Annotated in this window: 103 protein-coding genes and 1 tRNA gene (2 of these 104 running past the window's edge); 59 read left to right on the forward strand and 45 right to left on the reverse strand. The window is 67.3% G+C overall.

The genetic code is table 11. The annotated features are described in order from the left end of the window. The 5 genes in view from rsmA to RAN53_RS03915 are tightly spaced (at most 53 nt apart) and all read left to right on the forward strand, a layout consistent with a single transcriptional unit that may run on beyond the window. On the forward strand, positions 1-514 hold the 3' portion of the coding sequence (gene rsmA / locus RAN53_RS03895) for a 16S rRNA (adenine(1518)-N(6)/adenine(1519)-N(6))-dimethyltransferase RsmA (protein ID WP_305795506.1). It extends 305 nt beyond the left edge of the window; 514 of the gene's 819 nt are visible here — the last part of the coding sequence; its start codon lies off the left edge, out of view; the stop codon is at positions 512-514. After that, positions 511-924 carry a Co2+/Mg2+ efflux protein ApaG gene (apaG, locus tag RAN53_RS03900; protein ID WP_305795507.1) on the forward strand — a complete coding sequence of 138 codons (414 nt, stop codon included), beginning with the start codon at positions 511-513 and terminating at the stop codon, positions 922-924. Before rsmA ends, apaG begins: the two co-directional genes overlap by 4 nt. 53 nt (positions 925-977) lie before the next feature. Continuing rightward, positions 978-1,799 (forward strand): symmetrical bis(5'-nucleosyl)-tetraphosphatase, encoded by an 822-nt coding sequence (locus RAN53_RS03905; RefSeq protein ID WP_305795508.1) that lies wholly within the window; start codon positions 978-980, stop codon positions 1,797-1,799. A 48-nt stretch (positions 1,800-1,847) separates the two neighbouring features. Then, the gene (gene glpE, locus RAN53_RS03910) at positions 1,848-2,168 is read left to right on the forward strand and encodes a thiosulfate sulfurtransferase GlpE (RefSeq protein WP_305795509.1); all 321 of its coding nucleotides are present in this window, start codon (positions 1,848-1,850) and stop codon (positions 2,166-2,168) included. An 8-nt stretch (positions 2,169-2,176) separates the two neighbouring features. Then, positions 2,177-3,313 carry a polynucleotide adenylyltransferase gene (locus tag RAN53_RS03915; protein WP_305795510.1) on the forward strand — a complete coding sequence of 379 codons (1,137 nt, stop codon included), beginning with the start codon at positions 2,177-2,179 and terminating at the stop codon, positions 3,311-3,313. A gap of 184 nt (positions 3,314-3,497) precedes the next feature. Here RAN53_RS03915 and folK read toward each other — a convergent pair whose 3' ends face one another. Continuing rightward, a complete protein-coding gene (folK, locus tag RAN53_RS03920; RefSeq protein ID WP_305795511.1) occupies positions 3,498-4,016 on the reverse strand; it encodes a 2-amino-4-hydroxy-6-hydroxymethyldihydropteridine diphosphokinase in 519 nt (172 codons plus the stop codon). Next, positions 4,016-4,381, reverse strand: coding sequence for a dihydroneopterin aldolase (folB, locus tag RAN53_RS03925; protein WP_305795512.1), 366 nt, complete (start codon positions 4,379-4,381; stop codon positions 4,016-4,018). The genes folK and folB overlap by 1 nt, the downstream gene beginning before the upstream one ends. A 309-nt stretch (positions 4,382-4,690) precedes the next feature. Between folB and plsY the strand changes: the two genes are divergently transcribed. Then, positions 4,691-5,278 (forward strand): glycerol-3-phosphate 1-O-acyltransferase PlsY, encoded by a 588-nt coding sequence (gene plsY / locus RAN53_RS03930; RefSeq protein WP_414842954.1) that lies wholly within the window; start codon positions 4,691-4,693, stop codon positions 5,276-5,278. A 323-nt stretch (positions 5,279-5,601) separates the two neighbouring features. On the opposite strand, the gene tsaD is transcribed toward plsY, so the two are convergent. Beyond that, entirely contained in the window at positions 5,602-6,639 is a 1,038-nt protein-coding gene (gene tsaD / locus RAN53_RS03935) for a tRNA (adenosine(37)-N6)-threonylcarbamoyltransferase complex transferase subunit TsaD (protein WP_305795513.1), read from the reverse strand. 260 nt (positions 6,640-6,899) lie between these two features. On the opposite strand from tsaD, the gene rpsU reads away from it, so the two are divergent. Both rpsU and dnaG read left to right on the forward strand, forming a co-directional pair. Beyond that, the gene (rpsU, locus tag RAN53_RS03940) at positions 6,900-7,115 is read left to right on the forward strand and encodes a 30S ribosomal protein S21 (RefSeq protein WP_016416934.1); all 216 of its coding nucleotides are present in this window, start codon (positions 6,900-6,902) and stop codon (positions 7,113-7,115) included. Between the two features lie 151 nt (positions 7,116-7,266). Further along, entirely contained in the window at positions 7,267-9,111 is a 1,845-nt protein-coding gene (gene dnaG / locus RAN53_RS03945; protein WP_305795514.1) for a DNA primase, read from the forward strand. 76 nt (positions 9,112-9,187) lie between these two features. On the opposite strand, the gene RAN53_RS03950 is transcribed toward dnaG, so the two are convergent. Next, positions 9,188-9,394 (reverse strand): hypothetical protein, encoded by a 207-nt coding sequence (locus RAN53_RS03950; protein ID WP_305795515.1) that lies wholly within the window; start codon positions 9,392-9,394, stop codon positions 9,188-9,190. A gap of 25 nt (positions 9,395-9,419) precedes the next feature. Between RAN53_RS03950 and rpoD the strand changes: the two genes are divergently transcribed. Continuing rightward, positions 9,420-11,252 (forward strand): RNA polymerase sigma factor RpoD, encoded by a 1,833-nt coding sequence (gene rpoD / locus RAN53_RS03955; RefSeq protein WP_305795516.1) that lies wholly within the window; start codon positions 9,420-9,422, stop codon positions 11,250-11,252. Positions 11,253-11,357: 105 nt separating this feature from the next. Here the strand turns inward: rpoD and RAN53_RS03960 are convergent, their stop codons facing one another. Then, on the reverse strand, positions 11,358-12,014 hold the full coding sequence (locus tag RAN53_RS03960) for a hypothetical protein (protein WP_305795517.1): 657 nt from the start codon (positions 12,012-12,014) through the stop codon (positions 11,358-11,360). A 291-nt stretch (positions 12,015-12,305) separates the two neighbouring features. On the opposite strand from RAN53_RS03960, the gene RAN53_RS03965 reads away from it, so the two are divergent. From RAN53_RS03965 to RAN53_RS03985, 5 genes are all read left to right on the forward strand, one after another. Continuing rightward, positions 12,306-13,079, forward strand: a complete 774-nt coding sequence (locus RAN53_RS03965) for an ABC transporter ATP-binding protein (protein ID WP_305795518.1) — start codon at positions 12,306-12,308, stop codon at positions 13,077-13,079. Positions 13,080-13,141: 62 nt separating this feature from the next. Continuing rightward, entirely contained in the window at positions 13,142-13,834 is a 693-nt protein-coding gene (locus tag RAN53_RS03970; RefSeq protein WP_305795755.1) for an ABC transporter ATP-binding protein, read from the forward strand. Positions 13,835-13,918: 84 nt separating this feature from the next. Then, entirely contained in the window at positions 13,919-15,139 is a 1,221-nt protein-coding gene (locus RAN53_RS03975; protein ID WP_305795519.1) for an ABC transporter substrate-binding protein, read from the forward strand. Positions 15,140-15,196: 57 nt separating this feature from the next. Then, on the forward strand, positions 15,197-16,084 hold the full coding sequence (locus RAN53_RS03980; RefSeq protein ID WP_305795520.1) for a branched-chain amino acid ABC transporter permease: 888 nt from the start codon (positions 15,197-15,199) through the stop codon (positions 16,082-16,084). A gap of 4 nt (positions 16,085-16,088) precedes the next feature. Continuing rightward, positions 16,089-17,072, forward strand: a complete 984-nt coding sequence (locus RAN53_RS03985) for a branched-chain amino acid ABC transporter permease (RefSeq protein ID WP_305795521.1) — start codon at positions 16,089-16,091, stop codon at positions 17,070-17,072. On the opposite strand, the gene RAN53_RS03990 is transcribed toward RAN53_RS03985, so the two are convergent. Beyond that, on the reverse strand, positions 17,065-18,009 hold the full coding sequence (locus tag RAN53_RS03990) for a LysR family transcriptional regulator (protein WP_305795522.1): 945 nt from the start codon (positions 18,007-18,009) through the stop codon (positions 17,065-17,067). The two genes, RAN53_RS03985 and RAN53_RS03990, sit on opposite strands and share 8 nt — an antisense overlap. 119 nt (positions 18,010-18,128) lie before the next feature. On the opposite strand from RAN53_RS03990, the gene RAN53_RS03995 reads away from it, so the two are divergent. The 5 genes from RAN53_RS03995 (at position 18,129) to fdhF (ending at position 25,568) form a co-directional block, all read left to right on the forward strand. Then, positions 18,129-19,238 (forward strand): S-(hydroxymethyl)glutathione dehydrogenase/class III alcohol dehydrogenase, encoded by a 1,110-nt coding sequence (locus RAN53_RS03995; RefSeq protein WP_305795523.1) that lies wholly within the window; start codon positions 18,129-18,131, stop codon positions 19,236-19,238. Between the two features lie 18 nt (positions 19,239-19,256). Beyond that, complete coding sequence (fghA, locus tag RAN53_RS04000; protein WP_305795524.1) at positions 19,257-20,114, forward strand: S-formylglutathione hydrolase; 858 nt, start codon at positions 19,257-19,259, stop codon at positions 20,112-20,114. A 113-nt stretch (positions 20,115-20,227) separates the two neighbouring features. Further along, complete coding sequence (gene mtgA / locus RAN53_RS04005) at positions 20,228-20,932, forward strand: monofunctional biosynthetic peptidoglycan transglycosylase (RefSeq protein WP_305795525.1); 705 nt, start codon at positions 20,228-20,230, stop codon at positions 20,930-20,932. A gap of 30 nt (positions 20,933-20,962) precedes the next feature. Next, positions 20,963-22,681, forward strand: coding sequence for an NADH-ubiquinone oxidoreductase-F iron-sulfur binding region domain-containing protein (locus RAN53_RS04010; protein ID WP_305795526.1), 1,719 nt, complete (start codon positions 20,963-20,965; stop codon positions 22,679-22,681). Between the two features lie 10 nt (positions 22,682-22,691). Beyond that, positions 22,692-25,568 carry a formate dehydrogenase subunit alpha gene (gene fdhF / locus RAN53_RS04015; protein WP_305795527.1) on the forward strand — a complete coding sequence of 959 codons (2,877 nt, stop codon included), beginning with the start codon at positions 22,692-22,694 and terminating at the stop codon, positions 25,566-25,568. Here fdhF and RAN53_RS04020 read toward each other — a convergent pair. Next, a complete protein-coding gene (locus RAN53_RS04020) occupies positions 25,528-26,451 on the reverse strand; it encodes a DMT family transporter (RefSeq protein ID WP_305795528.1) in 924 nt (307 codons plus the stop codon). The genes fdhF and RAN53_RS04020 overlap by 41 nt on opposite strands. 449 nt (positions 26,452-26,900) lie before the next feature. On the opposite strand from RAN53_RS04020, the gene dctP reads away from it, so the two are divergent. The 5 genes from dctP to RAN53_RS04045 all read left to right on the forward strand — a co-directional run bounded on the left by dctP (position 26,901) and on the right by RAN53_RS04045 (position 33,709). Next, positions 26,901-28,061 carry a TRAP transporter substrate-binding protein DctP gene (gene dctP, locus RAN53_RS04025; protein ID WP_305795529.1) on the forward strand — a complete coding sequence of 387 codons (1,161 nt, stop codon included), beginning with the start codon at positions 26,901-26,903 and terminating at the stop codon, positions 28,059-28,061. A 144-nt stretch (positions 28,062-28,205) separates the two neighbouring features. After that, on the forward strand, positions 28,206-30,404 hold the full coding sequence (locus tag RAN53_RS04030; RefSeq protein ID WP_305795530.1) for a TRAP transporter large permease subunit: 2,199 nt from the start codon (positions 28,206-28,208) through the stop codon (positions 30,402-30,404). A 131-nt stretch (positions 30,405-30,535) separates the two neighbouring features. Continuing rightward, complete coding sequence (locus RAN53_RS04035; RefSeq protein ID WP_305795531.1) at positions 30,536-30,922, forward strand: DUF4168 domain-containing protein; 387 nt, start codon at positions 30,536-30,538, stop codon at positions 30,920-30,922. Positions 30,923-31,077: 155 nt separating this feature from the next. After that, positions 31,078-32,991 carry a DUF294 nucleotidyltransferase-like domain-containing protein gene (locus RAN53_RS04040; RefSeq protein ID WP_305795532.1) on the forward strand — a complete coding sequence of 638 codons (1,914 nt, stop codon included), beginning with the start codon at positions 31,078-31,080 and terminating at the stop codon, positions 32,989-32,991. 1 nt (position 32,992) lies between these two features. Then, the gene (locus RAN53_RS04045; protein ID WP_305795533.1) at positions 32,993-33,709 is read left to right on the forward strand and encodes a 3'-5' exonuclease; all 717 of its coding nucleotides are present in this window, start codon (positions 32,993-32,995) and stop codon (positions 33,707-33,709) included. A gap of 117 nt (positions 33,710-33,826) precedes the next feature. Here the strand turns inward: RAN53_RS04045 and RAN53_RS04050 are convergent, their stop codons facing one another. From RAN53_RS04050 to RAN53_RS04085, 8 genes are all read right to left on the reverse strand, one after another. After that, complete coding sequence (locus RAN53_RS04050) at positions 33,827-35,500, reverse strand: BCCT family transporter (RefSeq protein WP_305795534.1); 1,674 nt, start codon at positions 35,498-35,500, stop codon at positions 33,827-33,829. Positions 35,501-35,549: 49 nt separating this feature from the next. Continuing rightward, complete coding sequence (locus RAN53_RS04055; protein ID WP_305795535.1) at positions 35,550-35,978, reverse strand: universal stress protein; 429 nt, start codon at positions 35,976-35,978, stop codon at positions 35,550-35,552. A 285-nt stretch (positions 35,979-36,263) separates the two neighbouring features. Then, positions 36,264-37,142, reverse strand: coding sequence for a glycine betaine ABC transporter substrate-binding protein (locus RAN53_RS04060; protein ID WP_305795536.1), 879 nt, complete (start codon positions 37,140-37,142; stop codon positions 36,264-36,266). Positions 37,143-37,210: 68 nt separating this feature from the next. After that, positions 37,211-38,044, reverse strand: a complete 834-nt coding sequence (locus tag RAN53_RS04065; RefSeq protein WP_305795756.1) for an ABC transporter permease — start codon at positions 38,042-38,044, stop codon at positions 37,211-37,213. A gap of 5 nt (positions 38,045-38,049) precedes the next feature. Continuing rightward, entirely contained in the window at positions 38,050-39,297 is a 1,248-nt protein-coding gene (locus tag RAN53_RS04070) for a quaternary amine ABC transporter ATP-binding protein (RefSeq protein WP_305795537.1), read from the reverse strand. 217 nt (positions 39,298-39,514) lie between these two features. Beyond that, complete coding sequence (locus RAN53_RS04075) at positions 39,515-40,699, reverse strand: PQQ-dependent sugar dehydrogenase (RefSeq protein ID WP_305795538.1); 1,185 nt, start codon at positions 40,697-40,699, stop codon at positions 39,515-39,517. A 79-nt stretch (positions 40,700-40,778) separates the two neighbouring features. Then, positions 40,779-41,654 (reverse strand): AEC family transporter, encoded by an 876-nt coding sequence (locus tag RAN53_RS04080; RefSeq protein WP_305795539.1) that lies wholly within the window; start codon positions 41,652-41,654, stop codon positions 40,779-40,781. 134 nt (positions 41,655-41,788) lie between these two features. Next, positions 41,789-43,933: a TonB-dependent receptor domain-containing protein gene (locus RAN53_RS04085; protein ID WP_305795540.1), complete on the reverse strand. Its 2,145-nt coding sequence runs from the start codon at positions 43,931-43,933 to the stop codon at positions 41,789-41,791. 200 nt (positions 43,934-44,133) lie between these two features. Between RAN53_RS04085 and RAN53_RS04090 the strand changes: the two genes are divergently transcribed. Together RAN53_RS04090 and RAN53_RS04095 are read left to right on the forward strand one after the other, a co-directional pair. Next, positions 44,134-45,969 carry an ABC transporter ATP-binding protein gene (locus tag RAN53_RS04090; protein WP_305795541.1) on the forward strand — a complete coding sequence of 612 codons (1,836 nt, stop codon included), beginning with the start codon at positions 44,134-44,136 and terminating at the stop codon, positions 45,967-45,969. Continuing rightward, complete coding sequence (locus RAN53_RS04095; protein ID WP_305795542.1) at positions 45,962-46,918, forward strand: arsenic resistance protein; 957 nt, start codon at positions 45,962-45,964, stop codon at positions 46,916-46,918. Before RAN53_RS04090 ends, RAN53_RS04095 begins: the two co-directional genes overlap by 8 nt. Before the next feature lie 81 nt (positions 46,919-46,999). Here the strand turns inward: RAN53_RS04095 and fhuB are convergent, their stop codons facing one another. The 3 genes from fhuB to RAN53_RS04110 are packed head-to-tail and all read right to left on the reverse strand — an operon-like array spanning position 47,000 to position 50,610. After that, positions 47,000-48,976 carry a Fe(3+)-hydroxamate ABC transporter permease FhuB gene (gene fhuB, locus RAN53_RS04100; protein WP_305795543.1) on the reverse strand — a complete coding sequence of 659 codons (1,977 nt, stop codon included), beginning with the start codon at positions 48,974-48,976 and terminating at the stop codon, positions 47,000-47,002. Continuing rightward, positions 48,966-49,847, reverse strand: coding sequence for an ABC transporter substrate-binding protein (locus tag RAN53_RS04105; RefSeq protein WP_414842955.1), 882 nt, complete (start codon positions 49,845-49,847; stop codon positions 48,966-48,968). The genes fhuB and RAN53_RS04105 overlap by 11 nt, the downstream gene beginning before the upstream one ends. Next, positions 49,840-50,610: an ABC transporter ATP-binding protein gene (locus tag RAN53_RS04110; RefSeq protein ID WP_305795544.1), complete on the reverse strand. Its 771-nt coding sequence runs from the start codon at positions 50,608-50,610 to the stop codon at positions 49,840-49,842. The genes RAN53_RS04105 and RAN53_RS04110 overlap by 8 nt, the downstream gene beginning before the upstream one ends. Positions 50,611-50,804: 194 nt before the next feature. On the opposite strand from RAN53_RS04110, the gene RAN53_RS04115 reads away from it, so the two are divergent. Further along, positions 50,805-53,000 carry a TonB-dependent siderophore receptor gene (locus tag RAN53_RS04115; protein WP_305795545.1) on the forward strand — a complete coding sequence of 732 codons (2,196 nt, stop codon included), beginning with the start codon at positions 50,805-50,807 and terminating at the stop codon, positions 52,998-53,000. Positions 53,001-53,075: 75 nt separating this feature from the next. Here RAN53_RS04115 and fhuF read toward each other — a convergent pair whose 3' ends face one another. Beyond that, positions 53,076-53,816: a siderophore-iron reductase FhuF gene (gene fhuF, locus RAN53_RS04120; RefSeq protein WP_305795546.1), complete on the reverse strand. Its 741-nt coding sequence runs from the start codon at positions 53,814-53,816 to the stop codon at positions 53,076-53,078. A gap of 78 nt (positions 53,817-53,894) precedes the next feature. Further along, positions 53,895-54,914 (reverse strand): CNNM domain-containing protein, encoded by a 1,020-nt coding sequence (locus RAN53_RS04125; RefSeq protein ID WP_305795547.1) that lies wholly within the window; start codon positions 54,912-54,914, stop codon positions 53,895-53,897. Positions 54,915-55,111: 197 nt separating this feature from the next. Between RAN53_RS04125 and RAN53_RS04130 the strand changes: the two genes are divergently transcribed. Further along, a complete protein-coding gene (locus RAN53_RS04130) occupies positions 55,112-56,155 on the forward strand; it encodes a hypothetical protein (protein WP_305795548.1) in 1,044 nt (347 codons plus the stop codon). A gap of 12 nt (positions 56,156-56,167) precedes the next feature. On the opposite strand, the gene RAN53_RS04135 is transcribed toward RAN53_RS04130, so the two are convergent. Then, the gene (locus tag RAN53_RS04135) at positions 56,168-56,770 is read right to left on the reverse strand and encodes a hypothetical protein (protein WP_305795549.1); all 603 of its coding nucleotides are present in this window, start codon (positions 56,768-56,770) and stop codon (positions 56,168-56,170) included. 154 nt (positions 56,771-56,924) lie between these two features. Here RAN53_RS04135 and RAN53_RS04140 point away from each other — a divergent pair. Next, positions 56,925-57,001, forward strand: a tRNA-Ile gene (locus tag RAN53_RS04140). Between the two features lie 180 nt (positions 57,002-57,181). On the opposite strand, the gene RAN53_RS04145 is transcribed toward RAN53_RS04140, so the two are convergent. Next, positions 57,182-59,032, reverse strand: a complete 1,851-nt coding sequence (locus RAN53_RS04145) for a 3'-5' exonuclease (protein WP_305795550.1) — start codon at positions 59,030-59,032, stop codon at positions 57,182-57,184. Between the two features lie 221 nt (positions 59,033-59,253). Here RAN53_RS04145 and RAN53_RS04150 point away from each other — a divergent pair, with 221 nt between their 5' ends. The 10 genes from RAN53_RS04150 (at position 59,254) to RAN53_RS04190 (ending at position 72,009) form a co-directional block, all read left to right on the forward strand. After that, positions 59,254-61,233 carry a type I restriction-modification system subunit M gene (locus tag RAN53_RS04150; protein WP_305795551.1) on the forward strand — a complete coding sequence of 660 codons (1,980 nt, stop codon included), beginning with the start codon at positions 59,254-59,256 and terminating at the stop codon, positions 61,231-61,233. Positions 61,234-61,389: 156 nt separating this feature from the next. Then, entirely contained in the window at positions 61,390-62,310 is a 921-nt protein-coding gene (locus tag RAN53_RS04155) for an Abi family protein (protein ID WP_305795552.1), read from the forward strand. A gap of 199 nt (positions 62,311-62,509) precedes the next feature. Next, positions 62,510-63,895, forward strand: a complete 1,386-nt coding sequence (locus tag RAN53_RS04160; protein WP_305795553.1) for a restriction endonuclease subunit S — start codon at positions 62,510-62,512, stop codon at positions 63,893-63,895. Continuing rightward, positions 63,892-64,830 carry a GIY-YIG nuclease family protein gene (locus RAN53_RS04165; protein ID WP_305795554.1) on the forward strand — a complete coding sequence of 313 codons (939 nt, stop codon included), beginning with the start codon at positions 63,892-63,894 and terminating at the stop codon, positions 64,828-64,830. Before RAN53_RS04160 ends, RAN53_RS04165 begins: the two co-directional genes overlap by 4 nt. A gap of 11 nt (positions 64,831-64,841) precedes the next feature. Next, positions 64,842-65,498 carry an SOS response-associated peptidase gene (locus RAN53_RS04170; protein WP_305795555.1) on the forward strand — a complete coding sequence of 219 codons (657 nt, stop codon included), beginning with the start codon at positions 64,842-64,844 and terminating at the stop codon, positions 65,496-65,498. Continuing rightward, positions 65,495-66,070, forward strand: coding sequence for an META domain-containing protein (locus RAN53_RS04175; protein WP_305795556.1), 576 nt, complete (start codon positions 65,495-65,497; stop codon positions 66,068-66,070). Before RAN53_RS04170 ends, RAN53_RS04175 begins: the two co-directional genes overlap by 4 nt. Before the next feature lie 215 nt (positions 66,071-66,285). Beyond that, on the forward strand, positions 66,286-69,522 hold the full coding sequence (locus RAN53_RS04180) for a type I restriction endonuclease subunit R (protein ID WP_305795557.1): 3,237 nt from the start codon (positions 66,286-66,288) through the stop codon (positions 69,520-69,522). Positions 69,523-69,593: 71 nt separating this feature from the next. Next, positions 69,594-70,394 (forward strand): DUF4124 domain-containing protein, encoded by an 801-nt coding sequence (locus RAN53_RS16350; RefSeq protein ID WP_414842956.1) that lies wholly within the window; start codon positions 69,594-69,596, stop codon positions 70,392-70,394. 750 nt (positions 70,395-71,144) lie between these two features. Continuing rightward, entirely contained in the window at positions 71,145-71,423 is a 279-nt protein-coding gene (locus RAN53_RS04185; RefSeq protein ID WP_305795558.1) for a hypothetical protein, read from the forward strand. Positions 71,424-71,541: 118 nt separating this feature from the next. Continuing rightward, entirely contained in the window at positions 71,542-72,009 is a 468-nt protein-coding gene (locus tag RAN53_RS04190) for a hypothetical protein (RefSeq protein ID WP_305795559.1), read from the forward strand. Between the two features lie 263 nt (positions 72,010-72,272). Here RAN53_RS04190 and RAN53_RS04195 read toward each other — a convergent pair whose 3' ends face one another. Together RAN53_RS04195 and RAN53_RS04200 are read right to left on the reverse strand one after the other, a co-directional pair. Further along, positions 72,273-72,650: a GreA/GreB family elongation factor gene (locus RAN53_RS04195; RefSeq protein WP_305795560.1), complete on the reverse strand. Its 378-nt coding sequence runs from the start codon at positions 72,648-72,650 to the stop codon at positions 72,273-72,275. Positions 72,651-72,949: 299 nt separating this feature from the next. Continuing rightward, positions 72,950-73,222, reverse strand: coding sequence for a hypothetical protein (locus RAN53_RS04200; RefSeq protein WP_161431354.1), 273 nt, complete (start codon positions 73,220-73,222; stop codon positions 72,950-72,952). A 541-nt stretch (positions 73,223-73,763) separates the two neighbouring features. Here RAN53_RS04200 and RAN53_RS04205 point away from each other — a divergent pair. The 3 genes from RAN53_RS04205 to RAN53_RS04215 all read left to right on the forward strand — a co-directional run bounded on the left by RAN53_RS04205 (position 73,764) and on the right by RAN53_RS04215 (position 74,823). Beyond that, positions 73,764-74,042: a hypothetical protein gene (locus tag RAN53_RS04205; protein ID WP_305795561.1), complete on the forward strand. Its 279-nt coding sequence runs from the start codon at positions 73,764-73,766 to the stop codon at positions 74,040-74,042. A gap of 119 nt (positions 74,043-74,161) precedes the next feature. Continuing rightward, positions 74,162-74,404, forward strand: a complete 243-nt coding sequence (locus RAN53_RS04210) for a FitA-like ribbon-helix-helix domain-containing protein (protein ID WP_305795562.1) — start codon at positions 74,162-74,164, stop codon at positions 74,402-74,404. After that, entirely contained in the window at positions 74,401-74,823 is a 423-nt protein-coding gene (locus tag RAN53_RS04215; protein ID WP_305795563.1) for a type II toxin-antitoxin system VapC family toxin, read from the forward strand. Before RAN53_RS04210 ends, RAN53_RS04215 begins: the two co-directional genes overlap by 4 nt. A 37-nt stretch (positions 74,824-74,860) precedes the next feature. Here the strand turns inward: RAN53_RS04215 and RAN53_RS04220 are convergent, their stop codons facing one another. Continuing rightward, positions 74,861-75,673: a ribonuclease H family protein gene (locus tag RAN53_RS04220; protein ID WP_305795564.1), complete on the reverse strand. Its 813-nt coding sequence runs from the start codon at positions 75,671-75,673 to the stop codon at positions 74,861-74,863. Positions 75,674-75,872: 199 nt separating this feature from the next. Here RAN53_RS04220 and RAN53_RS04225 point away from each other — a divergent pair, with 199 nt between their 5' ends. After that, a complete protein-coding gene (locus RAN53_RS04225) occupies positions 75,873-77,045 on the forward strand; it encodes a hypothetical protein (RefSeq protein WP_305795565.1) in 1,173 nt (390 codons plus the stop codon). Positions 77,046-77,090: 45 nt separating this feature from the next. Here RAN53_RS04225 and chrA read toward each other — a convergent pair whose 3' ends face one another. The 5 genes from chrA to RAN53_RS04250 all read right to left on the reverse strand — a co-directional run bounded on the left by chrA (position 77,091) and on the right by RAN53_RS04250 (position 80,901). After that, positions 77,091-78,290: a chromate efflux transporter gene (gene chrA / locus RAN53_RS04230; RefSeq protein ID WP_305795566.1), complete on the reverse strand. Its 1,200-nt coding sequence runs from the start codon at positions 78,288-78,290 to the stop codon at positions 77,091-77,093. Between the two features lie 94 nt (positions 78,291-78,384). Continuing rightward, positions 78,385-78,708 (reverse strand): AzlD family protein, encoded by a 324-nt coding sequence (locus tag RAN53_RS04235; protein WP_305795567.1) that lies wholly within the window; start codon positions 78,706-78,708, stop codon positions 78,385-78,387. After that, positions 78,705-79,412, reverse strand: coding sequence for an AzlC family ABC transporter permease (locus tag RAN53_RS04240; protein ID WP_305795568.1), 708 nt, complete (start codon positions 79,410-79,412; stop codon positions 78,705-78,707). The genes RAN53_RS04235 and RAN53_RS04240 overlap by 4 nt, the downstream gene beginning before the upstream one ends. 11 nt (positions 79,413-79,423) lie before the next feature. Beyond that, complete coding sequence (locus RAN53_RS04245) at positions 79,424-79,663, reverse strand: hypothetical protein (protein ID WP_305795569.1); 240 nt, start codon at positions 79,661-79,663, stop codon at positions 79,424-79,426. Positions 79,664-79,929: 266 nt separating this feature from the next. Then, a complete protein-coding gene (locus RAN53_RS04250; protein ID WP_305795570.1) occupies positions 79,930-80,901 on the reverse strand; it encodes a GlxA family transcriptional regulator in 972 nt (323 codons plus the stop codon). 77 nt (positions 80,902-80,978) lie between these two features. On the opposite strand from RAN53_RS04250, the gene RAN53_RS04255 reads away from it, so the two are divergent. Together RAN53_RS04255 and RAN53_RS04260 are read left to right on the forward strand one after the other, a co-directional pair. Next, positions 80,979-81,539, forward strand: a complete 561-nt coding sequence (locus RAN53_RS04255) for a cysteine hydrolase family protein (protein WP_305795571.1) — start codon at positions 80,979-80,981, stop codon at positions 81,537-81,539. A gap of 70 nt (positions 81,540-81,609) precedes the next feature. Then, a complete protein-coding gene (locus RAN53_RS04260) occupies positions 81,610-82,293 on the forward strand; it encodes a cupin domain-containing protein (RefSeq protein ID WP_305795572.1) in 684 nt (227 codons plus the stop codon). On the opposite strand, the gene RAN53_RS04265 is transcribed toward RAN53_RS04260, so the two are convergent. Beyond that, a complete protein-coding gene (locus tag RAN53_RS04265) occupies positions 82,253-83,176 on the reverse strand; it encodes a LysR family transcriptional regulator (RefSeq protein ID WP_305795573.1) in 924 nt (307 codons plus the stop codon). The two genes, RAN53_RS04260 and RAN53_RS04265, sit on opposite strands and share 41 nt — an antisense overlap. A gap of 157 nt (positions 83,177-83,333) precedes the next feature. On the opposite strand from RAN53_RS04265, the gene RAN53_RS04270 reads away from it, so the two are divergent. From RAN53_RS04270 to RAN53_RS04285, 4 genes are all read left to right on the forward strand, one after another. Further along, positions 83,334-83,546: a hypothetical protein gene (locus RAN53_RS04270; protein WP_305795574.1), complete on the forward strand. Its 213-nt coding sequence runs from the start codon at positions 83,334-83,336 to the stop codon at positions 83,544-83,546. Beyond that, positions 83,539-84,999 carry a sodium:solute symporter family protein gene (locus RAN53_RS04275; protein WP_305795576.1) on the forward strand — a complete coding sequence of 487 codons (1,461 nt, stop codon included), beginning with the start codon at positions 83,539-83,541 and terminating at the stop codon, positions 84,997-84,999. The genes RAN53_RS04270 and RAN53_RS04275 overlap by 8 nt, the downstream gene beginning before the upstream one ends. A gap of 17 nt (positions 85,000-85,016) precedes the next feature. After that, positions 85,017-86,336, forward strand: coding sequence for an amidohydrolase (locus RAN53_RS04280; protein ID WP_305795577.1), 1,320 nt, complete (start codon positions 85,017-85,019; stop codon positions 86,334-86,336). A gap of 108 nt (positions 86,337-86,444) precedes the next feature. After that, positions 86,445-87,749, forward strand: coding sequence for an OprD family outer membrane porin (locus RAN53_RS04285; RefSeq protein ID WP_305795578.1), 1,305 nt, complete (start codon positions 86,445-86,447; stop codon positions 87,747-87,749). A 96-nt stretch (positions 87,750-87,845) separates the two neighbouring features. Here RAN53_RS04285 and RAN53_RS04290 read toward each other — a convergent pair whose 3' ends face one another. The 7 genes from RAN53_RS04290 to RAN53_RS04320 all read right to left on the reverse strand — a co-directional run bounded on the left by RAN53_RS04290 (position 87,846) and on the right by RAN53_RS04320 (position 95,809). Next, positions 87,846-89,225, reverse strand: coding sequence for an L-serine ammonia-lyase (locus RAN53_RS04290; protein WP_305795579.1), 1,380 nt, complete (start codon positions 89,223-89,225; stop codon positions 87,846-87,848). A 37-nt stretch (positions 89,226-89,262) separates the two neighbouring features. Then, positions 89,263-90,501 (reverse strand): serine/threonine transporter SstT, encoded by a 1,239-nt coding sequence (sstT, locus tag RAN53_RS04295; RefSeq protein WP_305795580.1) that lies wholly within the window; start codon positions 90,499-90,501, stop codon positions 89,263-89,265. Positions 90,502-90,730: 229 nt separating this feature from the next. Then, a complete protein-coding gene (gene gcvT, locus RAN53_RS04300; protein WP_305795581.1) occupies positions 90,731-91,846 on the reverse strand; it encodes a glycine cleavage system aminomethyltransferase GcvT in 1,116 nt (371 codons plus the stop codon). A gap of 150 nt (positions 91,847-91,996) precedes the next feature. Then, positions 91,997-92,311 carry a monooxygenase gene (locus tag RAN53_RS04305; RefSeq protein WP_305795582.1) on the reverse strand — a complete coding sequence of 105 codons (315 nt, stop codon included), beginning with the start codon at positions 92,309-92,311 and terminating at the stop codon, positions 91,997-91,999. Positions 92,312-92,369: 58 nt separating this feature from the next. Continuing rightward, a complete protein-coding gene (locus RAN53_RS04310; protein ID WP_305795583.1) occupies positions 92,370-92,612 on the reverse strand; it encodes a hypothetical protein in 243 nt (80 codons plus the stop codon). A gap of 127 nt (positions 92,613-92,739) precedes the next feature. Beyond that, positions 92,740-94,473: an isocitrate/isopropylmalate family dehydrogenase gene (locus RAN53_RS04315; RefSeq protein ID WP_305795584.1), complete on the reverse strand. Its 1,734-nt coding sequence runs from the start codon at positions 94,471-94,473 to the stop codon at positions 92,740-92,742. A gap of 88 nt (positions 94,474-94,561) precedes the next feature. Then, a complete protein-coding gene (locus RAN53_RS04320; RefSeq protein WP_305795585.1) occupies positions 94,562-95,809 on the reverse strand; it encodes a threonine ammonia-lyase in 1,248 nt (415 codons plus the stop codon). Positions 95,810-95,950: 141 nt separating this feature from the next. On the opposite strand from RAN53_RS04320, the gene RAN53_RS04325 reads away from it, so the two are divergent. Together RAN53_RS04325 and RAN53_RS04330 are read left to right on the forward strand one after the other, a co-directional pair. Then, a complete protein-coding gene (locus tag RAN53_RS04325) occupies positions 95,951-96,706 on the forward strand; it encodes a tellurite resistance TerB family protein (RefSeq protein WP_305795586.1) in 756 nt (251 codons plus the stop codon). Then, positions 96,706-97,179 carry a phosphatidylglycerophosphatase A gene (locus tag RAN53_RS04330; protein WP_305795587.1) on the forward strand — a complete coding sequence of 158 codons (474 nt, stop codon included), beginning with the start codon at positions 96,706-96,708 and terminating at the stop codon, positions 97,177-97,179. The genes RAN53_RS04325 and RAN53_RS04330 overlap by 1 nt, the downstream gene beginning before the upstream one ends. Here RAN53_RS04330 and RAN53_RS04335 read toward each other — a convergent pair. Then, positions 97,164-99,119 carry an alkaline phosphatase D family protein gene (locus RAN53_RS04335; protein ID WP_305795588.1) on the reverse strand — a complete coding sequence of 652 codons (1,956 nt, stop codon included), beginning with the start codon at positions 99,117-99,119 and terminating at the stop codon, positions 97,164-97,166. The two genes, RAN53_RS04330 and RAN53_RS04335, sit on opposite strands and share 16 nt — an antisense overlap. A gap of 262 nt (positions 99,120-99,381) precedes the next feature. Between RAN53_RS04335 and RAN53_RS04340 the strand changes: the two genes are divergently transcribed. Genes RAN53_RS04340 through RAN53_RS04360 form a run of 5 tightly spaced genes read left to right on the forward strand, consistent with a single transcriptional unit; the run spans position 99,382 to position 104,327 of the window. Then, a complete protein-coding gene (locus RAN53_RS04340; RefSeq protein WP_305795589.1) occupies positions 99,382-100,500 on the forward strand; it encodes a substrate-binding domain-containing protein in 1,119 nt (372 codons plus the stop codon). A 24-nt stretch (positions 100,501-100,524) separates the two neighbouring features. Next, a complete protein-coding gene (locus tag RAN53_RS04345) occupies positions 100,525-101,691 on the forward strand; it encodes an ABC transporter ATP-binding protein (protein WP_305795590.1) in 1,167 nt (388 codons plus the stop codon). Continuing rightward, positions 101,684-102,571, forward strand: coding sequence for an ABC transporter permease (locus tag RAN53_RS04350; protein WP_305795591.1), 888 nt, complete (start codon positions 101,684-101,686; stop codon positions 102,569-102,571). Before RAN53_RS04345 ends, RAN53_RS04350 begins: the two co-directional genes overlap by 8 nt. 13 nt (positions 102,572-102,584) lie before the next feature. After that, a complete protein-coding gene (locus RAN53_RS04355; RefSeq protein ID WP_305795592.1) occupies positions 102,585-103,391 on the forward strand; it encodes an ABC transporter permease in 807 nt (268 codons plus the stop codon). Between the two features lie 39 nt (positions 103,392-103,430). Continuing rightward, positions 103,431-104,327 carry a cation diffusion facilitator family transporter gene (locus RAN53_RS04360; protein WP_305795593.1) on the forward strand — a complete coding sequence of 299 codons (897 nt, stop codon included), beginning with the start codon at positions 103,431-103,433 and terminating at the stop codon, positions 104,325-104,327. A 19-nt stretch (positions 104,328-104,346) separates the two neighbouring features. Here the strand turns inward: RAN53_RS04360 and RAN53_RS04365 are convergent, their stop codons facing one another. From RAN53_RS04365 to RAN53_RS04375, 3 genes are read right to left on the reverse strand one after another with little or no spacing between them, the layout of a single operon-like run. Continuing rightward, positions 104,347-105,696, reverse strand: coding sequence for a sensor histidine kinase (locus RAN53_RS04365; protein WP_305795594.1), 1,350 nt, complete (start codon positions 105,694-105,696; stop codon positions 104,347-104,349). Beyond that, positions 105,693-106,364 (reverse strand): response regulator transcription factor, encoded by a 672-nt coding sequence (locus RAN53_RS04370; protein ID WP_305795595.1) that lies wholly within the window; start codon positions 106,362-106,364, stop codon positions 105,693-105,695. The genes RAN53_RS04365 and RAN53_RS04370 overlap by 4 nt, the downstream gene beginning before the upstream one ends. Further along, positions 106,361-106,750: a PepSY domain-containing protein gene (locus RAN53_RS04375; protein WP_305795596.1), complete on the reverse strand. Its 390-nt coding sequence runs from the start codon at positions 106,748-106,750 to the stop codon at positions 106,361-106,363. The genes RAN53_RS04370 and RAN53_RS04375 overlap by 4 nt, the downstream gene beginning before the upstream one ends. Positions 106,751-106,863: 113 nt before the next feature. On the opposite strand from RAN53_RS04375, the gene RAN53_RS04380 reads away from it, so the two are divergent. Then, positions 106,864-107,331 (forward strand): PepSY domain-containing protein, encoded by a 468-nt coding sequence (locus RAN53_RS04380; RefSeq protein ID WP_305795597.1) that lies wholly within the window; start codon positions 106,864-106,866, stop codon positions 107,329-107,331. A 90-nt stretch (positions 107,332-107,421) separates the two neighbouring features. Here RAN53_RS04380 and RAN53_RS04385 read toward each other — a convergent pair whose 3' ends face one another. The 3 genes from RAN53_RS04385 to RAN53_RS04395 form a co-directional block, all read right to left on the reverse strand. Further along, positions 107,422-108,204: a TSUP family transporter gene (locus tag RAN53_RS04385; protein ID WP_305795598.1), complete on the reverse strand. Its 783-nt coding sequence runs from the start codon at positions 108,202-108,204 to the stop codon at positions 107,422-107,424. Beyond that, the gene (locus RAN53_RS04390; RefSeq protein WP_161431381.1) at positions 108,204-108,776 is read right to left on the reverse strand and encodes a gamma-glutamylcyclotransferase; all 573 of its coding nucleotides are present in this window, start codon (positions 108,774-108,776) and stop codon (positions 108,204-108,206) included. Before RAN53_RS04390 ends, RAN53_RS04385 begins: the two co-directional genes overlap by 1 nt. Positions 108,777-108,851: 75 nt before the next feature. Further along, entirely contained in the window at positions 108,852-109,760 is a 909-nt protein-coding gene (locus RAN53_RS04395; RefSeq protein WP_305795599.1) for a LysR family transcriptional regulator, read from the reverse strand. A 164-nt stretch (positions 109,761-109,924) separates the two neighbouring features. Here RAN53_RS04395 and RAN53_RS04400 point away from each other — a divergent pair, with 164 nt between their 5' ends. Then, a complete protein-coding gene (locus RAN53_RS04400) occupies positions 109,925-111,436 on the forward strand; it encodes a CoA-acylating methylmalonate-semialdehyde dehydrogenase (protein ID WP_305795600.1) in 1,512 nt (503 codons plus the stop codon). Between the two features lie 71 nt (positions 111,437-111,507). Next, positions 111,508-112,651: the 5' portion of a GMC family oxidoreductase gene (locus RAN53_RS04405; RefSeq protein ID WP_305795601.1), read on the forward strand. 503 nt of this gene lie beyond the right edge of the window; only the first 1,144 of its 1,647 coding nucleotides appear in the window; its start codon is at positions 111,508-111,510; its stop codon lies beyond the right edge, outside the window.

Consider the following 112,651-nt stretch of genomic DNA (forward strand, 5'->3'; position numbering starts at 1 on the left):
GGCGGGGGAGCCGCTGCGTGTCGTCGGCAACCTGCCCTACAACATCTCCACCCCGCTGATCGCCCACCTGCTCCAGGCCGGCGATGCCGTCGCCGACATGCACTTCATGCTGCAGAAGGAGGTGGTGGAGCGCCTGGCCGCCGAGCCGGGCGGCCCAGACTGGGGGCGCCTCTCGGTGATGGCCCAGTACCGCTGCCGGGTGGAGTCGCTGTTCGTGGTGCCGCCGGAGGCCTTCGTGCCGCGCCCCAAGGTGGATTCCGCCATCGTGCGACTCACTCCGCATGCCGAGCTGCCCCATCCGGCCCGCGACGAGGCGCTGCTGGGGGCGATCGTCAAGGAGGCCTTCGGTCAGCGTCGCAAGACCCTGCGCAACAACCTCAAGGGGCGCATCTCGGCCGAGGACCTCGAGGCGCTGGAGATCGATCCCGGCCGGCGCCCCCAGACCCTCTCCGTGGCGGAGTTCGTGCGTATCGCCGACCACCTGGCCCCGTCGGCCGCGGAGGCCCACCCATGAGCGATCGAGCCACCACCGGCGATGCCCCCATGGAAGACGCGCGAGGCGTGAGCGTCGAGGTCCAGCCGGAGTTTCGTGCCGACGAGTCGGCTCCCGGCGAGGGGCGCTACGTGTTCAGCTACACGGTGACGGTGCATAACGCCTCGCGTCACAGTGTCCAGCTGATGGCGCGCCACTGGACCATCACCCAGGGCAGCGGCAAGGTCCAGGAGGTGCGCGGCAAGGGGGTGGTGGGGCAGCAGCCGGTGATCGGCCCCGGCCAGCACTTCCGCTACACCAGCCGGGCGATCCTCGATGGACCGGTGGGGGTGATGCAGGGCGACTACACCTGCGTGGATACCGCCACCCAGCGCCCCTTCGAGGTGCCCATCGCGCCCTTCCGCCTGGCCTGCCCCAACCAGGTCCACTGAATCCGCGGCGTCTGCGCCATAGGCAGAGCCAGAGACATAGACTGGGAGAGCCCATGACCACCTACGCCATCGGCGACCTCCAGGGCTGCCATGCCGAGTTCGTCGCACTGCTCGATACCCTGAGCTTCGACCCGCGCCGCGACCGCCTGTGGCTGGCCGGCGACCTGGTCAACCGCGGTCCGGCGTCGCTTGCCTGCCTGCGCGAGGTCGAGGCCCTGGGCAGCGCCGCCCGGACGGTGCTCGGCAACCACGACCTGCACCTGCTGGCGGTGGCCCGGGGCGGCGCCGCGCTCAAGCGCAAGGACACCCTGGACGATATCCTCGCCGCGCCGGATCGCGAGCGGCTGCTCGACTGGCTGCAGTCGCGTCCGCTGCTGGTGCGCGAGACGCTGGGCGGCCAGGATACCCTGATGACCCACGCCGGCCTGTTGCCCCGGTGGTCGCCCGACCGGGCCACGACGCTGGCCGCGGAGGTGGAACAGGTACTGGGTGGTGCCGCTGCCGGGTCCTTCCTCGAGCGCATGTATGGCAATGCGCCGGACCAATGGCGCGACGATCTCGATGGTATCGACCGCCTGCGCGCCATCGTCAATGTCTTCACCCGCATGCGCTTCATCGACGCCGAGGGGCGCCTGGATTTCGCCGCCAAGGAGGGCCTCGACAGCGCCCCGGCGGGTTTCGCCCCCTGGTTCCGCTATCCCCGCGGCGACGCCACCCGGCTCGTCTTCGGCCACTGGGCGGCCTTGCAGGGCGAGACCCCCGGCAGCCGGGTCAATGCCTGTGCGCTGGATACCGGCTGCGTGTGGGGAGGCTCCCTGACGGCCCTGGACCTGGTCGGCGGCGAACGTATCAGCGTGCCCAGCCGGCGGCGTTGAACACGGCTATCCTTTCCTTCCGATCACTTCCTGACACGAGGCGCCTTCATGAGCTTCCAGCATCTCGATATTGCCACCCTCACGACCTGGCTCGACGAGGGTCGCGACGCCGCGCTGGTGGATATTCGCGACGCCCTGAGCTTCGCCCAGGGACATATTCCCGGCAGCCGGCGGCTCGATAACGACACGGTGGGCGACTTTATCGAGGCGACCCCCGTCGAGCGTCCGGTGGTGGTGGTCTGCTACCACGGCCACTCCAGCCAGCAGGCCGCCGCCTGGCTGGCCGGCCAGGGGTTCGCGGCCGTCTACAGCCTCGACGGCGGCTTCACCGATTGGCAGCTGCGCCACCCCGAGCGGGTGGAGGCCTGAGCGTGGCGATGACGGACGATCCGGCCGTGCGCGGGCTCGCGGTCTATCGGGTGGGCGGTGCGGTACGTGATGCCCGCCTCGGTTGGCCCGTCACCGATACCGACTGGGTCGTGGTGGGGACCACCCCGGAGGCGCTGCGTCGCCGTGGCTTCCGCCCCGTGGGGCGTGACTTCCCGGTCTTCCTGCACCCCGAGACCCACGAGGAGTACGCCCTGGCGCGCACCGAGCGCAAGGCGGGCCACGGCTATACCGGCTTCGTGGTGCACGCCAGCCCCGAGGTGACCCTGGAGGAGGACCTGGTGCGCCGCGACCTGACCATCAACGCCATGGCCGAGAGCCCGCAGGGCGAGCTGGTGGACCCCTATGGTGGCCTGGCCGACCTGGAGGCGCGGGTGCTGCGCCATGTGTCGCCGGCCTTCGTCGAGGACCCCCTGCGGGTGCTGCGCACCGCGCGCTTCCTGGCGCGCTACGCGGGGCTCGGCTTCACCATCGCCGAGGCGACCCGGGCGCTGATGCACGAGCTGGTAGAGAGCGGCGAGATCGCCCACCTGGTGGCCGAGCGGGTGTGGGTCGAGACCGAGAAGGCGCTGGCCGAGCCCTGGCCCGAGGTCTACTTCCAGGCGCTCGACGACTGCGGCGCCCTGGCGGTGCTGATGCCGGCGCTGGCCGCCGACCGGGAGGCGCTGGACGAGGCGCTGGGTCGGCTGCATCGGCTGCCCGAGGAGGAGGAGGGCGAGGCGCTGGCCCGCTGGCGCTGGGCGCGGCTGGTGGAGCACCTGGACGAGGCGGCGCGGCGCCAGCTGGCCGATCGCCTGCGCCAGCCGAAGGCCTACGTCGAGCTGGCCCGGCAGGTAGCGCAGACCCGTGCGCTGGTCGCGGAGGCGCGCCACGCGCCCCCGGATGGCGAGCGGCTGCTGGACTGGCTGGACGCCATCGATGCCTGGCGGCGCAGCGAACGGGTGGTGCCGCTGATCAGCCTGGTGAGCCTGGATGCGCCGGCGCTGGCCGAGGCGCTGGCAGTGGCCTGGCGGCTTGCCGCCCAGGTATTGCCGAAGACGCTGGTGGAAGAGGGATTCAAGGGGCGGGAGCTGGGCGTGGAGCTCGCCCGGCGGCGCCGCGAGGCGATTGATGCGGCGCTAGGATAGAACGGGATTTCGACCTTGATAGCGAAAGGCGCCGGGGACGGGTCGAAGAGGGGGTCCTATGCCAGGGATGGCATCGGTAGCGTACAGGGACGTATTCAAAGCGCCCCCTCGTAGGCCTGTCGCCGGGAAAGCCTTGAGCGGTGTTTCCATCTGCGATAGCACAGGTTTGGGGTGGAGTGGCGCGTCAGTCGGGATGTGAGATCTCGCGCTTGGCCCAGCTGAAGGCCACCGGCCAGAGCCGCTGGTCGCCCGCCTCGAAGCGGCGCCACAGGGCCGCATAGGTCTCGCCGCTCCCGGGCAGGCGCGCCTCGGGCAGCAGCTCGGCCAGGGGCTGGAGCACGAAGGCGTGGTGGGTGATCTCGCCCCGCGGCAGGCTGACGCCGTCGTGCTCGCCGCTGAGTTCGCCCACGGTCAGCAGGTCGACATCCAGGGTGCGAGGGCTGAACTTGGGGCTGCCCTCGCTGCGCCCATTGGCGAACTCGAGGCGCTTGCACCAGGCCTGCAGCTCACCCACCGAGGCATCGCTCTCGAAGGCCGCCACCAGGTTGTAGAAGTTGCGCCCATCCTCGAAGCCCACCGGTTCACTCTCGAACACCCGCGAGATGCGCAGTCCCTCGAAGGAGGCCGCCAGGGCATCCAGGCAGACACGCACGTGATGCTCGCGCTCGATATTGCTGCCGATGCTGACCGTGACCAGGGCCATCACGCCACTCCCGGGCGGACGCCGCGCTCGATACTCACGCCCACCGCGGCCGCGGCCAACACCGCTCCCGGCTTGCGCACGGTCAGGCGTAGCCAGGCGATAGCGAACTCCTCGCGCAGCACCTCGGCCAGCCGCTCGGCGAAGGTCTCCACCAGGGCAACGTCATGCTCGGCGGCGAAGGCCTGGATGCGCGTGCTGATCGCCGCGTAGTCGAGGGTCTGGGTGATGTCGTCATCCGCCGCTGCCGGGCGGATATCGGTGGCCAGCTCGAGGTCGAGCACCAGGCGCTGGGTGATGGTGCGCTCCCAGTCATAGACCCCGATCACGGTGTCGACGGCGAGGGACTCGATCAGCACTAGATCCATGGCGGGGTTCCGGGCGGATGGAGGGAATGGGGCGAGATTGTACGCGAGCCCCGGCGTGCGGAACACCCAGCGCTATCGCAGATAGCTTTTCGCTCGGGGCTGATCTGGCGACAAGCCTTCGAGGAGGCGCTGTGAACCCCTCCCTGGGCGCTACCGACGCCATCCATGGCGTAGGACCTCCTCTACGGCTTGTCCCCAGCGCCCCTTGGTTTCTGTAACTGCGAGAGCTTTGGCCGAACACCTTGGCGGCTGGGCAGCCCGGGGTGGGGCTGTCAGAATGGCCGGGTTCTCGTCGCAGGAGGGTCGGCCGTGGAGGCGCCACTGATCACGCTGCTGCCGCTGGCGTTGCTGGGTTACCTCAGCGGCAGTTGGCTCGGCGCGCTCACCGTCTGCCGGCTGGCCGGCGTGGGCGATCCACGCCTGGCGGGCTCCTTCAATCCGGGTTTTTCCAACGTGCTGCGCCTGCACGGGCGTCGGCTGGCGCTGGCGACCCTGCTGGTGGATGCCGCCAAGGGGATGCCGGCGCTGCTGCTGGCCCAACTGGCGGGGCTGCCGCCCTGGGCCCAGGGGCTGGTGGGCCTGGCCGTGCTGCTCGGTCACAGCTACCCGGCGTGGCACCGCTTCCGCGGCGGCAAGGCCGTGGCCAGCGCCTTCGGCGTGATGCTGGTGCTGACCCCGGGGGTGGCGCTGGTGTGCGCCGCGCTCTGGTCCCTGCTCGCCTGGCGGGTGCGCACCGCCGCGGTAGCCTCGCTGGCCAGCGCCGCCGCCGCACCCCTGGCCAGCCTGTGGCTGGCGCCGGACTACGTCGTCGTGGTGATCGCCTTCACCGTGCTGGTGCTGGTGCGTCATGTGCTCAATATCCAGCGCCTGGGACGCGGCGACGAGCCGCCCTTATAAGCGGTTCATCGCAAACTGGCGTGAATCCGTCCGGCAGTGAGTATTGGGAGGCCAGGGTAATGGTGGGAGGCCGGCTCTGCCGGGCGAATGGAGGCCAAAGGCCTCCCCGGATGGGCCAGAAAGATGCAACAAGGCTAACGGGCGCCTGTCGTCGCCATCGCCCGGGGACCTCGGCCTCCCACAAGCCGGCTTCACGTTGATCTGCGAAGAGCCTTATAGCTTCAGAAGGGACAGTCCCCGGCAGTGGCGTCAATGCTGGCATAGAGCATAAAGACCAGCATGGTGGCTTGGCCGGGGACTGTCCCTGAGAGATCGGGTGCCGTTCAGCTTCTGGCAGGCGCTTCCAGGGTATCCATCGGCCAGCGCGGCACTGCTTGCATAACACCGGTCTCGTCACGCTCGCCGGCCTGCAGTCGTTGCGCCCCCACATAGGCGATCATCGCCCCGTTGTCGGTGCAGAAGCGCCCGCGAGGATAGTAGGCCCGGGCATCGCGTTTCTCGCACTCGCACTCCAGTCTCTCGCGCAGCCGCGTATTGGCGCTGACGCCGCCGGCCACCACCAGGCGCTTGAGGCCGGTCTGGTCCAGGGCGCGGCGGCACTTGATCACCAGGGTATCGACCACCGCCTCCTCGAAGGCGCGGGCCACGTCGGCGCGGGCCTGCTCGTCGAGCTCGCCGGCCGCCTCGAGCCGGCGAATGGCGGTGAGGGTGTGGGTCTTGAGTCCCGAGAAGCTGAAGTCGAGCCCCGGGCGGTCGGTCATCGGTCGCGGAAAGCGCAAGCGCTGCGGGTCGCCGTGTTCGGCCAGGCGCGCCACCAGGGGGCCACCGGGGTAGTCCAGGCCCAGCATCTTGGCGGCCTTGTCGAAGGCCTCGCCGGCGGCGTCGTCCACCGATTCGCCGAGCAGGGTGTAGGCCCCCAGCCCGCGCACCTCGACCAGCTGGGTGTGGCCGCCGGAGACCAGCAGGGCCACGAAGGGGAAGGCGGGGCGATCCTCCTCCAGCATGGGCGCCAGCAGGTGTCCCTCCATATGGTGGACGCCGAGCACCGGGATGCCCAGCGCCCGGGCCATGCCGTGGGCGGTGGCGGCCCCCACCATCAGTGCCCCCACCAGGCCGGGGCCGGCGGTGTAGGCGATGGCATCGATATCCGAGCGGACCAGGCCCGCCGCGTCCAGCACCTGCTCGACCAGCGGCAGCAGCCGGCGGGTGTGGTCGCGGGAGGCCAGCTCGGGCACCACGCCGCCGTATTCGGCGTGCATGGCGATCTGACTGTAGAGAGCGTCGGCCAGCAGGCCGCGCTCGGTGTCGAAGAGGGCGACGCCGGTTTCGTCGCAGGAGGTCTCGATGCCCAGTACGCGCATGGTGTCGGCTCGGTGTCTCGGAAAAGGCCGCCATTCTACGTGGAATGGGCGCGGAAAGCATTTGCATAGGCCGGGCGTGAGGACTAGACTACTGTGCGCTGCAAGACTGGGTCGTGCACCCAGGTGGCGAAATTCCGCGACGATACCCTCGTTTTCCGGCGCGCCCAGGCGTTCCGGGCGTTTGTTCGTCGTGAAATGTGCCACCCACAGGGGTGTGCGTACTAACCGAACTCTAGTTACCTAAGGTAGGTGAGTGCTTAATGCCTTCTGTCAAAGTACGAGATAACGAGCCGTTTGACGTCGCGCTGCGTCGCTTCAAGCGTTCCTGCGAAAAAGCCGGCGTTCTCTCCGAGGTGCGTCGTCGCGAGCATTACGAGAAGCCGACCGCGGAGCGCAAGCGCAAGGCGGCGGCTGCCGTCAAGCGTCACGCCAAGAAGCTCCAGCGTGAGCGCAAGCGCTTCGAACGGCTCTATTGATCCGTACTGGAGACGTCGGGCCCCAGGCCCGGGCAGTCTCAGGAGGACGCCAAGCGGCCGCCATCCGGTGGCCGCTTGTTTTTTCCGGGTCGGTGGCGGCTGCCGTCGACCCAGGGTGATCCCGCCGCAGCCGTCGAGGTGATCCGACTTCATGGCCGGACAGATTCCCCAGCGCTTCATCGATGACCTGCTCGCCCGTGTCGACGTGGTCGAGGTGGTGGGTGAGCGAGTCAAGCTCAAGAAGACAGGGCGCAACTTCTCGGGCCTGTGCCCGTTCCACCAGGAGAAGTCGCCGTCCTTCACCGTCAGTGCCGACAAGCAGTTCTACCACTGCTTCGGCTGCGGCGCCCACGGCAACGCCCTGCGCTTTCTGATGGAGTACGACAAGCTGCGCTTCCCCGAGGCGGTGGAGCAACTGGCCGGCCGCCTGGGAATCGAGGTGCCCCGTGAGGGCGCCGACGACCCGCGGGCCCAGGCCCGGGAGCGCAAGCGCAAGGAGGGCGTGAACCTCCTCGAGCTCTCGGCCAGCTTCTTTCGCGAGCGGTTGAGGATGTCCGAGGGGCAGGCTGCCCGGGAGTATCTGGAGCGCCGTGGCCTGGCGCCGGAGGTGATCGAGACCTTCGGTGTCGGCTACGCCCCGAACGCCTGGGAGAGCCTCAAGCGCCACCTCGGTGAGCGTGGCATCGGCGAGCCGGTGCAGGTGGAATACGGCCTGCTGGTGCATCGTGAGGAGAGCGGGCGTACCTACGACCGCTTCCGCGATCGGGTGATGTTCCCGATCCGCGATATCAAGGGGCGCACCATCGGCTTCGGCGGCCGGGTGCTGGGCGACGCCAAGCCCAAGTACCTCAACTCGCCGGAGACCCCGGTGTTCCACAAGGGGCGCGAGCTATACGGCCTCTATGAGGCGCGCCAGGCCGATCATCGCCTGGAGCGGGTGGTGATCGTCGAGGGCTACATGGACGTGGTGGCCCTGGCCCAGTTCGGCATCCGCAATGCGGTGGCCACCCTGGGTACCTCCACCAGCGAGGAGCATCTCGGCCGACTGTTCCGGCTGGTCAACGAGGTGGTGTTCTGCTTCGACGGTGACCGTGCCGGCCGTCAGGCCGCGACAAGGGCGCTGGAAACGGTGCTGCCGCTGATGATCGATGGCCGCCAGGCACGCTTCCTGTTCCTGCCCGAGGGGGAGGACCCGGACACCCTGGTGCGCCGCGAGGGCAGCGAGGCCTTCCAGGACCGCATCACCTGCGCCAGCCCGCTGTCGGAGTTCCTCTTCGACCAGGCGGCGGCAGGCCGCGACCTGGCGCGCATCGAGGAGCGTGAGCGTTACGCCAGCCAGGTGCTGAAGGCGATCGGGCGCTTGCCGGAAGGGGTGCTCAGGTCGCTGATGCTGAGTGAGCTGTCGCGGCGTACCGGCGTCGAGGCGGCGAACTTCTCGGCCCTGCTGGCGAGAGGCGATGCTGCCGCGGGCCGAGAGGCGCGCGGCGCACAGGCGTCGCCCGCCATGGAGGGTGATCCCATGCCGGAGTCGCCGCCACCCCGGGGCGAGAGCGGTGCAGCGTTCGCGCGTCGCCCCGGCGGGGCCTTGAGCCTGATGGCGCGCGTCCTGCAGCTGCTGGTGCACGAGCCGGCGCTGGTCGAGGGGCTGCCCGGGGAGGACGACTGGTGCCCCGTGGAGGACTCGGACGGGGCGCTGTGCCGAGAGGTGATCCGCCTGGTGCGTGCCGGGGGCTACCGCAGCCCCCAGGTGCTGCTGGCGCACTTCCATGGGACCCCGGAGGGGGAGCGCCTGGCGACGCTGGCGCGGCGCGAGCCGCTGATTTCAAAGCCTTTTAGGGCCAAGGAGTTGGAAAACTGGGTTCAGTATTTTCAACGCCACAAGCTCAAGCCGACTCGACAGCAGGAAATTGATGCATTGTTGGAGAGGCAAAGGCAGGGAGAGAGTCTTACGGATGAGGAGAGGCAGCGGTTGATGCAGTTGCTGGCTCAAGCCTAGTAATTGAGCGGCTGTCGCGGGAGGAGAAGCAGCGACGGATGGCATTGATCACCGAACTGCACCGTTGACCGGGAGGTCAAAAAAAGTGACCACGGATTGGCCCTGCGGTTGATTTCTCTCCTAACATCCCCACATAGGAGACAGCGCTCGGCACCGGCGTAACCTGACAACCTAACACACCTGAATGACCGCGCAAATAGATCGAACTGGCGGAAAGGTGCTTTCTGCCGCTATACTGTTCGGCTTTATGAGTTTTCTCCACCCAGCGCTTCAGGTGCTTCATTCTTCTTCGTCGAGATAGGGTTTCTATGGCTGGAAATGCGCAGCAGCAGTCGCGTCTGAAGGAGTTGATCGCGCGCGGCAAGGAACAGGGCTACCTGACCTATGCCGAGGTCAACGACCACCTTCCCGAGGATATCGCCGACCCGGATCAGGTGGAAGATATCATCGGCATGATCAACGACATGGGCATCAGCGTCGTCGAGGAAGCCCCCGATGAAGACACCCTGATGATGTCGGATCAGTCCACCGACGAGTCGGCGGCCGAGGAGGCCGTGGCGGCCCTGGCCGCCGTGGAAAGCGACGTGGGTCGCACCACCGATCCGGTGCGCATGTACATGCGCGAGATGGGGACGGTGGAGCTGCTGACCCGCGAGGGCGAGATTCAGATCGCCAAGCGCATCGAGGAGGGCACCCGTGAGGTGATGTCGGCGCTGGCCTACCTGCCCGGCGCGGTGGACTCCATCCTCGACGCCTACGATGCCACCCAGGACGAGGAGGCCCCCGGCCGCCTGTCCGATCTCTTCTCCGGCTTCATCGACCCCGACGAGGGCATTCCCGGCGTGGCCGAGGCCGAGGTTCCCGAGGAGGAGCCCCAGGCGGCGGGCGATGACGACGAGGATGGCGAGGCCGAGGAGGAGAGCACCGGCGGCCCGGACCCCGAGGAGGCCCGCGCCCGCTTCGAGCAGATCCGCGAGCAGAACGCCGCGGCCCAGGCGGCCATCGAGGCCCACGGCCGCCACGCGAAGCCCGCCCAGGAGGAACTGGCGCGGCTGGCCGAGCTGTTCTCGCCGATCAAGCTGGTGCCCAAGCACTTCGAGCGCCTGGTCAACCAGGTGCGCATCAGCGTCGAGCAGGTGCGCGCCCAGGAGAAGGCGGTGATGCAGCTGTGCGTCAAGAAGGCACGCATCCCGCGCAAGACCTTCATCAAGGCCTTCCCGGGCAGCGAGTCCGACCCCGAGTGGCTGGATGCCTTCTCCGGCGAGCACCCCAAGTATGCCGACCGCCTCGCGCCGCTGCGCACGGATATCCAGCGCGCCCAGCGCAAGATCGCCTTCGAGGAGGCGATGGTTCGCCTGCCGGTGCAGGAGATCAAGGAGGTCAATCGCCGCCTGTCCATCGGCGAGGCCAAGGCGCGTCGTGCCAAGAAGGAGATGGTCGAGGCCAACCTGCGCCTGGTGATCTCCATCGCCAAGAAGTACACCAATCGCGGCCTGCAGTTCCTGGACCTGATCCAGGAGGGCAACATCGGCCTGATGAAGGCGGTGGACAAGTTCGAGTATCGCCGCGGCTACAAGTTTTCCACCTATGCCACCTGGTGGATTCGCCAGGCGATCACCCGCTCCATCGCCGATCAGGCGCGCACCATCCGCATCCCGGTCCACATGATCGAGACCATCAACAAGCTCAACCGGGTCTCCCGGCAGATGCTCCAGGAGATGGGGCGCGAGCCCACCCCCGAGGAGTTGGGTGAGCGTCTCGAGATGCCCGAGGACAAGGTGCGCAAGGTGCTCAAGATCGCCAAGGAGCCGATCTCCATGGAGACGCCCATCGGCGACGATGACGACTCGCACCTGGGCGACTTCATCGAGGACGGCTCCATGGTGCTGCCCATCGACTCCGCCACCGGTGAGGGGTTGATCGAGGCGACGCGCAACGTGCTGGGTGGCCTCACCGCCCGGGAAGCCAAGGTGCTGCGCATGCGCTTCGGCATCGACATGAACACCGACCACACCCTCGAGGAAGTCGGCAAGCAGTTCGATGTCACCCGAGAGCGGATCCGCCAGATCGAGGCGAAGGCGTTGCGCAAGCTGCGTCATCCCAGCCGCTCCGAGCCGCTGCGCTCCTTCCTCGACGAGTAGGGTGCGAATCGCGCCGGCTCCTGCCGGCGTTGGCGCCATGAAGAAGCCCCGACAGGCCAGGCCTGTCGGGGCTTCTTGTGTTGTCGGCGGCCGTGCGCCGGAGGCTCAGCCCGCCTTGCGCGCCAGCGCCCAGCGGCGGGCCAGCAGCACCAGTTCGATCACCGCGATTAGCAACAGGGCGTAGCCGAACAGCTCCACCACCTCCTCGGCGGCACTCTTGAAGTCACGCAGGTAGCGATCCTGCAGGATCGCCTGCCAGAAGTCGCCACGTCCGTAGAGCCGCGAGAAGACATAGGTGGTCAGGAAGCCCGCGGCGAACAGCCCGAAGGAGAAGCTGTTGGCATAGGCGGCGAACTCGGCCATGAACCGCCGGCGCCTGCGGATGACCACGAACAGGATCGGCAGCAGCGTGAGGCTGACCAGCAGCTGCCAGGCCCCGTCGAAGACGCGAGCATCGAGCAGGGCATCCTGTTCGCGGATCAGCGAGGCAAACAGCAGGCCGAACATCAGCAGGGCGACGAGGCGCAGCTCGCGCAGCCCGAGCAGCACGTAGAGCAGCAGGGCGGAAGCGGCGGCCAGCAGGGTGGTCTGGGCCAGCTCGGTGAAGCCGCGCTCGGAGAAGCGTGCATCGGGGAAGTGGAGGGCTTCGTAGAAGACCCCCTGGGCGATACCCGCCACCAGCAGGATATAGAGCGTCGCGCGCAGGCAGACGGCGCGGAAGCCGATGGGCCAGGAGGGGTCGGGCAGAGACTTATGGGGCATGGCGAAGTTTGGGTGTGCAGGCAATAGTGGATAGGTATTTTACCTGCCCCGTCGATCGGTGGCTAACCTTGCCGGCTAGTTGTTTGCAAACTATTGAATTTGCGGGACCTACACCATTAGTCGAGATTTTGGCCTGGCCTATTGCCGAACCGGAATCACTCCTCTAGCTTACGTTAACGTAAAGTGCCGATGCCTGATGACCCCCGCCGTCATCCCGACCACGACAGCGGCCGACAACAACGACAACAGCACCACGGCGGGTCGCGCGACGCGACCCCGAGAGGACGATCCATGACCCAGGAGTTCATACTGGAGACTCGCGGGTTGACCAAGGAGTTTCGCGGCTTCACCGCCGTGGACGACGTCAACCTGCAGGTTCAGGAGGGGCATATCCATGCCCTGATCGGCCCCAACGGGGCCGGCAAGACCACCGTCTTCAACCTGTTGACCAAGTTCCTGCCGCCGACCCGCGGCGAGATTCTCTATCGCGGCAAGCCCATCACGCGCATGAAGGCCAACGAGATCGCGCGTCTCGGCCTGGTGCGCTCCTTCCAGATCTCCGCGGTGTTCGGCCACATGACGGCGCTGGAGAACGTGCGGGTGGCGCTGCAGCGCAAGCTGGGCACCTCCTTCCACTTCTGGAAGCCCGAGAGCAGCCTCGACCACCTCAACGACCGTGCCCTGGAGCTGCTCGCCGAGGTGGGTCTGGCCGAGTACGCCGATGTGCTCACCGTGGAGATGCCCTACGGGCGAAAGCGCGCCCTGGAGGTGGCCACCACCCTGGCGCTGGACCCCACGCTGATGCTGCTCGACGAGCCGACCCAGGGCATGGGTGCCGAGGATGTCGACCGCATCGTCGAGCTGATCCGGCGCGTCTCGAAGGGGCGCACCGTGCTGATGGTGGAGCACAACCTGAGCGTGGTCAGCCGGCTGTGCGACCGCATCACCGTGCTGGCCCGCGGCAGCGTGCTGGCCGAGGGCGACTACCAGGAGGTCTCCCGCAATCCCCAGGTGCGCGAGGCCTACATGGGCAGCGACGCGGCGGAAGAGGAGGCCAGCGCATGAGCCAGGCAGCCGAGGCGATCCGCGGGACTCGCGACGCCCATCCCCACCATGACGGCGCCGAGATGCTGCGGGTCAGCGACCTGCACGCCTTCTACGGCGAATCGCACATCCTCCACGGCGTCGACTTCGACGTGAAGCGCGGCGAGCTGGTGACCCTGCTCGGTCGCAACGGCGCCGGGCGCAGCACCACCCTCAAATCGATCATGAACATGGTCGGCCGGCGTACCGGCTCGATCATGATCAACGGCAACGAGACCCTGGGCATGAAGCCCCACCGCATCCCGCGGCTGGGCATCGGCTACTGCCCCGAGGAGCGTGGCATCTTCGCGAGCCTCGATGTCGAGGAGAACCTGCTGCTGCCGCCCACGGTGCGTTCCGACGGCATGAGCCTCGACGAGATCTACGCGATGTTCCCCAACCTCTACGAGCGGCGCCGCAGCCAGGGCACGAGGCTCTCCGGCGGCGAGCAGCAGATGCTGGCCATGGCGCGCATCCTGCGCACCGGAGCGCGGCTGCTGCTGCTCGACGAGATCACCGAGGGCCTCGCCCCGGTCATCGTCCAGGCGCTCGGCGAGGTGCTGGTCAAGCTCAAGGAGCGCGGCATGACCATCGTGCTGGTGGAGCAGAACTTCCGCTTCGCCGCCCCCTTGGCCGACCGTCACTTCGTGATGGAGCACGGTCGCATCATCGAGGAGATCAGCGCCGCCGAACTGCCGTCGCGGCGCGAGCACCTCAACAGCCTGCTGGGGGTGTGACGGCACGCCCGTCGCCCGGCAGTTTCACCACCGCCAACCGTATCGACAACAACAAACCGCCCCGCGTGGGCCACGGAGTCAATCATGACCTACAACCGCAAGATTCTCGCTTCCAGCGTTGCCCTGGCCACCGCCACCCTGATGGCCACCGGCGCCCAGGCCCAGATGAGCGATGATGCCGTGCGCATCGGCTATCTCGCCGACATGTCCGGCACCTACCGCGACCTGGCCGGCCCCGGCGGCCTCGCGGCCCTGGAGATGGCCATCGAGGACTTCGGCGGCGAGGTGAACGGTGCCCCCATCGAGGTGTTCAGCGCCGACGACCGCAACAGCGCCGACGTGGGTGCCAACACCGTGCGCGAGTGGTTCGATACCCGCAATGTCGATCTGGTCGCCGGCCTGGTGGCCTCCTCGGTCTCCATCGCCGCGACCAAGGTGATCGAGGAGAACAACGGTCTGGGCATCGTCTCCGGCTCCGCCGCCTCCAGCATCACCAACGAGCACTGCACCCCCAACCATATCCACTGGGTCTATGACACCTACCCGCTGGCCAACGGCACCGCCAAGGCGGTGGTGGAGCAGGGCGGCGACACCTGGTTCATGCTCACCGCCGACTACGCCTTCGGCCACGCCCTCGAGGCCGACGTGACCAAGGTGGTGGAGGAGAACGGCGGCGAGATCGTCGGCGGCGTGCGTCATCCCTTCCCGACCAGCGATTTCTCCTCCTACATCCTCCAGGCCCAGGGCTCCGGCGCCAAGATCGTCGGCCTGGCCAATGCCGGCGCCGACACCGTCAACGCCATCTCCACCGCCAGCCAGTTCGGCCTGACCCAGTCCGGCCAGCAGCTCGCCGGCCTGCTGATCTTCCTCAACGACGTCCACTCCATGGGTCTCGAGGACACCCAGAACCTGCTGCTCACCACCGGCTGGTACTGGGACATGGACGACCAGGCCCGCGAATGGGCCGACCGCTACTTCGACCGGGTGGGCGCGCGCCCGACCATGGTCCAGGCCGGCCTCTACTCCAGCACCATGCACTACCTGGAGACCGTGGCCGAGGAGGGGACCGATAACCCCGAGGCCATCCGCGCGGCCATGGCCGAGCGCCCGGTGGAGGACTTCTTCTCCCGCAACGGCCGCATCCGCGAGGATGGCCGCATGGTCCACGACATGTACCTGGCGCGCGTGAAGACTCCCGAGGAGTCAACCGGCGAGTGGGACGTCTACGAGATCCTCGCCACCATCCCGGCAGAAGAGGCCTACCGTCCGCTCTCCGAGAGCCAGTGTGACCTGGTCAACAACTGAGCGGATGCGGAACCGGCGGCGGCTTCGGCCGCCGCCAGCTGACGGGAGGTCCATGACATGACAATGATTTTCGGGGTGCCGTTGATGGTGTTCATGGGTCAGCTGATGCTGGGCCTGATCAACGGCGCCTTCTATGCCCTGCTCAGCCTGGGGCTGGCGGTGATCTTCGGCCTGCTGAAGATCGTCAACTTCGCCCACGGTGCCATGTACATGCTGGGCGCCTTCGTGGCCCTGCTGGGCCTGCAGCACCTGGGGCTCAACTACTGGGCGGCGCTGCTGGTGGTGCCGCTGGTGGTAGGCGGGCTGGGCATGCTGATCGAGCGCTTCATCCTGCGCCGCATCGCCCACCTCGACCATCTCTACGGGCTGCTGCTCACCTTCGGCCTGGCGCTGATCTTCGAGGGCACCCTGATCAATTTCTTCGGTGTCTCGGGCTCGAGCTATCCCACGCCCGCGGCCCTGGAAGGCGGGATGAACCTCGGCTTCATGTTCCTGCCCATCTATCGCGGCTGGGTACTGCTGGCGGCGCTGGTGGTCTGCCTGGCTACCTGGTTCATCATCGAGCGCACCCGCCTGGGCGCCTACCTGCGCGCCGGCACCGAGAACCCGTCGCTGATGCAGGCCTTCGGGGTCAACGTGCCCCAGCTGATCACCCTGACCTACGGCTTCGGGGTGGCCCTGGCCGCCTTCGCCGGGGTGCTGGCCGCGCCGCTCTACCCGGTGTCGCCGACCATGGGCTCGAGCCTTTTGATCGTGGTCTTCGCCGTGGTGGTGATCGGTGGCATGGGCTCGATCATCGGTGCGGTCATCACCGGCCTGGCCATGGGCCTGATCGAGGGCCTGACCAAGGTCTATTATCCCGAGGCCGCCAACACCGTGATCTTCGTGGTGATGGTGGTCGTCCTGATGCTGCGTCCCGCGGGACTCTTCGGCAAGGAGGCTTGACGCCATGTCGGCAACCCAGACCCTGACGCCCGCCATGCAGCGCCGCCGCCAGGCCAAGCTGCGTCGCAACGCCCTCTACCTGGTGCTGATCGTCATCGCCCTGGTGGCGCCCTTCGTGGCCTACCCGGTGTTCCTGATGAAGGTGCTGTGCTTCGCGCTGTTCGCCTGCGCCTTCAACCTGCTGCTCGGCTACGCCGGCCTGCTCTCCTTCGGGCATGCCGCCTTCCTGGCCACCGGTGGCTACTTCACCGGCATCATGCTGGCCAGCTACCCGGGGTTGACCCCGGAGTTGGGCATCCTGATCGGCACCTTCGCCGCCGTGGTGCTGGGCACCCTGTTCGGCGCCCTGGCGATCCGCCGCCAGGGGATCTACTTCGCCATGGTGACCCTGGCGCTGGCGCAGATGATGTTCTTCTTCTTCGTCCAGGCGCCCTTCACCGGCGGCGAGGACGGCCTGCACGGGGTGCCGCGGGGCGAGCTGTTCGGGCTGATCAGCCTCTCCAGCAACCTCAACATGTACTACTTCGTGCTGGCGGTGTTCGTGATCGGCTTCGCCATCATCCAGCGTACCGTGCACTCGCCCTACGGCCAGGTGCTCAAGGCGATCCGCGAGAACGAACCGCGGGCCGTGTCGCTGGGCTACAACGTCGACGCCTACAAGCTGGTGGCCTTCGTGCTCTCCGCGGGCCTGGCCGGCCTGGCGGGGTCCACCAAGACGGTGGTGTTCCAGCTCGCCTCGCTGACCGACGCCCACTGGCACATGTCCGGCGAGGTGATCCTGATGACCCTGCTGGGCGGGGTGGGCACGCTGTTCGGCCCGCTGGTGGGGGCCGGGGTGGTAGTCAGCCTGCAGACCCAGCTGGCCCAGTCGCCGCTGGGCAACTGGGTGAGCGTGATCCTCGGCGCCATCTTCGTGATCTGCGTGCTGAGCTTCCGCAGCGGCATCGTCGGCGAGATCCAGAAGATCGTGAAGAAGAACTTCAAGTAAGCCCGGCTTCGCTCTCCGGATTCACGGCGCCCTGCGGGGCGCCGTCTTGTTGGGGGCGGGGCAGGCTGCCCGGCAGTCGCGTCACCAGGTGGTCGAGGAAGCGCTGCAGCTTGGGGGAGCGCTGGCGGTGACGCGGAAAGACCGCCCATACCGCGGTGTCGGCGTGGCGGTAGGCGTCGAGCACGGCGATCAGTGTCCCTCTGGCCAGGTGCTCCTCCACGTAATAGTCGGGCAGCTGGGCCAGGCCCAATCCCTTGAGGGCGGCGTCGAGCAGGGCGGGGCCGGAGTTGGCTCGCCAGCACCCCTGCACGCGTACCTCGCGGCGCACCCCATCCACGGCGAAGCGCCAGTGGTCGCGGCTGCCGATCAGGCAGCGGTGTCGGGAGAGCTCGTCCAGGGCGTAGGGCTGGGAGATATGCGCGAAGTAGGCCGGCGCCCCCACCACGTACTCGCGACGCTCGCACAGGCGTCGTGCCACCAGGCTGGAATCCTCCAGTCGGCCCATGCGGATCGCCACGTCGAAGCCCTCGTCGATGATATCCACCCGGCGATTGGTGAAGTGCATGCGGATCTCCAGCTGCGGGTGTGCAAGCTGGAAATCGTTGACCAGCGGCGCGATGAAGCGCTCACCGAAGGTGGTGGCCGAGGTCAGGGAAAGGCGTCCCCGGGGGCGGTCCTGCAGGTCGCCGATCGCCGCCTCGGCCTCGCGGAAGCCATCGAACAGCTGTCGACACTGGCGGTAGTAGAGGGCGCCGGCGTCGGTCAGGTGGATCTGGCGGGTGGTGCGGTAGAGCAGGGCAGTGCCCAGCCGCTGCTCCAGTTGCGCCACCAGCCGGCTGACGTGGGAGGGCGACACCGACAGCTCCCGCGCCGCGGCGACGAAGGTGCCCAGACGCACCACCTCGACGAAGGCCTCGATACGATCCCAGCGCTGCATACACCCTCCGATGACGATTGTTGCTGTATGGCAATAATGTCGTGCCTTTGGTGCAGTTTATCTCGGATAGCGATATTGCCTAGACTGGGAGCAACATTCCCCAAGCGAGGAGATCGATCATGAAGTCACGCGCCGCCGTCGCCCTGGAAGCGGGCAAGCCCCTGGAACTCGTCGAGATCGACGTCGAAGGCCCCAAGGCCGGCGAGGTGCTGGTGAAGATGGCCGCCACCAGCGTCTGCCACACCGATGCCTATACGCTGTCCGGTGCCGACCCGGAGGGCAACTTCCCGGCGGTGCTGGGTCACGAGGGGGCCGGCGTCGTCCAGGAGGTGGGCGAGGGGGTCAGCAGCGTGCGTCCCGGTGACCACGTCATCCCGCTCTATACCGCCGAGTGCGGCAAGTGCAAGTTCTGCCTCTCCGGCAAGACCAACCTGTGCGGTGCGGTGCGCGCCACCCAGGGCAAGGGCCTGATGCCCGACGGCACCAGCCGCTTCTCCCTGGACGGCAAGATGTTGCACCACTACATGGGCACCTCCACCTTCAGCGAGTATACCGTGCTGCCCGAGGTCTCCCTGGCGGTGGTCTCCAAGGAGGCGCCCATGGACAAGATCTGCCTGCTGGGCTGCGGCGTGACCACCGGCATCGGCGCGGTGATGAACACCGCCAAGGTCGAGCCGGGGTCCACCGTCGCCGTGTTCGGCCTGGGCGCCATCGGCCTGGCGGTGATCCAGGGCGCGGTGATGGCCAAGGCCAGCCGCATCATCGCCATCGACGTCAATCCGGAGAAGTTCAAGCTCGCCGAGCAGTTCGGCGCCACCGACTTCGTCAATCCCAAGGAGTACAGCGACCCCATCCAGCAGGTGATCGTCGACCTGACCGATGGTGGCGTCGACTACTCCTTCGAGTGCATCGGCAACGTCAACGTCATGCGCCAGGCCCTGGAGTGCTGCCACAAGGGCTGGGGCGAATCGATCATCATCGGCGTGGCCGGCGCCGGCGAGGAGATCAGCACCCGTCCGTTCCAGCTGGTCACCGGCCGGGTCTGGAAGGGCTCCGCCTTCGGTGGCGTCAAGGGGCGCACCGAGCTGCCGGGCTATGTGGAGCGGTACATGAACGGCGAGATCAACATCGACGACTTCATCACCCACGACCTGCCGTTCGAGAAGATCAACGAGGCCTTCGACCTGCTGCACCGGGGCGAGAGCATCCGCACCGTCCTTCACTATTGAGATTGAGGCCTTTTCATCATGAGCATGTCCGAGAACCTCGAACTGGTGTCGGCCAACAAGAGCTTCGGCGGCTGGCACAAGCGCTACCGCCACCGCTCCCGGGCGCTGGACTGCGAGATGGTGTTCGCCATCTACCTGCCGCCCCAGGCCGAGACCCAGCGGGTGCCGCTGCTGTGGTGGCTCTCCGGGCTGACCTGCAGCGACGAGAACTTCATGCAGAAGGCCGGCGCCCAGCGCATCGCCGCCGAGCTGGGGATCGCCATCATCTGCCCGGACACCAGCCCGCGGGGCACCGACCTGCCCGGCGAGCATGACAGCTATGACTTCGGCTCCGGCGCCGGCTTCTACGTCAACGCCACCCGGGAGCCCTGGAAGCGCCACTACCGCATGTATGACTACGTCACCGAGGAGCTGCCCTCGGTGGTGCGCCAGCACTTCCCGGTCAATGGCCGCGAGTCGATCAGCGGCCACTCCATGGGCGGCCACGGCGCCCTGGTGATGGCCCTGCGTCGTCCGGGCCACTACCGCTCGGTATCGGCCTTCGCGCCCATCGTCAATCCCTCGGAGTGCGCCTGGGGGCAGAAGGCCTTCTCCGGCTACCTGGGCGAGGATCGCGGCCGCTGGACCCAGTACGACGCCTGCGAGCTGGTGGCCCGCGGTGCCTCCCGCCAGCCGCTGTTCATCGACCAGGGCGAGGCCGACGACTTCCTCGAGGAGCAGCTAAGGCCCGAGCGCCTCGAGGCGGTGTGCGCCGAGCACGACCACCCTCTGACCCTGCGTCGCCAGCCCGGCTACGACCACAGCTACTACTTCATCGCCAGCTTCATCGAGGATCACCTACGCTACCACGCCGAACGGTTGCACAAGAAGCGCTGAGGCGTGGCGCCTCCCCGTGAGGCGCCCGGGGCCCTATACTGGCCGCAGATGACCAGCGGGCCCGGTAGCCGGGGCCCGGGACCAGGGGAGAGACGCATGCGACGAGGTCGGCGATGATCGCCAGGTGGAGGCAGCGGCTATGGGGCTGGCTATGGCGGGCGGCGCTGGGTTTCGTGGTGCTTTCGGTACTGCTGGTGCTGCTGTTCCGCCAGGCGCCGGTGTTCGGCTCCATGGTGATGGTCGAGCGCAAGGTACACGCCTGGGTGGCCCGCGAGCCCCTCGATATCCAGCATCGCTGGCGACCCTGGGGCGAGCTCTCCGACCACGCCAAGCTGGCGGTGATCGCCGCCGAGGACCAGCGCTTCCTGGAGCATCACGGCTTCGATCTGGTGGAGATGCGTCGCGCCTGGGAGGCGAGCCGTAACGGCGGCCGGCTGCGCGGGGCCAGCACCCTCAGCCAGCAGACCGCCAAGAACCTGTTCCTTTGGAGCGGGCGCAGTTGGGTACGCAAGGGCCTCGAGGCCTGGTTCACCCTGCTGATCGAGGCCCTGTGGCCCAAGCAGCGCATCCTCGAGGTCTACCTCAATATCGCCGAGTGGGACACCGGGGTGTTCGGCCTGGAGGCCGCGGCGCAGCACTACTTCGGCGTCTCCGCCGCCCGTCTCAGTGCGGCGCAGGCCAGCCGGCTGGCGGCGATCCTGCCCGACCCGCGGGGCCGCAATGCCGCGCGGCCCTCTCCCGGGGTGGTCCAGCGCAGCGCCTGGATCCGCCGGCAGATGAGCAACCTGGGAGGCGTCGCCTATCTGCAGAAGTTCTGAGCGGCACACCACGACAACAACGAGGAAGCCATGACCGTGCAGAGCCCCCAACCCAAGCCTCGCCGCCGCGGCGGATCCCGCGGCCGGGAACTGGCGCCGCTGGCGCTGGCCGGGCTGCGTGCCCTGCTCGGCGACGAGCGCCGCGACCCGCAACTCCAGCGTCGCGACCTACTGATCGAACACCTGCACGCCCTCCAGGACGCCCATGGGCACCTGGCCATGGCCCAGCTGCGGGCGCTGGCCAGCTATATGAACCTGCCCATGGCGGCCGTCTTTGAAACCGCCACCTTCTATGCCCACTTCGATGTGGTCCACGATGGCGAGGCCGCGCCGCCGGAGGTCACCGTGCGGGTCTGCGACTCCCTCTCCTGCCAGCTGGCCGGCGCCGAGGCCCTGCGGGAGCGGCTGGCGGCGGGCTTCGACCCGGAGGCGGTGCGGCTGATACGCGCCCCCTGCATGGGGCGCTGTGACAGCGCCCCGGTGGCCGAGGTGGGTCACCATCACGTGCTCTACGCCACCCCCGAGGGGGTCGAGGCGGTGGTAGATACCGGTCACTTCCATCCCGAGGCGATCCTCTGGCAGTGCCTGGCCGACTACCGCGCGGCGGGCGGCTTCCGGCTGCTCGATGCCTGCCGGGCCGGCCGGGTGAGCATCGAGGCCCTGATGGAAGCGCTGGAACGTGCCGGCCTGCGTGGCCTGGGCGGGGCGGGCTTTCCCACCTTCAAGAAGTGGCAGGCGGTGCGCGCCGAGCCCGGCCCTCGCTATGCGGTGATCAATGCCGACGAGGGCGAGCCCGGCACCTTCAAGGATCGCCATTACCTCGAGCGTGAGCCGCACCGTTTCCTGGAGGGCGCCCTGGTCAGCGCCTGGGCGGTGGAGGCCGGCGCCCTCTATCTCTACCTCCGCGACGAGTACCCGGGGCTGCATCGGGTGCTCACCGAGGCGATCGCCGAACTCGAGTCGGCGGGGATCGTCGAGCCTGGCTATATCGTGCTGCGTCGCGGCGCCGGCGCCTATATCTGCGGCGAGGAGTCGGCGCTGATCGAGTCCCTGGAGGGCAAGCCCGGCAAGCCGCGCCACCGCCCACCCTTCGTGGCCCAGCAGGGACTCTTCGGCCGCCCGACCCTGGTCAACAACGTCGAGACCGTCTATTGGATCCCGCGGATCCACGAGCAGGGCGCCGACTGGTTCGCCGGCCAGGGGCGCCACGGCCGAAAGGGGCTGCGCAGCTTCTCGGTCTCCGGTCGCGTCGCCCGGCCCGGGGTGCACCTGGCCCCGGCGGGGATCACCCTCGCCGAGCTGATCGAGGAGTACTGCGGCGGCATGGCCGAGGGGCATCGCCTCGTCGGCTACCTGCCCGGCGGTGCCTCCGGTGGCATCCTCCCCGCCAGCAAGGCAGATATCCCACTGGACTTCGATACCCTGCAGGAACACGGCTGCTTCATCGGCTCGGCGGCGATCATCGTGCTCTCCGACCGGGATGACCTGCGCGCCGTGGCCACCAACCTGCTGGCCTTCTTCGCCGACGAGTCCTGCGGCCAGTGCACGCCCTGTAGGGTGGGCAGCGAGAAGATGCTCGCCCTGCTCGAGCGCGACGCCTGGGATGTCGAGCAACTGGAGCGGCTCGCCCGGGTGATGGCGGACGCCTCCATCTGCGGCCTGGGCCAGGCGGCCCCCAATCCGGTGACGAGCCTGCTGCGGGATTTCCGCGGCGAACTCGAAGCCCGGCACCTCATCGTGAAAGGGTAGGGAGGTCGAGATGAGTGACTCCAGCAGCAACGACAGCTTCACCCTGACCCTCGACGGCGTCGAGGTCAGCGCCCGTCCCGGCGAGACCCTCTGGCAGGTGGCCCGGCGCTCTGGCGAGACCATTCCCCACCTCTGCTTCAAGGATGCCCCCGGCTACCGCGCCGACGGCAACTGCCGCGCCTGCATGGTGGAGGTCGAGGGCGAGCGGGTGCTCGCCGCCAGCTGCATCCGCGAGGCGGCCCCCGGCATGGTGGTGAAGAGTGCCGACTCCGCCCGCGCCCGGGAGGCCCGGGAGGAGGTGCTGGCGCTGCTGCTGGCCGACCAACCCGAGCGCGAGGCGAGTCCCGACCGTGCCAGCCACCTCTGGGCCATGGCTGACCGGCTGGCCATCGACGCCGGCGCGGTGCGAAAGCGCCTGCCTTCCCGGGCCGAGCGCGAGGGCCCCACGGTGCACCATGTCGCGGCACGGGCGGATTCCCTGCCCCACGCCGATGGCCATGACGCCACCCATTCGGCGATGAACGTCAACCTGGATGCCTGCATCGCCTGCGGCCTCTGCGTGCGCGCCTGCCGCGAGGTGCAGGGCAACGACGTCATCGGCCTGGCCCACCGCGGCGCGGCGACCAAGGTGGTCTTCGACTTCGACGACCCCATGGGCGAGAGCACCTGTGTGGCCTGTGGCGAGTGCGTCCAGGCCTGTCCCACCGGGGCGCTGATGCCCGCCACCCTGATCGACGCCGCGGGTCGTGGCGACTCCGCGGTGGCCGACCGCCGGGTCGACTCCATCTGCCCCTACTGCGGCGTGGGCTGCCAGCTCACCTACCATGTCAAGGATGAGTCGCCTGTCGCCGGATCAGCCCCGGTATCAGGGCGCATTCTCTTCGTGGAGGGGCGGAATGGGCCTTCCAACCAGGGCCGGCTGTGCGTCAAGGGGCGCTTCGGCTTCGACTATCCCAGCCATCCGGCGCGGCTGACCCGACCGCTGATCCGCCGCGAGGGAATCCCCAAGCAGCTGGATCCCGACTTCGATCCGGCCCGGCCGCTCAGCCACTTCTTTGAAGCGAGCTGGGAGGAGGCGCTGGATCTCGCCGCGAAGGGGCTCACGGGGCTCAAGGCGGCGCACGGCCCCGATGCCCTGGCCGGCTTCGGCAGCGCCAAGTGCTCCAACGAGGAGGCCTGGCTGTTCCAGAAGCTGGTGCGCACGGGCTTCGGCAGCAACCATGTCGACCACTGCACCCGGCTATGTCACGCCAGCTCCGTGGCGGCGCTGATGGAGTGCCTGGGCTCCGGGGCGGTCACGGCCTCCTTCATGCAGGCGCTCGAGGCCGACGTGGTGATCCTTACCGGCTGCAACCCGGCGGTGAACCACCCGGTGGCGGCCACCTACTTCAAGCAGGCGGCCAGGAACGGCACCAAGCTGATCATCCTCGACCCCCGCGGCCAGGCGCTGGACGCCTACGCCTGGCGCAGCGTGCGCTTCTCGCCAGGCGGCGACGTGGCGCTCTACAACGCCATGCTTAACGTCATCGTGGCCGAGGAGCTGTATGACCCGGCCTATATCGACGCCCACACCGAAGGCTTCGCGGCACTCAAGACCAGCGTGGCGGACATGACCCCCGAGGCGATGAGCGGCCTGTGCGGCCTCGCCTCGGAGGCCATCCGCGAGATCGCCCGGGCCTACGCCACCGCCGAGCGGGCGATGATCTTCTGGGGCATGGGCATCTCCCAGCACGTCCACGGCACCGATAACGCCCGTTGCCTGATCTCGCTGGCGCTGGCCTGCGGCCACACCGGGCGCCCCGGCACCGGCCTGCACCCGCTGCGCGGCCAGAACAACGTCCAGGGCGCCTCGGATGCGGGCCTGATCCCCATGGTGCTGCCCGATTACCAGCCGGTGGGGGATGCCCAGCTGCGCGCCGCCTTCGAGGAGCTGTGGAGTGCCGAGCTCGACCCCGAGCCGGGGCTCACCGTGGTTGAGATCATGGATGCCATCGTGGCGGGGACCATCAAGGGGATGTATATCCTCGGCGAGAACCCGGCGATGTCCGACCCGGACCTCCATCACGCTCGAGCGGCGCTCGCCGCCCTGGAGCACCTGGTGGTGCAGGACCTGTTCGTCACCGAGACGGCCCAGTTCGCCGACGTCATCCTGCCGGCCACTGCCTGGCCGGAGAAGGAGGGCACGGTGACCAATACCAACCGCCAGGTACAGCTGGGGCGCGCCGCCGTGGCACCGCCGGGGGAGGCGAGGCCCGACTGGTGGATCATCCAGGAGATCGCCCGGCGCTTCGGCCTGGCCTGGGACTACGCCCACCCGCGGGAGGTGTTCGTCGAGATGAAACGCGGCATGCACTCCCTGGACCATATCTCCTGGGAGCGTCTGGAGCGCGAGGGCTCGGTGACCTATCCCTGCCCCGCCGAGGATGCGCCGGGCGCGGATGTGGTGTTCTCCGATGCCTTCCCGCGTGCCGGGGGCAGGGCGAAGTTCTCGCCCACCCGGCCGCTGCCGCCGGATGAGCCGGTGGATGCCGACTACCCGACGGTATTGACCACCGGGCGTCTGCTGGAGCACTGGCACACCGGCGCCATGACTCGTCGCAGCCGGGTCCTCGACGACCTGGAGCCGGAGGCCGCGGCCAGCCTGGCACCGGCGGAACTGGGGCGCCTGGGCGTGGCGCCGGGGGAGCCGATCACCATCGCCACCCGGCGCGGCACCATCACCCTGGTCGCGCGTGTTGATCCGCGCATGCCCGAGGGCATGGTGTTCGTGCCCTTCGCCTTCGTGGAGGCGGCGGCCAACCTGCTGACCAACCCGGCGCTGGACCCCTTCGGCAAGATCCCGGAGTTCAAGTACGCGGCCTGTCGGCTGTCGCCGGCGGCGTCCTGACCACCAGCACCACGCCGGCGATGGCGATGGCCATGCCGGCGAGCGAGATCGGCGGCAACGCCTCGTCGAACAGCCACCATGCCTGCAGGGCGGTGACCGGCGGCACCAGGTAGAAGAGGCTCGCCACTCGCGAGGCCTCGCCGCGCCTGATCAGCGCCATCAGCAGCAGGATGGCGCTGATCGAGAGCACCAGCACCAGCCAACCGAGGGTCATGGCGAAGGTGGCAGACCATTCGACCTCGCGGCCCTCGAACAGCAGCGCGCCGAGTCCCAGCGCCGCGGCCGCGGCCAGGTACTGCACCACGGTGCCGGAGAGCAGCGGCATCCCGGTGCAGTTGCGCTTCTGGTAGAGCGTGCCGCCGGAGATGCCCAGCAGTGCCACCATCACCGCGCCCAGGGCCCCCAGGCCGAAGCCCTGGAAGAGGCTCGCCCCCGGATCGAGCTTGCCACCCAGCACCAGCACCACCCCGGCCAGTCCCAGCCCCAGCCCCAGCCACTGACGCCGCGCCAGCCGCTCGCCGAGCAGCGGCCCGGCCAGCCCTGCGGTCAGCAGCGGCTGCAGTCCCACCAGCAGTGAGGCGAGCCCCGCCGGCATGCCCAGATAGATGCCGTAGAACACCCCGCCCAGGTAGGCACCGTGCACCAGCAGGCCGGAGACGGCGATATGGCCCCACAGCGCGGGACTCCTGGGCCACTCGCCGGAGAGCCAGTGGGCCAGGGGGACCAGCAGCGCCAGGGTCAGGGCGAAGCGGATGAACAGGAAGGTGAACGGCTCGGCGTAGGGAAGGCCGAACTTGGCGCCGATGAAGCCGGTGCTCCACAGCGCCACGAACAGCAGCGGCATGGCGGCGAGCCAGAGTCGGTGGGAGGCGAGCGTGGTCATGGGGGCATCCTTGCGAGGCAAAGCCCGCATCATGGCCACAGGCGGGCCGTCTTGCCAACCGTCCGCCGCCGGTTTCGGCGGGCCCGGGGGTGTCGGGTGGCCCGGCCGTGCTCGTGCTTTGGTCGTAGAGTCAGGATCGATTGGATAACTGGTAAGACCAGTTTTTCCCCAATATTTACATGCCCTTGTCGACCAAAATGGCAGATTGGTATGGCGCTGGCGGCAAGGCGTCCGTTGAATCGGCGCGTTGGCCGGGCGCGGGCTTTTCGCTAACTTTCTCAGGGGAAGCGCCCCGTGGTGCCCCATGTGCCGTGCTCGATGGAGTCGAGCACCCAGCCGTTTCAGGCCGCATAGCTGCCCGAGGACGGCTAACCGACCCAGGGAAGACAACAACAAGATCCGGTCGCCATCCCGAGGGGAGCCGACCACCGCCATCTGGAGTTCATGTCATGCAAGACGACAAGCAGCCGTCACGCATCATCACGTCCCCCGGCGACGAGTCCCCCGCTCGTCGCGAGCCCGCCCGCCGCCGCTTCCTCAAGGCCGCCGCGGTCGGTTCCGCCGCCGCCGTGGCGGCGCCCTGGATCGGCAACGTCCAGGCCCAGGAGGGCATCCGCATCCGCATGCAGTCCTCGTGGCAGCCGGGCACCGTGGGTTACCGCACCTTCGAGGCCTGGGCCAAGGGCGTCGTCGAGGCGACCAGCGGCGAGGTGAGCATCGAGCCTTTTCCCGCCGGCGCCGTGGCCGGGGCCTTCGAGGTGGCCGACGCCGTGCGCAACGGCGTGCTCGACGGCCAGAACTGGTTCACCGTCTACTGGCCCGGCAAGATGCCGGCCGGTGTCTTCCTCACCGCCTTCCCCATGGGCCTCTCGCTGCCCCACCAGTGGGACATGATGTTCGGTGCCTACGGCGGCTTCGATATCGCCAAGGACCTCTACCGCAAGCAGGGCCAGGAGCTGCTGGGCTATGTCCACCACGACCTCAACCTGATCCACTCCAAGGTGCCGCTGCGCAGCTTCGATGACTTCGATGGCGTCAAGATCCGCATGCCGGGCGGCATCGTCGCCGAGACCTTCGCCGCCATGGGCGCGCGTACCACCCTGCTGCCGGGCTCCGAGGTCTATCCGGCGCTGGAGAAGGGCACCATCGATGCCGCCGACTTCACCGGTGCCGCGGTCAACTACGAGCTGGGCTTCTGGCAGGTGGCCGACTACATCATCATGGGCCCGCCCTCCACGCCCTGCCTGCACCAGTCCGTCGACCTCATGGATATCGCCGTCAACCGTCGCGTCTACGAGCGCATGTCCTCCCAGACCCAGGACCTGATGCACGACCTGGTGGCTGGCTACTCCCGCGAGCACTATGCGGCGATCCAGAAGGCCAACGCCGAGGCCTGGCCCAAGTATCGCGAGAAGGGCGTCGAGATCATCCACCTCTCCGAGGAGGACGCCACTCGCTTCCGCGAGGTCGCCATCCCGCTGTGGTTCAAGTGGGCCAACAAGGACGCGGATGCCGCGCGGCTCTTCAAGGCGCACCTCGACACCATGATGGATCCCGCGGTGGCGCTGATCACGCCGGAAGACATCAAGGACTACGAACTCAACGCCTGACCCGCCTGCTCGACCCTACCGGGTGTTGTGTGCCGCTGGCCGCAGCACCCGGTTTGCCTAGGGCATAACTCTCAATCCCGCATCCCGTCGGCTCGCTGATCCGTCGCCATCGCCGGGAGGTGATGGCATCGCGGAGGAGTTTCCATGAATTTCGAGATCAACTTCATTCTGCCCCACTGGCTCTACTGGTCGGTGCTGATTTTCCTGCCTCTGGCCGTCATGTTCTTCGTCGATCGCAGCTTCCGGCGCGGCGGCAGCATCGACGGCGGCGAGATCGCCGAGGTACCCGCCGGCGAGGAGGTCGAGGTCGGCTTCCAGCCCCCCGGCAACCTGTTCACCCTGGTCATCGACCGCGTGTCCGGCTTCTTCGGCCGCTACGTGGCCTACTGGTCGCTGGTCGCGCCCTTCGTGTTCGCCTACGAAGTGCTGATGCGCTACGCCTTCAACTCGCCGACCAACTGGGCCCACGAGTCGATGACCCTGATGTTCGGCATGCAGTACCTGATGGCCGGTGCCTTCGCCCTGCGCGAGGGCGGCCATGTGCGCGTCGACATCCTCTACCAGCGTGCCCGGCCGCTGACCCGGGCGGCCCTGGATCTGCTGACCTCGGTGTTCTTCTTCATCTTCACCCTGGCCCTGCTGGTGACCGGTTGGAAGTTCTTCTCCCAGTCGGTGAGCGACAGCCTGTTCTTCGGCTCGAGCTACGCCAACGAGGTCTCCTTCACCGAATGGGCGGTGCAATACTACCCGGTGAAGTTCATGCTGTTCTTCGGCGCGCTGCTGCTGCTGTTGCAAGGCATCGCCCAGCTGATCCGCGATGTCCAGGCGTTCCGCCACCATCGTGCACGGGAAGCGCGGGGACATGGCTTCCCCAACCTGCTGGTGGCCCTCGGCGTGGTGCTGGCGGCGTGGACCCTGTTCGAGATGGTCAATATCGCCGTTACCGACTACGAGAGCCTGGCGGGCAGTCTCGAGAACATCCTGAGCGGGGTGGGTATCGGCGGCCTGACCCTGGTGATGTTCGGCACCCTGATGGTGGTGCTGGTGGCGGGCCTGCCGCTGGCCTTCGTCACCGGCGGCCTGGGCGTGGCCTTCCTCTACCTGGTGGGCGACCAAAACATGCTCAACCTGATGCCGTCGCGCATCTTCCCGATGATGACCAACTACCAGCTCTCGGCCATCCCGCTGTTCATCTTCATGGCCTCGGTGCTGGAGAAGGCTGGGATCATCGAGGAGCTGTTCGACGTCGTCTACAAGTGGATGGGCGGCCTCAAGGCGGGCCTGGCCATTGCCACCGTCATCGCCTCCACGCTGCTGGCCGCCATGGTCGGCGTGATCGGCGCCGCGGTGGTGACCATGGGCCTGATCGCCCTGCCGGCGATGCTCAAGCGCCACTACGACCCGGAGATCGCCATCGGCTCGATCATGGCCGGCGGCACCCTGGGCATCCTGATTCCGCCCTCGATCCTGGCCATCATCTACGGCGTCATCGCCCAGCAGTCGGTGGGCGAGCTCTACCTCGGGTCGCTGCTGCCCGGCCTGCTGCTGGCCTTCATGTACGGCTTCTACTGCTGGCTGCGCGGCACCCTGAACGTCAAGGTGGCGCCGCCGATGCCGGTCGAGGACCGCGTCGACATGAAGGAGAAGCTGCGCCTGCTGCGCAACATGCTGGCGCCCATCGTGCTGGTGGTGCTGGTGCTGGGCATCATCTTCACCGGCATCGCCACGCCGGTGGAGGCGGCCGGCATCGGCACCTTCGGCGCCCTGGTGGTGGCCGCGATGCACAGGCGCCTGACCTGGCCCAACCTGCATGCCGCCTGCATGACCACCCTGGTCGCCTCGGCGATGGTGATGTGGATCATCTTCGGTGCCAGCATCTTCGTCGGCTTCTACATCCTGCAGGGTGGCCAGACCTTCGTGCAGGAGCTGATCTCCGGCGCGGGCCTCGGCCCCTATGCGGTGCTGGCGCTGATGATGGTGCTGTTGGTGGCGCTGGGCATGTTCCTGGACTGGGTGGGCATCCTGCTGCTGGCGGTGCCGATCTTCGTGCCGCTGATCAAGGGGCTCACCTTCGATGGCGTGTTCGGCCTGCCCGGGGTGGATCCCTCGGATGTCTCGCTGTGGTTCGGCGTCATCTACCTGGTCAACATGCAGATGTCCTTCCTTAGCCCGCCGTTCGGCTACGCGCTCTTCTATATCAAGGGGGTGTGCCCGCCGCATATCACCATGGCGCAGATCTTCCGCTCCTCCTTCCCCTTCCTGGGGATCCAGGCGCTGGGGCTGCTGCTGGTCATCCTGTTCCCGGCGCTGGTCACCTGGCTGCCCAACCTGGCCTACGGCTAAGGGCATTCGCGGCAGGGAAGAGGGCGCCTACGGGCGCCCTCGTTACATTCCAACACAAAACGAACTGAACTCCCCCGGGCGCGGGTCGTCACAGGGGGGCACACACACAATGCAAATCCCTGGAGGTATCCATGAAACGCATGACTGCCCTGTTCTCCGCCGCCCTGCTCAGCGTAGGCCTGATGTCGGCCACCGCACACGCCCAGGAGGACTCCGCAGCCAATGCGGCCGAGCAGCCCCAGGCCGCCGCCCCGGCCCAGGACTTCTCTGATGCCCAGCTCCAGCAGTTCGCCGATGCCTCCAAGGAGATCGCCGTGCTGTCCCAGGAGTACACCGAGCGCCTGCAGGGTGCCGAGGGCGAGGAGGCTCAGCAGGAGGTGCGCCTGGAGGCCAACGAGGAGATGGTCAAGGTGGTCGAGGACAGCGGTCTCGACGTGGATACCTTCAACGCCATCGGCCAGGCCATCCAGCAGGATCCCGAGCTGATGCAGCGTGTCCAGGAGATGGCCCAGTCGTAAGCCGCTTCTGACCCGTCGCCGACTCCCATCGGCATTCGCGGCCACCCTCCGGGGTGGCCGTTCTCGTATGAGCATGGCGGCTGCAAGAACGCGCTTTACAGGGCCCCGGCAAGCTTCCAGACTTGGCGCAAATGACCGGTGACGGGAGAGCACGCATGGAAGTGGAATGGCTGGAGATTCGCCAGCATATGGGGCGCTTCCCGCCCTTCGATGCCCTCTCCGACGAGCGGCTCGACGAGATCGCCGGCCAGGTGGAAGTGGCCTACTATCGCGCCGAGAGCGATATCTACGTGGCCGACCAGGAGATCGATGCCCTCGGCTATGTGCGCAGCGGCGCGGTGGAGGTGAGGCGCCGCAATGGAGAGCTCTACGATCGTCGCGGTGAGGGCGAGATCTTCGGCCACTTCAGCCTGCTGCGTAACCACAAGGTGCGCTTCCCCATCCGCACCCTGGAAGACTCGCTGATCTACTTCATCCCCGACGCCATCTTCCAGCGCCTGTGTGAAGAGGATGAGCACTTCGCCGCCTTCGTCGAGGTGGAACGCCCGCGTCTCGAGAGCGCGGCGGAGCTGCAGCAACAGCAGAACGACATGATGATCACTCGGGTGCGCAAGCTGCTCACCCGCTACCCGCTGATGCTGGAGGCGCGCACCACGCTGCAGGCGGCGGCCGGCCAGATCACCGACTCCGGCGCCTCGGCGGTGCTGGTGCTGGATGCGCCGGGCGACAACCCCCGCTACACCTTCCGCGACAGCGAGGAGAATGCCTGGCAGGTCGTTGGCATCCTCACCGACAGCGACTTCCGCCGCACGGTGGCCCAGGGGCGTCCCCCCGAGACCCCCATCGGCGAGGTGGTGGGCGATCGCCTGGTGGCGATCCAGTCCGACGAGTCGGTGCACGAGGCGATGCTCACCATGCTGCGCAATAACATCCACCACCTGCCGGTGATGCATCGCCGCAGCCCGGTGGGCATCGTCCACCTCTCCGATATCATCCGCTACGAGACCCACTCCAGCCTCTACCTGGTCAGCAACATCTTCAGCCAGTCCTCGGCCGAGGGGCTGGCCAAGCTGGCGCCGGACGTGCGCGCCGCCTTCGTGCGCATGGTCGAGGATGGTGCCGACTCGCGCATGATCGGCAGCGCGCTCTCCACCATCGGGCGCAGCTTCACGCGCCGGCTGCTGGAACTGGCCGAGGAGGAGCTGGGGCCGCCGCCGGTGGCCTACTGCTTCATGGCCATGGGCTCCATGGCGCGCAACGAGCAGACCCTGATCACCGACCAGGACAACGCCCTGGTGCTCTCGGACGACTTCGACCCCGAGCGCCACGACGCCTACTTCAAGGCACTGGCCACGCGGGTCTGCGACGGCCTGGATGCCTGCGGCTATAGCTACTGCACGGGCGATATCATGGCCACCAACCCCCGCTGGCGGCAGCCGCTGGCGGTGTGGAAGGGCTATTTCGAGGAGTGGATCCGTGATCCCACGCCGGAGCGCCTGCTGCACAGCTCGATCTTCTTCGACCTGGACGCGGTGTTCGGCGAGAATCGCTACGTAGAACAGCTCCAGGACCTGATCGCGACCCAGGCCCCCCAGAGTCGGCTGTTCCTGGCCGCCATGGCCCGCAATGCGCTCAATCGCACCCCGCCGCTGGGCTTCTTCCGCACCTTCGTGATGGAGAAGGACGGCAAGCAGAACAACTCCATCAACCTCAAGCGACGCGGCACCGCGCCACTCACCGACCTGATCCGCGTGCATGCCCTGGCCTGTGGCTCCCGGGCCCAGAACAGCTTCGCGCGGCTCGACGATATCGACCACACCCAGCTACTGGCCCAGGGCGTCAGCGCCAAGCTGCGCCATGCGCTGGAGTTCCTGACCATGGCACGGATCCACCACCAGGTGATCGATATCCAGCACGAGCGGGCGCCGGACAACAATATCGAGCCGGAGAACATCAGCGACAGCGAGCGCCACACCCTGAAGGACGCCTTCCAGGTGCTGAGCAACGCCCAGAAGTTCCTCAAGTTCCGCTATCCGCTGCCACTCGCCGCCCAGCGGCGGAGGCGCTAGGGTGGTGAGACGTACGCACCAGGCACCACCGGGTTGGCCGGCGTACCTGGTCGACCGTGCCGGTCGGGTTGGGCATGCGCTGCTGGCGGACTACTTCGCCGCCGGCTGCCCGGCCGCCGACACGCCCATCGGCGAGGCGCCGCTGGTGGCCCTGGACATCGAGACCACCGGCCTCGACCCGCGTCGCCACGCCATCGTCAGCATCGGCGTGGTGCCCTTCAGCCTGTCGCGCATTCCGCTGCGCGAGGCGCGTTACTGGGTGCTCAAGCCCTACCGTGAACTCACCGCCACCTCGGTGACGTTTCACCACATCACCCATGACGAGGTGGCGAACGCCCCGGACCTGGCCGAGGTGCTGCCCGAGGTGCTGGGAGTGCTCAAGGGGCGCCTGGCGGTGGTGCATTATCGCCATATCGAGCGCGGCTTCATCGACGCGGCCGTCCAGACTCGGCTGGGGGAGGAGCTGCTGTTCCCGGTGATCGACACCATGTCGCTGGAAGCGCGGCTGCATCGCCAGTCGCCGTGGGCGCGCCTGCGGCGCTGGCTGGGGCGTCCGCCGGTGTCCATTCGCCTCAATGCCAGCCGTGAGCGCTATGGCCTGCCACCCTACCAGGGCCATCACGCCCTGATCGATGCCCTGGCCACCGCCGAGTTGCTGCAGGCTCAGGTGGCCAGCCGCTTCTCCGCCGAGACTCCGGTGAGTGAGCTATGGAGCTGAGCACCGCCACTCCTGGGCTGAAACATAACGCAACGAGGCGGCCCGAAGGCCGCCTCGTTGCGTCTTGACGGCGGCTCGTCGCGAGCCGCCGTCTATCAGCCAGTCACTTGGGGCCGGTCACTTGGCCTTGGGTTCGCTCATCAGTCCCTTGACGATGGCGTAGCAGCCCACCAGCAGCACAATGGTGAAGGGCAGGCCGGTAGTCAGCGCCGCCGTCTGCAGCGCGGCGAGGCCACCCCCCAGTAGCAGTGCGATGGCCAGTGCGCCCTCGATCAGTGCCCAGAAGATGCGCTGCGGCTTGGGTGCATCGACCTTGCCGCCGGCGGTGATGGAGTCGATCACCAGCGAACCGGAGTCCGAGGAGGTGACGAAGAACACGATCACCAGCACGATGCCGACGAAGGAGGTGATGGCGGTCAGCGGCAGGTACTCCAGCATGGTGAACAGCTGCAGCTCCAGGGCGGCGTCCTGCACCTCGGTGATGCCGGAGCTGACCACCTGGTCGATGGCGGTGGTACCGAAGGCGGTCATCCACACCACCGAGGCGAGCGTGGGCACCACCAGCACGGCGATCAGGAACTCGCGCACGGTGCGGCCACGGCTGACCCGGGCGATGAACATGCCGACGAAGGGTGACCAGGCAATCCACCAGGCCCAGTAGAAGGCCGTCCAGCCCTGGCTGAAGTTGGCATCTTCACGCCCGAAGGGCATCGAGAGCGCCGGCAGGTTCTTCACATAGCCAAGCAGGTTCTCGAGCACACCGGTGGCGATCATCAGGGTCGGGCCCACGGCGATCACGAACACCAGCAGCAGCAGGGCCAGGCCCATGTTGAGCTGTGACAGGCGCTGCACGCCCTTGTCGACGCCGAGCATGATCGAGCCCAGGGCGACGATGGTGATGCCCAGGATCAGCAGCACCAGGGTGGTGTTGCCGGCGGGGATGCCGAACAGGTAGTTGAGGCCACCCGCCGCCTGGGTCGCCCCCAGCCCCAGCGAGGTCGTCAGGCCGAACAGCGTGGCAAATACCGCCAGGATGTCGATCACATGCCCCGGCCAGCCCCAGATGCGCTCACCCAGGATCGGGTAGAAGATCGAGCGCATGGTCAGCGGCAGGCCCTTGTTGAAGGCGAAGATTGCCAGCGACAGGCCCACGATGGCGTAGGCGCCCCAGGGGTGCAGGCCCCAGTGGAAGATGGTCGCGGCCATACCCAGCGAGATGGCAGCTTGCTGGTCACCCTCGGCACCGCCCAGCGGCGCCCAGTCGGTGCGCAGGCCGTCCTCGCCCATGGTGATGCCGCCCATGGCGGTACCGTAATGGCCCAGCGGTTCCGACACACCGTAGAACATCAGGCCGATGCCCATGCCGGCGGCGAACAGCATCGCGAACCAGCCGGCGTAGCCGAAGTCCGGCGTGGCGTTGGCGCCGCCGATGCGCACCTTGCCCATGGGGGTGAAGATCAGCACCAGCGCGAGTATCACGAAGACGTTGGCACCGAGCAGGAACACCCAGCTCAGCTTGGTGGTCAGGAAGGTGAAGGTGGCATTGAAGATCGGTTCCATCTGATCCTGCAATGCCAGCGTCAGGATCACGAACAGCAGGATCACGATGGAGGAGAAGATGAAGACCTTGCCGTGCAGGTCCACATCGATCCCCATCGGTGAGGCGGTGATGTTGTCCTGGCCGATCACATAGTCCGTGTCGATCAGGTTAGCTGCCCCCTCCGGGGCCGGAATCCCCTCGGAGCCCTGCTGAGGCTCCTGGGGCTTGTCGTCGTTGGTCTGATTGGCCACGAGACGTCTCCCTTGCGGTTATCGATTTGTGCAGCTTGTGGCGAAGCGGCTAGTCGCCGGCACCCGGGCGCACCAGGAACACCGAGGCCGTGGTGTGCGTCGCCACCTTGCCTCCATGGGACGGCATGATCACGTCCAGATGCTTGGGCGGGTGAGTCGGCATCACCACCAAGTCGGCGCCCACCTTGTCGATGGCCTCGATCAGGTCGTCGTCGAGGTCGGCGATGGGGTCGGGGCTGACGATGGTGTGGGTGCTGACCGGCTGGCCATGCACCTCGGCGCGCTTCTGGGCGAAGGCCTCCAGCTTCTGGGTGAACTCCTCCGGCGTGCGGGCGACACTGCCCGGGGTGTTGGCGGTGATGCCCACATAGCAAACCTCGGCATCATAGTGCTTGGCCAGGTCGGCGACTGTCTCCAGGGCCGGCTCGATGACCCGTAGGTGGGCCAGGTCAACCGGTACCATGATCTTGCGATACATTGCGACATCTCCTGGGGTGGTGATCAGTGGTGGCGATCAGCGAGACGTACCCTGGTGCAGCACGCCTCTGGCGTCCTGATCAAGTAAGGGGGTACTGGCAAGCCTAGACGCTATCGGGCGACAGTATTTCAACGCACGCCAGCACTTGTACGTGAATTGTACACCATCGAGCGGGGGCTGCCGAATTCGTCTCGCGTCGTGGCACGCCGTGCGACGCACAACACGCAACGAGGGAGCCACTCGTGGCTCCCTCGTTGCGTGCGACCGGTGCCGCGAAAGGCCCGATCAGGAGGCGGCGTCGAGCCACTCCTGCACCTGCTCCGGGTTCTCCTCGACCCACTGCTTGGCGTTCTCGTAGGGGTCGCTGTCATCTTCCTGGTTCATGAGCATGACCTCGCCCATGTCCTCGGGAGTCCACTCGAAGGCATCCAGGATGGCATAGGCCTCCGGCATCTCCTCCTCGAGGCCCTGGCGCACGATGGTATGGATCTGTTCGGCGCCGCCGTAGACGTTCTTCGGGTCCTCGAGATACTTGAGGTCCCAGCGCGCGAACATCCAGTGCGGTGTCCAGCCGGTGACGACGATGTCCTGCTCGTTGTTGATGGCGCTCTGGAGCGCGGCGGTCATGGTGGCACCGCTGCCGCTCTGGATGTCCATCTCCTCGAGCTCGTAGGCATCGACGACTTCCTCGGTCAGCCCCATGATGCCGGCGCCCGGATCGATGCCGGTGATCTTGCCGTCGAAGGCATCGGCATTGGCGTCCAGCTCGGCAATGGAGTCGACCTCGGTATAGGCCGGAACCACCAGGCCGAGCTTGGTGCCGTCCAGGTTGGGACCGAGATCCACGACCTCATCCCCCACGCGCTCGAGGTAGTCGGCGTGGGTGGTGGGCAGCCAGGCGGCGACGATGCCGTCGGCATCGCCGCTGGCCACGGCCTGCCACATGGCGGCGGCGGAGAGCGAGGTCATCTCCACCTCATAACCGGCCTGCTCGAGCACGGCGCGCATCACGTTGGTGGAGGCAACTTCCGAGGACCATTCCACGTAGGCCAGATGCACGCTGCCCTTGTCCTGGGCCTGGGCGGCGCCGGCGGTGAGGGCGGCGCCGGTGGCGAGTGCCAGGCCGGCGAGACGGATGCGACGGTTCAGCGGGTGCTTCTTCATCGTGTACCCCTTCTCTGAGTGTTCAACATTCCACCATGAAGATCATGGAAGTGTTTTTCAAGGCTGGCTTACGACTTGCGCTGCTTGCGCAGCGACTGCGTCAGGCGGTCGAGCAGCATGGCCAGGATCACCACGGCGATGCCGGCCTCGAAGCCGTCGCCCGGACGCAGGCGCTGGATGGCGCGCCATACTTCGCTGCCCAGCCCGTCGGCGCCGATCATGGCGGCGATCACCACCATGGAGAGGGCCAGCATGATGGTCTGGTTGATGCCCGCCATCACCGTGGGCAGGGAGAGCGGCAGCTGCACCTTGAACAGCTTCTGGCGGCGGGTGGCGCCGTAGGCGTCGGCGGCCTCGATCAGCTCACCGGGCACCTGGCGGATGCCGAGGGTGGTGAAGCGGATCGCCGGCGGCATGGAGAAGATCACCGTGGCGAAGATCGCCGACACCGAGCCGATGCCGAAGAAGGGAATCGCCGGGATCAGGTAGACGAAGGCCGGCATGGTCTGCATGAAGTCGAGCACCGGCATGATCATGCGGTAGAGCCGCTCGGAGAGCGCCGCGGCGATGCCCACCGGGAGGGCGATCACCACCGCCACCAGGGTGGCGATCACCACCAGGGTGAGGGTCTCGATCATCGGCTCCCACAGGCCCAGGTTCCAGATCAGCGCCAGGCCCGCGGCGGCACCGATGCCGAGCCGCAGGTTCGCCACCCACCAGCAGAGGCCGACGATGATCGCCAGCAGGCCCCATTCGGGTAGCCACATCAGGGCGTCGTTGAGGCCGTCGATGCCGGTCTGGGTCACCCGGGAGATGGCGCGAGTGACGATGGAGTATTCGCTGGTCAGCCACTCGAGGCCGCCTTCGATCCAGTCGCCGAGGGGGATGCTGGGAATCTCGATAGCCATCATGCGCCTCCTGCCGCTGCGGTGTCGGTGTCGGTAACGGTCGCCTCGGGGTCGGCGGCCTGGGCCAGCTGGTCGAGCACGGCGCCCTTGACCACCACGCCGAGCAGCCGCTCGCTGTCATCGACCACGGCGATGGGGAAGCCCTTCTCGCTGAACATGGCGAAGAGGTTGTGCAGCGGCTCCTGGGGGCCCACCTTGCGGAAGTCCTGGGTCATGAACTCGCGGATGGTGTCGGCACCCTGCTTGGCCGCCCGCTCGGCGGCATCGACCTCCAGCAGCCCCTGCAGGGTCCGGTCGCGGCGGGTCACGTAGATGGAGTCGAGGTTGTTCTCACTCATCTTGCGCAGGGTGGTTCGCGGGCCGTCGTCCTCGCGGGCGATGGCCCGCACCTTGCGCATGGCGTGCTCGGCGGTGAGGATCTTGGACATGTCCACGCCTTCCACGAAGCGCTTCACATAGTCGTCGGCGGGGTGGGTCAGGATCTGCTCCGGGGTGCCGATCTGCACGATCTCGCCATCCTTGAGCAGGATGATGCGGTCGGCGATGTTGAGCGCCTCGTCGAGGTCGTGGGTGATGAACACCGTGGTCTTCTGCATGCGGCTCTGCAGCTCCTGCAGCTCCTGCTGCATGTCGCCGCGGATCAGCGGATCCAGCGCCGAGAAGGCCTCGTCCATCAGCAGCACGGTGGCGTCGTTGGCCAGCGCCCGGGCCAGGCCCACGCGCTGCTGCATGCCGCCAGAGAGCTGGTTGGGGTAGGAGTCCTCCCAGCCATCCAGGCCAACCTGCTTGAGCGCCTTGCGGGCGATCTCGGCGCGCTCGGCCTTGTCCACGCCGCGGATTTCCAGGCCGAACTCGGCGTTCTGCTGCACCGTGCGGTGGGGGAACAGCGCGAAGTTCTGGAACACCATCGAGAAGTGACGGCGGCGGCACTCGAGCAGCGCCTTGTCATCCAGCTTGGGGATGTCCTCGTCGTCGATGATGATCTCGCCCTCGGTGGGCTCGATCAGCCGGTTGAGGCAGCGGATCAGGGTCGACTTGCCGGAGCCGGAGAGCCCCATGATGACCAGCAGCTCGCCCTCGTAGACATCGAAATCGATGTGGGAGAGGCCCAGCGTCTGGCCGGTCTTGTCGTGGATCTCGGCGCGAGTGAGGCCCTGGTCACGCAGTTCGAGCCCCTTCTTCGGATGGCTGCCGAAGACCTTGCTCAGGTTGCGAACCCGAATCTTGACGTTTCGGTTCTCGTTCATAGGATTGCCTTCTTGTCAGCCCCTGGCGTAACGCGACAGGCACAGAATGCAGTGTGCCGGCGCCGCTCAGATTGGCATGCGGAAGCGTTGACGGTTGCGAAAGGCTCCCTACCCTACGGTTTTTTGAATGATCATTCAAATTAAAAGCCCGGCGTTAACGCCAGGCGAAACAGCAGCAGGGCAGGGGCGGGGAAGGTCAGGGGAGGGCCAGGCTACGCTAGGGAGCCACCGGCGTCAGCCGATAGAGCGCGCCATGGGCGGAGTCCTCGAGCAGGTAGAGGGCGCCGTCTCGGCCCTGGCGGACGTCGCGGATGCGGCCGATCTCGCCCTCGAGGATCACCTCCCGTTCGACCACGTCGTCGCCGTCCAGGGCCAGGCGAACCAGCCGCTCGCTGGCCAGGCCGCCGGCCAGCAGGTGGCCCTGCCAGGCGGGGAAGGTCTCCCCGGTGACCTCGGCCAGACCCGAGGGGGCGAAGCGTCCCGCGAAGACATGCACGGGGTCGCGCATGCCCGGGGCGCTGTCGCGGCCGATGGGCTGGTTGGTGGCGTAGTCGTTGCCGCGGCTGACCACCGGCCAGCCGTAGTTCTCGCCGGCCACCAGCCGGTTGAGCTCGTCGCCGGTGCGCGGGCCGTGCTCGGTGGACCAGGCGCTGCCATCCGTCGCCACGCTGAGCCCCTGGGGGTTGCGGTTGCCCAGGGTGTAGAGCTCGTCGAGCACCGCCGGGTCGTCCACGAAGGGGTTGTCTCCGGGCACGCCGCCACTGTCGGTCAGGCGCAGCACGCTGCCGGCATGGTCGCCACCGTCCTGGGCGCGGGACGGGTCGCGGCCGCGATCGCCGATGCTCATCAGCAGGGTGCCGTCGGGCAGCCAGGCCAGCCGCGAGCCGTAGTGGCGACCGGGGGCGGAGAAGCGGTCCTGCACGAACAGCGTCTCGACGTCTGTCAGGGTGTCGTCGGCCAGGCGGGCGCGGGAGAGGGTGGTGGCGCTGCCGCCGTTGCCGGGCTGGCTCCAGGTGAAGTAGAGCCAGTCGTGTTCGCCTTCACCGCCCTCGAATCGGGGATGCAGGGCGAGATCGAGCAGGCCACCCTGGCCCCTGGTGCTCACCTCGGGCACGCCGTCGAGGCGGGTGATGTCGCCCGCCCCATCGATGCGCGCCAGGCGTCCCGGGCGTTCGCTGACCAGCATGTCGCCACCGGGCAGGAAGGCCACCGACCAGGGGTGCTCGAGCCCCGTGGCGATGCGCTCCAGGCGCAGGGCGTTATGGTCGCTCTCCAGGCGCTCGATGAGGGTCTCGGCGGCCTGGGCTTGGTTATCCAGGGCAAGGCTGGCCGAAAGCAGCCCTCCCAGGCCCAGGACGCCGAGCAGCAGGACGCTGGTCACTCCAGGCAGCGTGGACGGCATGGTCGATCTCCTTGGTGGGACGTGTCGGGTACCTCCCCTCCAGCATAGATCGCCACGCGAGCATCGGCCGGAACTCGGGCTACATCAGCCAGGCCAGCAGCAGCGGCAAGTAGAGCAGCGAGAGCAGGGTCGAGCAGAACACCAGGCTGGCGACATACTCCGGCTCGCGCCGCGCCTTCTGAGCGAATAGATAGTTGAACACCGCCACCGGCATGCTCATCTGCAGCACCAGGATGCCCTGGGCCATGGCCGGCAGGCCGAGCAGGGCCCCGATGCTCCAGGCCAGGGCCGCCGCCACCGGAATGCGCAGCAGGCTGAAGCCGACGCCGGACGTGAGGCTCTTGACCTGGATGCTGGCCAGCGACACGCCCAGGGTGATCAGCATCAGCGGCACGGTGAAACCCGAGATCAGGTCGACGCTGTTGGCAAGCCACAGGGGCAGGGCGGTATCGGTGAGCAGCAGCGTAAGCGAGATGACAATGGCGTAGACCGTGGGGGTGCGCACCAGGGTGCGCAGCGGGTTGTCCCGGCTGGCCATCACCGAGCCCACGGTGAACTGGAACAGCGACACGGTGACCATCACCGTGATGCCATAGGCGAAGCCGGCACTGCCGAAGGCGTAGAGCACTACCGGCAGGCCCATGTTGCCGGTATTGGGATACATCATGGGGGCCAGCACCACCCGCCACTCCTTGCCCAGCAGGCGCGCCATCAGCGGGGTAGCCGCGGCCATGGCCATGATCACCAGGGCCGCGGCCAGCATGGTGCGGCCGACGTTGCCGGCCTCGATCTCGGCATTGGCCAGCGAGGCGATGATCAGCGCCGGGGTGCCGATATTGAAGACCAGCCGGGTGACGAACTCCACCGGATAGGGCTGACCCAGGCGGATCCAGAGATAGCCCAGGCCGGCGCCGGTGAGCACCGGGGCCATCACGGCGAAGAGTTCGGCGAGCATGCGGTCGTCCCTGAGCTGTGGGTAGGGCGGGTATTGTCCTGAATGGGGGCCATGAGGGGCAACTCTGAGCCGTCGTTGGCATGCAAAGGCCCCGACATCAGTCGGGGCCAGGGGCGTATGCCAGTGCCTGCGGCCTAGAACGTGTAACGGGCGGAGAGCCAGAGGCGGCGACCCTCTTCGCTGTTGGCGTAGACGTTACCGTATTCCGCACCGCCGTCGTAGGTGCGGTAGTCGACGAAGTCCTTGTCGAACAGGTTCTGGATGGTGGCGCTGACCGTAAAGGCGTTGGTGACCCGGTAGCTGCCGCCCAGGTGGAACAGGGCGTAGGACTCGAAATCGCCCAGGTCGTCGTAGGAGGCGGCACCACGCACTCGCTCACGGTCACGGTAGCGCTCGCTGCGGTACTCGCCGGAGAGCCAGGTGCCGAGCCGGTCGGTAGCCTGCCAGCGCAGGGTGGCGTTGACGGCGTGCTCCGGGGTGTCGGTCAGCGGCTCACCCTTCTGTGCGCCGCTCTTCTGCTCGCTGTCGGTCCAGGTGTAGTTGGCGCTCAGGTTGACGCGCTGCGAGAGCTGGATGCGGGTGGCGAGTTCGATGCCCTGGGTCTCGGCCTCATCGATATTGATGTCCTGGGCGTAGGTGCCGTCCGGGATACCCGGATCGCCGCTGACGATAATGTCCGGTCCGGCGGCGATCTTGTCGTCGAAGCGGTTGTGGAACAGCGTGGCGCTGGCCATGAAGCCCTCGCCGTCGTCGTACAGGGCGGCGAGCTCGCTGCTGGTGCTCTTTTCCGGCTGCAGGTCCGGGTTGCCGATGGTCAGGATGGTGCCCTGGCCGGTCACGCCGTTGACGCCGTCGTGCAGGTCATTGAGCGACGGCGTCTTGTAGCCGCGACTGATGCCGCCTTTCAGGGTCCAGTCGTCGCTGGCGCTCCACACCAGATAGCCGCGCGGGCTGAACTGGCTGCCGAAGGCGTCGTGGTGGTCGTAGCGGCCGCCCAGGGTCAGCGCCCAGTCCTCGGCCAGCCACCACTCGTCCTCGGCGAACAGCGCCCAGGTGGTCTGGGAGAACTCATCAGTGGCCAGCCCATCGGTGAGCTCGGAATCCATCCACTGGCCGCCGACCGTCGTCATATGATCGCCCAGTGGCATCACGAACTTGCTGTCGAGCACGCTGTTGGTGGTCTCGAGCTCGCGGGCATCGCCGCCCACGATGCCGGGGAAGCCGGCATAGGCTTGCCCGAGGGTGCCGGGGATGGTGCGCCCCACCGTCTCGGTGGTGTTATGCATCAGGCTGGATTCCCAGGTACCGGCGGCGAAGCGCCCGGTATGCCCGATGGCGACCTGGTCACGCTCGAAGCGCAGCTCGTCGCTGTAGCCATTGGCCACGCCCGGGTCGGGGTCGCAGCTACGGGTGCGCCCGTCCAGGGTGCCCAGCTGGCAGTCATCGTTATTGAAGCGTTGGCGGCTGGTCTCGCCGTCGAGCCACAGCTCGTGATCCTGATGCGGGGTGAGGGTGAGCTTGGCGCCCAGGCTGTAGATATCGCCCTCCACGGGGCTAGGCCCGCGCTGGCTGACCGGCACCTCGGTGCCATCCGCCTCGGTGTAGGTGAGGCGCGAGGTATCGCGCTCATGGAAGCGGCCGCGCACCTGCAGGCCCAGGGTCTCCTCGACCAGCGGACCGCTGGCATAGAGGCTGGTCTCGCGGCTGTCGCCGAATTCGTCGTGCTCGTTGAAGGTGCCTTCCGCCTGCACCGAGCCGCTCCACTCGTCGCCCACCTTGCGGGTGATGATATTGATCACCCCACCCATGGCATCGGAGCCGTAGAGGGTCGACATCGGCCCGCGGATGACTTCGATGCGCTCGATGGCCGAGACCGGTGGCATGAAGCTGGTGGAGGTCTCGCCGAAGCCGTTGGGCGTGACGCTGCCGGCGGTGTTCTGGCGGCGGCCATCGATCAGGATCAGGGTGTAGTCGCTGGGCATGCCGCGGATGCTGATGTTGCGCCCGCCGGTCTTGCCTACCTGGCCACCCACGTCGACCCCCTCCACGTCGCGCAGGGCGTCGGCGATGCTGGTGACCCGCCTCTCCTCCAGCTCCTCGCGGCTGATCACCGAGATGCTGGCCGGGGCCTCGGCCATCGCCTGCTCGAAGCCGGCGGCGGTGACCACGATGTTGTCCAGCCGTGTGCTCTCCTGGGCCAGTGCCAGGGTGGCAAGGGGAGAGGAGGCGGCGGCCAGCGCCACGGCGCTGGCCAGGGCCTTGGGTGCGATGCGGTTCATGTCGGTCCTTGAATGAGTTTGATTATCAAAAGCGCAAGGATTCTAGCCGACAATAAGGAGCGAATGATAGTATTTCTCATAAATTTGTTCGCCGCCTACCATTGAGGCGCCGGCCTGCCGCCTCGACCCTCGGGGCCGGGCGCGCTGGAGCGAGCCGGTGCGCGTCGCTATGCTGCCCGGGCCAACCACAAGGACACTCCATGAGCACTGCCACCTCGGCCACCTTGGCCTCACCCAACAGCTTCCAGGCGTTGGTGCGCCTGCTGCGCTACGCCCGCGGCTACCGGCGGCGCATCATCGCCGCCAGCGCCTGCTCGATCATCAACAAGCTGTTCGATATCGCCCCGGAGATCCTGATCGGCGTGGCCATCGACGTGGTGGTCAACCAGGAGGCGAGCTTCGTGGCGCGCCTGGGCTTCACCTCGGCCCAGGAGCAGATCCTGATGCTCGCCGTGCTGACCTTCTTCATCTGGGCCGGCGAATCGATCTTCGAGTACCTCTACAAGATCCTGTGGCGCAACCTCGCCCAGCGCCTCCAGGCCGACATGCGCCTGGACACCTACGAGCACGCCCAGCGCCTGGACATGGCCTACTTCGAGTCGAGGAGCTCGGGGCAGCTGGTGGCCACCATGAACGACGACGTCAACCAGCTGGAGCGCTTCCTCGATGGCGGCGCCAACTCGCTGATCCAGGTGGGGGTCACCGTGGTGGCGGTGGGGGCAGTGTTCTTCGTCATCTCGCCCTTGATCGCGCTGCTCGCCTTCACGCCCATTCCTCTGATTATCTGGGGCGCCTTCTACTTCCAGCGCAAGGCCGGCCCGCTCTATGCCGACGTGCGCGAGAAGGTGGGCGATCTGGCCAGCCGGCTCTCCAACAACCTGGCCGGCATCGCCACCATCAAGAGCTTCACCAGCGAGGCCCGGGAGGCGGCGCGGTTACGCGAGGTGAGCGAGGCCTACGTAGAGGCCAACCGCCGCGCCATCCAGGTGAGCTCCGCCTTTATCCCGGTGATCCGCATGGCGATCCTGGCCGGTTTCCTGGCCACCTTCACCGTGGGCGGCATGCTCGCCCTGCGCGGCGACCTCAACGTGGGCGCCTACGGGGTGCTGGTGTTCCTCACCCAGCGCCTGCTGTGGCCGCTGACCGGCCTGGCCGAGGTGATCGACCTCTTCGAGCGCGCCATGGCCAGCACCCGACGCATCCTCGACCTGCTGGCGGTGCCGATCACCGTGCGTGACAACCATGACGCGCCACTGGCCGAGCCGCTGCGGGGCGAGGTGAGCTTCGAGGGCGTCGGCTTCCGCTATGCGGCGAGCGACGTCGGTGTGGATGACGTCAGCCTGCATGTGCCCGCCGGCCACACCCTGGCCCTGGTGGGCGCCACCGGCTCCGGCAAGTCGACCCTGATCAAGCTGCTGCTGCGCTTCTACGACCCCGGCGCCGGGCGGGTGCTGATCGACGGCCAGCCCATCGGTGAGGTGAGCCTCGCCTCCCTGCGCGGCGCCATCGGCCTGGTCAGCCAGGACGTCTACCTGTTCGAGGGCAGCGTGCGTGACAATATCGCCTACGGGAAACCGGACGCCGCGGAGGACGCCATCGTCGAGGCGGCCAGGACCGCCGAGGCCTGGGAATTCATCCGGGCGTTGCCCCAGGGGCTCGACACCCCGGTGGGCGAGCGTGGTATTCGCCTCTCCGGTGGCCAGCGCCAGCGCCTCTCGTTGGCCCGGGCGCTGCTCAAGGACCCGGCCATCCTGGTGCTGGACGAGGCCACCAGCGCCGTGGACAACGAGACCGAGGCCGCCATCCAGCGCTCCCTGCGCCGCATCGGCCACGGCCGCACCGTGATCATGATCGCCCACCGCCTCTCCACCATCGTCCACGCCGACGAGATCGTGGTGATCGAGGGCGGGCGGGTCACCGAGCGTGGCACCCACCAGAGCCTGCTCGAGGCCGACGGGCGCTACGCCGCCCAGTGGCGGGTGCAGACCGGGGCGCTGTCGGCAGATGCCGTCGAGGGCCAGGCCACGGATGCGTGAGGCGCTGGAGCGCCACCAGGTGTGGTGCTACCTGGCGGCGATCCTGGTCGGGCTCGGCCTGGGGCTGACCCGCCCCGCGGCCGCCGCCAGCCTGGAAGGCGGCCTCTGGCCGCTGCTCGGCCTGCTGCTCTACGCCACCTTCACCCAGGTGCCACTCGGGCGGCTCGGCCTGGCGGCGCAGGACTGGCGCTTCGGCGCGGCCCTGTTGGCGGGCAACTTCCTGCTCCTGCCGCTGATCGTGGGCAGCCTGGTGGTGGCCCTGCCGCTGGCGCCTGCCGTAAAGCTCGGCGTGCTGCTGGTGCTGCTGGTGCCCTGCACCGACTGGTTTATCAGCTTCACCCATCTGGGCAAGGGGGATGCGGCCCGGGCCATCGCCGCCACACCCCTGCTGCTGCTGGTACAGCTGGTGGCCCTGCCGGCCTACCTCTGGCTCTTTCTGGGCACGGAGTGGGCCCGGGTCGCCATCGGCGGGCCGCTGCTCGCCGCCTTCGTCGGGCTGATCCTCGCCCCGCTGGCGGCGGCCTGGCTGACCGAGCGCCTGGCCAGACGCCATCCCGCCGTCCGCCGCCTGGTGGCGGGCCTGGGCTGGCTGCCCGTGCCGCTGCTCGCCGCGGTGCTGCTACTGGTAGCGGCGACTCAGGTTGCCGGCATGGAAGGGGTGAGCGGGGTGTTGCTGCAGGTGCTGCCGCTCTTCGTCGGCTACCTGGCGCTGGCGGCACTGCTGGGGCTGGCGCTGGGGCGGCTCTTCGGGCTTTCGCCGCCGGCGGCCAGGACCCTGACCTTCAGTCTCGGCACCCGTAACTCCTTTGTCGTGCTGCCCATCGCCCTGGCGCTGCCACAGGGCTGGCAGGCCGCGGTGGTGGTTGTCGTCTTCCAGTCGCTGGTGGAACTCTTCGGCATGCTGGCCTTCCTGCGCTTCGTGCCGGGCCGGCTGATTCCCGACCGTTAGGCCGGCGGTAGCGGCGGGGCTGGTCGCTGTGAAGGAGAGCGCCTTGCCGTCATGCCCGGCGTCGAGTGGCGAGTGTCGCGGTCACCGGCGCCGCAGGCCCCACATGAAGTAGGCGCCGCCCAGCAGCGAGGCCACCAGGCCGGCGGGGATCTCCGCGGGGAACAGCAGCTGGCGGCCCAGCCAGTCCGCCAGCACCATCAGCAGGGCGCCGATCAGCGCGGCCCCCAGCAGGTGGGCCCGGGCCCGGGAGAAGCCCGCCAGCCGGGCCATATGGGGGGCCAGCAGGCCGACGAAGGAGAGCGGGCCCACCACCAGGGTGGCGCAGGCGGTCAGCAGCGCGACCAGCAGCAGCAACGCCAGCCGGGCCCGCGCGACCCTGATTCCCAGGGCCGCGGACGTGGCCGCCCCCAGCGGCAGGATATCCAGCCAGCGGGCGAAGGGGCGTGCCGCCAGGGCCAGCGCCACGGCGAGGCCCGCCACCACTGTCGCGCTGACGGGATCGACGTAGTAGGTGGAGCCCGAGAGCCAGGCGATCACCTGCTGGCCGCGTGGGTCGCCGCCGGCCAGCACGATGGCGCGCACGGCGTCGAACAGCGCGGTGATCGCCACGCCGCTGAGCAGCAGCCGTTCGGGCATGAAGCCGCTGCGCCGGTTGAGCACGACCAGCACGGCGAGGCTTGCCAGCGCCCCCAGGGTGCCGGCGGCGACCAGGACCAGGTTGTCGGGGGCGGGCAGCAGGAAGAGCGCCGCGATCAGGGCGATGGCGCTGCCGCCGCTGATGCCGAGCACCTCGGGGCTGGCCATGGGATTGGCGGTGAGGCGCTGGATCAGGGTGCCGGCGACCGCCAGCATCACCCCGCTGGCCGCGGCGGCCAGCAGCCGCGGCCAGCGCCACTCAAGCACCGCCTCCTCAACAGTGGCGAACCAGCCGTCGGCCGCCTGGCCCACCAGCAGGGCGAGCAGCAGGGCGACGACAAGGCCCAGGGCCAGTCCCGCGGCCAGGCGTCCGGGGGCGGGGTGGCGCGGGGCCAGGGCCGTGGGGTTGGCGGGCGGGCGGCCGGCTTCCAGGCGCAGCCGGGGGATCAGCCACAGCAGCAGCGGCGCCCCCAGGGCGGCCGTGGTGGCCCCGGTGGGAAGCAGGGTGGGCAGGCTGCCGGCGAAGCGCTGCAGCAGCAGGTCGGTGGTGGCCAGCAGCAGGGCGCCGAGCAGCGTCGACCAGACCAGCCGCGCCCCCAGGCGGCGCGCCCCGGCCAGGCGCACGATATTGGGCGCCGCCAGGCCGATGAAGCCGATCACCCCCACCACGCTGACCACGCAGCCGGTGAGGAAGACCGCCAGCCCCAGCCCCGCCAGGCGCAGGTGCTTCAGCGAGACGCCGAGGCTCCTGGCGCTGGCGTCGTCGAGTTCGAGCACCGTCAACGGTCGCAGCAGCAGCCAGGCCGCCAGGGCGCCCAGCAGCAGCCGCGGGGCCAGGAAGGCGGCGTCATGCCAGCCGTTCTGGGAAAGCGACCCCGCGCCCCAGATCAGCAGCCCCTTGAGGGTCTCCTGGTGGAAGAGCAGCAGCACCATGCCCAGCGCCCCGGCGTAGAGGTTGACCACCAGGCCGGCGAGGACCACCACCGCGGGGGAGAGCCCGCGGCGCCAGGTCAGGGCGAAGACCAGCGCCATGGCACCGGCGCCGCCGGCCAGGGCCACCCATTCACGCCCGACCAGCAGCAGGCCGGGGGCGAGCAGGGTGGCGGCCATCAGCGCCAGGTTGGCGCCGCTGGCCACCCCCAGGGTGGTGGGGGCGGCCAGCGGATTGCGCAGCACCTGCTGCATCAGCACCCCGGCCAGGGCCAGCCCGCCGCCGGCCATCAGCGCCATGGCCAGGCGCGGCCACCAGCTGTAGTGGCGCACCAGCGCCTCGGCGCTTGCCGGCGTCACGGTGGTCAGCGCGCGCAGGCCATCGAACAGCCCCTCCTCGGCGAGCGATCCCAGCACCAGGGCCAGCAGCGCCAGGCCCGGCAGCAGGCAGACCAGGGCAGGGGCGTGGCGGCGAGCGGCCTCAGTCGTCATGGGGTGCCTCCTCCAGGGCGGCCACCAGGTGCTCGGCGAAGCGCTGCGCCGAGGGCAAGGCGCCGAAGCTCCATACCGGGGGCAGGGTGATCAGGGATTCGTTGCGCACGCTGGGCTGCTGCTGCCAGAGGCCGCTGTCGTCCAGAGCGGCCTCGACGCCCACCGGGTAGGGTTCGACCACTACCAGGCGGGCCTCCAGCCCCACCAGCTGCTCCAGGCCCACCAGCGAGAAGCCCCAGGCGTTGGTCTCGCCGCGCCAGGCGTTCTCCAGCCCCAGGCGGGCCAGCACGGCCTGGTAGAGGCCGCCCGCGCCGAACACCCGGACGTGGCGCTCGTCCATGAACTGCACCACCAGCAGCGGCGGCACCCGCGCGGGTAGCCGCTGCCGCTGGGCCGCGAGGCGCGTCTCCGTCTCGGCGATCAGCCGCTCGGCGGCCGCCTCCCGCGACGCCAGGCGACCGACCTTGCGGGTCAGCTCAAGCAGCTGGGGCCAGGTCTCGCGGCCCGGGGAGTAGAACGGCAGGGTCGTTACCGGGGCGATGCGCGACAGACGCGGCGCCAGGTTGGCGAACATCGGCGAGATCAGGATGCGCTCGGGTGCCAGGCTCGCCAGCAGCTCCAGGTTGGGCTGGCTGCGCAGGCCGAGATCGACGGTGGCAGCAGGCAGGCGCGGGGCGCCGACCCAGGCCTGGTAGGCGTCGACCTGAGCGACGCCGGCCGGCGTGGCGCCCAGTGCCACCAGGGTCTCGGCCAGGGTCCAGTCGAGGGTGGCGACGGCCGGCTGGGCCAGGGCGCGCGGCATCGGCACGAGTGCCAGGGCCAGCAGCACAGGCACGAGTCCGCGGAGCAGCCGGGCGGGCACGTCAGGCATGGACCAGGGCGACGGGATGCTGGCCGGTGGGATGCGCCATCACCCGCATGGGGATGCCGTAGATCGCCTCCAGGGTGGCCTCGTCCATCAGCTCGGCCGGGGTGCCCCGGGTCAGCACGCGCCCGCCATGCAGGGCGACCAGGTGGTCGCAGTAGCGCGCCGCCATGTTGACGTCGTGCAGCACGATCACCACGCCGAGCCCCAGCGTCTGACTGAGCCGGCGGATCAGCGCCAGCACCTCCACCTGGTGGGCGATGTCCAGCGCGGCGAGGGGCTCGTCGAGGAGCAGGAAATCGCTGCCCTGGGCCAGCAGCATGGCCAGCCAGACGCGCTGGCGTTCGCCGCCGGAGAGGGTGTCGACCAGGCGGTCGGCGAAGGCCTCGGTGTGGGTGGCGGCGATGGCGCGGTCGATGGCCGCCTCGTCCTCGCGGGTGTGCCGGCCCAGCAGGCCGCGCCAGGGGTAACGGCCCATGGCCACCAGCTCGCGGCCGAGCAGGTTCTCGGTAGCGGGCAGCTGCTGGGGCAGGTAGGCCACCCGGCGGGCGAACTCGCGCTGGCCCCAGCGGGAGAGGGGCCGGCCGGTGAAGTGCAGCTCGCCCTGGCTCACCGGCTGCTGGCGGGCCAGCAGCTTGAGCAGGGTCGACTTGCCCGAGCCATTATGACCGATCAGGCCATGCACCCGGCCGCCCTCGAGAGTGAGGTCGGTGGCGGCGAGCAGTGGCCGGTCGGCGATGGCGAAACCGGCTCCGCGCAGTTCGAACATGCAGGACGCTCCTTCGGCGGGCCCCGGGCGGGGCGGGCGATGGGCGCTACCTTACCCATGTTGAAAATGCGTATCAATAAGGTTCTGGCCATGAGCACCACTCGAGATGCGAAAAATTCCTACTTGTTCGCATAAATGATAGTGATTACCATGCGCGTTCAATTCGCACACAAGAACCCAAGGCTTGCTCACCCATGTTCCAGACTGCCGCCCACCCGTTCGGGATCGACCCCCTGGCCCAGGCCGTTCGCCGGGCCCTTGGCCTGGCCACCGCCGGTGCCTTCCTGTTCTGCTCGCCTTCCCTGCTGGCCCAGGAAACCGAACCCGCCGAGGCACTCGAGACACTGACCGTCGAGGCCGAGGCCCTGTCGGTCATCACCGAGGGCACGGAGCGTTACCGGGTGCCGCTCACCAGCACCGCGACCCGGCTCGACCTGACGCCCCGCGAGACGCCTCAGTCCGTGTCGACCGTGACCCGGGCCCAGATCGACGACTTCAACCTGGACACCACCAACGACATCCTGGAGAGCACGCCCGGGGTCACGGTGGAGCGCCTCGAGACGGACCGCACCTACTACACGGCGCGGGGCTTCGAGATCTCCAACTTCCAGGTCGACGGGGTGCGCGTGCCGATGCCCTACAACAACGTGCATGGCGATGTGGACACCGCGATCTACGACCGGGTCGAGGTGGTGCGCGGCGCCACCGGGCTGATGTCTGGCTCGGGTAATCCCGCGGCGACGGTCAACTTCGTGCGCAAGCGACCCACCTATGTGCCCCAGGCCTCGGTGTCGGCGAGCGTCGGCGCCTGGGACCAGCGGCGCCTGGAGGCCGATGTGGCCGGGCCCCTGGACGATGCGGGGCGCATTCGCGGGCGCCTGGTGGCGGCGGGGATGCAGAGCGACTCCTACCTCGACCGGCTGAGCCGCGAGCGGGGGCTGCTCTATGGCGTGCTGGAGGCCGATGTCAGCGACAGCACCCTGGTGACCCTCGGTCACACCTGGCAGCAGAACGACACCGACGGCAACATGTGGGGCTCGCTGCCGCTCTATGACTCGGTCGGCAACCCCACCGACTACGATGTCGCGACCTCCTCGGCGCCCGACTGGTCCTACTGGGACGTGGAGACCCACCGCAGCTTCCTCGAGGTGCAGCAGGCCCTCGGCGATCGCTGGTCGCTGAAGGGCACGCTCACCCACCTGGACATGCTCTCCGATACCCAGCTGTTGTATATCTACGGGTCGCCCGATGCCACGACGGGGCGCATCGCCGAGGAGCAGCTGACCCTCAGCCAGTATGACCGCCACCTCGAGCAGTGGGTGGCCGACCTGCATGCCAAGGGCGACATCGAGGCCTTCGGGCGCAGCCATCAGCTGGTTCTAGGCACGGACTGGAGCCAGAGCCGCAACCAGCAGGAGTCTCGCTATCCCACGGCGGACTTCGACGCGGGCGGGCAGGGGCTCCCGCCGCTGGACGACTGGAACGGCCGCTACCCCGAGCCCGACGCCTGGGTGGCCTTCCCCGGCACCGACGGCGATGCCACGGTCAAGGAGCGCAGCCTTTACGGGGCCGCCAAGCTGGACCTCGCCGAGCGCTGGACCGCGGTGGCGGGTGCCCGGCTGAGCTGGGCCGACACCACCGGCGAGCAGTACGGGGTCTCCCAGGCGAGCGACCACGACCGGGTGCTGACGCCCTATGCCGGCCTGATCTATGACGTTACCGACCGGGCGTCCCTCTACGCCAGCTATACCGAGATCTTCCAGCCCCAGACCGCCATCGACCGCAACGGCGACTACCTCGACCCCGTCGACGGGGCGAGCCAGGAGGTCGGGCTCAAGGCCGAACTGTTCGACGGCGGCGCCGATGCCTCGCTGGCGCTGTTCCGCACCGAGCAGGACAACGTGGCCCAGCCGGCGGGTACCCGGCCGGATGGTACCGCTTTCTATACGGGCGGGGACGGCATCACCAGCGAAGGGGTAGAGGCGACGCTCGCCGGCGAGCTGGCCCCGGGCTGGCAGGCCAGCGTCGGCTATACCTACCTGGAGGTCGAGGACGCCGAGGGCGACGCCACCAACACCTACATCCCGCGCCACCTGGTGCGCGCCACCACCAGCTATCGGCCGGCATCCCTGGATGCCCTTAAGGTGGGGGCACGGCTGCGCTGGCAGGATGAGATCGAGCGCGACCGCGACCTGGCGGATGGCAAGACGCGCCAGGAGGCCTATGCCCTGGTCGACCTGATGGCGAGCTACGACTTCAGCGACAGCCTGACCGGCTCGCTGAACGTCAACAACGTCACCGACGAGGAGTACCTGACCAGCCTCAAGTGGGACCAGGCCTTCCACGGCGCACCGCGTCACGTCATGGCCAACCTGACCTGGCGCTACTGATCCTTATTCGTCGTAAACGGCATGCCACCAGGGCCCACCCCGGCAACGGGGTGGGCCCTGGCGCTGGTGAGGCGGTCAGCACGTTTCGGCGGCACGGGCCCGGCCTCGGCAGGCCAGCGGGCAGTTGCCGCAGACCCCCAGCTCATCGATCAGGTAGCGGATGCAGCACAGGCGACGCACCCGCCGGGGGGCGCCGTCCTCGTCCTCGACGTAGCGCACCGGGCGATGGAGCGGGTTGCGACGGCCGTCGGGCAGCGTGGGGCTCGCCATCAGCGCCTTCGCGGGCTCGCTCACGTCCGGCGAGGCCATGGGATGGTCGGCCAGTGCGCCGGAGAAGTGCTCGAGGTAGTTGCTGGCGTTGCTCCAGAACACCCTGGGCGAGGCGCCGGTGACCGCGGCCAGGGCCTCGATCAGCGGACTCAAATGGGCGTCGAGCAGGGTGGCGAAGCGCGAGTGGGGATCGAGTTCGGCCAGGGGGCGGCCGGCATGGCGCAGCACCAGGCCGGTGGTCTTTCCTTCGGGCGATTGCGCGAGATGAAGCTCGTCCAGGCCCAGCGGCAGGTCGCGCTCGAGCAGCAGGTTGGTCGCCAGGCCATGGGCGATCAGGGCGGCGAAGTGCCACTTCGACCACAGCGAGGCCACCGCCCGGCGATCCCCCCGACCATACTGGACGCCAAAACGCGTCAGCAGTGCGTTCAGCCGGGCCGGGTCGAGCAGCTCACGGGCCGGCATGCCGTCGGGCGCCACCGGCGCGATCGCCGGCGGGGCGAGGTGCTGCAGGGGGCCGACGTAGAGCCGGGCCAGGGAGGAGGGCATGGCGAGACCACCGGATCTGAGGAAAGCGCCATTATACAAACAATAATCGTTATCAAAAAGAGGCGGCGTGGGGGCCAGTTACTCCTCTGTCTTCTTGAGGCTCTTGGTCCAGCGCTGGCGGGCGTACTTGCGCAGATTGGCGACGTTATCGGTCTCGTCGACGATCTCCTGGCCGAGGATGGTCTCGATGACGTCCTCCAGGGTGATCAGGCCCATCCAGGTGCCGTGGTCGTCATAGACCACGCACAGGTGCTGGCGATCCTGCACCATCGCCATGAACACCTGTTCGACGCTCTCCTCGTCCTGCACTGTCTTGACCGGATGCATCAGTGTCTTGAGATCGACATCGTCCTCGGCGTTATAGGTGTCGGCCCGGTGCACATAGCCCAGTGCCTGCTCCCCGCCGTCCATCACCGGGAAGCGGGTGAAGGGGCTGTCTCCGCACGCCTCGTCGAACGCCTTTACCGTCATGCCGGCCCGCGCCGTCACCGAGACGGTGCGCGGGGTCATCACGCTCCTCACGGTGATGTCGTGCAGGTTGAGGATGTTGACGATGACTCGGGTCTCTTCGGGGTCCAGTGCCTTCTCCTCCTGGCCGATCTGCGCCAGCGCCTTGATCTCGCCGCGCATATCGGTGTCCATGGCGTCCTTGCCGATGCGCCGGGTGATCTGCTCCGACAGCCAGATGAACGGCTTGAGGCTCCACACCATCACGTTGAGCGTCGAAGCCAGCATGCCCGAGAGTTGGCGCCAGTAGGTGGCGCCGATGGTCTTGGGAATGATCTCGGAGACGAACAGGATCAGCAGCGTCATCAACGCCGAGGCGATGCCCAGCCAGGCCTCGCCGAACACCACCGTGACCTGGGCGCCGACGCCGGTGGCGCCCACCGTGTGTGCGATGGTGTTGAGCGTGAGAATCGCCGCCAGCGGCTGGTCGATGTTGCGCTTCAGGTCGTTGAGCTTTGCGTGCAGCCGGGGGTTGGTCTCGCGCACCTGGGCCACGTAGCTCGGCGTCATCGACAGCAGCGCCGCCTCGAGCAGCGAGCAGATGAAGGAAACGCCGATGGAGAGGGTGGCAAAGGCAATCAGCAGGAGCATGAGGTCTCTCGGGGTGGCCAGGGGAGGGCCGCCGTTGGCGGCCCCGGCATCTTGGCCGAAAGGATCGCATCACCGCAAGGCATCCCGCTGTCGTCTCAACCCGAGCGCAGTAGGCGCCGTGCGCAGCGAGACGGGAGCAAGCTCAGCGCCGATCCGTGTAGTAGGGTGAGGCATCCATCAATCCGGAGGACGACGATATGGTGAGTGCGAAGATCCTGCAGCAGGGCACCATCCACTGCTTTCCCGCCGGCCTCAGGGACGGCAAGGGGCGGCTGGTGAACGCCGAGGTCTCGGCGGTGGCCTACGATGGCGAGCGACTGCTGATGGCCAGCGACAAGCCGATCCCCGGTGAGTCGCGCTCGGCGGTGTTCGCCGTGCCCCTCACCCCCGAGGGGCCCGACGACAGCCGGCTGACCTACTTTACCCAGCCGCTGGTCAAGCAGGCCGAGAAGTACGAGGACTTCGCGCTGACCGCCGATGGCCGCCACGTGCTGGCGACCACAGGCTTCGATCGCATCGATGACGAGAGCCACGCGCTGAACGACTACAACCACTTGCTGATCTGGCCGCTGGGCGAACCGGACCGGGTGCAGGTGGTGGACCCCGACCCGCGCGACGGCGTGGCGGGCTCGCTGGAACTGCGCGACAAGCTGAACGCTGCCATCGGCTTTCCCTACTACAAGATCGAAGGGCTCGCCGCGATCCCCGGCGAGCGGGGCGATGGCCTGCTGCTGTTCGGCGTGCGCGAGCAGGGCCAGGCCCATGACGACTTCGCCTACGTGAGCCGGGTGGTGGGGGCCCACTACGAGATCAGCGAGAGCGGTAACCTGGTGTTCCTCGATGCGCTGCGTGAACACTATGCCTTCGACCCGGGCGAGCATCCCGAGGTCCGCTACGACTGCGGCCTCTCGAGCCTGGAGTATGACCCCTACCACGCGCGGCTCTACCTGCTGAACAGCTTCGAGGTGGAGGAGGCCGGCGAGGAGCGCATCGGCGGCTACCTGTGGGTGATCGGCCTGGAGGATTTCCGAACCGGCCAGAGCCCGACCCTGGTGACCACCCCGGCGGGCCTGCCGCTGGAGTTCGAGCACAAGGCCGAGGGCCTGGCGGTGCTGGACCATGACCGCCTGTTCGTCGCCTACGACAACGACCGCCACCTCGGCCTGGGTAGCGTCGACGAACGCGACGAGCGCCACGCCTGCGAGGCGCCCTACACGGTGCTCGGGATCTCCGCGACCTGACCTTTCCCTGCCTCAGCGCCGCAGCAGCACGGCGTCGAGAAGGACCGGCACCTCGTCGCCGATCTGCTCGTAGCCGAGCAGCAGCAGCACCGAGCGCAGCGTCGGGTTGGCCATCAGCTCGCGGCCATCCAGCGCCACCCGCTCGGCGTTGCTGACCCGCACCCGGCCGGGTGCCTCGCGGGTGAAGCGCACCGCCAGGGGTTCGCGGTGGGTGGTGCCGCCGGACTGCACCGAGAGCTCGAGCACCTCCACCAGCGACTCGCCCACGGCCAGCGCCTCCAGGCGCTGGGGCGGGAAGCGGGTGGTCACGGTAGCCAGGGGCAGCTCGGTGAGGCCGGAGAGCCAGGGCGGAAGCGATCCCATGCGCTCGATCACGTCGCTCTGGGCCAGCCGCAGGGGCAGGCGCAGGGTGCCATCCGCCTCGGCGCTGCCGGCGAGGCGACGCACCTCGTGCTGATGGGCAATGGGCCCCGTCGGGGCGATCTGCACCACGGTGGCGGCCACCCGCGAACGCGCGGGGTCCAGCTCCCAGGCTGCAGTTGCCGGCAGGGCCAGCAGCAGGGCGAACAGGGCAGTGCCAATGGCAGCGAAACGGCAAGGGGGGAAAGGTCGCACCGGTCGATCTCCACAAGGGCAGGCCACCTGCAGACCGCGGCCGCCGAAGGAAGTGCCTCGTCGGGTGGTTTGGCCAACCAAGGGCGGCCGGCTATGGCCACCTTCATCGCCATTCGCTATCATACGCCGGCGCGTTCGCGCACCTTCCTTGAAAGGGCCTATAGCTCAGTTGGTTAGAGCAGGGGACTCATAATCCCTTGGTCGCTGGTTCGAGTCCAGCTGGGCCCACCAACCTGCTTGCCTGACTCTTCGCACCGTCGGAGAACTTGTCGCTTTCCCAGGTAGGAGCGCAATTCATTGCGCGATGGCGCCGGCAGGCGCCCGGCCGAAGGCATGCCTGCTGCTATTGGCACGCAATCCAACACCACTGCCACATGGAACGCTGCAGCCCTTTTGGGTGGCTGCCCTCGATCATGCCGAGGCGAGTGCTACGAGTCGCTGGGTGTACCAGTTCGCCTTGCAGCTGGTCACCAGCAGACGGTGACGAGCGCGGGTCATGCCGACATAGAGCAGGCGCGCCTCCTGGGCCAGCCTCTCTTCATCGTTACTCAATGCCCCGAGACCGCACAGCAGCACGGTATCGAACTCCAGCCCCTTGCTGCTCTGTCGGCTCAGCAGCACCACCTCATCAGCCTGTGGGTCGTAGCTGCGCTTGTCGGCAGAGTGCTGCAGGCAGCGGCTGGGAATGCCAGCTTCTCGTAGGGCATCATGGACGAGGCGCCCCTGCGAGTTGCCGGTATAGACCACCGCGATGCTGTTCAGATCGCTGCCCTGGTCACGCCATGTCTGAATGCAGCGCATCAGATAGCGCGCCTCATCCTGGGCGTTACTGAAGTGGCGAAAGGCGGGCTTGGGGCCACTTATCCCGGCGACTTCAGGGGCAATCAGTGGGATATGGTCATCATCGGCGTCCTGGGCCTTCAGGAAGTCCTGGGCGAAATCGTAGGCAAACGTCAGAATTTCCCGAGTATTCCGGTAGTTCAGCTTGAGGATGGTGGTGCGCCCACGGGCCTGAACGCCGGCCGAGGAGAGCGGGAATTTCAGTGAGCTCTTCTGGTAAATGGACTGGGCATCGTCGTAGAGCAGTAGCAGCGAGTTGGTGTCCGGGTCGATCATCTGCACCACCAGCTTGAGCCAGGCCTGCTCGAAGTCATGGCCTTCGTCGATCATCACCGCACCGTACTGCGCCCGGGGAATGCGTGACTGATCGACGGCCTGGATAACGCTTCCCACCTGGCGCTCCCAGACGGGCTGTGTTCCCGGTAGCAGATCGACGTGATAGGTCTTCAGCTGTAGGCCGCACCACTCATGGAAGTGGTGAACCTTGACCTTCTCGGAGATTCCCTTCTCGTCGATGAAACAGCGCAGGCGTGCCGCCAGCGTGATATTGAAGCACAGAACCAGGATCGGCTTGCTGATGGCCTGAGCCAGGTGCAGGCAGCGGTAGCCGAGTATCAGGGTCTTTCCGGAGCCGGCGACGCCATGGATGACTCGGTGTCCATCGCCCATGCTTCTGGCCAGCTGCTCCTGATGCAGATCCATCACCCGGACAATATCGGGCACGAAGTCGCTCGCCGACGCATCCTCCGCTGGTTCATCGGCATCGAAGAGGTCCGGGGTGGGAGCATCGATGCGCACTTCCGGGAAGAGCTGCCAGCGGATTCGGTCGATCTGCGGGACGCTGAGCTGCGCACCAAACCGATAGTCGAACATGTCCCAGAGCTGCTGCTGGAGCACCTCCGGGTCGGTGGTGGTGAGCATCTCGTCCTTGCAGATCACACGATGCGCGGGCAGCAGGGCCTCCTGCTCTGCCTCGGGAACGGCCAGGTTCCACTGCCGCCGGGTGATATTGGGAAAGACCACACCATGGCCGTAGGGAAAACACAGCTTGCCCAGGTAGCGCTCATCGGTCTGAGTAAGCTGAGGGTCGCGCTTCAGCTGATCGATGGCGGCAAAGGCGCACTGGCGAGCCTGCGCCAGTGGGTTGCTGACGGTCTTGCGCCCCTCCTGAGTATCGATCTCGACGCTTTCGGGCGTGATCGAGCGGATGGTCTCGATCTTCCAGTCCTTGACTTCGAGAAATAGCAAGCCACGAGCGGGATGCAGAATGATGAAATCGGGATAGCGGCGCCGACGCCCCAGAGGGATGTCGTACCAGACGAGATAATCCTCTTCCAGCAGGCTTTCCAGCCGGCGACCAAAGCGCCGTTCGCCACGGGTCATCCGGGAGATGGTGGTGAGCGCAGGAATGATCGTGGCCATGGTGCTGAAGTTCCGTGAGTGAGCGGTCTGCCCGCGGGTAGCGCTTCGCTCCCTAAATCACCTTAGTGACCCGGGTGCCCCTCTTCAATGAACTTATCCTAAAGTCTCTGTGCGCCTGGATCGCTAGAATGCCACCTGGCGGATCGTCTGCCTCGCCCCGTCTCGCTGTGTATGATGGTCCGCATCCAACCCATCGGCACCAAAGAACGCGGGGAAGCATCGTGAACACGGAGAGTCACTCTCAGCTGGCGGCCTTCATCTGGTCCGTGGCAGACCTGCTGCGCGGCGATTTCAAGCAGTCTCAGTACGGCCGTATCATCCTGCCTTTCACCCTGCTGCGGCGCCTGGAGTGCGTGCTGGAGCCCACCAAGGCCGCGGTGCTCGATGCCGCACACGCCCACCAGGCCAAGCCCGAGGCGGTGCGCGAGAAGCTGCTGCTGCGCGCGGCGGAGCAGCCCTTCTTCAACGCATCAAAGCTGACCCTGGGCACGCTCTCCGATACCCAGACCGCCGACGACCTGATGAGCTACGTGCAGTCGTTCAGCCAGGACGCCCGGGAGATCTTCGAGCACTTCGAGTTCGAGGGCTTCGTCCAGCAGCTCGGCGCCAGCAACCTGCTCTACCAGGTGGTGCAGCGCTTCGCCTCTATCGACATGAGCCCGCAGCGGCTGAGCAACTACGGCATGGGCCTGGTGTTCGAGGAGCTGATCCGCAAGTTCGCCGAGAGCTCCAACGAGACGGCGGGGGAGCACTTCACCCCGCGGGACATCGTCCACCTGACCACCTCCCTGGTGCTCACCGGCCAGGAAGAGAAGCTGCGTCCCCACGGCATCGTCACCGTCTACGACCCGACGGCGGGCACGGGGGGCTTCCTCTCCGAGAGCGACGAGTACATCCAGGAGGTCAGCCAGGGGGTGACCGTCTCGCTGCACGGCCAGGAGCTCAACCCCGAGTCCTACGCCATCTGCAAGGCCGACATGCTGATCAAGGGCCAGGCGGTGGAGCAGATCAAGCTCGGCAACACCCTCTCCGACGACCAGCTCCCCGGCGAGCGCTTCGACTTCATGCTCTCCAATCCGCCCTTCGGCGTGGAGTGGAAGAAGGTGCAGAAGGCGATCACCGACGAGCATAACCACAAGGGCTACGACGGGCGCTTCGGACCCGGCCTGCCGCGGGTCTCCGACGGCTCGCTGCTGTTTCTGATGCACCTGGTGAGCAAGATGCGCCCCCGCCAGGAGGGCGGCTCGCGCATCGGCATCATCCTCAACGGCTCGCCGCTGTTCACCGGCGGCGCCGGCAGCGGGGAGTCCGAGATCCGCCGCTATCTGCTGCAGCACGACCTGGTGGAGGCCATCGTCGGGCTGCCCACCGACCTCTTCTACAACACCGGCATCGCCACCTACGTGTGGATCCTCTCCAACCACAAGCCCGCCGAGCGCCGCGGACAGGTGCAGCTGATCAACGCCACCGGCCGGGCCAGCAAGATGCGCAAATCCCTGGGCAGCAAGCGCCAGTTCGTCGCCGACCGCGACATCGAGGAGATCGTGCGCCTCTACGGCGCCTGCCAGGAGAGCGAGGAGAGCAAGCGGTTCCCGGTGGAGGCCTTCGGCTACCGGCGCATCACCGTGGAGCGCCCGTTGCGCCTCAATTTCCAGGCCAGCCCCGAGCGCCTGGCCAAGCTCGAGGACGAGAAGCCGCTCCAGAAGCTCGCTGAGGCCGAGCGCGAGGTGATCAAGGCCGCCTGCGCCACCCTGGACCCGGAGCAGGTGTTCACCAACCGTGACGCCCTCACCAAGGCGCTCAAGGCCGCGATCAAGTCGGCTGGTCTCAAGATCGGCGCCCCGGTGCAGAAGGCGATCCTCAGCGCCCTCTCCGAGCGGGACCCCGAGGCCGACATCTGCCTCGACAAGAAGGGCAACCCCGAGCCCGACACCGGCCTGCGCGATAATGAGAACGTGCCGCTGGGCGAATCCGTATTCGACTACTTCGAGCGCGAGGTGAAGCCCCACGTCCCCGATGCCTGGATCGACGAGGAGAAGCGCGATCCACTGGACGGCCGCATCGGTATCGTCGGCTTCGAGATTCCCTTCAACCGGCACTTCTACCAGTTCACCCCACCGCGCCCGCTGGAGGAGATCGACGCCGACCTCAAGGCCTGCACCGACCGGATCAAGCAGATGATCGAGGAGCTGTCGGCATGAGCTCGCCCCAGCCCCTGGTCGCCTGGGTGAAGGCCAATGGCCCGAGATTGACTCAGTGGGCGTTCCCCCCTAAGCTAGGTTGCAACAATACCCGCCAAGGCTATGCTCTCCGGAGCACCCTCAAACCGGCGGGTTACTTTTTTGTGCGGGGTGTGCATGCACTTCACTAAGCCCGCTACCACCATCGAGCAGCAAATCGACCTGCTCAAGTCTCGCGGGATGCAGGTAGAAGATGATGCGCAGGCGCATCACTACCTAAGCCATCTCAACTACTACCGCTTGACCGCCTACTGGCTACTCTTTGAGGTCGATCACGGCACTCACCAGTTTCGCCCCGGCACTCGGTTCAGCGACGTTCTCAACCTGTATGTTTTCGATCGCGAGCTGCGGTTACTTCTTCTGGATGCCATTGAGCGGATAGAAGTCTCCGTACGTGCCCAATGGTCCTACCAGATGGGCCACCGCTACGGGCCACATTCTTACCTGGACGCGGCACTGGCCACACGAGGAGACTGGCACGCTCGTCACCTGGCGAGCCTGGAAAAAGAAGTGGCACGCTCCGATGAGATCTTTATCCAGCACTACCAAAGCACCTACCGGCAACCCAAGACACCGCCGATCTGGGCAGTGAGTGAGGTCATGTCGATGGGGCTGCTATCGCGCTGGATTACCCAATTACGCCCTAGTGACCGGGCAAGAATTGCCAAGATCTATCGGCTCGACCAGAGCGTACTGAAGGCCTTTATTCGTCACCTTACCTATGTGCGCAACTTGTGCGCTCACCATAGCCGTGTGTGGAACCGTCGCTTTACCGTCACCATGAAGCTACCCACCGGAAAACCGGCTGTACTGGTGCCGCTTTTTCATCCCGATGAGCCGCGTAAGATCTACAACACATTGGTGATGCTGGCCTACTGCCTAGATCTCATCAGCCCCGGCCATCACTGGAAGCAACGGCTAGGTACGCTACTCGGGCAGCACATCATGGATGTGGCATACATGGGCTTTCCGCCCGACTGGGACCAACAGGCATTCTGGCTGGATGCTGCACACGCAAGAGAGGAGGCGCGGCCGTGAGCTCTTGCCATATATTGTACTCGCTTAGCAAGCGATCCTGGCCGTTGACATGGCTGGCCCATCATCGCAACATGCCGGATGAAACACCCGCCATGCCTCTCTCGGACGCATACTTTGGCGGGTTTTTTGTGTCTGGCATTGGACTGGCTGCCCCCTACCTGCAAGAGGTATCAGAGAATACAAGGGAAGGAGTGAGGGCATGAGTTTCCCGAAATACCCCGAATACAAGGACTCCGGCGTCGAGTGGCTGGGGGAGGTGCCCGCGCATTGGGAGGTGAAACGCCTGAGGTACGTTGCCGAACTCAACCCGTCCAAATCTGAGGTGCGATCACTGCCCGCGGAGAGCTCTGTGAGCTTCATCCCCATGGAAGCTGTAGGGGAAGATGGGGCGCTGTCACTTGATCAGATGCGGCCAATAGGTGAGGTTTTGGCTGGGTATACCTATGTTCGGGAGGGCGATGTCTCCATAGCGAAGATCACGCCTTGCTTTGAAAATGGGAAAGGGGCCGTCATGCGTGGCCTCGAAAATCGCGTTGGGTTTGGCACGACAGAGCTCATCGTAATGCGGCCGAAGGCCAGGCTGACCACGAGTAACTATTTATATCGGGTCGTCTCGTCCGAGCCTTTTCGGGTCCTCGGTGAGTCATCGATGTACGGCGCCGGTGGTCAGAAGCGTGTGCCGGATGATTTTGTTCGGAACTTCACTATCGCCTGGCCCCCTTATCAGGAACAAGCTGTAATTCAGGCCTTCCTCGACCACGAAACCGCCCGCATCGACGCCTTGGTGGAGGAGCAGCAGCGCTTGATCGTGCTGCTCAAGGAGAAGCGCCAGGCGGTGATCTCCCATGCCGTCACCAAAGGGCTGGACCCCGATGTGCCGATGAAAGACTCCGGGGTGGAGTGGCTGGGCAAGGTGCCGGCGCATTGGGAGGTCTCAAGGCTGAAGCATGTTACGGACCGAATAATTGACTGCCCCCACGAAACACCTGTGTATGATCTTGATGGTGACTTTTTAGTTATAAGAACAGCGGATCTGGAATATGGTGTTCTGGATCCACAGCTCATGTACCGTCTCGACGAAGGGCAGTATAAATCAAGAACAAGAAGGTCTACCCTTGGTTGTGGTGATATTGTTTATGGTAGAGAGGGTGAAAGGTGGGGGCATGCTGCATTGGTTCCGGAAAACGATAAATATTGCCTTGGCCAGAGGATGATGCAGTTCATTCCCTCACATGATATGTGTCCTGAGTTCCTTATGTGGCAGTTGAATTCGGATAATGTGTATCGTCAAGGGGATGTGGATGTTGTTGGTGCCACCTCTCCGCATGTTAATGTTTCGACCATAAAAAATTATTTCATTTCAGTGCCTCTTAAAAAAGAGCAGTTGGCTATATCAAAGTTTTTGAATGAGGAGTCCTCCGCATTTGACAAACTCGTTCATTCAGCAAACTCCATAGTTGCTCTCCTGAAAGAGCGTCGCTCTGCTCTGATTTCCGCTGCCGTTACTGGCAAGATCGACGTCCGTGGGTGGCAGCCGCCGTCGGGCTCACCGGCCCACAAAACCACACAAACGGAGATGGTATGACGCAAGGACGCAGCATCCGGCTCTTCTTGGTGGACGGCACGCCCAATGGCCTACTCACCGCCGAGATCATGAACTGGACCGGTCACGTGCTCACCGGGCCACGCAGCAAGCTCAGCGAGCTGGTCCAGCGCCCCGAGTGCGGTCGCACCGGCATCTACTTCCTGGTTGGCCCCGACCCCGACAACAGCCTTCGCCCGCTGGTCTATATCGGCGAGAGCGACGACGTCGGCACCCGCCTCAAGCAGCACAACCGCCCCGAGGAGAAGGGCGGCAAGGACTTCTGGGAGAAGGTCTGCCTGGTCACCAGCAAGGACCAGAACCTCACCAAGGCCCACGTGAAGTACCTGGAAAGCCTGCTGATCCAGAACGCCGGCCAGGTCGGCCGCTGCAAGCTGATCAATGGCACCGCCCACGAGTACATCAACCTGCCCGAGTCGGACCGCGCCGATATGGCGTTCTTCATGGAGCAGATCCGCACCGTGCTGCCGGTGCTGGGATTCGATTTCCTGCGCGAGACCTCCCGCCCTTCGCGAGAGCCCGAAGCGACTCCGGCTGCCGAGCCCGAGGCTTCGCCCCGCTTCAACCTTGAGGTGCCACGGCACGGTATTCGCGCCACCGGGCAGGAGATCGACGGCGAGTTCTATGTCTTCAAGGGCTCCCTGGCCCGGGGTAGCTGGGTCGGCACCGAGCGCGGTTACCAGAGCCTCTACAACCAGCTCTGCGAGGACGGGGTGCTGGTGGAAAGCGATGGCACGCGGATCTTCAACGAGGACCAGAGCTTCAGCAGCCCCAGTGCCGCGGCCGCGGTGGTCTCTGGGCGAAGCGCCAATGGGCGCACCTCATGGAAGGCGGAAGGCAGCGGGCTGACCTACGGTGAATGGCAGGATCGGCAGGTGAGTGCCGCCGCTGCTGAATCTGAGCTGCAACTTACCTGAAGAGGTGCTTCATGTGTGGCCGGTTTGCCCTCTACAGCGACTTCCCCAGCCTGGCGCGTTCCCTCAAGCTGCCGCTGGCCGAAGGTGAGCTGAGGCCCCGCTACAATGTTGCGCCGGGCACCTGGATTTCGGCGGTGCGCCGGCATGACGACAGCGGCCAGCTGAGCCTCGATGCGCTGTGGTGGGGCTACCGGCCCCACTGGGCTGACGACAAGGCGCCACAGCCTATCAACGCCACCGTCGAGAAGGTCGCCACCTCTCCCTACTTCCGCGGGGCCTTCGCCCATCACCGCTGCCTGGTGCCGGCAGACGGCTGGTACGAGTGGCTGGCTGTGGACGGGCACAAGCAGCCCCACTACCTGACCCGCGGCGACGGTGAGCCGCTATGGTTCGCCGGCATTTGGATCGACCGCCCGGACGGCAAGCCCGGCTGCGCCATCCTCACCGAGCCCGCTCGCGGCGTTGCCAAGGCGATCCACCCGCGCATGCCGCTGATCCTGGATCAGCAGAGCCTGGAGCCCTGGCTCGATCCCGAGCTGACCGACCGCGAGACGATCCGCCACCTCGTTCACCACCTCCCGCACGAGCGGCTGACTCACTGGCCGGTGAGCAACCGGGTCAACAAGCCGGTGGAGGATGACCCGGCTTTGATCGAGGGGGAGCGATGAAGCGTGATCGTGTGCAGGTGGTGGATACCTGCGGCGGGCTCAATATTCCATCACAAGCATCGGAACCTTATGCCGTGGGATGGTCTGAAAAGGCTCATGAATGGCAATGGAGTGACCTGATGAAACAGAAGTTTTCGCTTGCGGCGCTGCTGGTCGGCACCCTGGCCCTCGCCGGGTGCGCCGGTTTTGATGCGACCTCGGGTGGTGATACTGCCAACGAGCCTCTGGAGAATACCTACTGGAAGCTGGTGACGGTGGGTGAGCACCAGGCGGTGACCATTGATGAGGCGCGCGAGGCGCATCTGGTGCTGCATGCCGAGGATGCCCGCCTGGCAGGCTCCACCGGTTGCAACCGCATGATGGGTGACTATGAACGCGATGGTGATCGGTTAACTTTTGATCAGGTGGCCACCACCATGATGGCCTGCCCCGGCGAAGTGATGGAGCTAGAGCGTGAATTTCTCGATGCGCTCGGCGAGATCGCCAGCTGGCAGGTCGAGGCTGAAAACCTGACGCTCCTCGATGATGAGGGCGAGGCACGTGCCCGCTTCGAGGCGGTGCACCTCTACTGAGGGCCCCCCGGCTGGAGGTCGAGCCTTCGATATTCTGAAGGACGACTCTTCGTCGTTGCCGGGCAGGCCAGTTGAAGGTGGGGCTGAAAATATCTCCCCGCAACAACACCCCCCACGCCTCTCACGGATGCGCACCCTGGGGGGTTACTTTTTGTGCAGGTGTCGCTGACGGCGTAGGCTAAGGCAAGTAAAGAAAAAACGCGCAGGGAGACACCATGGCGGACAGCAGGGAAGCCCGCTTCCAGCAGGACATCATCGAGGCCATGACGGCCCACGGCTGGAAGGCCGGCACGGCCAGCGGCTACGACCGTGCGTCGGCGCTCTACACCGAGGACCTGCTCGGCTATGTGCGTGAGGCCTGGCCGGAGCGCTGGGAGAAGTTCTGCAAGGCCAACCCCAAGACGCCGGAAAAGGTGTTTGTGCAGAAGGTGGTCCGCGAGCTGGAGCGGGCCGGCACCCTGGAGGTGCTGCGCCACGGCTTCAAGGTGCCGGGGGTGAAGTTCGACCTCTGCAGCTTCCCGCCCGATCACGGCATGAATCCCGACTCCCTGGCCCGCTACCGCGCCAATCGCCTGCGGGTGGTGCCCGAGGTCTCCTATTCGCCCCACGCCCGCGAGAAGGGCAACAACGGCGGTGAGAGCTACAACCCCCGCCTCGACCTGGTGCTGTTCGTCAACGGCATCCCCACCGCGACACTCGAGCTCAAGAGCCAGTTCAAGCAGACGGTGGAGAACGCCAAGCGTCAGTATCGCCAGGACCGCCCGATCAAGGATCCCGTCACCCGGAAGCCCGAGCCGCTGTTGACCTTCAAGCGCGGCGCCCTGGTTCACTTCGCGGTGAGCCAGGCCGAGGTGGCGATGACCACCCGGCTGGCCGGCAAGGATACCTTCTTCCTGCCCTTCAACCGCGGTACCGAGGAGGGCGGCGCCGGTAACCCGCCCGCGCCGGACGCCAACAGCTACGCCACCGCCTATCTGTGGGAAGAGGTCTTCGCCCCGGACGCCTGGCTGAAGGTACTCGGCCGCTTCCTGCACCTGGAGAAGAAAACCAGCGAGGACTTCCATGGCCGCCGCACCACCAAGGAGACCCTGATCTTCCCCCGCTATCACCAGTGGGAAGTGGTCAATCACCTGGTGCAGGCCACCCTGGCCGAGGGGCCGGGGCTACGTTACCTGGTGCAGCACAGTGCCGGCTCGGGGAAATCCAACTCCATCGCCTGGGTCGCCCACCAGCTGGCCAACCTCTACGCCGAGGATGGCACCAAGCTGTTCAACTCGGTGATCGTGGTCACCGATCGCACCGTGCTCGACAGCCAGCTGCAGGACACCATCTACCAGTTCGAGCACGCCCACGGCGTGGTGCGGCCGATCACCCGCGACATCGGCAACCAGAGCAAGTCCGAGCAGCTCGCCGAGGCGCTGGCCAGCAATACCCGCATCATCATCGTCACTATCCAGACCTTCCCGGCACTGTTCGACGCCCTGGACAAGCGACCCCAGCTCGCCGAGGGCAACTACGCGGTGATCGCCGACGAGGCCCACTCCTCGCAGACCGGCAGCTCGGCCAGCAAGCTCAAGGCGCTGCTGGCCGCCGCGGGAGAGACGATGGAAGGGGATGATGGGCGCGAGGGGGGCGGCGAGCTTGAAGTGAGCGCGGAGGCCATGCTCGATGCCGCCGTGGCCTCGCGCCGCCCCAGCGAGCGCATCAGCTACTACGCCTTCACCGCCACCCCCAAGGCCAAGACCCTGGAGCTGTTCGGTCGGCCGGCGAACCGGCGCCCGCCGGATCCCGACCTGCCGGCAAGCGCCGACAACAAGCCCGAGCCGTTCCACCTCTACTCCATGCGCCAGGCCATCGAGGAGGGCTTCATCCTCGACGTGCTCACTAACTACGTCACCTACAGCACCGCTTGGAAGCTTGCCCACCCCGAGGGCGAGGATCAGGAGGTCGATTCCAAGAAGGCCTCACGGACCCTGGCCAAGTGGGTGCGGCTGCACCCCTACAACATCGCCCAGCGGGTCGAGGTGATCGTCGAGCACTACCGCGACAACGTCCGCCACCTGCTCGACGGCCAGGCCAAGGCCATGGTGGTCACCGCCAGCCGCCAGGAGGCGGTGCGCTACCAGCTGGCCATGCGCGATTACATCGCCGAGAAGGGCTACGACGACGTCCACCCCATGGTCGCCTTCTCCGGCAGCGTGCCGCCCGACGCGGTGATCCCCGGGGAGGTCACCGAGACCAGCAAGCTGCTCAACCCCGGGCTCAAGGGGCGCGACCTGGCCGAGGCGTTCGACACCGACGACTACAACGTGATGATCGCCGCCAACAAGTTCCAGACCGGCTTCGATCAGCCCAAGCTCTGCGCCATGTACGTGGACAAGAAGCTCCAGGGCGTGGACTGCGTGCAGACCCTCTCGCGCCTCAACCGGCTGTTCCCCGGCAAGCAGACCTTCATTCTTGACTTCTACAACGACGAGCAGGAGATCCTCGACGCCTTCGCGCCCTACTACCGCAAGGCGGAGCTGGCCGACGTCTCCGATCCCAACGTCGTCTATGACCTGCAGCGCAGCCTGGACGCCAGTGGCATCTACCACTGGCCCGAGGTGGAGGGTTTCGCCAAGGCCTTCTTCGACCCCAAGGCCCCGGCCTCGAGCCTCAGCTATTACTGCCGCCCCGCCCAGGACCGCTTCAAGCACAAGTACCAGGCGCTCCTCGAGCAGCAGCAGACCTGGAAGGAGGCCCGCCGCATCGCCGAACAGGACGGCGACGACAAGGGCCTCAAGCGCGCCGAGCAGGAGCTCAAGGAGGCCGGCACCGCCCAGGACGAGCTCGACCTGTTCCGCAAGAACCTGCAGAGCTTCGTGCGCACCTACGAGTTCCTCAGCCAGATCGTCACCTTCGACGACGCCGAGCTGGAGCAGCTGTGCGTCTACGCCCGCCACCTCGTCCCTCTGCTGCGCACCGACCGGCTGCTGGAGGAGGAGGGCATCGACGTCAGCGAGCTGGAGCTGACCCACTACCGCCTCACCAAGCGCGAGGAGAAGCGCCTGCGCCTGGAGGAGGCCGAGGGCGACTACGGCCTCACCCCGGTCAGCGAGGTCGGCTCAGGCAAGCCCCATGACCCGGAGAAACAGCGTCTGGCTGAGATCATCGACCGGCTCAACGACCTCTACGGCGCCGAGGTCAGCGACGACGACAAGCTGCACTTCGCCAACGGCATCGCCGATCGTATCGAGCGCGATGAATCCGTGATGGCCCAGGTGCGTAACCACAGCGAGGACCAGGTGATGCACGGCCTGTTTCCGAAGAAGGTCACCGATGCCGTGCTCGACGCCCTCAGCGACCACGAGAAGCTCAGCATGCCGTTGCTGGAGGACGAGGCGACGGGGAGGCAGTTCGCGCTGTTGATTTTGAAGCTGTTGGCGGGGAGAAGCGGGCAGACACGTATATAGTTTGTCTATGGTTAAGCTGTCGTAATACCAGCTGGCCTGGCTGGAAGTTTGTCGGGATGGCGGAGGTGGGGATGATCAGGCTGATTGTGGTGTTGTCGGGTGTGTTCTTGTTTGCGCAAATAGCTGGCGCTCAGGTATACCGTTGTGAGGATGGCGCGGGAAAGGTGACATACTCGGGTATACCCTGTGGCTCGTCAGGAGCAGGCATTGAAGAGGAGATGGACTCCAGTATCAGTGTGATTGACAGGTCTGGTGCCAGGGCTCTTGCGCGCCAGCAGTCGATTCGGGGCTCGGGTCAAGCAGTACAAGAGAGAGGTGGGAACGACGGTCAATACGCTCATCAGGTAGGAGCAATATTGTATGATGCGCGGCAAGCATCTGAGCAAGCTGAAAGGCTGAATGACCGAAGTGCCAAGTCACGGAAGGCAGAGCTTGCAAGACACCTCTTAAAGTCAGCATCGATACTGCAGTCAGCGACAAGGGCTTCTTCTTCTGGTGTTTCATCATTGCGAGAGTCCAATAATATTGCCGAGAATGCAGCCCGTTTAACGGTTGCTCCATCTAGGTCGTCAATGGTGAGAGAGGCGAAGGTGCTTCAGAGAAAAGCCGCTATTGAGCTGGGATCTTCCACTGGTGTTGCTTCACCACAGCCGTCTGAGTCTGGCTCGCCCCGCAACCCAGTCTCACCTGCTGGGTCTTCACCGTCTCCAATGCCTGCTCCGCCTCCACAACCTAGTACGATTACAAACTGCGATGCTGGAGGGTGCTGGGATAATCTCGGAAACCGCTATAATCGCGGCGCAGGAAACACTCACTTCCCAACTACCGGTGGTAGCTGTCAGCTAATTGGGGGAATGATGCATTGCCCGTAGCCTGTAGGGTAATTCAATAGGAAAAGCCCATGTGATATGCCCAGCCTCTTTCCGAAGAATGCATCCGACGCCCTCAGCAACCACAAGAAGTTCATACTGCTGGATGACGAGTAAACGGGTAGGAAGTTCGAGCTGTTGATACTAAAGTTTCTGGCGGGCTGGGAGGTACGCTCACAGCAGTATTGATGCCGCACTACAGCGGCAAGATAGTTTGGAGCCTGTTATGGACAGTTTCGAGGAGCGGGGGCAGGGCATCAGAGAATTGGCCAGGGGGCTGTTTCTCGATTACATGCGTTCACGGCCCGAATGCCAGCCAGGGCAAGAGGGCATCAGGTTGGCACGGATATTCCGAGAGTGTGGGCTTGGCTGGGGTGATCAACGAAAAGCACCAGAGTCCCAACAGCAGTACTGGGGTGTTGGCATCATACGTACTCTCGAATCCGAGGGTTTGGTCGAGAGAATCGGCGAGAGTGGCCCTTGGCGCCTGTGTTGAGGGTGGAGAGTCTGCAGGCCGCCATTAGCGACCCGACCCCCATGGCCGCGACGTCCTTGGCAGAGTAGAATTGCTATTAGCAAGCTATCTATCTTCCGCGCGATCCATCCCATGGGATGCGGCACTCCGGCTGACGCACCGCGACTACAAGAATCCCGCTTGCCTCCCCTGACACAGCGCGACGGCCTGCGATGCCGCTGGTGTGGTTCCACCGTGCCGCAGGTCCGGCACATGCCCTGTCAGAGGAGACCTTCCCCATGCCTCGCCCCACGCGCCCCGATCCCGGCACCGCCATGCACGCTCTGATTCGTGAGATCCGTACCCGCGTTCCCTTCGCCACGCCCGGGTCGAGCCTGTGTCGTGGGCCCTGCCGGGGCTGCTCGAAGAAGCTGCTGGAGTTCCTCGATACGGAAATCGAGGAGTGGGAGGGCCGCCTGGAGGAGGGCGAGGTGCCGCGCTTCGGTGACCTCAAACGCCTGGAGAAGCTGGCCACCAAGGTGATGGCGGCGCTGCGCCGCAACGGCCTGGTCGTCTGAGCCTCTCTGACCAAGGCGCCCGGGCTCGAGGCGCGGGAGGCGCTTCTGGGGCAAGTGGCGTGTCACTCTTCTATGGTGAGGGGAGAGGCGCGTGCCTCTTCAGCGGGGAGGGGGAACGATGATCGGCACCCGACGAGTGAGCGTCATCCATCCGTGGCGAGCGCTGGGCCTGGCCACGATCGCGGCGCTGGCGCTCGGCGTCGCCGGCGAGGCGTCGGCCCAGGGCCTCACCGGCGTCTACTGCGCGCGCGGTGGCGACGATGCCCTGGTCGTGGAGGAGCACGGCCAGTCGCTCAGCTTCATGCTGAGCTCCTGGCAGGGTGGCATGCACCACTGCGGCACCGGTCGCCTGACGGCGACGGCACAGGGAGGGGGCTTTGCGGTGACCGATGGCGCCTGCACGCTGCGGCTGCGGGAAGACGGTCTCGATATCCTCCTGGAGGCGGCGCCCTTCGAGGCCTGCAAGCAGCAGTATTGTGGGGCGAGGGCGGCCCTCGATACCCTGCGTTTGCCGCTGTCGAGCCGTCGGCCCCTGCCGATGCCGTTCGACCAGATCTCGATGATGGAGACACCCGTCTGCCGGTAGCGTCTGGTCTGCAAGCAGAAAGGAAGATGGCCGCCAGGGGCGGCCATCTTGATGGGTTATTGGTGAAGGTTATCCATCGTTTTCACGACCTTTCTTCTGTTTCTTCTCCTTGCGCTTTTCCTTGAGCGTCTTCTGGGGAGCCTTCTTGGCCTTTTCCTTGCTCATAGGGTCACTCCTCCTGGTCAGGTCCCGGCAAAATGCCGCCTTTGCCGGCAAGCTTTCTAGGCTGGGTCATCCAGCATGTGCGGCAATCAAAGTACGTATCAGCGATGCACGTCGAGGACGCGGAGCTTGCGCTCCATGCCGAGAATCCGGACGCCTACCACCTCCTGCTCGGCGGATGAGAGCAGGGCGGCTCCCAATGGGGAGAGGATGGAGACCAGCCCCGCGGAAGGGTTGGCTTCGGTGGGTTGGGTGAGGGTGATGACCTGGCGCTTTCCCGAGGAGAGATCGAGGTATCTGATCGTGCAGTTGATAGCGGCTTGCGTCAGGCCGCTGCCGGCCGCCAGGTTCTCCACGCGGCTGATGACGCTGGCATAGTCGACGGGTCGTCCACGGAAGAAGAAGGGGTGGCGCATTCCCTTGGTAAACAGGTAGTCAAGGTACCCTGATTTTTTCAGGATAAAATGTCTGCGAGCCAATTTGATGCCTCACAATAAATAATGGCGGTGCTGGGGAGTTTTCCTGCTTTTATAGGGCAGGTTTACATGACCATACCCTAGGAAAAATAAAAAGCAACTCGGCGGTGATAAGGGTGGTTTTCTCCACTTTATTTCGTTTTATATGTGCCGAGTTAATTGATCGGTTTTTGGGGGCGCGGTTATTGGGGACGTACCCCAATAACCTACATCCAACGGCAGGGGGAAATTGGGGAAATTGGGGAAATTGGGGAAATTGGGGACGTACCCCAATAACCCGAGGAGCATGCCATTGTCCCGGATCAGCGCCGCCGGTATCGGGTACCGTTCCCCGGCACGCGCCCCGGTACCGGCTCGCGGCGCTCTTGTGGCCTGGTGTCGAAGACGGCCATGGCCTCGTCCAGGCTGGTGGCCACCGCATCCCACGGCAGCGGCGAACCGGCGAGGTGGCAGTGGTAGAGGGCGTCGTCGTCGATCTCGACACGATGTATGTCGTTGCCCTGATCGTCCTGCCACCAGTCGGCATGGATATGCTGCCAATGGGAGGTGAGCGGGGCGCCAAAGGAGATGTTCATGATAGCTGTCCCTTGTTGGACACGAGGCGCGACCTGAGACAAGACGGCTTCGCGAAAGGGGGCAATCGCCAGACCCGATTCATCCTTGGTCCCTGACAACTGCTTGAAACTCCAGGGGCCGCTCTCGATGATGCTTCGCCGGTCACGATGGTGAATACCCTTCCCGCACCGTCGGCATGGTCCCCTTATGATCAAGCTAGTAGAAAAACGCTGTTTGTAAACATCGGTAACATTTTTTTTCTTCAATCATCACGCCGGAGGGAGAGCAGCCTCGACGGCCCCAGGGTCACGGGCGGCTGGGCTAAGTGGACGCGATGAATGCCATCTGGCCGCGACGAGACCAGAAGAGTAGAATTGTTATTAGCAAGCTATCGATCATGCCGTGCAATCCTCCCATCAGAGGCGGCGGCTCGGCTGACGCCCTCCCATAACAAGGTTCAGCTTGCCTCCCCTGACACAGCGCTATTGGCCTGCGATGCCACCGGTGCGGTTCCACCGCGTTCGCAGGCCCGGACATGCCTTGTCAGAGGAGCTCTTCCCCATGCCTTGCCCCACGCGGCCCGACCTCGGCACCGCCATGCATCGCCTGATCCGTGAGATGCGAACCCGTGTTCCCTTCGCCACGCCCGAGGCGAGCCTCTGCCGAGGGCCCTGCCGCGGTTGCTCGAAGAAGCTGCTGGAGTTCCTGGATACCGAGCTCGAGGAGTGGGAGGACCGCCTGGAGGAGGGTGAGGTGCCGCGCTTCGGCGACCTCAAACGCCTGGAGAAGCTGGCCACCAAGGTGATGGCGGCGTTGCGCAGGAACGGCCTGATCGTCTGAGCTTGTGCTCCGGTGCACCTGGAGAATGGGGAACCTGACCCACCCTCGCCATGGCGTAATGAACTTCTGGCCTGGTTTGCTATCATTGATAGCATTGATGATGATTCAGGAGAATCGGCATGGCCAGCATCACGATTCGTAACCTGGATGATGCGCTGAAGGCCGAGCTCCGGCTGTCGGCGGCGCGCCATGGGCACTCCATGGAAGAAGAGGTGCGCTTGATCCTGCGCCGCGCGCTGGCGACAACACCTCGGCAGGGATTAGGTAGCCGAATCCGGCAGCGCTTTGCCGAAGAGGGCGGGGTTGAGCTGGAAGTACCGAGCCGCCAGCAGCGCCCACGGGCGGCGGAGTTCGAAGAGTGATCGTACTGGACACCAATGTGCTCTCCGAGCTGATGCGTCCTTCTCCCGAGCCGCGCGTGGTCGCTTGGCTGGACGCTCAAGAGGCTTCGTTTGTGTCCATCACGGCGATTACCGTTGCCGAGATCCTCCACGGCATCCAGCGCTTGCCGGAAGGGCATCGCAGGCGCGCCTTGGCGTCGGCTGCTGCCGCCATGTTCGAGGAGGACTTTGCCGGCCGTATTCTTCCCTTCGATGCCGAGGCGGCGGTTTGCTATGCCGAGTGCGTCACCGTGAGCGAACGAGTGGGCAGGGCGGTGCAGATGCCGGATGCCCAGATCGGGGCGATCTGCCTCTGCCATCAGGCGGTGCTTGCCACTCGCAATACCAAGGACTTCGAGTCCCTTGGTGTCCAGCTGATCGACCCTTGGCAACAGGCGTAATCCGGGGCGTACTCCGACTCCCTCGACTCTCCCGGCGTCAGCCTCTTTTCAGCCGGAGAATATCCGCGACGCTCTCGTCGACCGGGTAGCGAACGAAATCGCGCTCCTGCCGGTCGGCGCCATACATGGCCATGCGGTCGGCCAGTTCGTTGCCCTCGACCCCGGCATGCCCCTTGACATGGGCGATGGTCACCTGCGATTTCAGGCTTTCGTAGAGCGTGTAGGTGGGCTGGATGATCTCGGGGTTCTTGATCGCCTGGCCGTCGGCCTTCTTCCAGCCGCGCTTCTTCCAGCCGCCGGCCCACTTGGTGATGGCATTGATGGTGTAGGTGGAGTCGCAGTGGATGCGCACCGAGGCGCCGCGGGCGATCTCCTGCTGGGCGACAAGCAGGGCCTGTCGCAGGGCATTCAGCTCCGCCGTGTTGTTGGTGCCCGCGGGGTTGTAGAGACCATACCAGAGCTCAGCGAGCTTGCCGTCACGATAGATCGCCATGCCGGAGCCGGCATCCCCGGGGTTGGGCTCACAGGCGCCGTCGCAGTAGATCTCCGTGTCGTAGCGCTTGCCCCCGGCGGCGGGGGTGCCACCCGGTGAGGCGGGCGCCTTGCGCCGGGCGGGCTTCTTCGCAGGCGTTACGCCCCCGTTGCCCGAGGACTCACTCGGCCTGGCGGGGGCGGCACGGCCCGGGCCTTTCGAGAACGCCGCTTCGGCCTCTTCGCGGGAGGGGAAGGATTTGAAGCGTGCCTTGGGGTAGCCTTTTACCTGGCGGCTGCACTCCTCCCAGGAGGTGAAGATGCCGGTCTGTCGGCCGACCCAGACGACATAGAACTTGGGGCCTTTGCTGGCTGCCATGTGCTGCTCCTTGGTGATGGGGGTGGCTATCGATCGCCCGCTGCCGCAGACGCGAGTCCGACCGTGGCCTGCCTACCTGCTGTTCCGCTTGCGTCGACGTCGAAAATTCGGCCCGGGAGAGTGAGGCGACTGCTAGATCCAGTCAATTATAATAGAAGCTATAATTATCCATCCATAGCTTTAATCGGGTATAAACGCCATGGGGTTACAGAAGTTTCTCTACCATCGGCAGGCCCTGGCCGAGTCGATCGCTCAGGGGCTGACCGGGGAAGGGCTGATCGACTACAGCTCGGGGCTCTTCCTGGCGGCACCGCGGCGGACGGGCAAAAGCACCTTCCTCAAGCAGGATCTGATGCCGCTCTGCGAGCAGCGTGGCTGGGAGGCGGTGTATGTGGATCTGTGGACCAATCGCCAGGAGGATCCCGGGCACCTGATCGAGCGCACCGTCATGCGGGCCCTGAAGCGTCATGAGCCTCGGCTGAAGCAACTGCTGAAGGCGGCGGGTGTGCAGCGTATCTCGCTGGAGCGCACGCTGCACTGGGATCTGGATCGCGAGAGCCTGCCGGAAGGCGCCTCCCTGGCGGAGGCGCTTGAAGCGCTGCAGGCCGCCTCGGGGCGCATGGTGGTGATGATCGTGGATGAGGCCCAGCATGCCCTGAACACCGCTGCCGGCATCAACGCGATGTTCGCGCTGAAGGCGGCCCGGGATGCCCTCAACCTGGGGGGCGACTCGCCGGGGTTGCGCCTGATCCTCACCGGCTCGAGCCGGGACAAGCTGGCGATGCTGGTATTGAGCCGAGACCAGCCGTTCTTCGGCTCCAGCGTGACCTCCTTCCCGCTGCTCGGGGAAGACTTTATCGAGGCCTACACCGCGGATCTCAACACCAAGCTGGCGCCCGGCAACACCTTCGCCGCGAAGGATGTGTACGAGGCGTTCCGGCGGGTCGGCCATCGTCCCGAGTTGCTGGGTGAGGTGGTGAGGCGCGTGGCCCTGGAGCTGGGTCAGGCACCCGACCTGGGGAAGTTGCTGGCGCAGGGGGCGGTGGACGTGCAGCACGGTCTCTGGGCGGAATACGAGTCGGCCTACGTGGTGTTGTCGCCGCTGCAGCGTGCGATCCTGCGTGTGCTGGCCGAGGCCGCGGCGGCAGGTGAGCGGCTGGCGATGTTTTCCGATACCACGGTGGCGCGTATCAATGCCGCGGAGCAGGCCGAGGGCGGGAAGGGTCGGGTGCGCCCCCAGTCGATCCAGGCGGGGCTCGATGCGCTGCGCGACAAGTCGCTGGTCTGGCGGTCCGGCCGGGGGGCCTACTCCCTCGAGGACAGCGGGCTCGGCGAGTGGCTGCTGGAGCACGGGAAGCACCGCGCGGAGTAACCGGCACTCCCCGCGCCCCACCCCATGCTCGGCGTGGCCCTTGCCTCACACCGAGATCAGCACCCCGCCGCCCGCCAGCACGGCCACCACCGCCCAGGCGGGCAGCTTCCACACGCTAAGCAGCAAAAAGCCGGTGAGCGCCAGGGCGAACTCCCGGGGGCCGAGGATGGCGCTGGTCCACACCGGCTGGTAGAGGGCCGCACCCAGGATGCCCACCACGGCGGCGTTGGCGCCGCGCATCAGCGACTGGGCGCTGTCCCAGCGACGAAAGCGGTTCCAGTGGGGCAGCACCGCCACCAGCAGCAGCATTCCCGGCAGGAAGATCATCGCCAGAGCCAGGGCGGCGACCGCGAGGCCGCCACCCAGGGGGGCCATCACCGTTCCCAGGTAGGCGGAGAAGGTGAAGAGTGGCCCGGGGATCGCCTGGGCGGCACCGTAGCCGGCCAGGAAGTCGTCGGCGCTGACCCAGCCGGATTGCACCACCTCGGCCTCGAGCAGTGGCAGCACCACGTGGCCGCCGCCGAACACCAGGGCGCCGGCACGGTAGAAGGCGTCCATCACCTCAAGCGTCAGCGAGGGCGTGGCCCAGGCCAGCAGCGGCAGGCCCACCAGCAGCGCGATGAAGGCCGCCCCCGCCAGATGGCCGGCGCGGCGGGAAACCGGCAGCGTCAGGGGATGCGCCTCGGCCTCGGCGTGGGCGCGGCAGAGCGCCATGCCGGCCAGGGCACCGATGACGATGGCGGCCACCTGGCCCAGGGCGCCGCCGACCAGCACCACGGTGAACACCGCGACCAGGGCGATGCCCGCACGCTGCCGGTCGGGGCAGAGGGTGCGGGCCATGCCCCACACCGCATGGGCGACGATGGCCACGGCGGTGACCTTGAGGCCATGGATCAGGCCCTGGCCGAGGGGCCCCTCGAACGCGGCGGCGCCCAGCGCGAAGAGCGAAAGCAGGATCGCCGAGGGGAGGGTGAAGGCCGTCCACGCCGCCAGCGCGCCCCAGGGGCCGCCGCGCATCAGCCCCAGGGCGAAGCCCACCTGGCTGCTGGCGGGGCCGGGCAGGAACTGGCACAGCGCCACCAGGTCGGCGTAGGCCGGCTCGGTCAGCCAGCGGCGGCGCTCCACGAACTCGCTGCGGTAGTAGCCGAGATGGGCGATGGGGCCGCCGAAGGAGGTCAGGCCGAGCAGCAGGAAGGCGCGGAAGACCTCGCGAATACGGCCCGAGGAGGACTGGTGGTCGCTCATGAGTTGCTCCTTCAACCGGGTGGCAAGCCTGCCAGGGTGCGGGTGAGGCGTGACGATAGCGTGACGGCACTCCGGGTGCGAAGGGGGCCGCGGGCTATCCCACTGCGGGGAGTAGCTGCCGGCACAGCGCCGCCACCAGGATGCCGCCGGCGATGGCCGGCAGCGGCTTCTTGAGCGTCAGCATGATCACGGCGGTGGTGAGCAGCGCCAGGCGGGCGCCGGTGTCGCCGGTCACCGCCAGGGGGGCGAGCAGTGCCACCAGCACCGAACCGGACATGGCGTGGATGAACTGCCGCACCCGGTAGCCGATGGGCACGAAGGACATCACGAACACGCCGCCCCAGCGGGTCGCCAGGGTCACCAGCGCCATGGCCAGGATGACGAAGAGCGCGCCCAGGCCGCCCGTCTCGAGGCTCATTCGCGCTTCCCCCAGGCCAGGCCGACCAGGCCGCCGGCGATGGCGCCCACCACCACGTGGCTGTTCTCCGGCAGGTAATAGAAGGCCAGCAGCGAGGCGCCGGCGGCCACAGACCAGATCAGCAGCATGCGCAGGTTCTTCTCGCCGCCCACCACCATGGCGAGCAGGAAGCAGCCCATCACCATGTCGAGCCCCAGGCTCGCGGGGTCGCGCACCGCGCCGCCGATGTTCAGGCCCAGCCAGGTGCCCAGCACCCAGAAGCCCCACAGCGCAATACCCCCGCCCAGCAGCAGTCCCAGTCCCGGTCGGCCACTGCCGAAGGCCTGCATGGCCATGGCCCAGTTGGCGTCGGACGCGACCAGCATGATGGCGTAGCGCCGGGCCGGCGAGAGCGGTTCGAGCCAGGGGTAGAGGGTGGCGCCCATCAGCAGGTGGCGTGCATTGATGGCAAACACCGTTACCAGCAGGGTGAAGAAGGGCACCTGTGGCCCCCACAACTCCAGGGCGGCGAACTGCGAGGCGCCGGCGAAGACCAGGGTGCTCATCAGCACGATCTCCAGATCGCCGAGCCTGGCCTGGGTCGCCGCCAGGCCGAAGGCGACGCCGAAGACGATGACGAACAGCGAGAGCGGCAGCAGCGCCTTGAATCCGTCCCACACCAGTGCCCGGTCCAGGCGGTGGGGGCTCGCGTCCCTGCGTGTCATGCCGTGCTCCTCTACGCCCGTTCGTGCGGGCCTGCCGTTGTTGTGATGGGATCAGTTCGCCATGCCCGGCGGGGGGAATCAAGTCGGCCGGGCCGCGGGTGGACGACGCGCCGAGCGCGGTCGGCGAGGATGGCGTCGTCGCGCAGCTCCGGGCGCACGATGTCGTCCTCGCCCAGGTCCAGCGTGGCGAGGCGGGCGAGCGTGGTGGAACCTTGGCGTTGGTCGCTGGTGGTCTGGGCGAGATGGCTCATGTCGGTCTCCTTTTCCCCTGTCTGGAGGTCGTGGTTCGGCAAGCGCCGACCCAGGGGAGTGGAGCCGTGCGCCGCTTTAGCTGCATTTCTATCCCGCCCGCAAGTTGGTGCTTAAATCGGCGGTGGCCCGAGGGCCAGATACACAGAACCCGCTTTGCAGATGCTAAAGCGGGCTCTCGGCGTCGCTTTAGCGGAATTTGTAGAGCGCCCGCAAGCTGGGAGTCAAATCGGCGCTGGTTTCACGGTACGGCGCCGCCGGGACGATGTCAAACGCCTTCGGGCCGGGTGGCGAAGCGGGCGCGATGCTGGCCCGGCGTCAGGCCGGTGTGCTTGAGGAACATCTTGCGAAAGGCGCTGGTGTCCTCGTAGCCCACCGCCAGGGCGACCTGCTCCACAGTGTCTCGGCGGTTCTCGAGCAGTTCCCGGGCGCGCTGCAGCCGCAGCTGCTGCAAGTACTCAACGGGGCCAAACCCGGTGGCCTGGCGGAAGCGACGCATCAGAGTGCGTTCGCCCAGGCCGGCGATGGCGGCCATCTCGGCGATGGGGTGACGCTCGGTGAAGCGTGCCTGCAGGTGGTGTTGCAGGCGCAGGATCGCGCGGTCGCCATGGTCCATCGAGGGCCTGAAGCTGCGGTAGTAGCGCTGCTGGCGCTCGCCGGTATCGATCACCAGGAAGCGCCCCAGGGCCTGCACCACCGAGGGTGGCACATGACGTGCGACCAGGTGCAGGCCGAGGTCCACCCAGGCCATCACGCCGCCCGCGGTCACCAGGTCCGACTCCGTGATCAGCAGGGCATCGGTATCCAGGGTGAGGTGGGGGTAGTGGGTGCGAAATTTCTCTTCGAGCTGCCAGTGGGTGGTGACCCGCCGGCCCTCGAGCAGCCCGGCCTGGGCGAGCAGGAATGCGCCGGCACAGGCGGAGCAGATCACCGCGCCGGCGGCGTGCCAGGCACGCAGGGCCTGGCAGAGTTCCGGCTGCGGCTGGAGGTAGGCATCACCCTCCAGGATGGGCGGCACGATAACGATGGCAGGCTGCACCACCTCAGATTCCGACGCGGGCAGCTCCGGGAGCACCTCCACCGTGAAGTGCACCTCGGGGGCTGCCTGCATCTCCCGGAGCAGGCGGTTGGCACTGCCGAACATGTCCTGCAGGCCATAGGCCGCCGAGCGAGCGCTGCCGGGCAGTGGCAGGATTACGATCCGGACCTGGCGGGGTGCGATGTCACTTCTTGCCTGCATTATGTCACTCCTGCCACCCGACCGGGCGGGCGATGCCTGTCATGATGCAGGCTCCATCCTCCAAGGAGAACTCCCCGATGAGCGATACCGCCCTGATGATCGTCGACCTGCAGAACGACTACTTCCCCGACGGCAAGTGGCCGCTGGTGGGCATCGAACCGGCTGCCGAGCAGGCTGCCGCCGTGCTCGGGCACTTCCGCGAACACTCGCTGCCGGTCGTGCATATCCGCCACGAGTTTCCCTCCGCCGAGGCGCCCTTCTTCGCGCCGGGCAGCGAGGGGGCGCGCATTCACACCACCATGGCGCCGCGGGAATCGGGCAACGAGTCGGTGGTCCTCAAGCACAGCGTCAACGCCTTCCTCGGTACCGACCTGCACGAGCACCTGCAGGCGCAGGGCATCGAGAAGCTGGTGGTGGTGGGCGCCATGAGCCACATGTGCATCGACGCCGCCACCCGTGCCGCCTCGGATCTCGGCTACCAGGTCACGGTGCTGCAGGATGCCTGCGCCACCCACGACCAGACGTTCAACGGCGAGACGGTGCCGGCGGCCCAGGTGCATGCGTCCTTCATGGCCGGGCTGGCCTTCGCCTACGCCGAGGTCACCGACACCGCCGAGTGGGTCAAGCAGCACTCATAGCCTTGCCTGGGGAGCGTAATCCAGCATCATGGGGGATAATTCTTTCAACTTCCGCTTTCCAGGAGTGATGATGCGCATCAATGCGGATTTCACCCGGCGTGCCGCCGTCACGCCGGAGCAGTACGAGTGGGTGGCCTCGCCCCAGGGCGGCGTCGAGCGGGTGATGCTCGACCGGGTGGGGGCCGAGAAGGCCCGCGCCACCAGCCTGGTGCGCTACGCTCAAGGCTCCCACTTCCCGCCTCACGAGCATCCCGGCGGCGAGGAGATCCTGGTGCTCTCCGGCACCTTCTCCGACGAGAGCGGTGACTTCCCGGCCGGCTGGTATGTGCGCAACCCGCCGGGCTCCGCGCATCGACCCTCCAGCGAGCCGGGCGCCACCCTCTTCGTCAAGCTGTGGCAGATGCCGCCGGAGGACGACCGGCAGGTACGTGTCGACACCAACGACCCCGCCGCCTGGCATCGCCAGGGGGAGGGGCGCGAGACCTGCCCGCTGTTCGAATCCGCCGCCGAGCGGGTCTGCCTGGAGCGCCTGGCGGCGGGGCAGGCGTTGCCGCTCGACGCGACCCGGGGCGTAGAGCTGCTGGTGCTGGCCGGCGAACTCGACCTCGACGGCGAGGCCCCGGGCCATACCCTTGGAGAGGGGAGCTGGCTGCGCCTACCCGCCGGCGACACGCCGACCCTCGTCGCCGGGGCGGCCGGCGTCACCTGCTACCTCAAGCGGGATCACCTGGCCGAGATCCGCGCGCCGGCGTGAAGCTCGCCTCCGCCAGCGCCACCAGGTTGTGCAGTGCCGGGGAGTCGTTGCCGCTGCGCCAGGCCAGCCACAGCGGCATGTCGCTGTGTGTCAGTTCTTCCAGTTGCAGGAAACGGATGCCGGGCATGGGGTGGCTGGCGCTGGCGGCGGGCACGATGGCGATGCCCAGGCCCGCCGCCACCATGCTGAGGATGGCGATGTTGTCGGCGCCGAACTGTACCACCCGGGGGTGAAAGTCGAGGCGCTGGAAGTGCGCCATCACGCGGTCGTAGTAGACCGGCGAGACACTGCGGAAGCCCCAGATGAAGTCGGCCTGCTCGAGCTCCTTGAGCTGCCGCGGCGGTGAGCTCGCCCAGTGAGAGTCGGCGGGCACCGCCAGCATCAGGTAATCGCCCTGCAGTCGGCGTGTCTCCAGGCCCTGCTGCTCGGCGCTGTCGAGATACAGGATGCCGGCGTCCAGGGTACCCTCGCGCAGCCGGTCGAGCTGCGGACCCGAGAGCAGCGGGAAGACCTCGAAGCCGACCTCTGGATAGCGATCGCGATAGCATCGCAACAACGCGGCCACCTCCGGCACCCACAGGTGGGTCACGGTGACCCCCAGGCCGAGCTTGCCGGTCAGGCCGCTGCCCAGCGCGGTGAGACGTGTCTTGATCCGGGTGCGGCGGTCGAGCAGCATCACGGCCTCTTCATACAGCGCCTTGCCGGCCACCGTCAGTCGCACTCCGCGGGCATGGCGCTCCAGTAGATTGACCTCCAGGCTCTCCTCCAATAGTCGTATCTGACGGGTCAGCGCCGGCTGGGCGACGTGTACCCGACGGCTGGCGGCGGAGATGGAGCCGGTCTCGGCGACGGCCACGAAGTAGCTGAGCTGGCGGAATTCCATGGGTTCTGACCTGAAAAGGGAGCATGCAGGCGACTCTACCCATGCCGGAAAGGCATGTCAGCTATTCAAAAGCGATATTTTTTCTATCACAGACGGCGTTCCATAGTGAGAGCACAACCCATAACAAGTCTCGCCCCGTGCGAGCCGGAACGACCCAATGACCAAGACCTACCACCTGCTGACGGGGCTGCACTTCGCGCTGTGCACCCTGGCCATGATCTGGCCCGGCGCCCTGATCGCCAACCGTATCGAGCCCACCGTGTTCGGGCTGCCCTTCCTGTTCTTCTGGTACACCCTGTGGATGCTGCTGCTCTTCATCGGCATGTGGGTAGCCTTCTCGGTCCGTCACGGGGGTGGCCGCCATGAGTGATACCATCATCGTCATCGGCATCACCCTGACCTACCTGCTGGTGGTGTTGGCCGTGGGCCTGCGCGCTCGGGGCCAGGCGAGTTCGAACCTCGAGGGCTATGTGGCCGGTGGCCGCCACGTGGGCGTGGTGATCCTGTTCTTTATCCTCGGCGCCGAGATCTTCTCCGCCTTCGCCTTCCTGGGCACGCCGGGCTGGTCCTACCAGCACGGTGCGCCAGCGTTCTATATTCTCGCCTATCTCTCGCTGGTGCCGATCACCATCTGGGCGCTGGGCCCGCGGGTGGCCAAGCTGGGCCGCGAGCGAGGCTACCTCACCCAGGGTGACATGATCGCCGACCACTACCGCAGCAAGCCCCTGGGCATGCTGGCCGGGGTGATCGGCGTGGTGGCGCTGGTGCCCTACCTGACCATCCAGATCGCCGGTGCCGGCCTGCTGTTCCAGGCCGCCACCGATGGGGCGGTGCCGTTCTGGCTGGGCGGCCTGCTGGCCTTCCTGGTGGTGGCGGCCTATGTCTTCGCCAGCGGCCTGAGCGGCATCGGCTGGACCAATCTGGTGCAGGGCGTGATGATGATCGCCATCGCCTGGTTCCTGGGCCTGGCCATCCCCGAGCGGCTCTACGGCGGGGTGGGGGAGATGTTTACCCAGCTCCAGCAGCAGGCGCCGGAGTACCTGACCATGCCCGGTGCCACCGGCATGGGCTGGGGCTACTTCAGCACCGCGGTGCTGGTCAGCGCCTTCGGTGGCGCCATGTGGCCGCACCTGTTCATGAAGTTCTACTCTGCCGACAGCGGCAAGACCCTGCGCAAGGTGAGCGTCTTCTATCCGCTCTACGCCTACCTGCTGGTGCCGCTGCTGTTCATCGGCTTCGCCGGCATCCTGGCCTTCGCCGAGGCGCCCCTGGAGCGTTCCGACACCGTGCTGCTGAAGATGGTGATGGATGTCGCCAACTTCTCGCCCTGGGTGATCGGCCTGATGCTCTCCGGTGCCCTGGCGGCGGCCATGTCCACCGGCGCCAACCTGGCCCACACCGCCGCCGTGGTGCTGGTGCGCGACGTGATGGGCCCCACCGTGATGAAGAACGCCAGCGACGAGGCCGCGGTGAGTGCCACTCGCTGGAGCGTGCTGGGGCTGTCGCTGCTGGCCTACTTGGTCGCGCTGCTCAACCCGGGCTCGCTGGTGATGATCCTGCTGACCGCCTACGGCCTGATCGTGCAGCTGTTCCCGATGGTGATCGGGGCGCTGTTCATGCCCCAGCTGCGGCGTGCCAGCGTGATGGCCGGCGCGCTGGTCGGTAGCCTCGCCTATGTGCTGATGGACTTCGTATGGAGCTCGCCGTTTGGCTGGCACGCCGGGGTCTGGGCGATCCTGTTGAACATTCTGGTTGTGGCGGCCTGGCAGCGCTTCGGGCGTGCCGACAGCGACGCGTCACTGACCCGCCCGGCAAGCCGCTGAACGGCAAGGAGCTCCGCATGACGACTCACACCGATAGCTCCACGATCGATGACACCGGCAATGATCTCAAGGGCGCCATCGGCGCCCAGATGGAGGCCGCCTTCGATGACGTGCAGGCGCTCTATCGCCGGCTGCACCAGTATCCCGAGCTGCCGTTCCAGGAGCATGAGACCAGCGCTCGCCTCGCCGAGGCGCTGGAGACGCTGGGCTATGCGGTGACCCGCGGCGTGGGTGGCACTGGCGTGGTGGCCGTGCTGAAGAACGGCGATGGCCCCACGGTCATGCTGCGTGGCGATATGGATGCGCTGCCGATCAAGGAGGACACCGGCCTGGACTACGCCAGCACGCGGACGGCCGAGACCGAGGGCGGCACGGTGCCGCTGATGCACGCCTGCGGCCATGACCTGCACAGCAGCTGCGTGGTCGGTGCCGCCGCGGTGATGGCGGGGCTCAAGGAGCGCTGGTCCGGCACCCTGATGCTGATCTGCCAGCCCGCCGAGGAGATCTTCGGCGGCGCCCGGGCGATGCTCGATGACGGCCTCTACGACCGCTTCGGCCGCCCCGATGTGATCCTCGGCCAGCACAACATGCCGGCGCTGGCCGGCAGCGTCGGGCATCGTGCCGGCGGCACCATGGCCGCCTGCACCAACCTGGCGGTGACCATCCACGGCGCCGGCGGCCACGGCTCGATGCCGGCCCAGACGGTGGACCCGGTGGTGATCGCCGCCCATGTGGTGACCCGGCTGCAGACCATCGTCTCCCGGGAGGTGCCGCCGGAGGAGACCGTGGTGGTCACGGTGGGCAAGCTCGCCGCCGGTACCCAGGCCAATATCATTCCCCACTCGGCGGAGCTCGAGATCAATATCCGCAGCTTCGACAACGCCCTGCACCGCCAGGTGGTGGCCTCCATCGAGCGCATCATCCGCGCCGAGTGCGAGGCGGGCCGCTCGCCCAAGCCCCCGGCGTTCCGGGTGCTCAACGAGACCATCGCCCTGCACAACCACCCGGCGAGCGTGGAGCGGGTGCGCCGGGCCCATGCCGCCCAGTTCGGCGAGGAAAGCCTCTACGCCATGCCGCGCCTGAACGGCAGCGAGGACTTTCCCTTCTTCGGCAATGCCGAGGCGGGCGGCTTCGGCGGCGAGGATATTCCCTACGTCTACTGGTTCATCGGCGCCACCCCGGCCGAGCGCTGGGCCGAGACCCCGGGGGAGGGCGTGGCACAGAAGATGCGCCACCTGGAGATGCCCCACTCGCCCTACTACTTCCCGGGCAATGCGCTGACCATGCGCACCGGTATCGAGGCCATGGCGGCCGGGGCACTCGCCTACCTGGCCTGACCTCTCACGATCCTTGCTTGATCAACGCCGCCCTGCTCACACGCAGGGCCGGCCACCCGCGTGCCCAAGAAACAAAATCCACAACCAACATACGCAAAAGAGATCACCATGACCCGACCCACCCTGGCAGGCGCCGCCCTGCTGCTGTCCCTCTCCCCGTCACTCGTTTTCGCCGCCGGCTTCACCGAAGATGGCCAGACCCAGCTGCAGTACCGCCAGTACTACTGGAACGAAGACCCGGGAACCGGTGTGGGGCCGACCCGTGACGAGTGGGTGCATGCCCTGCGGCTCGACTACACCTCCGGCTTCTATCGCGACATCATTGGTTTCGACCTGGGGGTGGGGGTCGCGGATGCCTTGAACGTGGGCAGCGAGGCCAACAACGTCAGCAACCTTTCCACCGACGACGATCTCCAGGATCCGGATGCCATCGCCAAGCCGACCACGGCCTACCTGAAGCTGCGCTTCGGCGACGAGGGCAATCGGCTGCGCCTGGGCTGGGGCAAGAAGGTACGCGACTATCGCCTCTACGCCGACAACACCTCGCGCATCCTGCCCGCTGCCTCGGTCGGCTTCGATGCGGCCTACGACTTCCGCGACCTGTCGCTCTATGCGGCACGCATCGAGCGCTTCAGTCCCCGCGACGAATCCGGCTGGGGCGATGACCTGCGCACCTTCGATGGCCAGGCCATCGACAGCGTCGACCTGGCCGGGCTGAGCTATACATTGCCGGGCGAACTGAAGGCCGAGGCCGAGTACCTGTCGGCGAAGGATTACCTCGACGAGGCGTTTGTGCGCCTAAGCCGGGACTTTGCCGTCACGCAGGATGCGACCCTGGCGGTGGGCCTGGCCCATACCCGGCAGAGCGATGGGGGTAACCTGTTCGAGGAGCAGGGGGTGCCCGGTGTCTACTCGGCAGATGCCGAACATGACTCGCGCTCCAACGAGCTGTCGCTGACCTGGCGTCAAGCCCCCGGCTATGTGGGCGTGGCTTACTCCAAGGTGCTGGGCGATAACTTCGACCGCGTGCTGTTCGACCGGGATTACGGCACCTGGGACAGTGCCGCCGACAACTTCTACCGCTTCGGCCTGGGAGGCGAGGCGATGTGGAAGGTCAGCGCCGGCCTGGACCTGAGCACGCTGGGCGTCGAGGGACTGCGCTGGGATGGTTACTACGCTCACTCCGATGAGGCAGACGGCTACACCGGGTTCTCGCGCAGCGAGCTGCTGAGCTTTCTGCAGTACCGCTTTCAGGGCCCCCTGGACGGGCTGTCACTGGCCTGGCTGCACGTCAACTTCGAGACCGAGGGCGAGCCCCGCCCGGGCAGCAATAAGCAGTTGAATCTGAGCCCGGCCGGCTTCATCACGCATGATGTCGATCGGCTCTATGTGACGTACACCTACAGCTTCTAGCCCGCCGGGCACTCGCCCCGGCTGCTACTACTCCATCACAATGAAAGGGCGGACACTTGGCAAGTGTCCGCCCTTCGCTGGCCTTGGCTTACCGACTCAACACTCGATGGCGTTCACGGCCAGCCCGCCCGTCGAGGTCTCCTTGTACTTCGCCTGCATGTCGGCGCCGGTGTCGCGCATGGTGCGGATCACCTTGTCCAGCGAGATGAAGTGCTCGCCGTCGCCGCGCAGCGCCATCTGGGTGGCGTTGATCGCCTTCACCGAGGCGATGGCGTTGCGCTCGATGCAGGGCACCTGGACGAGGCCGCCCACCGGGTCGCAGGTCAGCCCCAGGTTGTGCTCCAGGCCGATCTCGGCGGCGTTCTCCACCTGGTCGATGGTGCCGCCCATCACCTCGGTGAGGCCGGCGGCGGCCATGGCGCAGGCGGAGCCCACCTCGCCCTGGCAGCCCACCTCGGCGCCGGAGATGGAGGCGTTCTTCTTGCACAGGATGCCCACGGCGCCGGCGGTGAGCAGGAAGTTCACCACGTCGCGCTCGCCGGCCCCGGTCTGGAACTGCATGTAGTACTGCAGTACCGCCGGGATGATGCCCGCGGCGCCGTTGGTGGGCGCGGTGACCATGCGCCCGCCGGCGGCGTTCTCCTCGTTGACCGCCAGGGCATAGAGATTGACCCAGTCCATGGCCGACATGGTGGAGGCGATCAGCGAATGATCGTCCTTGCTGGCCAGCATGTGCCGGTAGAGAGTCTTGGCACGGCGCTTGACGTTGAGTCCGCCGGGCAGGATGCCCTCGGCCTCCATGCCCTTCTTGACGCAGGCCTGCATGGCGCGCCAGATGCCGGCGAGGCCCTCGCGGATCTCGTCCTCGCTGCGCCACGCCTTCTCGTTCTCCAGCATCAGCTCGCTGATGCGCAGGTCGTGGGCGCGACACAGCCGCAGCAGTTCCTCGGCGCTGTTGAAGTCATAGGGCAGCTGGGTGGTGTCCGCATCCAGCGAGCCGGCGGCGGCCTGGGCCTCGTCGATGACGAAGCCGCCGCCCACCGAGTAGTAGGTGTTGCGGTGAAGCTCCTCGCTATGGCCGTGGGCGATCAGGCGCATGGCGTTGGGGTGGTGGGGCAGGCTTTCCTCGAGCAGCTGCATGTCGCGGGCCCAGATGAAGGGCACGCTGTGACGGCCATCCAGACGCAGCGCCTGGGCCTCCTGCAGCTCCTCGATGGAGGGGGCGATGATGTCCGGATCGATGCGATCCGGACGCTCGCCCATCAGCCCCATGATCACGGCGTGGTCGGTGCCGTGGCCGATGCCGGTGGCGGAGAGCGAACCGTAGAGCTGCACCTCGACCCGCGCCACACGGGTCAGCAGGTCACGCTCCTTGAGCTCGCCGACGAAGTCGTAGGCGGCCCGCATCGGGCCCACGGTGTGGGAGCTGGAGGGCCCCACGCCGATCTTGAACAGGTCGAAGACGCTGATGGACATGGTCGTGAACCTCTTTTGTTGTCGTGGCGACTCGGTGTTACTGCGTCACGGTTCGCGCCTGCCGCCCCTCGGCGGCGCGGCAGGCGGCCGCGGTAAACAGCACGTCGGTGGAGGAGTTGAGCGCCGTCTCGGTGGAGTCCTGGACCACGCTGATCACGAAGCCGATCGCTACCACCTGCATGGCCACGTCGGTGGAGATGCCGAACAGGCTGGCGGCCATGGGGATCAGCAGCAGCGAGCCGCCGGCCACACCCGAGACGCCGCAGGCGGCAAGCGCCGAGACCACGCACAGCAGCAGCGCGGTGGGGAAGTCCACCGCGATGCCCAGGGTGTTGGCGGCGGCCAGGGTGATCACCGAGATGGTGATCGCCGCGCCGGCCATGTTGACGGTGGCGCCCAGCGGGATGGAGATAGCATAGGTATCGGGATCCAGGTCGAGCTTCTCGCACAGCGCCATGTTGACCGGGATATTGGCCGCCGAGCTGCGCGTGAAGAAGGCGGTGATGGCGCTGCCGCGCAGGCAGGTGAAGACCAGCGGGTAGGGGTTACGGCGGGTCTGCCAGAAGACGATCAGCGGGTTGGTGACCAGCGCCACGAACAGCATGCAGCCGACGATCACGCCGAGCAGCTGGCCATACTCGAGCAGCGCCCCCAGGCCGGCCTGGGCCAGGGTATTGGCGACCAGGCCGAAGATGCCCAGCGGGGCGAAGCGGATGACCACGCGAACGATGCCGGAGATCGCCTCGGAGAGGTCGTTGAGCGCGCCGCGGGTGGCCTCGCCGGCGTGGCGCAGCATCATGCCGAGGCCGATGGCCCAGGCCAGGATGGCGATGAAGTTGGCCTCCATCAGCGCGGTGACCGGGTTGGCCACGGCATTGAGCAGCAGGTTGCGCAGGATCTCGATGATGCCGCCCGGCGGGTTGCCACTGACCTCGGGCATGTCCAGCGTCAGGGTGGTAGGCAGGGCGAAGCTGGCCACCACCGCGACCAGTGCCGCCACCAGGGTGCCGATCACGTAGAGGATCAGCACGCCGCGGATATGGGTGGGTTGCCCCTTGCGGTGGCCGGCGATGGCCGCCGCTACCAGCACGAATACCAGGATCGGCGCCACGGCCTTGAGGGCCGAGACGAACAGCTCGCCGAGCAGCGAGAACGAGGCGGCGAGGTCGGGAGACACCACGGCGAGCAGGATGCCGCAGGCAATGCCGATGGCGATCTGGGTGATCAGGCCCAGGCGCAGCAGCGGGCTGAAGAGGGATTTTAGCGTAGAAGTCATCGAGGATCTCTCGGTGGTTGGGTGCTTGCAGGATTGTTGTGTTGTCGGGCCGGATCAGGCGGCCCTGGCCTTGCAGACCCGCCCCGGCGAGGTAGCGCCAGGGTGGGCTTCGGTCTTGCGTCGCCGCGGGAGGAATTGACCCGCGGCGGTGACTTCACCAGCCGCGGCAACCCGCGTCAGTCAGCGGCCCGCGGCAATCAGTTGCCGTGCCGATCATTTCCCACGCTGTTCATTTCCCACGGTAGTAGCCAGGGGCGACGAAGGGGGTCTTGCTGACGGTCATCGGCAGGTGCTTGCCGCGCACCTCGGCGTAGACGGTGGTACCCACTTCGGCGTGCTCGAGGGTCACATAGCCCATGGCCACCGGCTTGCCCACGCTGGGGCCGAAACCGCCGGAGGTCACCGCACCGATGGTGTTGCCCTCGGCGTCGAGCAGCGGGGCACCCTCGCGTACCGGAGCGCGCCCCTCGCCGAGCAGGCCGACCCGCTTGCGGGTATGGTCCTTGGCCTCGACCTGGTGGAGGATCGCCTCGGCACCCGGGAAGCCGCCGGGGCGCTCGCCACCATTGCGGCGAGGCTTGCCGATGGCCCAGATCAGTCCGGCCTCCACCGGCAGGGTGGTGGTATCGATATCGTGCCCGTAGAGGCACAGGCCGGCCTCCAGGCGCAGGGAGTCACGGGCACCCAGGCCGATCGCCTCGACCTCCGGCTCCGCCAGCAGGCGGCGTGCCAGGGCCTCGGTCTGCTCGGCGGCCACCGAGATCTCGAAGCCATCCTCGCCGGTGTAGCCGCTGCGGCTGACCCACACCGGAATGCCGTCGATCTCGAAGTGGCCATGCTGCATGAAGACCATCTCGGTGGCTTCCGGGCACAGCCGCTTCATCATCTCGGCGGTCTGCGGGCCCTGGATGGCGATCAGGCCACGATCCAGCTCCTCGATCTCGTGCCCGGCGGGCAGGTTGGCGCGCAGGTGGGCGATGTCCTGGTCCCGGCAGGCGGCGTTGACCACCAGATAGAGGTGGTCGCCGGCGTTGACCACCATCAGGTCATCGAGGATGCCACCCGCCTCATTGGTGAAGATGGCGTAGCGCTGCATGCCCTCGGCTAGGCCGACGATATCCGCGGGCACCAGGGTCTCCAGCGCCTCGGCCGGGGAGGGGCCGCGCAGCAGCAGCTGCCCCATGTGCGAGACGTCGAACAGCCCGCTGGCCGTGCGCGTGTGCTCATGCTCCTTCTTCACGCCCAGCGGGTATTGCACCGGCATCTCGTAGCCGGCGAAGGGCACCAGCTTGGCGCCGAGTTCGGCGTGCAGGTCATGCAGAGGGGTTTGCTTCAGCTCGCTCATGGGGGCCTCCGGGATCAGGGAAAACGAAGCGGCATGTCTCAAGCATAGCGACATCTTTCGACATGATGCCTTGAGTGAACGAAGTTTCCAATAGGAAACAGGTGGCCGCTACTCATCCATTGGTCCCGGGGAATGGCGGTCCTGTTTTTCCTATTGGAAACCGGGCAGCGGGCCGCCGTTGATCGCCGAGAGTGCCTCGTTGGCCTCGAGGATCTGGGCCTCGATGCCGGCCACGCCCATGCCTTCCAGGCGAGCGGTGTGCATCCGCCGGTAGGCCTCGGCATCCTCGCGGGTGGCGAAGAGGTAGACGCCGCCGGCGCGTCCGGCCTGCTCGTCCTCGGTCCAGATCTTCCACAGCAGGCCGGGTTCGTCATTGATGGAGCGGGCCAGCGGCGTCATGGCCTCGACCATGGCCTCGCCGAAGGGGCCATCGAAGGGGAAGTGCACCTGGAGAATAACGGCCATGGGGCCTCCTGTCGGTCGGGTAAGGGGTAAGGGGTAAGGGGGCACATCAGGGCGAGTCTCAGGCGAAGTCGGGGTCGTCGGTGCGGAAGATCGACTCCTCCTCGCCGGGCAGGGTGACCGAGAATTCGCCGCCGCCCAGGTAGCTGACCGGGTGTCCCTCGCGGGTGCGCAGGGCGGGACCGCCGCTGACCGGGCCGGCATGGGTCAGTTCGCCGAGCTCCCTGACGCTGACCTGGATATCGATCATCACCTCGCGGCCCTGGTCGTCGAAGGCCATGATGGTGCGTTCGTGTTCGCTCATGGGGTTGGCTCCGGCTGGTAGGGTGGCCGTCAGTATCGGCATTTTCGGGCCGCGAGGCGAGTGGCCGAACGACGCGGGGCCTGCGCAAAGGCAGGCCCCGTTGGTGTCGAAGGCGACTGGGTGACGATCAGAGGCGGCTGGCCACGGCGTCGAGGAAGCCTTCCATGTCGACCAGGGTCTCGTTTTCCGGGGCGTTGGTCTTGCCCTTGAGGTCGCCGGTGATGATGCCCGCGTCGACGGTGTCGATCAGTGCCGCCTTGAGCCGCTGGGCATACTCCACCAGCACGGGGTTCTCCGCGCGCTCGCCGAGGGTCTCCAGGGCATTGGCCACGGCGAAGAGCAGGGCGGAGGAGTTGAAGTGCGCCTCGCGGCCGTCGGTCTCCAGGTACTTGAGGTAGAGATCGTGGGCGGTGCCGTGGGGCGCCTCGAACAGCATGGTGCCGTCCTTGCTCTCGATGATCGAGCTGGCGGTGGCCAGGCTGCCGCCGAGGGCGGCGGAGATATCCGAGAAGATGTCGCCGTCCAGGTTCTGCGCCGGATAGAGGGCGTTGCGGGGCGGGTCGGTGATCATCTTGATGAGCTGGCTGGAGGGCCGCATGATCATGAACGAGGGCGGCGGGGTGCCATTCTCGGCCAGCTCGCGGCGCACGTCGGTGATCACGGTGCTGAAGACCTCGTCGTACTCCATGTACTCGCGCTTGAGGCCGAAGTAGACCTCCTTGCCCTTGCGCGAGGCGTCGCGGAATACCTGCAGCACCCAGTCCTTGATCGCCGCGTGGTCGTTGGACATCAGCAGGATGGGGTCGCCCTTCCTGACGTGGCGGGCGTGCTTCTCCTCGCCGTCGACGATCACCTTGAGGATGCCGTCCTCCTCGGCGGGGGCGTTGAAGCTGCCGTACTGGTCGCCGCCGCCGGCGCTCATGCGCGAGATGGAGACCTGGGCCTTGCGGTCGGGGATGCCGAAACGCTTGAGCTGCTCCACCAGCTTGTGGAGCTTGCGCCCGGTGGTGTTGTCGGGCACGCCCCACAGCGCCCGCTCGGGCGGGTTGGCGACCAGGCGCGCGGCCTGGGCGTCGATCAGCTCGTAGTGGTAGTTGAGCCCCAGGGCCTCGACCTGCTCGCGGTAGTGGGCGTCATAGATGCCCTCGATGGCGGCGCGCATCACCCCGTCATAGCCGGAGATGACGGTGTCCTTGAGGCCCAGGTAGATGTCGCGCTTCTCGTCGATGGCACGCTGGAAGAAGCGGTGGGCCCAGGCCTTGACGTCCTCCAGGTCGTTGGTGGCGAGCAGCCAGGGGTCGCCCTTCTTGACTTCGCGGCGGTGCAGCTCCACCGGGTCGCCGCTTTCGCCGACGAACATCAGCTTGACGATGCCGGTGGCGCGGGACAACTCGTTGAAGCTCTCCTTGATGCCGCCGACCTCCATGGTGTCGATGACGATGTCGCGGTCGACCCACTCGGGGCGCTTGACCATGAGGTTGCGGAACTGGATGTCCTCGCGGGTGATGTTGCCGCCGATGCCCTTGCGGATGGCACCGTTGGGCGACTTGGTGGCCAGCGGGTTCAGCTTGGTGCCGTCGAGATCGGGGTGCTTGGCGAGCAGCTCGCCGAGCTGGGTGCGGTTGACCGTCATGCCGGCGTTCTTGATGCCTACGCCATGGGCCTTGAGGGCCTCGACGGCATCCACTACCACCTGGCCGTTGGTGACCAGGCGGTTCTCGGCGGAGAGGTCGATCTCGACCAGCGGGATCTCCAGCCGGGAGGTCACGAAGGTGTCGAGAATCTTCTCGAAGGCTACCTGGGCCATCTCGTCACCGTGGAGGATGACCAGGGGGGCTTCGACTGTGATCTTGCTGCTCATCGCCTCGTCTCTTTTCTGCGCGCTGGAAAGTGCGTCTAGGGTACGCCGGAAGGCCCGGACACGCCATGCTTCCAAGGGGGAAGGCCCTTCAGTTCTCGCTGCCGGCCCAGCGCTCGTCGGGGTGCACCTCGTTGGCCGGCAGCACCGGGTCGTAGCCATCCCGGCGCAGCGCCTCGATCACCTCCCGGGTGTGGTCGCTGCCCAGGGTCTCCAGGGTGGCCTCCACCTCGGTGGCGCGCAGCGAGAGATCGGTGAAGGTGCGGTGGTGGGCGATATGGATGACGTTGGCATGCTGTTCGGCGAGCTGCCGCGTCAGCTCGGCCAGGGCGCCGGGCACGTCGGGGATCGCCACGCGCACGCGCACGATGCGCCCGCTGCGGACCAGACCGCGCTGGATCACCGAGGAGAGTGCCAGCATGTCGATGTTGCCGCCGCACAGGATCAGCCCCACCTTGCGTCCGCGATAGCGCTCGGGGTCGGCCAGCACCGCGGCCAGGCCGGCGGCGCCGGCACCCTCAGCCACGCTCTTCTCGATCTCCAGCAGCAGCAGGATGGCGCGCTCGATCTCGGGTTCGTCCACCAGCACGATATCACTCACCCGCTCGCGCACGATGGGCAGGGTCAGCTTGCCGGGCTGCTTGACCGCGATGCCCTCGGCGAGGGTGGCCAGCCCGCAGTGGATCGGTTCTCCGGCCAGGGCCTGCTGCATGGAAGGGAAGCGCTTGGTCTGCACGCCGACGATCTCGATGCCGGGCTTGAGTTCGCTGGCGGCGATGGCGTTGCCGCCGATCAGGCCACCGCCGCCGATGGGGATCACCAGGGCGTCGAGATCCGGGGCGTCCTCGAGCATCTCCAGGGCGATGGTGCCTTGCCCTGCGATGATGCGCTCGTCGTCGTAGGGGTGCACGAAGACGAGGTTGCGCTCGGCGGCGAGGCGGTGGGCGTACTCGCCGGCCTCGGCGACGCCCTCGCCCTCGAGATGGACTTCCGCGCCGAGCCGGCGGGTGTTGTGCACCTTGAGGTTGGGCGTATGCCGCGGCATGACGATGGTGGCGCGGATGCCCAGCCGGGCGGCGTGGTAGGCCACCGCCTGGGCGTGGTTGCCGGCGGACATGGCGATCACGCCGCGCCGTCTCTCCTGCTCGGAGAGCGTCAGCAGGTGATTGAGGGCGCCGCGCTCCTTGAAGGCGGCGGTGAACTGGTGGTTCTCGAACTTGATGTAGAGCTCGCAGCCGGTGATGCGCGACAGGGTATGCGAGAGCAGGCAGGGAGTGTGCTCCACGCTGCCCCGAATGCGCTCGGCGGCGGTGCGGATGTCGTCGAGGGTCACGCTCATGGCGGGGGGCTCCGGTTCTCGTCAGGCTTTCATGATGCGTCGTCGCGCAGTTGATGTCGAAACGAATGTCGAAACCCTGACGCCTGGGATAGAGTCAATTACAGGCCCCGCCAGGGCCTGTTTAGTCATGAGGAGAACGCGATGAACGCCAGCAAGATACTGCAGCAGCTGATGCAGCAGGCCGGTGGCCAGTCCGGCAGTGGGTCGAGCGGCCAGGGCGGCTCGGGCCTGGATATCCAGGGCATGCTCGGGAGCCTTTCCCGCCAGCTGGGCGGTGGGGGCTCATCGTCCGGTCAGGGCGGCGGTTCGGGGGTCGACGTCAAGAGCCTGCTGGGCGGCGGCGCCCTGGGCATGCTGGTGGGTTCCAAGCGCGGCCGCAAGCTGGGCGGCAAGGCGCTCAAGTATGGCGCCATCGCCGGGGTGGGGATGCTGGCCTGGAAGGCGTGGCAGAACTCGCGTGACAACGCCGGCGACAATGCCGGCAGCCAGGGCCGCGGCTCGGCCAGCGAGGGCGAGGCGGTGGAGCAGCTGGGTGGCCAGGCCCTCGAGCGGCGCAGCCTGGAGCTGCTGCAGGCGATGATCATGGCGGCCCGCGCCGATGGCCACATCGACGCCCAGGAGCGTGAACTGATCGCCGGCCAGATCGACGCGCTGGGCGCGGATCAGGAACTGCACGCCTGGGTGGAGCGTCAGCTCCAGGCGCCGCTGGATGCCGAGGCCTTGGCGGCCCAGGTCGACTCGCCCCAGGCGGCCCGCGAGATGTACCTGATCAGCGTGGCGGTGGTCGATGAGCAGAATGGCATGGAGCGCGCCTGGCTCGACCAGCTGGGCCGCGCGCTGGCGCTGCCCGACGGGGTCACCGCCGAGCTCGAGCACCAGGCCCGAGAGGCCGGTTGATGGTCGAGCCATTGATGGCGCTGGCCACCGGCCTGGGCACGGGGCTCTCGCCCTGGGCCTCGGGTACCGTCGGGTCACTGCTGGGGCTGCCGCTGGCCTGGTGGCTGCTGGGGCGTACCCGGCGGGTGCAGGTCGCGGTGACGCTGGCCCTGCTGCTGGCCGCGGTGCCGGTCTGCCACCTGGCCGAGCAGGCGCTTTCCGCCAAGGATGACGGGCGCATCGTGCTCGACGAGATCGTCGCCTTCCCGGTAGCGGTGCTGGGCCAGACGGCGGCCCGCCAGCCCTGGGCGATGGCCTCCGCCTTCGTGGTCTACCGGGTGTTCGACGGTGCCAAGCCGCCGCCGGTGAGCCTGGCCGAGGCGGTGCCCGGCGGTGCCGGCATCGTGCTCGACGACGTCATGGCCGCGGCCATGACCTGGCTGGTGATGGCCGGTGGCCTCCTCCTCTGGCGCCGGCGTCAGGCCTCTTCCTGAGCCGCCGGCGGAAAGCGCACCTCGAAGCCGCGGGCGTCGAGCTGGCGGATATCGCGGGGTCGGCCCCGATCGTCGAAGTCGACCAGGCCGATCCCGCTGCCGTTCCATAGCCGCTCGCCGGCCTTGGCGCGGTCCGGGTCGCGGGGCGTGATGGCCAGGCGGCGGCGCTTGGTGAACCAGTTGAGCGGCGACCAAGGCGCATAGAGCCAGCGGTTCAGACGATCGAACCAGTCGAGCAGGGTGTCGGGAAAGGCGTTCTTGATGCCGCTGGAGGTGATCTGCCACAGCCGCGGCCCCTGGCTTCGCTGGCGGATACGGATGTCGTAGGCGAAGGAGTAGTGCACGTCGCCGGAGAGGATGACGTAGTTCCCCGGGGTGCGCGAGTGGCGGAAGATATTGAGCAGCACGCTGGCCGCCCCGCGGTGGGCCATCCAGTTCTCGGCGTCCACCACCAGCGGCCTGCCGGCCAGGGTGAAGAACTTCTGGATGACCTCGATCAGCTTGACGCCGAACATCGGCGCCGGCGAGACGATGATCACCGAGCGGTGGTGGAGCAGCGCCTGCTGAAACTCGCTCAGCGCCTCCCAGTCCATCAGCCCCGAGGGGCGCTTCGGGCTGCGCTCGCTGCGCCAGCGCCGGGTGCGGGTATCGAGCACCACCAGCGGCGGCTCCCCCGGCACCTCGAACCCCCAGCCCTCGAAGCGCAGCAGGCCCCGGATCAGCGCATCGAGGGCCTCGCCGTCTAGCCAGCCGTCGCCCTGGGCGGCGGCCTGCAGTACCCGGACGCAGTCGTCCAGCGGTTCGGCCAGGCGCTCGGGGGCATTGCCCCAGCCCTGGCAGAGCAGATAGCCGAGCAGGGCGTTGCCGATGATGCGCCGCGAGAAGGGATGCTCATAGGCGGTGCGCTCCCAGTCGGCGGTGAGGTTCCAGTCGTCGGTGATGTCGTGGTCGTCGAAGATCATCAGCGTGGGCAGCCGGGCGAGCAGGCGAGCGGCGGCGGGCAGGCCGGCCACGAAGCGTTCGATCACCGCGCGCTGCTCGGCGAAGAGCGTGCTGTGCTTGTCGTCCAGCGAGGGCGTTTCTACCTGGATCAGCTCCCAGGGCGTCGGCGACCACACCAGCAGGTACATGGCCATCACCTCGGCGAGGGTGGCCAGGTGGTTGTGGGCATTGGCCGAGGTGAACACCGGCTTGCGTACCCCGCCGAAGAAGCGCTCGCGGAGGTTCTCCGAGCTCTCCACGTCGGGCAGCAGCGACTCGCGATCGTAATAGTGGGCGGCCTCGCCATGCAGGGCGCGGCTGTCGGCCACCACGGCGCCCTCCAGCGGCTCGTCGAACAGCCCCAGGCGGCGGATCAGGGCGTGGATGGCCACCAGCATGGGGCCGGCGACGTCGTCGGCGTAGACCTGGTCGCCGGTCATCAACAGCCAGGCGGGGCGCTCCTCGGGGGTCGTGCGGCGCTCGGCCAGCCACGCCTCGGCGCGCACCAGGCCATCGCCGCCGTCGTGGTGGGGCTTGCGGCAGGAGCCGTGCAGCAGCCGGTGGTGGCGGCCGGCCAGCACGAAGGCGGGCGGCTCGCCGTCGGCGTCCAACAGGTGCGGGCCCCAGTCGGCGATGCCGCGCTCGCCTTCGCCGGCGTGGCGGGGGTCGGCGTCGCGCACGCGCAGGTCGTAGGCAATCAGGGTGTCGGTCGGCAGCGGCGTCTCGAGGGGCAGGTCGATCAGGTGCAACCAGGCGTGGCGGCCCACCGGCACGCGCCGGCAGTGGTCGTCCAGGGACAGCCGTCGCGTCCCCTCGCCGGCTGGGGTGAGGGCGAGGGTCAGCGCGAGGGGGCGGCTCGCCGCCAGCCACAGCACCAGGCGGTCGGGTGCCAGGCGGCGCAGCAGCGGGCCGGCAAGTACGGGAGGTAGGGTGGTCTCTTCCATGGATGAGGTCGTCATGCGGTTTCCTGGGGTCACCCCGAGACCGGTCTCGGGGCGACAGGTTCCAGCCTCGCCGATGGCGTGGGCCTCAGGCAAGCGCCGCGTGGAGCGTTGATGGTGGCGGCCTGGCGACTCGCCGGGAATCGCCTACAGTGATTCCACAGGATTGAACGGTCATGCAGGCGTCATGTCGGCGTCATCCGGCTGTCACGGCCGGGCGACATAAGGGTACGGCACGTCGCGCCATCTTCGGATCCCACCGCTCGAGGAGAACTTTCCCATGTCGATCACTCGTCGCCGCTTCCTGCAGGGCTCGCTGGCCGCCGGGGCGGCCGCCACGCTGCCCAGCCCCTTCTACATCAACCGGGCCCTGGCCCAGCAGGAGCCGCTGCGCATCTACGCCTGGGCGGGCTACTTCAACGACGCCATGCTGGCCGACTTCACCGACAAGACTGGCATCCCGGCGACCTTCACTCCCTATGGCACCAACGACGAGCTGATGAACTCGCTGCGCGCCAGCGCCGGCGAGGGCTTCGATGTGATCATGCCCACCGTGGACCGGGTGCCGGGCTATCTCGACTACAACCTGATCCAGCCGCTGGACGAGTCGCGCATCAACTGGAGCGGCGCCCTGGACAGCGCCATCGAGGGCTCCGAGGTGGGCGGCGTGGTGGACGGCAAGCGCTACTTTGCGCCCAGTGACTGGGGCACCGAGGCGATCACCTGGCATCGCCGCTACGCCGACATCGATCGCGCCAACCTGAGCTACGCCGACCTGTGGAACCCCGAGCACGGCCAGGGCGTCACGGTTCGCGGCCACTCGGCGCTGGTCGGCATCGGCCTGTGGCTGGAGCGCGAGGGCCGGCTGCCCCACCCGCTGCTCGACTCTTACAAGAACGAGGAGGCGATGCGCGCCAACTTCGACGTCATCCTCGAGGAGGCGGTCAAGCACAAGGCGATGCTGGTGCAGTTCTGGAACACCGAGAACGAGGCCCAGGCCGCCTTCCGCACCAACGGTGCCATCATCGGCCAGACCTGGGACTCCACCGCCTTCCGCCTGCAGCAGGAGGGCGATGACATCGCCTACGGCGCGCCCAAGGAGGGGGCCCTGGCGTGGATGGAGGGCTTCGTGATTCCCAAGAATGCTAGCAACCCGGACGCCGTCTACGAGCTGATCAACTGGTACTACACCCCCGAGGCCGGCGCCATGTTCGTCGAGGCCACCGGTTACAACTCCACCTCCAAGGGTGCCACCGAGCTGCTGCCCGAGGCGACGCGCCAGTTCTTCACCGAGTCCTACACCGAGCAGGACCTGGAGAACCTGTGGTGGTGGCCGATCCAGGAGCCCTGGTACGTGGCGCTGCGCAACGAGTACCAGGACCGCTACCTGTCCGCCTGACGGATGCCCGAGCGAGAGGTGACCATGGACGGCAGCGTCCGACTGGAGGGAGCGGTGATGCGCTTCGGCGACGTCACCGCCATCGACAAGACGTCGCTCACGATCGGCTCGGGGGAGTTCTTCAGCTTCCTCGGGCCCTCGGGGTGCGGCAAGACCACCCTGCTCAACATGATCAGTGGCTTCCTCACCCCCAGCGAGGGTGAGGTGTTCATCGGCGGCGAGCCCATGACCGGGGTGTCGGTGAACCGACGCCCCACGGCGATGATCTTCCAGAACCTGGCGCTCTTCCCGCTGATGACGGTGTTCGAGAACATCGAGTTTGGCCTCGAGGTGCGCGGGGTCGACCGCCGCACGCGGCGTGCCGCCGCCGAGCGCTTGCTGTCGCTGGTGGCCCTGGAGGGCGTGGGGGCGCGCCGGGTCACCGAGCTTTCCGGCGGTCAGAAGCAGCGCGTGGCCATCGCCCGGGCGCTGGCGGTGGAGCCGCGAGTGCTGCTGCTCGACGAGCCGCTCTCGGCGCTGGACCTCAAGCTGCGCCAGCACATGCGCAGCGAGCTCAAGGCGATCCAGCGCAAGACCGGCATCACCTTCATCTACATCACCCATGATCAGGGCGAGGCGCTGACCATGTCCGACCGGGTGGCGGTGATGTCGGCGGGTCGCCTGCAGCAGGTGGCCGACCCCATGACCCTCTATCGCCAGCCCGCCACCGGCTTCGTCGCCGCCTTCGTCGGCGAGAACAACCGCATCGAGGCCAGGGTGATCGACCGCCTGGGCGAGCGGGTGCGTCTGGATGCCGGTGCCCTGGGCGAGCTGGAGGGCCGGGTGGGGGCCGAGGCGAGCCTGGGCGGCGGCGCGGAGGTGGCGCTCTATGTGCGCCCCGAGCAGCTGCGCCCGGTGGCCGCCGGCGCGCCGGGTGATGCCACCATGGGCGCCTCGACCCTGGCCGCGGAGGTCGAGTCGGTGAGCTTCGAGGGCGCCTGGCTGATGGTGCGGGCGCGTCTCGCGGGCTCCGGCGGGGCACTGCGGGTGCAGCTGGGCAGCGAGGTGTCGCGAGGCTTCGCCGATGCCCTGACCCCCGGTGCGGCGATCACCCTGGGCTACGACCCCGCCGAGACGGTGGTGCTGCCCCGGGACGACGGTCCGCGGGTCGACGAGGCCACCGGCGAGGTGGTGGAGGCGGCGGATGGTTAGGCAGCTCGCCGCCCGCTTCGGCGGCCCCCTGTCGGCGGCGATCCTCGCCCTGCTGGGGATCTGGCTGATCCTGATGGTGACCCTGCCGCAGCTGCAGATGATCGACTACTCGCTGCGCCCCAACCTGCTGCCCGACCAGCGCGGCGGCCCCGAGGATGGCTGGACACTGGCCAACTACGCCACCCTGTTCGCCAACGACATCCACCGCGCGATCTTCTTCAAGACACTGTGGTCCAGCGTGCTGGTGACCCTGCTGACGCTGGCCGTCAGTTATCCGCTGGCCTGGTACCTGGCCAAGGTGGCCACCCCGCGGCAGGCGGCGCTGTGCATCCTGCTGCTGATCATTCCCTTCTGGATCAACGAGATCCTGCGCACCTACTCGTGGTTCATCATCCTGGCCTTCCGCGGCCCGCTCAACGAGCTGCTGCTGATGCTGGGGCTGATCGACCGCCCCATCCGCTTCCTGAGTGGCGACGGCGGGGTGATGGTGGGCATGGTCTACGCCTATATCCTGTTCATGGTGTTCCCGCTCTACAACGCCATCGAGAGCCTCGACGACAACCAGGTACGCGCCGCCCGGGACCTCGGCGCCGGCACCCTGCGTACCCATCGGCGCATCGTGATCCCCCACGCCAAGCCGGGCATCGCCACCGGCTGCATCATGACCTTCATGCTGGCGGCGGGCAGCTATGCGGTGCCGGCGCTGCTCGGCTCGCCGGGCAGCCGCTGGTTCACCCAGATCATCTACAACTGGTTCTTCGAGGGCGGCAACTGGAACCAGGGGGCGGCCTACGCCTTCCTGCTGCTGGTGCTGTGTATCGGCTTCATGTCGCTGGTCATGAAGGTGTTCAGGGTGGGCCTGGGAGACATCGCGAAATGAGGGACCGGGCCAAATGACCTCGCAGCGACTGATGGCCATGGGCCTGCGTTTCTATGTGGTGGTGTTCTTCGCCTACCTGTTCCTGCCGCTGCTGGTGATGGCCGCGGCCACCTTCAACGACAGCCGCTTCCCCACCGTGACGCCCTGGGACGGCACCACCCTGCGCTGGTTCGGCGAGCTGGCCGCCGATGGCGCCATGTGGCAGGCGCTGATCAACAGCGCCATGGTCGCCGTTGGGGTGCTGCTGCTGGCGGTGCCCATCGGCATCGCCACGGCGCTGTTCCTCAATACCGTGCAGAGCCGCGCCAAGCCCTTCCTGTATGCGCTGATCCTCTCGCCGCTGCTGACCCCGGGGGTGATCATCGGCATCTCCACGCTGATCTTCTGGCGCCAGTGGGGCGTGGGCGGCGGCATCTTGCTCACCGTGGTGGGCCAGGCCACCTTCATCGCCGCCTACGTGATGCTGATGGTTACCGCCCGGCTGCAGCGCTTCGACCGCACCATGGAGCTGGCCGCCCTGGACCTGGGAGCCAACCAGTGGCAGATGTTCCGGCGCATCCTGCTGCCGTACCTGCGCCCGGCGATCCTCTCGGCGGCGGTGATCGCCTTCCTGCAATCCTTCGAGAACTACAACACCACGCTGTTCGTGGTGGGGTACGACACCACCCTGACGGTCTATATCGCCTCCAAGGTGCGCACCGGCCTGACGCCGGCGGTCAATGCCCTGGGGCTGATCCTGATCCTGGTCACCGTGCTGCTGGCGGCCATCTACGAGCTCAAGCGGCGCCGCGAGGCCGCTCGCCTGGTGAAGGGGGTGTGACCCCTGCGGTATGCTGGGGACCCGCCACAGGAGGGCCCCATGTCCCACGATCACTCCCATGACCATGCCCACCACGCTCACGACAGCCGGCGCCGCCTGAGCTGGGCGATCCTGCTTACCGGCGGCTTCATGGTCGCCGAGGTGGTGGGCGGCATCCTCTCCGGCTCGCTGGCGCTGCTGGCCGATGCCGGCCATATGCTCACCGATACCGCCGCCCTGGCGCTGGCCTGGTTCGCCGCCTGGATCGGCCAGCGCCCCGCGGACGGCAAACGCAGTTATGGCTACCATCGGGTGCAGACCCTGGCCGCCTTCGTCAACGGCCTGACGCTGATCGCCATCGTGGTGTGGATCGCCATCGAGGCGGTACGCCGTTTCCTCTCGCCGGTGACGGTGATGGGCACTCCCATGCTGGTGATTGCCACGCTGGGACTGGTGGTGAACCTGGTGGTGTTCGCCATCCTGCATGGCGGTGATCGCGACAACCTCAACATGCGCGGCGCGGCCCTGCACGTGCTGGGCGACCTGCTCGGCTCGGTGGCGGCCATCGTCGCCGCGCTGGTGATCCTCACCACCGGCTGGACCCCCATCGACCCGCTGCTGTCGCTGCTGGTGGCGGCGCTGATCCTGAGGAGCGCCTGGAAGCTGACCCGCGAGGCGGGGCATATCCTGCTCGAGGGCGCGCCGCACGACCCCGACGCGGCGACCCTGCGTCGGGAGATTCCCGCGTCGCTGTCGGCGGTGCATGACGTCCACCACGTCCATGTCTGGTCGCTGACGCCGGGGCGCCACCTGGTCTCGCTGCACGCCGCCGTGGAGGCGGGGGAGGACCACCAGGCGACCCTGGTGGCGATCAAGGCGCTGCTGGTGGAGCGCTACGGCATCCGCCACGCCACCATCCAGATCGAGGCGCGGGGGAACTGCGCCGACGAGGCGTGAGGCGCCGGCGTCTCACGCCTCAACCCCTCTCGCGCAGCGCGCTGGTCGGCAGCCAGGCCCGGGCGGCGAGCCCGCCGAGGGCCGAGCGCGACAGGGTGAACTCGCCGCCATGCAACTCGGTGAGCTCCTTGACGATGGCCAGCCCCAGACCGCTCTGGGAGCGCCGCTCGTCGAGCCGCGCGCCGCGCCCCAGGGCCGCCTGGCGCTGGCTCTCGTCCATGCCGGGGCCGTCGTCCTCCACCGCCAGCCACACCCCGTCGGCCGCCTCGCCGCCGCTGAGGCGCACTTCGCCCGCGGCCCAGCGCAGGGCGTTGTCGAGCAGGTTGCCGGCGAGCTCCTGGAGGTCCTGGGGATCCAGGCGCAGGCGCAACGTCGTCGGCAGCTCGACCGCAAGGGCGATGCCGCGGCGCTCGGCCAGGCGCCCCAGCCCCTCGACGATGGGGGAGAGCACCTCGGAAACCGCTACCCGCGGCGCCAGGCCGGCGTCGCCGGCCGCCGTGGCCCGTGCCAGGTGGTGGCGCACCGCGGCGTCGATGCGCGAGAGCTCCTCGCGGATGCGCCCGCGCCGGGGCTCCTCGATGCCGTCGGCCAGGGTGGTCAGCACGCTGACCGGGGTCTTCAGGGCGTGGGCCAGGTTGCCGGCGGCGTGGCGGGCGTGGGCCAGCAGCCGCCGGTCGCGCTCCAGCACCCCGTTCATGGCTGTGGCCAGGCGGGCGAGCTCCTCGGGCAGGCGGGTATCCAGGCGCTCGGCCTCGCCGTCCTCCACCCGGCCGAGATCGGAGCGAAGGCGGCGCAGCGGCGCCAGCCCCCAGCGGATCTGCAGCCCCAGGGCGGCCAGCAGCAGCGCCCCGAGGCCCGCCAGGGAGAGCGCCACCAGGCGGTCGAAGCGGGCAAGTTCGGTGTCCAGCGGCGCCCGGGAGATCGCCACGGCGACGTGCAGCGGTTCGGCCAGCGGGGCGAGGCGGATGTCGCGCTCGATGGCGCGTAGCGGCGTGTCGCGAGGTCCCGCGAGGTCACGGAAGGCGACCGCCGGGTGGGTGGCGGTGGCCAGGCGCTGGTCCCACAGCGAACGCGAGGTGAGGGTGTGGTCGCCGCCGTCGCTGGCCTGCCAGTACCAGCCGGAGAAGACTCGCGTGAAGCGTGGCTCGCCCAGGTCGCGCTGCAGCACCAGCTCTCCCGCCACGTCGTCCCAGGCCAGCCCGGCGACCACCACCCGCAGCAGCGACTCGAGTCGCTGGTCGAAGGCGGCGGTGGCGGTGGCCTGGACGTGGCGGGAGAGGGCGATGCCGGAGAGCGGCAGCGAGACCACCAGGATCGAAAGCGTCGCCAGCATCAGCCGGCTGGCCAGGGAGCGGCGGCGCGGGGTCATGGCGCGCCGTCGGCGTCGACCAGGCGATAGCCCTGGCCGCGTCGGGTCTCGATGCGGGCCGCCCCCAACTTGCGCCGCAGGCGGCTGACCTGCACGTCGATGACGTTGGAGTCGGGTTCGTGGTCGCGATCGTAGACGTGCTCGGCGAGCTCGCTGCGGCTGACCACCCGCGGGGCGGCGTGGGCCAGGTAGGCGAGCAGCCGCGACTCCTGGGCGGTGAGGCTGATCGGGCGACCGGCCAGGGTGACGCTGCCGCTGTGGGTATCGAAGGCCAGCTCGCCGACCCGGATCACCGGGTGGGCATGACCGTGGCTGCGGCGTACCAGGGCGTGGAGCCGGAACAGTACCTCGGCGGTCTCGAAGGGCTTGGTCACGTAGTCGTCGGCCCCGGCGGAGAAGCCGGCAGCCTTGTCGGCCCAGCGGGTGCGGGCGGTGAGCACCAGCACCGGCAGCTCGAGGCCGTCCTCGCGCCACTGAGCGAGCCAGCGGCTGCCATCGCCGTCGGGCAGGCCCAGGTCGAGGATCACCGCGTCGTAGGCCTCGGTGCGCACCAGGAAGTCCGCCTCGCCGCCGCTGGCGGTGTGCTCGAGCAGCAGGCCGGCATCGCCCAGCGCCTCGCCCAGCGCCTCGGCCAGGGCCGGGTCGTCCTCCACCAGCAGTACCTTCACGGGCTCTCCTTGCGTCGCATGGCGTCGATCTTTACTCCTTCCATGCCGATCAGCTCGCCGCTCTCGGCATCGAATTCGAACTCCACCTTCTGCCCCTGGGGACCCAGCATATCGATCTCGTAGACCAGGCGGCCGTCGTCGCGCTCCAGTTCCACCTCCAGCACCTGGCCGGCGTAGCGCGCCTCCAGCCAGTCGAGCAGGCTCGGCAGCGCCACGATCCTCTCCTCGCGTACCGCCTCATGCAGGTCGTGCCAGTGCTCCTCGGCCGGCGCGGGGGCGGCGGCCAGCTGCACCAGCAGCCCGGCGAGCAGGCCGGCCAGCAGCGTCAACCGGCGGCGGGCATGGGGGCGAGGTGAGGGGCGAAGGTGAGGGCGTGATGTCAGCATGGGCTCAGGGTGCCAGGGGCGACATGAACAGAGCATGAACGTTGCCGTCACCTTCAGGCAAGGCGGACGGGTGTGTAATGGCCCGGCAACCCCCAGAGATGAGGAACGACACCATGCAACGCAAGATGATCCTGACCGCTTCCCTGGCCGCCCTGCTGGGCGCCGCCACCCTGGCCCAGGCCGCGGATGATCGCCTGGCCAGCGAGCGCCTCGACGAGGTGCTGGCCCAGGCCGGCGACTTCGGCTTCCAGACCTATGAGGAGATCGAGGTGAAGCGCTCCGACCGCGTCGAGGTGGAGGGCTGGCTCGATGACGAGTGGCAGGCCGAGGTGAGCTTCGACCTGGCCAGCGGCGAGAGCCTGAAGGAGGAGCGCAAGAAGCGCGACGGCGGCGCCTGGGGCCTCTCCGAGGCCGAGGTGCGCGACGCCATGGCGCTGGCCGTGGCCGAGGGCCTGGTCGAGTTCGAGGAGCTCCAGGTCGACCGCGATGGCCGCGTCGACATCGAGGGCTATGACGCCGACGGCCGCGAGCTGGAGGTCAAGAGCCGCGACGGCGCGCTGCTCGAGGTCGAGCGCGACTGATTCCCGGCCGGGGAAGTCCCCGGCCAGCGACTCAAGCGTGGAGAAGAGGGCCCGGCGCATGACGCGCCGGGCCCTCTGCCATTCAGGCGCTCAGCGCAGGGAGGTGAGCAGCCCCACCACGCTGACCAGGATCAGCACGGCACCCAGCACACGGAAGTAGAGGTTGGCACGGCTGCCCACCAGGTAGCGGTGGGCGCGCTCGCCAAGCAGGTGCCCCACCAGGGCGCAGGGCAGCAGCCACAGCTGGTGGATCAGCTGAAGGTCGACTCCGGCGATCAGGAAGGAGACCATCTTGATCAGCACCAGGATGAACCACAGCACGAAGAGGGTATCGCGTAGCTGGTGCGCGGCCACGTGGGTGGCGAACACCGCCACGATCAGGGGAGCGCCGATCAGCGAGGTGCCGCTGACGTAGCCGCCCAGTGCCAGCAGTAGGGCATCGACCCAGCGACTGTTGCTGCGGAAGGGGCGGTCGAGCACATAACCCACCGCGTAGACCATAACGATCACGAAGATGATGCTCGTCATCACGTGGCCGGGCAGGGTCAGCAGGCCCACCACCCCGATCAGCTTGGGTACGATCATCACCTTCATGGCCCGCCACAGGTAGGCCCAGTCGATGTTGCCTTCGGCTGGCGGGCGGCCGCCATTCTCGGCCACCAGCTGGCGATGGCCGTTCCAGGCGATCCAGCTGGAGAAGATCAGCAGCTGGATGGCGATGATCGGCAGGAACACCAGCGGCTGGTCGAGCACCAGCAGCAGGAAGGGCAGCGACAGCACCGCCCCGCCGAAACCCAGGCTGGTGCGCACGAAGCCGCTCCACACGAAGATCAGGGCGATCGCCAGATACTGCCAGGCCGCAAGCGCTTCCATCAGTCGCGCTCCCCGGGCAGCCGCGCGGTCAGGGCGAAGACGTGGTCATCCTCGACGTCGAGGGCGCGCAGCGCTGCCGCCAGGTTGACCAGGTAGTCGCGGTTGGGACCGCTGGGGCCGTGGGCGGTGGCGATCTGCGCGGCGATGGTGTCCAGCGGCGCATCGCCGAGGTAGGCGGCGTTGTCGGCGCCGGCCAGGTAGACCAGCCCCTCGGCATGGCCGCCGGCGGCATCGTCGAAGCACAGGGTGGTCACCTCGCGCAGATAGCCGTTCTTCTCGCGCACATCCAGCGGCGCCAGCACCTCGGGGGTGATGCGGTAGGCCATGCCGTGGCAGACCGCTCCGGGCTCGCGTACCAGGGTGACGACCCGACCGGGGGCCTCCGGGGTGCCGCGATGGTCGTGGGAGCCCTGCCAGAAGCGCCGCACCCAGCCGTGGATATGCGCCGGGCGGCGTTCGATATAAGGAAAGTCGGCCTTCCAGATCAGCGAGCCGTAGCCGAACAGCCAGATGGCATCGTGGCCGGCGAAGTGGTTGCGCTGGCGATTCAGTTGGGTGGTGTCGTGGCTCATGGGTAGGGTCGTGGAGATCGTTAGACGGAAAAGTGTCCATGATGCGCCGCCGCCGGCGCGATGTCGAAGTCGCCTTCAGGCGCCGGGGCGTCCCCAGACCGCCTCCAGGGCCGAGAGGGCCTCGGCGATCACCGGCTCCTCCTCGCGCCCCCGGGGCCACAGGAAGCAGAGCGCACAGGGCAGGTGGACCCCCTCGGCAAGCGCCAGGCCGCGCTCCTGGCGCTCGGTCATGGCCAGGGTGTCCCGCGCCAGGCTCAGCCCCACGCCGGCGCGCACCAGGTCGAGCATGCACGCTTCCTGGTCGACCCGCGCCACCCCACGCGGCGTGAGCCCTAGGGGGGCAAGTGCTCCTGTCAGCAGGCGGTGATGCACCGAGTCGGGCGGCGTGTCGATCCACGGCAGGCCGGCCAGCCGGACCCAGTCCGCCCCGTCCAGGCGACTGCCCCAGCCCGCCGGGGCGATCACGCGATAGTCGAAGTGGGTCAGCTCGCGGTGGGCAATGGTGTCGGCCTGATCACCGGGCCCCTCGCCCGGCGGCGCCAGGTAGAAGCCGACATCGAGTTCGTCGCGGCCCAGGCGTGTCAGCACACTGCCGCTCATGCCATGGTGCAGTTCGGTCTCCAGCTGCGGGGCGCGCTCCACCAGCCGGTGCAGGAAGGCCCCCAGGCGGATGAACTCGGGGTCGACGATGGTGCCGATGCGCAGTCGCCCGCGCAGGGTGCTGTGCAACGCCCGGGCCTGCTGCTCGAAGGCAGCCGCAGTGGCCAGCGCCTTCTCGGCGGCGGGCAGCAGCGCCTCGCCATCCTCGGTGAGGGCAAGCCCCTGGGGGCGGCGGCGAAACAGGGTCAGCCCCATCTCCTGCTGGAGCTGCTTGAGCTTGAGGCTGATTGCTGGCTGGGTCAGGTGCAAACGCTCGGCGGCGCGGGAGACGCTGCCCTCGCGGGCCACGCTGACGAAGGCGCGCAGGGTCTGGAGGTCCACCATGGGGTGCTCCGGCTCGAGTGGTATCAGTAAAACTTATACTGCGCTTTTGGATTTCTCAATTGATCCCGGCCGGCGGCGCGCTAGTCTGGAAGGGTTGCATCCCCTTGATACGGGCTCCCTGTCCCATCCCCCGGGGATACCCGCACGACAAGACGAGGCGAGACATGAGCACAGTCAGCATCCAGCATTATATCAACGGACGAATTTCAGACGGCGTGTCCGGCCGCACCCAGCCGGTCAACAATCCCGCCACCGGCGAGGTCACCGGCCAGGTGGCCCTGGCCAGCGCCGCCGATGTCGATGGCGCGGTGGCCGCCGCCGCGGCCGCCTTTCCGGCCTGGGCCGATACCCCGCCGATCCGCCGTGCACGGGTGCTGTTCAAGTTCCTCGAGTTGCTCAACGCCAACAAGGACGCCCTGGCCGAGGCGATCACCCGGGAGCACGGCAAGGTATTCACCGACGCCCAGGGCGAGGTGGCCCGGGGCATCGATATCGTCGAGTTCGCCTGCGGTATCCCGCAGCTGCTCAAGGGCGACTACACCGAGCAGGTGAGCAGCGGCATCGACAACTGGACCATGCGCCAGCCGCTGGGCGTGGTGGCCGGCATCACCCCGTTCAACTTCCCGGCCATGGTGCCGATGTGGATGTTCCCGGTCGCCATCGCCACCGGCAACAGCTTCATCCTCAAGCCGAGCCCGCTCGACCCCAGCGCCTCGCTGATGATCGCCGACCTGCTCAAGCAGGCCGGGCTGCCGGATGGCGTGTTCAACGTGGTGCAGGGCGACAAGGAGAGCGTGGAAGCGCTGATCGACCACCCCGAGGTGCGTGCGCTCTCCTTCGTCGGCTCCACACCCATCGCCAACCTGATCTACGAGCGCGGCGCTCGCCATGGCAAGCGCGTCCAGGCCCTGGGCGGGGCCAAGAACCATATGGTGGTGATGCCCGACGCCAACTTCGACAAGGCAGTGGATGCGCTGATCGGCGCGGCCTATGGCTCCGCCGGCGAGCGCTGCATGGCGATCAGCGTGGCGGTGCTGGTGGGCGACGTGGGCGATGAGCTGGTGCCGCGCCTGGCCGAGCGAGCACGTGCACTCAAGGTGAAGGATGGCATGCAGCTGGATGCCGAGATGGGCCCCATCGTCACTCGCCAGGCCCACGAGCGCATCACCGGTTACATCGCCAAGGGGGTGGAGGAGCGCGCCGAGCTGGTGGTCGACGGCCGCGAGTTCGACACCTCGGCTACCGGTGAAGGCTGCGCCGACGGCTTCTGGATGGGTGGCACCCTGTTCGACCACGTCACCCCGGAGATGACCATCTACCGGGAGGAGATCTTCGGTCCGGTGCTGGTCTGCGTGCGGGTGCCGGACGTGGCCACCGCCATCGATCTGATCAACGCCCACGAGTTCGGCAACGGCGTGAGCTGCTTCACCGAGAGCGGCAGCGTGGCCCGCGAATTCGGGCGGCGCATCCAGGTGGGCATGGTGGGTATCAATGTGCCGATTCCGGTGCCCATGGCCTGGCACGGCTTCGGCGGCTGGAAGCGCTCGCTGTTCGGCGACACCCATGCCTACGGCGAGGAGGGCGTACGCTTCTACACCAAGCAGAAGTCGATCATGCAGCGCTGGTCAGACTCCATCGATGCCGGCGCCGAGTTCGCCATGCCGACCCACAAGTAGGTCGGGCCACCCAATGCCCAGGCGAGAGGCGCCGTTTTAGCCTCTTGCTGAATGCGACGTGAGAGCACGCCATGGCAGAACAAGAATTCGACTATATCGTGGTAGGGGCCGGCACCGCCGGCTGCCTGCTGGCCAACCGCCTGAGCCGGGATCCGGCCAACCGGGTGTTGCTGATCGAGGCGGGCGGTCGCGACGACTACCACTGGATCCATATCCCGGTGGGCTACCTCTACTGCATCGACAACCCGCGCACCGACTGGCGCTTCCGCACCGAGCCGGATGCCGGCCTCAACGGACGTTCGCTGATCTACCCGCGTGGCAAGACCCTGGGCGGTTGCTCGAGCATCAACGGCATGCTCTACCTGCGCGGCCAGGCCCGCGACTATGACGGCTGGGCCGAGCTGACCGGGGAGCCCGAATGGCGCTGGGAGAACTGCCTGCCGGACTTCAAGCGCCACGAGCACCACTATCGCCTGGACGAGGGGGGCGATGCCGACCCCGAGCACGCCGACTACCACGGTCACGGTGGCGAGTGGCGGGTGGAGAAACAGCGCCTCAAGTGGCAGGTGCTCGACGACTTTGCCACCGCGGCGGTGGAGGCCGGCATCCCGCGCACCCGGGACTTCAACCGCGGCGACAACGAGGGGGTCGACTACTTCGAGGTCAACCAGCGCCGCGGCTTTCGCTGGAACACCGCCAAGGCCTTTCTGCGGGGCGTCGAGAAGCGCGACAACCTCACCCTGTGGCACTCCACCCAGGTGCTGGGGCTTGTGCTCGCCGGCGAGGGGGGCGAGACCCGGGCGGGTGGCGTGCGCGTCGAGCGCGGTGGCGAGGAGCGGATCGCCCGCGCCGGGCGCGAGGTGATCCTGGCCGCCGGGGCGATCGGCACGCCCCAGCTGCTGCAGCTCTCCGGCATCGGCCCGGCGGAGCTGCTCGCCGAACACCAGATCCCCCTGGCGGTGGCGCTGCCCGGGGTGGGCGAGAACCTCCAGGATCATCTGCAGATCCGCTCGGTCTACCGGGTCCAGGGGGCCAAGACGCTGAACACCATGGCCAACTCCCTGGTGGGCAAGGCCAAGATCGGCCTGGAGTACGCCCTCAGGCGCACCGGTCCCATGAGCATGGCGCCGTCGCAGCTGTGCGCCTTCACCCGCAGCAGCGAGGCCTTCGCGCACCCCAACATCGAATACCACGTCCAGCCGCTTAGCCTGCCCG

It is taken from the genome of Halomonas sp. SSL-5 (assembly GCF_030708455.1).
Taxonomy (GTDB): domain Bacteria; phylum Pseudomonadota; class Gammaproteobacteria; order Pseudomonadales; family Halomonadaceae; genus Halomonas.

Bases quoted from the DNA above. Each gene is read 5' to 3' on its own strand.
- apaG (WP_305795507.1), top strand. From the start codon at position 511: ATGAGCGATCGAGCCACCACCGGCGATGCCCCCATGGAAGACGCGCGA.
- RAN53_RS03905 (WP_305795508.1), top strand. From the start codon at position 978: ATGACCACCTACGCCATCGGCGACCTCCAGGGCTGCCATGCCGAGTTC.
- glpE (WP_305795509.1), top strand. From the start codon at position 1,848: ATGAGCTTCCAGCATCTCGATATTGCCACCCTCACGACCTGGCTCGAC.
- RAN53_RS03915 (WP_305795510.1), top strand. From the start codon at position 2,177: ATGACGGACGATCCGGCCGTGCGCGGGCTCGCGGTCTATCGGGTGGGC.
- folK (WP_305795511.1), bottom strand. From the start codon at position 4,016: ATGGCCCTGGTCACGGTCAGCATCGGCAGCAATATCGAGCGCGAGCAT.
- folB (WP_305795512.1), bottom strand. From the start codon at position 4,381: ATGGATCTAGTGCTGATCGAGTCCCTCGCCGTCGACACCGTGATCGGG.
- tsaD (WP_305795513.1), bottom strand. From the start codon at position 6,639: ATGCGCGTACTGGGCATCGAGACCTCCTGCGACGAAACCGGCGTCGCC.
- rpsU (WP_016416934.1), top strand. From the start codon at position 6,900: ATGCCTTCTGTCAAAGTACGAGATAACGAGCCGTTTGACGTCGCGCTG.
- dnaG (WP_305795514.1), top strand. From the start codon at position 7,267: ATGGCCGGACAGATTCCCCAGCGCTTCATCGATGACCTGCTCGCCCGT.
- RAN53_RS03950 (WP_305795515.1), bottom strand. From the start codon at position 9,394: ATGAAGCACCTGAAGCGCTGGGTGGAGAAAACTCATAAAGCCGAACAG.
- rpoD (WP_305795516.1), top strand. From the start codon at position 9,420: ATGGCTGGAAATGCGCAGCAGCAGTCGCGTCTGAAGGAGTTGATCGCG.
- RAN53_RS03960 (WP_305795517.1), bottom strand. From the start codon at position 12,014: ATGCCCCATAAGTCTCTGCCCGACCCCTCCTGGCCCATCGGCTTCCGC.
- RAN53_RS03965 (WP_305795518.1), top strand. From the start codon at position 12,306: ATGACCCAGGAGTTCATACTGGAGACTCGCGGGTTGACCAAGGAGTTT.
- RAN53_RS03970 (WP_305795755.1), top strand. From the start codon at position 13,142: ATGCTGCGGGTCAGCGACCTGCACGCCTTCTACGGCGAATCGCACATC.
- RAN53_RS03975 (WP_305795519.1), top strand. From the start codon at position 13,919: ATGACCTACAACCGCAAGATTCTCGCTTCCAGCGTTGCCCTGGCCACC.
- RAN53_RS03980 (WP_305795520.1), top strand. From the start codon at position 15,197: ATGACAATGATTTTCGGGGTGCCGTTGATGGTGTTCATGGGTCAGCTG.
- RAN53_RS03985 (WP_305795521.1), top strand. From the start codon at position 16,089: ATGTCGGCAACCCAGACCCTGACGCCCGCCATGCAGCGCCGCCGCCAG.
- RAN53_RS03990 (WP_305795522.1), bottom strand. From the start codon at position 18,009: ATGCAGCGCTGGGATCGTATCGAGGCCTTCGTCGAGGTGGTGCGTCTG.
- RAN53_RS03995 (WP_305795523.1), top strand. From the start codon at position 18,129: ATGAAGTCACGCGCCGCCGTCGCCCTGGAAGCGGGCAAGCCCCTGGAA.
- fghA (WP_305795524.1), top strand. From the start codon at position 19,257: ATGAGCATGTCCGAGAACCTCGAACTGGTGTCGGCCAACAAGAGCTTC.
- mtgA (WP_305795525.1), top strand. From the start codon at position 20,228: ATGATCGCCAGGTGGAGGCAGCGGCTATGGGGCTGGCTATGGCGGGCG.
- RAN53_RS04010 (WP_305795526.1), top strand. From the start codon at position 20,963: ATGACCGTGCAGAGCCCCCAACCCAAGCCTCGCCGCCGCGGCGGATCC.
- fdhF (WP_305795527.1), top strand. From the start codon at position 22,692: ATGAGTGACTCCAGCAGCAACGACAGCTTCACCCTGACCCTCGACGGC.
- RAN53_RS04020 (WP_305795528.1), bottom strand. From the start codon at position 26,451: ATGACCACGCTCGCCTCCCACCGACTCTGGCTCGCCGCCATGCCGCTG.
- dctP (WP_305795529.1), top strand. From the start codon at position 26,901: ATGCAAGACGACAAGCAGCCGTCACGCATCATCACGTCCCCCGGCGAC.
- RAN53_RS04030 (WP_305795530.1), top strand. From the start codon at position 28,206: ATGAATTTCGAGATCAACTTCATTCTGCCCCACTGGCTCTACTGGTCG.
- RAN53_RS04035 (WP_305795531.1), top strand. From the start codon at position 30,536: ATGAAACGCATGACTGCCCTGTTCTCCGCCGCCCTGCTCAGCGTAGGC.
- RAN53_RS04040 (WP_305795532.1), top strand. From the start codon at position 31,078: ATGGAAGTGGAATGGCTGGAGATTCGCCAGCATATGGGGCGCTTCCCG.
- RAN53_RS04055 (WP_305795535.1), bottom strand. From the start codon at position 35,978: ATGTATCGCAAGATCATGGTACCGGTTGACCTGGCCCACCTACGGGTC.
- RAN53_RS04060 (WP_305795536.1), bottom strand. From the start codon at position 37,142: ATGAAGAAGCACCCGCTGAACCGTCGCATCCGTCTCGCCGGCCTGGCA.
- RAN53_RS04070 (WP_305795537.1), bottom strand. From the start codon at position 39,297: ATGAACGAGAACCGAAACGTCAAGATTCGGGTTCGCAACCTGAGCAAG.
- RAN53_RS04075 (WP_305795538.1), bottom strand. From the start codon at position 40,699: ATGCCGTCCACGCTGCCTGGAGTGACCAGCGTCCTGCTGCTCGGCGTC.
- RAN53_RS04080 (WP_305795539.1), bottom strand. From the start codon at position 41,654: ATGCTCGCCGAACTCTTCGCCGTGATGGCCCCGGTGCTCACCGGCGCC.
- RAN53_RS04085 (WP_305795540.1), bottom strand. From the start codon at position 43,933: ATGAACCGCATCGCACCCAAGGCCCTGGCCAGCGCCGTGGCGCTGGCC.
- RAN53_RS04090 (WP_305795541.1), top strand. From the start codon at position 44,134: ATGAGCACTGCCACCTCGGCCACCTTGGCCTCACCCAACAGCTTCCAG.
- RAN53_RS04095 (WP_305795542.1), top strand. From the start codon at position 45,962: ATGCGTGAGGCGCTGGAGCGCCACCAGGTGTGGTGCTACCTGGCGGCG.
- fhuB (WP_305795543.1), bottom strand. From the start codon at position 48,976: ATGACGACTGAGGCCGCTCGCCGCCACGCCCCTGCCCTGGTCTGCCTG.
- RAN53_RS04105 (WP_414842955.1), bottom strand. From the start codon at position 49,847: ATGCCTGACGTGCCCGCCCGGCTGCTCCGCGGACTCGTGCCTGTGCTG.
- RAN53_RS04110 (WP_305795544.1), bottom strand. From the start codon at position 50,610: ATGTTCGAACTGCGCGGAGCCGGTTTCGCCATCGCCGACCGGCCACTG.
- RAN53_RS04115 (WP_305795545.1), top strand. From the start codon at position 50,805: ATGTTCCAGACTGCCGCCCACCCGTTCGGGATCGACCCCCTGGCCCAG.
- fhuF (WP_305795546.1), bottom strand. From the start codon at position 53,816: ATGCCCTCCTCCCTGGCCCGGCTCTACGTCGGCCCCCTGCAGCACCTC.
- RAN53_RS04125 (WP_305795547.1), bottom strand. From the start codon at position 54,914: ATGCTCCTGCTGATTGCCTTTGCCACCCTCTCCATCGGCGTTTCCTTC.
- RAN53_RS04130 (WP_305795548.1), top strand. From the start codon at position 55,112: ATGGTGAGTGCGAAGATCCTGCAGCAGGGCACCATCCACTGCTTTCCC.
- RAN53_RS04145 (WP_305795550.1), bottom strand. From the start codon at position 59,032: ATGGCCACGATCATTCCTGCGCTCACCACCATCTCCCGGATGACCCGT.
- RAN53_RS04155 (WP_305795552.1), top strand. From the start codon at position 61,390: ATGCACTTCACTAAGCCCGCTACCACCATCGAGCAGCAAATCGACCTG.
- RAN53_RS04160 (WP_305795553.1), top strand. From the start codon at position 62,510: ATGAGTTTCCCGAAATACCCCGAATACAAGGACTCCGGCGTCGAGTGG.
- RAN53_RS04165 (WP_305795554.1), top strand. From the start codon at position 63,892: ATGACGCAAGGACGCAGCATCCGGCTCTTCTTGGTGGACGGCACGCCC.
- RAN53_RS04170 (WP_305795555.1), top strand. From the start codon at position 64,842: ATGTGTGGCCGGTTTGCCCTCTACAGCGACTTCCCCAGCCTGGCGCGT.
- RAN53_RS04175 (WP_305795556.1), top strand. From the start codon at position 65,495: ATGAAGCGTGATCGTGTGCAGGTGGTGGATACCTGCGGCGGGCTCAAT.
- RAN53_RS04180 (WP_305795557.1), top strand. From the start codon at position 66,286: ATGGCGGACAGCAGGGAAGCCCGCTTCCAGCAGGACATCATCGAGGCC.
- RAN53_RS16350 (WP_414842956.1), top strand. From the start codon at position 69,594: ATGATCAGGCTGATTGTGGTGTTGTCGGGTGTGTTCTTGTTTGCGCAA.
- RAN53_RS04185 (WP_305795558.1), top strand. From the start codon at position 71,145: ATGCCTCGCCCCACGCGCCCCGATCCCGGCACCGCCATGCACGCTCTG.
- RAN53_RS04190 (WP_305795559.1), top strand. From the start codon at position 71,542: ATGATCGGCACCCGACGAGTGAGCGTCATCCATCCGTGGCGAGCGCTG.
- RAN53_RS04200 (WP_161431354.1), bottom strand. From the start codon at position 73,222: ATGAACATCTCCTTTGGCGCCCCGCTCACCTCCCATTGGCAGCATATC.
- RAN53_RS04205 (WP_305795561.1), top strand. From the start codon at position 73,764: ATGCCTTGCCCCACGCGGCCCGACCTCGGCACCGCCATGCATCGCCTG.
- RAN53_RS04210 (WP_305795562.1), top strand. From the start codon at position 74,162: ATGGCCAGCATCACGATTCGTAACCTGGATGATGCGCTGAAGGCCGAG.
- RAN53_RS04220 (WP_305795564.1), bottom strand. From the start codon at position 75,673: ATGGCAGCCAGCAAAGGCCCCAAGTTCTATGTCGTCTGGGTCGGCCGA.
- RAN53_RS04225 (WP_305795565.1), top strand. From the start codon at position 75,873: ATGGGGTTACAGAAGTTTCTCTACCATCGGCAGGCCCTGGCCGAGTCG.
- chrA (WP_305795566.1), bottom strand. From the start codon at position 78,290: ATGAGCGACCACCAGTCCTCCTCGGGCCGTATTCGCGAGGTCTTCCGC.
- RAN53_RS04235 (WP_305795567.1), bottom strand. From the start codon at position 78,708: ATGAGCCTCGAGACGGGCGGCCTGGGCGCGCTCTTCGTCATCCTGGCC.
- RAN53_RS04240 (WP_305795568.1), bottom strand. From the start codon at position 79,412: ATGACACGCAGGGACGCGAGCCCCCACCGCCTGGACCGGGCACTGGTG.
- RAN53_RS04245 (WP_305795569.1), bottom strand. From the start codon at position 79,663: ATGAGCCATCTCGCCCAGACCACCAGCGACCAACGCCAAGGTTCCACC.
- RAN53_RS04250 (WP_305795570.1), bottom strand. From the start codon at position 80,901: ATGCAGGCAAGAAGTGACATCGCACCCCGCCAGGTCCGGATCGTAATC.
- RAN53_RS04255 (WP_305795571.1), top strand. From the start codon at position 80,979: ATGAGCGATACCGCCCTGATGATCGTCGACCTGCAGAACGACTACTTC.
- RAN53_RS04260 (WP_305795572.1), top strand. From the start codon at position 81,610: ATGCGCATCAATGCGGATTTCACCCGGCGTGCCGCCGTCACGCCGGAG.
- RAN53_RS04265 (WP_305795573.1), bottom strand. From the start codon at position 83,176: ATGGAATTCCGCCAGCTCAGCTACTTCGTGGCCGTCGCCGAGACCGGC.
- RAN53_RS04270 (WP_305795574.1), top strand. From the start codon at position 83,334: ATGACCAAGACCTACCACCTGCTGACGGGGCTGCACTTCGCGCTGTGC.
- RAN53_RS04275 (WP_305795576.1), top strand. From the start codon at position 83,539: ATGAGTGATACCATCATCGTCATCGGCATCACCCTGACCTACCTGCTG.
- RAN53_RS04280 (WP_305795577.1), top strand. From the start codon at position 85,017: ATGACGACTCACACCGATAGCTCCACGATCGATGACACCGGCAATGAT.
- RAN53_RS04285 (WP_305795578.1), top strand. From the start codon at position 86,445: ATGACCCGACCCACCCTGGCAGGCGCCGCCCTGCTGCTGTCCCTCTCC.
- RAN53_RS04290 (WP_305795579.1), bottom strand. From the start codon at position 89,225: ATGTCCATCAGCGTCTTCGACCTGTTCAAGATCGGCGTGGGGCCCTCC.
- sstT (WP_305795580.1), bottom strand. From the start codon at position 90,501: ATGACTTCTACGCTAAAATCCCTCTTCAGCCCGCTGCTGCGCCTGGGC.
- gcvT (WP_305795581.1), bottom strand. From the start codon at position 91,846: ATGAGCGAGCTGAAGCAAACCCCTCTGCATGACCTGCACGCCGAACTC.
- RAN53_RS04305 (WP_305795582.1), bottom strand. From the start codon at position 92,311: ATGGCCGTTATTCTCCAGGTGCACTTCCCCTTCGATGGCCCCTTCGGC.
- RAN53_RS04310 (WP_305795583.1), bottom strand. From the start codon at position 92,612: ATGAGCGAACACGAACGCACCATCATGGCCTTCGACGACCAGGGCCGC.
- RAN53_RS04315 (WP_305795584.1), bottom strand. From the start codon at position 94,473: ATGAGCAGCAAGATCACAGTCGAAGCCCCCCTGGTCATCCTCCACGGT.
- RAN53_RS04320 (WP_305795585.1), bottom strand. From the start codon at position 95,809: ATGAGCGTGACCCTCGACGACATCCGCACCGCCGCCGAGCGCATTCGG.
- RAN53_RS04325 (WP_305795586.1), top strand. From the start codon at position 95,951: ATGAACGCCAGCAAGATACTGCAGCAGCTGATGCAGCAGGCCGGTGGC.
- RAN53_RS04330 (WP_305795587.1), top strand. From the start codon at position 96,706: ATGGTCGAGCCATTGATGGCGCTGGCCACCGGCCTGGGCACGGGGCTC.
- RAN53_RS04335 (WP_305795588.1), bottom strand. From the start codon at position 99,119: ATGACGACCTCATCCATGGAAGAGACCACCCTACCTCCCGTACTTGCC.
- RAN53_RS04340 (WP_305795589.1), top strand. From the start codon at position 99,382: ATGTCGATCACTCGTCGCCGCTTCCTGCAGGGCTCGCTGGCCGCCGGG.
- RAN53_RS04345 (WP_305795590.1), top strand. From the start codon at position 100,525: ATGGACGGCAGCGTCCGACTGGAGGGAGCGGTGATGCGCTTCGGCGAC.
- RAN53_RS04350 (WP_305795591.1), top strand. From the start codon at position 101,684: ATGGTTAGGCAGCTCGCCGCCCGCTTCGGCGGCCCCCTGTCGGCGGCG.
- RAN53_RS04355 (WP_305795592.1), top strand. From the start codon at position 102,585: ATGACCTCGCAGCGACTGATGGCCATGGGCCTGCGTTTCTATGTGGTG.
- RAN53_RS04360 (WP_305795593.1), top strand. From the start codon at position 103,431: ATGTCCCACGATCACTCCCATGACCATGCCCACCACGCTCACGACAGC.
- RAN53_RS04365 (WP_305795594.1), bottom strand. From the start codon at position 105,696: ATGACCCCGCGCCGCCGCTCCCTGGCCAGCCGGCTGATGCTGGCGACG.
- RAN53_RS04375 (WP_305795596.1), bottom strand. From the start codon at position 106,750: ATGCTGACATCACGCCCTCACCTTCGCCCCTCACCTCGCCCCCATGCC.
- RAN53_RS04380 (WP_305795597.1), top strand. From the start codon at position 106,864: ATGCAACGCAAGATGATCCTGACCGCTTCCCTGGCCGCCCTGCTGGGC.
- RAN53_RS04385 (WP_305795598.1), bottom strand. From the start codon at position 108,204: ATGGAAGCGCTTGCGGCCTGGCAGTATCTGGCGATCGCCCTGATCTTC.
- RAN53_RS04390 (WP_161431381.1), bottom strand. From the start codon at position 108,776: ATGAGCCACGACACCACCCAACTGAATCGCCAGCGCAACCACTTCGCC.
- RAN53_RS04395 (WP_305795599.1), bottom strand. From the start codon at position 109,760: ATGGTGGACCTCCAGACCCTGCGCGCCTTCGTCAGCGTGGCCCGCGAG.
- RAN53_RS04400 (WP_305795600.1), top strand. From the start codon at position 109,925: ATGAGCACAGTCAGCATCCAGCATTATATCAACGGACGAATTTCAGAC.